This is a genomic window from Chryseobacterium sp. CBTAP 102, assembly GCF_003201365.1.
In the GTDB taxonomy this organism is placed as follows: Bacteria; Bacteroidota; Bacteroidia; order Flavobacteriales; family Weeksellaceae; genus Chryseobacterium; species Chryseobacterium candidae.
Window position 1 is genome coordinate 1 of the sequence record NZ_QICX01000008.1, and the last position, 115343, is coordinate 115343.

General features: G+C 35.3%; 101 protein-coding genes, 1 tRNA gene, 3 pseudogenes and 1 riboswitch. Of the genes and pseudogenes, 57 read left to right on the plus strand and 48 right to left on the minus strand.

What is annotated here, in order from left to right; genetic code table 11:
* Positions 1-183, plus strand: a pseudogene (locus C8D70_RS12360) (IS256 family transposase); the annotation flags it as partial.
* 683 nt (positions 184-866) lie between these two features.
* On the opposite strand, the gene C8D70_RS12370 reads toward C8D70_RS12360, so the two are convergent.
* Complete coding sequence (locus C8D70_RS12370; RefSeq protein WP_146212884.1) at positions 867-2342, minus strand: tetratricopeptide repeat protein; 1476 nt, start codon at positions 2340-2342, stop codon at positions 867-869.
* A gap of 196 nt (positions 2343-2538) precedes the next feature.
* Between C8D70_RS12370 and C8D70_RS12375 the strand changes: the two genes are divergently transcribed.
* From C8D70_RS12375 to C8D70_RS12460, 18 genes are all read left to right on the plus strand, one after another.
* Positions 2539-3315 carry a hypothetical protein gene (locus C8D70_RS12375; protein ID WP_110367513.1) on the plus strand — a complete coding sequence of 259 codons (777 nt, stop codon included), beginning with the start codon at positions 2539-2541 and terminating at the stop codon, positions 3313-3315.
* Between the two features lie 165 nt (positions 3316-3480).
* Positions 3481-4359 carry a hypothetical protein gene (locus tag C8D70_RS12380; protein ID WP_110367514.1) on the plus strand — a complete coding sequence of 293 codons (879 nt, stop codon included), beginning with the start codon at positions 3481-3483 and terminating at the stop codon, positions 4357-4359.
* A 129-nt stretch (positions 4360-4488) separates the two neighbouring features.
* Positions 4489-6624, plus strand: a complete 2136-nt coding sequence (locus C8D70_RS12385) for a hypothetical protein (RefSeq protein WP_110367515.1) — start codon at positions 4489-4491, stop codon at positions 6622-6624.
* Positions 6625-6889: 265 nt separating this feature from the next.
* Positions 6890-7318, plus strand: coding sequence for a transposase (locus C8D70_RS12390; protein WP_110367516.1), 429 nt, complete (start codon positions 6890-6892; stop codon positions 7316-7318).
* Positions 7294-7644, plus strand: a complete 351-nt coding sequence (locus C8D70_RS12395; RefSeq protein WP_228408023.1) for a helix-turn-helix domain-containing protein — start codon at positions 7294-7296, stop codon at positions 7642-7644. Before C8D70_RS12390 ends, C8D70_RS12395 begins: the two co-directional genes overlap by 25 nt.
* Positions 7645-7973: 329 nt before the next feature.
* Entirely contained in the window at positions 7974-8627 is a 654-nt protein-coding gene (locus C8D70_RS12400; RefSeq protein ID WP_110367517.1) for a T9SS type A sorting domain-containing protein, read from the plus strand.
* A gap of 196 nt (positions 8628-8823) precedes the next feature.
* Complete coding sequence (locus C8D70_RS12405; protein WP_110367518.1) at positions 8824-9072, plus strand: hypothetical protein; 249 nt, start codon at positions 8824-8826, stop codon at positions 9070-9072.
* A gap of 981 nt (positions 9073-10053) precedes the next feature.
* Positions 10054-10929, plus strand: a complete 876-nt coding sequence (locus C8D70_RS12410; protein ID WP_068942029.1) for a DUF5677 domain-containing protein — start codon at positions 10054-10056, stop codon at positions 10927-10929.
* 155 nt (positions 10930-11084) lie between these two features.
* Positions 11085-11405 carry a hypothetical protein gene (locus C8D70_RS12415; RefSeq protein ID WP_068942031.1) on the plus strand — a complete coding sequence of 107 codons (321 nt, stop codon included), beginning with the start codon at positions 11085-11087 and terminating at the stop codon, positions 11403-11405.
* Between the two features lie 206 nt (positions 11406-11611).
* Positions 11612-12148 carry a hypothetical protein gene (locus C8D70_RS12420; protein ID WP_110367520.1) on the plus strand — a complete coding sequence of 179 codons (537 nt, stop codon included), beginning with the start codon at positions 11612-11614 and terminating at the stop codon, positions 12146-12148.
* Between the two features lie 72 nt (positions 12149-12220).
* A complete protein-coding gene (locus C8D70_RS12425; RefSeq protein ID WP_110367521.1) occupies positions 12221-12418 on the plus strand; it encodes a hypothetical protein in 198 nt (65 codons plus the stop codon).
* Positions 12419-12433: 15 nt separating this feature from the next.
* The gene (locus tag C8D70_RS12430) at positions 12434-12808 is read left to right on the plus strand and encodes a hypothetical protein (RefSeq protein WP_068942037.1); all 375 of its coding nucleotides are present in this window, start codon (positions 12434-12436) and stop codon (positions 12806-12808) included.
* 97 nt (positions 12809-12905) lie between these two features.
* Positions 12906-14108, plus strand: a complete 1203-nt coding sequence (locus C8D70_RS12435) for a DUF4062 domain-containing protein (RefSeq protein WP_110367522.1) — start codon at positions 12906-12908, stop codon at positions 14106-14108.
* A 3-nt stretch (positions 14109-14111) separates the two neighbouring features.
* Positions 14112-14687, plus strand: coding sequence for a hypothetical protein (locus C8D70_RS12440; RefSeq protein WP_068942040.1), 576 nt, complete (start codon positions 14112-14114; stop codon positions 14685-14687).
* A gap of 249 nt (positions 14688-14936) precedes the next feature.
* Positions 14937-16862: a DUF4365 domain-containing protein gene (locus C8D70_RS12445; protein ID WP_068942043.1), complete on the plus strand. Its 1926-nt coding sequence runs from the start codon at positions 14937-14939 to the stop codon at positions 16860-16862.
* 78 nt (positions 16863-16940) lie between these two features.
* A complete protein-coding gene (locus C8D70_RS12450; RefSeq protein WP_110367523.1) occupies positions 16941-18278 on the plus strand; it encodes a hypothetical protein in 1338 nt (445 codons plus the stop codon).
* A gap of 240 nt (positions 18279-18518) precedes the next feature.
* Positions 18519-19139: a hypothetical protein gene (locus C8D70_RS12455; RefSeq protein WP_110367524.1), complete on the plus strand. Its 621-nt coding sequence runs from the start codon at positions 18519-18521 to the stop codon at positions 19137-19139.
* A 135-nt stretch (positions 19140-19274) separates the two neighbouring features.
* Entirely contained in the window at positions 19275-20453 is a 1179-nt protein-coding gene (locus tag C8D70_RS12460) for a hypothetical protein (protein WP_110367525.1), read from the plus strand.
* Between the two features lie 149 nt (positions 20454-20602).
* Here the strand turns inward: C8D70_RS12460 and C8D70_RS12465 are convergent.
* Positions 20603-20682 (minus strand) — tRNA-Leu (locus tag C8D70_RS12465).
* Between the two features lie 93 nt (positions 20683-20775).
* Entirely contained in the window at positions 20776-21543 is a 768-nt protein-coding gene (locus tag C8D70_RS12470) for an MBL fold metallo-hydrolase (RefSeq protein ID WP_110367611.1), read from the minus strand.
* A gap of 54 nt (positions 21544-21597) precedes the next feature.
* Here C8D70_RS12470 and C8D70_RS12475 point away from each other — a divergent pair, with 54 nt between their 5' ends.
* From C8D70_RS12475 to C8D70_RS12485, 3 genes are all read left to right on the plus strand, one after another.
* Positions 21598-23025, plus strand: coding sequence for a hypothetical protein (locus C8D70_RS12475; protein ID WP_047432722.1), 1428 nt, complete (start codon positions 21598-21600; stop codon positions 23023-23025).
* Positions 23026-23037: 12 nt separating this feature from the next.
* Positions 23038-23487, plus strand: a complete 450-nt coding sequence (locus C8D70_RS12480) for a GAF domain-containing protein (protein WP_076597498.1) — start codon at positions 23038-23040, stop codon at positions 23485-23487.
* Between the two features lie 133 nt (positions 23488-23620).
* A complete protein-coding gene (locus C8D70_RS12485) occupies positions 23621-24217 on the plus strand; it encodes a hypothetical protein (protein WP_110367526.1) in 597 nt (198 codons plus the stop codon).
* Positions 24218-24266: 49 nt separating this feature from the next.
* On the opposite strand, the gene C8D70_RS12490 is transcribed toward C8D70_RS12485, so the two are convergent.
* From C8D70_RS12490 to C8D70_RS12500, 4 genes are all read right to left on the minus strand, one after another.
* Positions 24267-25001: an ABC transporter substrate-binding protein gene (locus tag C8D70_RS12490; RefSeq protein WP_110367527.1), complete on the minus strand. Its 735-nt coding sequence runs from the start codon at positions 24999-25001 to the stop codon at positions 24267-24269.
* Between the two features lie 26 nt (positions 25002-25027).
* On the minus strand, positions 25028-26350 hold the full coding sequence (gene mgtE / locus C8D70_RS12495) for a magnesium transporter (RefSeq protein ID WP_076597501.1): 1323 nt from the start codon (positions 26348-26350) through the stop codon (positions 25028-25030).
* A gap of 336 nt (positions 26351-26686) precedes the next feature.
* Complete coding sequence (locus C8D70_RS20825) at positions 26687-26833, minus strand: bacteriocin-like protein (RefSeq protein WP_168801953.1); 147 nt, start codon at positions 26831-26833, stop codon at positions 26687-26689.
* A 327-nt stretch (positions 26834-27160) separates the two neighbouring features.
* Entirely contained in the window at positions 27161-27709 is a 549-nt protein-coding gene (locus C8D70_RS12500; RefSeq protein WP_110367528.1) for a pyruvate decarboxylase, read from the minus strand.
* Between the two features lie 173 nt (positions 27710-27882).
* On the opposite strand from C8D70_RS12500, the gene rpsO reads away from it, so the two are divergent.
* The gene (gene rpsO / locus C8D70_RS12505; RefSeq protein ID WP_034692246.1) at positions 27883-28152 is read left to right on the plus strand and encodes a 30S ribosomal protein S15; all 270 of its coding nucleotides are present in this window, start codon (positions 27883-27885) and stop codon (positions 28150-28152) included.
* 283 nt (positions 28153-28435) lie between these two features.
* Here the strand turns inward: rpsO and C8D70_RS12510 are convergent, their stop codons facing one another.
* Together C8D70_RS12510 and C8D70_RS12515 are read right to left on the minus strand one after the other, a co-directional pair.
* Positions 28436-28795: a DUF4260 domain-containing protein gene (locus C8D70_RS12510; RefSeq protein ID WP_110367529.1), complete on the minus strand. Its 360-nt coding sequence runs from the start codon at positions 28793-28795 to the stop codon at positions 28436-28438.
* A 131-nt stretch (positions 28796-28926) separates the two neighbouring features.
* A complete protein-coding gene (locus C8D70_RS12515; RefSeq protein WP_110367530.1) occupies positions 28927-30348 on the minus strand; it encodes a sugar MFS transporter in 1422 nt (473 codons plus the stop codon).
* Positions 30349-30786: 438 nt separating this feature from the next.
* On the opposite strand from C8D70_RS12515, the gene C8D70_RS12520 reads away from it, so the two are divergent.
* The gene (locus C8D70_RS12520; RefSeq protein ID WP_110367531.1) at positions 30787-33060 is read left to right on the plus strand and encodes a polyribonucleotide nucleotidyltransferase; all 2274 of its coding nucleotides are present in this window, start codon (positions 30787-30789) and stop codon (positions 33058-33060) included.
* Between the two features lie 93 nt (positions 33061-33153).
* Here the strand turns inward: C8D70_RS12520 and C8D70_RS12525 are convergent, their stop codons facing one another.
* From C8D70_RS12525 to C8D70_RS12540, 4 genes are read right to left on the minus strand one after another with little or no spacing between them, the layout of a single operon-like run.
* The gene (locus C8D70_RS12525; RefSeq protein WP_110367532.1) at positions 33154-34245 is read right to left on the minus strand and encodes a DNA polymerase beta superfamily protein; all 1092 of its coding nucleotides are present in this window, start codon (positions 34243-34245) and stop codon (positions 33154-33156) included.
* A 3-nt stretch (positions 34246-34248) separates the two neighbouring features.
* Positions 34249-36927, minus strand: a complete 2679-nt coding sequence (locus tag C8D70_RS12530; RefSeq protein ID WP_110367533.1) for a ParA family protein — start codon at positions 36925-36927, stop codon at positions 34249-34251.
* A gap of 10 nt (positions 36928-36937) precedes the next feature.
* The gene (locus tag C8D70_RS12535) at positions 36938-37354 is read right to left on the minus strand and encodes a hypothetical protein (protein WP_146212885.1); all 417 of its coding nucleotides are present in this window, start codon (positions 37352-37354) and stop codon (positions 36938-36940) included.
* A gap of 36 nt (positions 37355-37390) precedes the next feature.
* Positions 37391-38140: a DNA polymerase beta superfamily protein gene (locus C8D70_RS12540; RefSeq protein WP_110367535.1), complete on the minus strand. Its 750-nt coding sequence runs from the start codon at positions 38138-38140 to the stop codon at positions 37391-37393.
* A gap of 269 nt (positions 38141-38409) precedes the next feature.
* Here C8D70_RS12540 and cobT point away from each other — a divergent pair, with 269 nt between their 5' ends.
* Genes cobT through C8D70_RS12555 form a run of 3 tightly spaced genes read left to right on the plus strand, consistent with a single transcriptional unit; the run spans position 38410 to position 40736 of the window.
* Positions 38410-39414 carry a nicotinate-nucleotide--dimethylbenzimidazole phosphoribosyltransferase gene (cobT, locus tag C8D70_RS12545; protein ID WP_110367536.1) on the plus strand — a complete coding sequence of 335 codons (1005 nt, stop codon included), beginning with the start codon at positions 38410-38412 and terminating at the stop codon, positions 39412-39414.
* Positions 39415-40197, plus strand: coding sequence for an adenosylcobinamide-GDP ribazoletransferase (locus C8D70_RS12550; protein WP_110367537.1), 783 nt, complete (start codon positions 39415-39417; stop codon positions 40195-40197).
* The gene (locus C8D70_RS12555; RefSeq protein WP_110367538.1) at positions 40182-40736 is read left to right on the plus strand and encodes a histidine phosphatase family protein; all 555 of its coding nucleotides are present in this window, start codon (positions 40182-40184) and stop codon (positions 40734-40736) included. The genes C8D70_RS12550 and C8D70_RS12555 overlap by 16 nt, the downstream gene beginning before the upstream one ends.
* Before the next feature lie 152 nt (positions 40737-40888).
* On the opposite strand, the gene C8D70_RS12560 is transcribed toward C8D70_RS12555, so the two are convergent.
* The 3 genes from C8D70_RS12560 to C8D70_RS21325 form a co-directional block, all read right to left on the minus strand.
* The gene (locus tag C8D70_RS12560; protein WP_076595768.1) at positions 40889-42094 is read right to left on the minus strand and encodes a hypothetical protein; all 1206 of its coding nucleotides are present in this window, start codon (positions 42092-42094) and stop codon (positions 40889-40891) included.
* A gap of 145 nt (positions 42095-42239) precedes the next feature.
* Entirely contained in the window at positions 42240-43994 is a 1755-nt protein-coding gene (locus C8D70_RS12565; protein ID WP_110367539.1) for a hypothetical protein, read from the minus strand.
* 266 nt (positions 43995-44260) lie between these two features.
* Complete coding sequence (locus tag C8D70_RS21325; RefSeq protein ID WP_410493711.1) at positions 44261-45061, minus strand: RtcB family protein; 801 nt, start codon at positions 45059-45061, stop codon at positions 44261-44263.
* Between the two features lie 739 nt (positions 45062-45800).
* On the opposite strand from C8D70_RS21325, the gene C8D70_RS12575 reads away from it, so the two are divergent.
* The 3 genes from C8D70_RS12575 (at position 45801) to C8D70_RS20830 (ending at position 47467) form a co-directional block, all read left to right on the plus strand.
* A complete protein-coding gene (locus C8D70_RS12575) occupies positions 45801-46136 on the plus strand; it encodes a HopJ type III effector protein (RefSeq protein WP_110367540.1) in 336 nt (111 codons plus the stop codon).
* A gap of 67 nt (positions 46137-46203) precedes the next feature.
* Positions 46204-47223 (plus strand): helix-turn-helix transcriptional regulator, encoded by a 1020-nt coding sequence (locus C8D70_RS12580; RefSeq protein ID WP_110367541.1) that lies wholly within the window; start codon positions 46204-46206, stop codon positions 47221-47223.
* A 106-nt stretch (positions 47224-47329) separates the two neighbouring features.
* The gene (locus tag C8D70_RS20830; RefSeq protein WP_181416127.1) at positions 47330-47467 is read left to right on the plus strand and encodes a hypothetical protein; all 138 of its coding nucleotides are present in this window, start codon (positions 47330-47332) and stop codon (positions 47465-47467) included.
* 352 nt (positions 47468-47819) lie between these two features.
* On the opposite strand, the gene C8D70_RS12585 is transcribed toward C8D70_RS20830, so the two are convergent.
* Together C8D70_RS12585 and C8D70_RS12590 are read right to left on the minus strand one after the other, a co-directional pair.
* Positions 47820-49004 (minus strand): DUF1501 domain-containing protein, encoded by a 1185-nt coding sequence (locus C8D70_RS12585; protein ID WP_110367542.1) that lies wholly within the window; start codon positions 49002-49004, stop codon positions 47820-47822.
* A 171-nt stretch (positions 49005-49175) separates the two neighbouring features.
* Complete coding sequence (locus C8D70_RS12590; protein WP_228408024.1) at positions 49176-50582, minus strand: DUF1800 family protein; 1407 nt, start codon at positions 50580-50582, stop codon at positions 49176-49178.
* Between the two features lie 380 nt (positions 50583-50962).
* Here C8D70_RS12590 and C8D70_RS12595 point away from each other — a divergent pair, with 380 nt between their 5' ends.
* The 7 genes from C8D70_RS12595 to C8D70_RS12625 all read left to right on the plus strand — a co-directional run bounded on the left by C8D70_RS12595 (position 50963) and on the right by C8D70_RS12625 (position 57895).
* Positions 50963-51526 (plus strand): hypothetical protein, encoded by a 564-nt coding sequence (locus C8D70_RS12595; protein WP_076595763.1) that lies wholly within the window; start codon positions 50963-50965, stop codon positions 51524-51526.
* Between the two features lie 116 nt (positions 51527-51642).
* Positions 51643-52692 (plus strand): glucokinase, encoded by a 1050-nt coding sequence (locus C8D70_RS12600; protein WP_110367543.1) that lies wholly within the window; start codon positions 51643-51645, stop codon positions 52690-52692.
* 143 nt (positions 52693-52835) lie between these two features.
* On the plus strand, positions 52836-53402 hold the full coding sequence (locus C8D70_RS12605) for a YceI family protein (protein ID WP_110367544.1): 567 nt from the start codon (positions 52836-52838) through the stop codon (positions 53400-53402).
* Positions 53403-53480: 78 nt separating this feature from the next.
* The gene (locus C8D70_RS12610; RefSeq protein ID WP_076595760.1) at positions 53481-54107 is read left to right on the plus strand and encodes a YceI family protein; all 627 of its coding nucleotides are present in this window, start codon (positions 53481-53483) and stop codon (positions 54105-54107) included.
* Between the two features lie 176 nt (positions 54108-54283).
* On the plus strand, positions 54284-54949 hold the full coding sequence (locus C8D70_RS12615; protein ID WP_110367545.1) for an alpha/beta hydrolase: 666 nt from the start codon (positions 54284-54286) through the stop codon (positions 54947-54949).
* Between the two features lie 83 nt (positions 54950-55032).
* Positions 55033-56376, plus strand: a complete 1344-nt coding sequence (locus C8D70_RS12620) for an ammonium transporter (RefSeq protein ID WP_110367546.1) — start codon at positions 55033-55035, stop codon at positions 56374-56376.
* A gap of 100 nt (positions 56377-56476) precedes the next feature.
* The gene (locus C8D70_RS12625) at positions 56477-57895 is read left to right on the plus strand and encodes an L-serine ammonia-lyase (RefSeq protein ID WP_062671299.1); all 1419 of its coding nucleotides are present in this window, start codon (positions 56477-56479) and stop codon (positions 57893-57895) included.
* A gap of 108 nt (positions 57896-58003) precedes the next feature.
* Here the strand turns inward: C8D70_RS12625 and C8D70_RS12630 are convergent, their stop codons facing one another.
* The 8 genes from C8D70_RS12630 to C8D70_RS12665 form a co-directional block, all read right to left on the minus strand.
* Positions 58004-58846, minus strand: coding sequence for a prephenate dehydrogenase (locus C8D70_RS12630; RefSeq protein ID WP_110367547.1), 843 nt, complete (start codon positions 58844-58846; stop codon positions 58004-58006).
* A gap of 257 nt (positions 58847-59103) precedes the next feature.
* Positions 59104-59601, minus strand: a complete 498-nt coding sequence (locus C8D70_RS12635; RefSeq protein ID WP_110367548.1) for a hypothetical protein — start codon at positions 59599-59601, stop codon at positions 59104-59106.
* 16 nt (positions 59602-59617) lie between these two features.
* Positions 59618-60715 carry an SH3 domain-containing protein gene (locus tag C8D70_RS12640; RefSeq protein ID WP_110367549.1) on the minus strand — a complete coding sequence of 366 codons (1098 nt, stop codon included), beginning with the start codon at positions 60713-60715 and terminating at the stop codon, positions 59618-59620.
* A 24-nt stretch (positions 60716-60739) separates the two neighbouring features.
* The gene (locus tag C8D70_RS12645; RefSeq protein WP_110367550.1) at positions 60740-61318 is read right to left on the minus strand and encodes a hypothetical protein; all 579 of its coding nucleotides are present in this window, start codon (positions 61316-61318) and stop codon (positions 60740-60742) included.
* Between the two features lie 157 nt (positions 61319-61475).
* A complete protein-coding gene (locus C8D70_RS12650; RefSeq protein ID WP_110367551.1) occupies positions 61476-62375 on the minus strand; it encodes a hypothetical protein in 900 nt (299 codons plus the stop codon).
* Complete coding sequence (locus tag C8D70_RS12655; RefSeq protein ID WP_228408025.1) at positions 62362-64848, minus strand: peptidoglycan-binding domain-containing protein; 2487 nt, start codon at positions 64846-64848, stop codon at positions 62362-62364. Before C8D70_RS12655 ends, C8D70_RS12650 begins: the two co-directional genes overlap by 14 nt.
* 225 nt (positions 64849-65073) lie before the next feature.
* On the minus strand, positions 65074-65904 hold the full coding sequence (locus C8D70_RS20835) for a PAAR-like protein (RefSeq protein ID WP_181416128.1): 831 nt from the start codon (positions 65902-65904) through the stop codon (positions 65074-65076).
* 1 nt (position 65905) lies between these two features.
* Entirely contained in the window at positions 65906-66928 is a 1023-nt protein-coding gene (locus C8D70_RS12665; RefSeq protein ID WP_110367553.1) for a LysM peptidoglycan-binding domain-containing protein, read from the minus strand.
* 570 nt (positions 66929-67498) lie between these two features.
* Between C8D70_RS12665 and C8D70_RS12670 the strand changes: the two genes are divergently transcribed.
* Positions 67499-68023, plus strand: a complete 525-nt coding sequence (locus C8D70_RS12670; RefSeq protein WP_228408026.1) for a hypothetical protein — start codon at positions 67499-67501, stop codon at positions 68021-68023.
* Positions 68024-68030: 7 nt separating this feature from the next.
* Here the strand turns inward: C8D70_RS12670 and C8D70_RS12675 are convergent, their stop codons facing one another.
* The 5 genes and pseudogenes from C8D70_RS12675 to tsaE all read right to left on the minus strand — a co-directional run bounded on the left by C8D70_RS12675 (position 68031) and on the right by tsaE (position 71172).
* A complete protein-coding gene (locus C8D70_RS12675) occupies positions 68031-68555 on the minus strand; it encodes a hypothetical protein (RefSeq protein WP_317043149.1) in 525 nt (174 codons plus the stop codon).
* Positions 68556-68855: 300 nt separating this feature from the next.
* Positions 68856-69116 (minus strand): annotated as a pseudogene (locus C8D70_RS12685) (histidine kinase); the annotation flags it as partial.
* 19 nt (positions 69117-69135) lie between these two features.
* Complete coding sequence (locus C8D70_RS12690; RefSeq protein WP_110367554.1) at positions 69136-69507, minus strand: DUF4258 domain-containing protein; 372 nt, start codon at positions 69505-69507, stop codon at positions 69136-69138.
* Positions 69507-70697, minus strand: a complete 1191-nt coding sequence (locus tag C8D70_RS12695; protein ID WP_076595739.1) for an alanine dehydrogenase — start codon at positions 70695-70697, stop codon at positions 69507-69509. The genes C8D70_RS12690 and C8D70_RS12695 overlap by 1 nt, the downstream gene beginning before the upstream one ends.
* 67 nt (positions 70698-70764) lie before the next feature.
* Entirely contained in the window at positions 70765-71172 is a 408-nt protein-coding gene (tsaE, locus tag C8D70_RS12700; protein WP_110367555.1) for a tRNA (adenosine(37)-N6)-threonylcarbamoyltransferase complex ATPase subunit type 1 TsaE, read from the minus strand.
* 211 nt (positions 71173-71383) lie between these two features.
* On the opposite strand from tsaE, the gene dnaG reads away from it, so the two are divergent.
* Both dnaG and clpP read left to right on the plus strand, forming a co-directional pair.
* On the plus strand, positions 71384-73366 hold the full coding sequence (dnaG, locus tag C8D70_RS12705; RefSeq protein ID WP_076595736.1) for a DNA primase: 1983 nt from the start codon (positions 71384-71386) through the stop codon (positions 73364-73366).
* Positions 73367-73478: 112 nt separating this feature from the next.
* The gene (gene clpP, locus C8D70_RS12710; RefSeq protein WP_027373257.1) at positions 73479-74165 is read left to right on the plus strand and encodes an ATP-dependent Clp endopeptidase proteolytic subunit ClpP; all 687 of its coding nucleotides are present in this window, start codon (positions 73479-73481) and stop codon (positions 74163-74165) included.
* Positions 74166-74404: 239 nt separating this feature from the next.
* On the opposite strand, the gene C8D70_RS12720 is transcribed toward clpP, so the two are convergent.
* Positions 74405-75511, minus strand: a complete 1107-nt coding sequence (locus C8D70_RS12720) for a T9SS type A sorting domain-containing protein (protein ID WP_110367557.1) — start codon at positions 75509-75511, stop codon at positions 74405-74407.
* Between the two features lie 62 nt (positions 75512-75573).
* Positions 75574-75766: riboswitch (cobalamin riboswitch) on the minus strand.
* A 234-nt stretch (positions 75767-76000) separates the two neighbouring features.
* Here C8D70_RS12720 and C8D70_RS12725 point away from each other — a divergent pair.
* Positions 76001-77269: an esterase-like activity of phytase family protein gene (locus C8D70_RS12725; RefSeq protein ID WP_110367558.1), complete on the plus strand. Its 1269-nt coding sequence runs from the start codon at positions 76001-76003 to the stop codon at positions 77267-77269.
* A 361-nt stretch (positions 77270-77630) separates the two neighbouring features.
* On the opposite strand, the gene tpiA is transcribed toward C8D70_RS12725, so the two are convergent.
* The 5 genes from tpiA to C8D70_RS12755 all read right to left on the minus strand — a co-directional run bounded on the left by tpiA (position 77631) and on the right by C8D70_RS12755 (position 82758).
* On the minus strand, positions 77631-78389 hold the full coding sequence (gene tpiA, locus C8D70_RS12735; protein WP_076595731.1) for a triose-phosphate isomerase: 759 nt from the start codon (positions 78387-78389) through the stop codon (positions 77631-77633).
* Positions 78390-78451: 62 nt separating this feature from the next.
* On the minus strand, positions 78452-80578 hold the full coding sequence (locus C8D70_RS12740) for a S9 family peptidase (RefSeq protein ID WP_110367560.1): 2127 nt from the start codon (positions 80576-80578) through the stop codon (positions 78452-78454).
* Positions 80579-80604: 26 nt separating this feature from the next.
* Positions 80605-80952, minus strand: a complete 348-nt coding sequence (locus C8D70_RS12745) for a TerB family tellurite resistance protein (RefSeq protein WP_034692300.1) — start codon at positions 80950-80952, stop codon at positions 80605-80607.
* 119 nt (positions 80953-81071) lie between these two features.
* On the minus strand, positions 81072-82190 hold the full coding sequence (locus C8D70_RS12750) for a BT_3928 family protein (protein WP_110367561.1): 1119 nt from the start codon (positions 82188-82190) through the stop codon (positions 81072-81074).
* 1 nt (position 82191) lies between these two features.
* Positions 82192-82758, minus strand: coding sequence for a DUF1599 domain-containing protein (locus C8D70_RS12755; protein ID WP_110367562.1), 567 nt, complete (start codon positions 82756-82758; stop codon positions 82192-82194).
* A gap of 336 nt (positions 82759-83094) precedes the next feature.
* Here C8D70_RS12755 and folP point away from each other — a divergent pair, with 336 nt between their 5' ends.
* The 7 genes from folP to ilvA all read left to right on the plus strand — a co-directional run bounded on the left by folP (position 83095) and on the right by ilvA (position 91359).
* Positions 83095-83865, plus strand: coding sequence for a dihydropteroate synthase (gene folP / locus C8D70_RS12760; protein WP_083688813.1), 771 nt, complete (start codon positions 83095-83097; stop codon positions 83863-83865).
* Positions 83866-84235: 370 nt separating this feature from the next.
* On the plus strand, positions 84236-85108 hold the full coding sequence (ilvE, locus tag C8D70_RS12765) for a branched-chain-amino-acid transaminase (RefSeq protein ID WP_076595727.1): 873 nt from the start codon (positions 84236-84238) through the stop codon (positions 85106-85108).
* Between the two features lie 180 nt (positions 85109-85288).
* Complete coding sequence (gene ilvD / locus C8D70_RS12770; protein WP_110367563.1) at positions 85289-86971, plus strand: dihydroxy-acid dehydratase; 1683 nt, start codon at positions 85289-85291, stop codon at positions 86969-86971.
* 5 nt (positions 86972-86976) lie between these two features.
* Entirely contained in the window at positions 86977-88701 is a 1725-nt protein-coding gene (gene ilvB / locus C8D70_RS12775; RefSeq protein WP_076595725.1) for a biosynthetic-type acetolactate synthase large subunit, read from the plus strand.
* A 10-nt stretch (positions 88702-88711) separates the two neighbouring features.
* Complete coding sequence (locus C8D70_RS12780; protein ID WP_076595724.1) at positions 88712-88993, plus strand: hypothetical protein; 282 nt, start codon at positions 88712-88714, stop codon at positions 88991-88993.
* 45 nt (positions 88994-89038) lie between these two features.
* Positions 89039-90085, plus strand: a complete 1047-nt coding sequence (ilvC, locus tag C8D70_RS12785; RefSeq protein ID WP_034692308.1) for a ketol-acid reductoisomerase — start codon at positions 89039-89041, stop codon at positions 90083-90085.
* 11 nt (positions 90086-90096) lie between these two features.
* Complete coding sequence (ilvA, locus tag C8D70_RS12790) at positions 90097-91359, plus strand: threonine ammonia-lyase (RefSeq protein WP_110367564.1); 1263 nt, start codon at positions 90097-90099, stop codon at positions 91357-91359.
* A gap of 323 nt (positions 91360-91682) precedes the next feature.
* Here the strand turns inward: ilvA and C8D70_RS12795 are convergent, their stop codons facing one another.
* The 6 genes from C8D70_RS12795 to alaS all read right to left on the minus strand — a co-directional run bounded on the left by C8D70_RS12795 (position 91683) and on the right by alaS (position 102642).
* Complete coding sequence (locus C8D70_RS12795) at positions 91683-93152, minus strand: M20/M25/M40 family metallo-hydrolase (RefSeq protein WP_110367565.1); 1470 nt, start codon at positions 93150-93152, stop codon at positions 91683-91685.
* An 8-nt stretch (positions 93153-93160) separates the two neighbouring features.
* Positions 93161-93397, minus strand: coding sequence for a hypothetical protein (locus tag C8D70_RS12800; RefSeq protein ID WP_076595780.1), 237 nt, complete (start codon positions 93395-93397; stop codon positions 93161-93163).
* Positions 93398-93473: 76 nt separating this feature from the next.
* Positions 93474-95801 carry a DUF5686 family protein gene (locus tag C8D70_RS12805; RefSeq protein WP_228408027.1) on the minus strand — a complete coding sequence of 776 codons (2328 nt, stop codon included), beginning with the start codon at positions 95799-95801 and terminating at the stop codon, positions 93474-93476.
* Positions 95802-96109: 308 nt separating this feature from the next.
* Positions 96110-97924 carry a cytochrome-c peroxidase gene (locus tag C8D70_RS12810; protein ID WP_110367567.1) on the minus strand — a complete coding sequence of 605 codons (1815 nt, stop codon included), beginning with the start codon at positions 97922-97924 and terminating at the stop codon, positions 96110-96112.
* A gap of 70 nt (positions 97925-97994) precedes the next feature.
* Positions 97995-99473, minus strand: coding sequence for a hypothetical protein (locus C8D70_RS12815; RefSeq protein WP_110367568.1), 1479 nt, complete (start codon positions 99471-99473; stop codon positions 97995-97997).
* 565 nt (positions 99474-100038) lie between these two features.
* A complete protein-coding gene (alaS, locus tag C8D70_RS12820) occupies positions 100039-102642 on the minus strand; it encodes an alanine--tRNA ligase (protein ID WP_110367569.1) in 2604 nt (867 codons plus the stop codon).
* Between the two features lie 272 nt (positions 102643-102914).
* Between alaS and C8D70_RS12825 the strand changes: the two genes are divergently transcribed.
* From C8D70_RS12825 to msrB, 4 genes are all read left to right on the plus strand, one after another.
* Positions 102915-103469: a sigma-70 family RNA polymerase sigma factor gene (locus C8D70_RS12825; RefSeq protein ID WP_110367615.1), complete on the plus strand. Its 555-nt coding sequence runs from the start codon at positions 102915-102917 to the stop codon at positions 103467-103469.
* Positions 103470-103474: 5 nt separating this feature from the next.
* Positions 103475-103744 carry a hypothetical protein gene (locus C8D70_RS12830; protein ID WP_110367570.1) on the plus strand — a complete coding sequence of 90 codons (270 nt, stop codon included), beginning with the start codon at positions 103475-103477 and terminating at the stop codon, positions 103742-103744.
* Positions 103745-103824: 80 nt separating this feature from the next.
* On the plus strand, positions 103825-104268 hold the full coding sequence (locus C8D70_RS12835; RefSeq protein ID WP_076595716.1) for a DUF417 family protein: 444 nt from the start codon (positions 103825-103827) through the stop codon (positions 104266-104268).
* 17 nt (positions 104269-104285) lie between these two features.
* Positions 104286-105383: a peptide-methionine (R)-S-oxide reductase MsrB gene (gene msrB, locus C8D70_RS12840; protein WP_110367616.1), complete on the plus strand. Its 1098-nt coding sequence runs from the start codon at positions 104286-104288 to the stop codon at positions 105381-105383.
* A gap of 41 nt (positions 105384-105424) precedes the next feature.
* Here the strand turns inward: msrB and C8D70_RS12845 are convergent, their stop codons facing one another.
* The 3 genes from C8D70_RS12845 to C8D70_RS12855 form a co-directional block, all read right to left on the minus strand.
* The gene (locus C8D70_RS12845; protein ID WP_110367571.1) at positions 105425-106075 is read right to left on the minus strand and encodes a hypothetical protein; all 651 of its coding nucleotides are present in this window, start codon (positions 106073-106075) and stop codon (positions 105425-105427) included.
* Positions 106076-106175: 100 nt separating this feature from the next.
* Positions 106176-107021: an ABC transporter permease gene (locus C8D70_RS12850; RefSeq protein ID WP_110367572.1), complete on the minus strand. Its 846-nt coding sequence runs from the start codon at positions 107019-107021 to the stop codon at positions 106176-106178.
* A 2-nt stretch (positions 107022-107023) separates the two neighbouring features.
* Positions 107024-107926 carry an ABC transporter ATP-binding protein gene (locus tag C8D70_RS12855; protein WP_076595713.1) on the minus strand — a complete coding sequence of 301 codons (903 nt, stop codon included), beginning with the start codon at positions 107924-107926 and terminating at the stop codon, positions 107024-107026.
* A 116-nt stretch (positions 107927-108042) separates the two neighbouring features.
* On the opposite strand from C8D70_RS12855, the gene C8D70_RS12860 reads away from it, so the two are divergent.
* The 4 genes from C8D70_RS12860 (at position 108043) to C8D70_RS12875 (ending at position 112660) form a co-directional block, all read left to right on the plus strand.
* A complete protein-coding gene (locus tag C8D70_RS12860) occupies positions 108043-109395 on the plus strand; it encodes an AAA family ATPase (RefSeq protein WP_110367573.1) in 1353 nt (450 codons plus the stop codon).
* A gap of 71 nt (positions 109396-109466) precedes the next feature.
* Positions 109467-110570: an NAD(P)/FAD-dependent oxidoreductase gene (locus C8D70_RS12865; RefSeq protein ID WP_110367574.1), complete on the plus strand. Its 1104-nt coding sequence runs from the start codon at positions 109467-109469 to the stop codon at positions 110568-110570.
* A 195-nt stretch (positions 110571-110765) separates the two neighbouring features.
* Positions 110766-111878, plus strand: a complete 1113-nt coding sequence (prfB, locus tag C8D70_RS12870; RefSeq protein WP_076595778.1) for a peptide chain release factor 2 — start codon at positions 110766-110768, stop codon at positions 111876-111878.
* Between the two features lie 86 nt (positions 111879-111964).
* Positions 111965-112660: a DedA family protein gene (locus tag C8D70_RS12875; protein ID WP_076595710.1), complete on the plus strand. Its 696-nt coding sequence runs from the start codon at positions 111965-111967 to the stop codon at positions 112658-112660.
* 272 nt (positions 112661-112932) lie between these two features.
* On the opposite strand, the gene C8D70_RS12880 is transcribed toward C8D70_RS12875, so the two are convergent.
* Entirely contained in the window at positions 112933-113802 is an 870-nt protein-coding gene (locus tag C8D70_RS12880; RefSeq protein WP_110367575.1) for an alpha/beta hydrolase, read from the minus strand.
* A 65-nt stretch (positions 113803-113867) separates the two neighbouring features.
* Positions 113868-114077, minus strand: a pseudogene (locus tag C8D70_RS21075) (tetratricopeptide repeat protein); the annotation flags it as partial.
* Between the two features lie 329 nt (positions 114078-114406).
* On the opposite strand from C8D70_RS21075, the gene C8D70_RS12890 reads away from it, so the two are divergent.
* Positions 114407-115291: a DUF808 domain-containing protein gene (locus tag C8D70_RS12890; protein ID WP_076595708.1), complete on the plus strand. Its 885-nt coding sequence runs from the start codon at positions 114407-114409 to the stop codon at positions 115289-115291.
* Positions 115292-115343: the final 52 nt, after the last annotated feature.

Consider the following 115343-nt stretch of genomic DNA (forward strand, 5'->3'; position numbering starts at 1 on the left):
CTCAACGGAAAAATCAGAAAATACACCAAAAACAAAATGTCTTTTCCTACAGATGATGCCGTCATGAAATCAGTGTATCTCGCTTTAAAAGAAGCTACTAAAAAATGGACAATGCCAATTCAAAATTGGGGTATTGTTCTTAACCAGTTTATGCTTATTTTTGAAGAAAGGCTCAGATTATAAAATCCAAGCCCTGACTTTTTAACTTACACACTTTGTGGGATAGTGTCTTTGAATTAAATTGTGGGATTAGTGATTGGTTATCATTTAATTGAATAACGATTGTCAAGCCTGTATCTAATCCTATAAATTTAAATATGATAAGGCAGATTTAGCGGCTATTTTTTTAAGCGCTAATTTTTCTAATTAAAACTTTTATATTCATGGGGAGTGATACCTGTTCTTTGCTTGAAAGTCTGATAAAATACTGTGGATATTTAAATCCTAATTCGTAAACAATCTGAGCAATGTATTTATCAAAATTGAAAATTCTTTCCTTGGTAACATCAATAATTTTATTCTGAATATATTCTTGTGCTGTTTTCCTGTTTCTTTCTTGATGAGATCACCAAAATAGTTGGCTGAAAAGTGTAATTAATCAACACGGTAAGCTACAGATCGAAGTCCAATAATATTAGGTTTTTCATGTGAAAAATAAACAATCCCATATACTTAACCTTAAGCCTATTCTCATTTTAAGCTTTCGTAATTTTACTTTTTGCATGATCTACATTTTATACAAAAGAGCAAAAATATAAAGATAATGTAAAAAAATTAAAACATCCACTATTTTCTTAACAGCTAGATTCTAAATTCATGTCCTTTTTGAGCACTTTTAGATTATTTTAGACCCTTATATTCAATGACTACATTAATTGCATTTGCTCCACCGATTTCATCCAGGTATTAAAATCTTCATGAGAAGGTATATTATATTTTTTTCTGATCCTGTGTTTGCGCAATTGTACCGCAGCAACAGAAACAAAAGTATAATTAGAGATCTCCTTAGTTGAAAAGTTCATAAAAGCCAATGCACAGAAAAAGAGTTCTGAATTTCTAACATGAGGATTTAATTGTTTCAGATTAGCCGTGAAAATTGGATACATTTCTTCAAACAGGATCAGAAACTCCGGGTTATTGTTTTTAGCCAAGGATATTAATTCATTAAATTGGTTTTGATAAGCTTTTTTATTTAATTCTTTTTTTTGGCCTTCCAATTCCCTATTTTTTTTAATAAGCTTTTCTTTTTCCACCAAAACATCTCTTTTTCTCTTATATATTTTTCTGTTCCTTAAATAGAGATAAGCTATAGCCAAAGTAGATAATCCTCCTATGAGAAAAAAAATAATTTTATTTTTCTTTTTTATTACTTTCTTTTCATTATCTTTTTCATCAAGAATTAAATTTACGGCTTTTTGTAATCCTTTATTATTTTCGTGGTTATACGTACTCAATTCATTCTTAAACTCATTCAGGTATTTCTGCTCATTTCTCCTATCATTTAACTTTCCATATATTTTATATATTTTTTCTTTAACCATCATTGAGCACTCCGTATCTTTAATATTAAAACTTGCCATGTCATTTAACGTCTTCTGATAATTAATTAAAGCCAGTGGATAGTTTTCTTTATAATAATAATAATCAGCTAATACCATGTATAATGTATATTTAAAGGAATATTTACCTTTTACTTTCTGAGAATCAAATGACTTATTAATAAAATAAAAAGCAGAATCCGTCTTTTTAAGCGCTAAACAGATATAAGCTTTCGCAATAAAAGTATCTATAGGCTTTGGCTTCAAAATTTCTTTATTAAGTTTTAGCGTTTTATTTATATATTCGTCAGCTTTTTTAAAATCCCCCTTCACTTCATAATAATTTGATAAATAAGCATAAACACGAGCTTTTATTTCTCGGGCATCATTTGTTTCATTGGAAGAAAGAATTTCAAGAATCTCATTGAGCTCTTTTAAATTAAGCTCATCAAGTCCTAAAGCTTCAAAATTATTTGATTTTACTTCTTTCAATCTTGCCCTTTTTATTGGATTATTTAGAATATTTTTTTTTTCAATATTCTTTATATATTCTAAACTTTTATCGAACATATCCAGGGTGTAAAGACAATCAGCCATCTGTAAATATGTTTCAAATAGCAACTCATTATCATTAATACTTTCTGCAAGTATACTTGCCTGTTTTGCATATTTGAGTGATTGAAGCCCATCCTTAAATTCATAATTAGCAGATAAAGACAATAAGGAATCTATTTTTTTGACTGCTCCAATTTGCGCATAGGAAATCCCTGACAGAAAAATTATAAAAGATAAAAATCTCATCATATATTCTGGTTGTTTTTATTCGTTTCTTGTTTGCAAAAGTAGCATTTTATAATCTAAAAACATTGTTGCAAAGAAATTAATCCTGAAAAACAAAATATGATTATCAGATACTTACGCTTTTGTAACATCTATGTAATACCTTATTTTTTCATCGTACAAAAAAAAAATAATTATTTGCAACACTAAATGAAAGCATATGAAAAAAATTAATTATTTTATAACGATCCTATTATCAGTTACAGTTTATTCACAGGTAGGAATAAATACAAGTAACCCACAAACAGTTTTTCATATTGATGGAAAAAAAGACAATCACCCAACAAATGTTCCATCAACTACACAACAAAAAAATGATGTTGTTGTGACCTCGTCCGGTAATATGGGGATAGGAACTATAAGTCCCTCTGCTAAAATACATATAATTAGTGACCAAACATATGGAGCTTTCCAAATGCAGGATGGAAGCCAGGGAACAGGAAGACTTTTAAGCAGTGATGAAAATGGAAAAGGCACATGGATTAATAATCCTTTGACACCAATTAAATTTAGTACTTATATTGGTGATGCTCAAACACCATACGATGTTCCAAGTGATACATATTTAAATACTTATATTGATCTCCCTAAAGGCAGATGGATAATTTATATCGGTCAATTATTTCTTTCTAATCAAACATCAGCTGCTAATAACACCTGGATTAGGATGACATTGAGCAGTAGCTCTACATCTAATGTGGAAAGTGGTTTTAATTTTTTATCATCAAAACTTGTTTCTGGCTGGTTAACTGTTAATAGTGCGGCTAATAACAGATATACTTTTTTAAGCGGAACAATTCCGGTTGAAATAAATGGTTCTTCTGTAACTCGTCTTTATTTAAGAACAAAAGACTATACCTCTATAGGTACTAATCCAATCCCCTCAACGCGTGGAAATTATGGTGAAAATTACTGTTACGCTGTACCTGCATACTAAGCAAAGTATTGTCAACGGCACAAATTATTCGAATCATATTTTCCCAAAAAGAATAAAAAGTGTTTTGATTTTCAGTTAGTTATAATTTTGTAACACCTATGTAACACCTTGTTTTTTCATCATATAAAAAAAAATATAAAGATTTGTAACTCTAAATAAAAGCATATGAAAAAAATTAATTATTTGATAATTACACTATTATCAGTTACAGTTTATTCACAGGTAGGAATCAATACAAGTAACCCACAAACAGTTTTCCATATTGATGGAAAAAAAGACAACCATCCCACAAATATTCCATCAACTACAGAAGAAAAAAATGATGTCGTTGTGACTGAAAACGGATACGTTGGGATAGGTATCATATCTCCATCACAAAACCTGGATGTAAATGGAAATGTAAGATTTAGAACCGTACCGGAAAGCAATTCAGTTGTGACTACAGATAAGATAATGGTATTACAGGAAGATGGTACTGCAAAGAAAGTAGATGTAAAATCACTTCAACCAGCAGAAAAATTTGCTTTGGATGACATTTACTCCGTAACTGCAACTTCTCCAGTATTAAGAAACATTGAAGGTACATGGACCACTGAACAAAAAATCAATAATATAGATATAGGAATGAGTCAACTAATTGTAATTCCTCCTAATACTTCAACAATGATTGCTGTAAATTATTCCGTCCCTCTAGGCATGGATGGCAACTCCCAATGTGCCAATAATGTATTAAATTATTATGGAATAAGATTCCTTAAAAATGGGGTTGAGAGACCTGCAGGCTCGAGAAAATTCTCTTTTCCAAATTTATCAACAAGTGCACAGGTCAGTACTGTTACAGCGTCATACACAGAGCAAATCGTTAATAATTCTACAAACTCATTAAATATAACATACAGTCTCAATGGATATCTTGAATTTAAATCAGGAACTATAACTTCTTCTCCATGCACAGTTAAATATAATATGGCTTCTGCTTCCGGCGAAAATTACAACTGGGGAAAATCTAATATGAGTGTACAGACATTCAAAAAACCATTATAAAAAATAATTTATAAACAAAATTTTAAAACTAAAACACATAAGATCATTATTTCAGACTTAAAAGAGTCATTCTTCAACTTGTGAAAACAAGCTTTTATAAAAACTACACAAACGATTCTAAGACAAAAAATGAAAAAAAATTTAACACGACTTGTTCTCCTTTTCAGCAGTATTACAACTTATTCCCAAATTGGGGTAAATACAGCAACTCCAAATGCAACCTTGGATGTAAGATCATCTGCCAATGATCTATCAAAAACAGATGGTATTATAGTGCCAAAGCTGACAGGAGATCAGCTAAAGCTTAAAGATAGCTTATATGGTACAGATCAAATAGGAACAATCATATATGCCACTACAGCGGTATTATCACCTACTGTAAAAACGGCTGCTGTTACGTCTCAGGGATTTTATTACTTTGATGGCAATAAATGGGTTAAAATACAAGCAGGTATACCAACTGGAGACCCAACGCCCGATGCTTTTATTGACGATCCCACCAATGCAATGGTTAAACTGGGAGCTTCTTCAAGTGGAAATACAAGAGCAACCGGGGCAGATTTTGTTGTAAAAGACAACGGCAATACAGGAATAGGAACTTCTTCTCCTTCACAAAAACTGGATGTCAACGGAATTGCAAAAGCTGATAAAGTTGCTATTGGTGCCAATTACACCTCTGCAGCCCTATATGTCAAAAATAATATTGCTGCAGAGCCCATATTAGGGCTTGCAAGTTCTGACAATATTTACAGAATGTATGTTCAAGATGGCGGTAATGTTGGAATAGGAACTTCTTCTCCTTCACAAAAACTGGATGTCAATGGAATTGCAAAAGCTGATAAAGTTGCTGTTGGTGCCAATTACACCTCTGCAGCCCTATATGTCAAAAATAATATTGCTGCAGAGCCCATATTGGGGCTTGCAAGTTCTGACAATATTTACAGAATGTATGTTCAAGATGGCGGTAATGTTGGAATTAATACGAATTCTCCTTCACAGAAACTGGATGTAGATGGAAATATACGATTAAGAAACGTTCCCGGAGCAACTAATCTGCAACCGACCGACCGCATAATGATATTATCTGATGATGGTACAGGAAAAAAAGTGAATGTTTCCACTCTCAAGTCAGATATTGATACCAACATTTACAACACAAATGGTACCCTTACCAGTGACAGAACTGTAAATCTTGATGGAAAAAATATGTTTTTTGAAGGTCCGTCTTCGACAATAGGAATTAGATCTAAAAATAGCAGTCCATCTGAAATTTACCTTCATATGGATAATAATGGAACAAACCTTCCTACCAATCAAATTGTTGGTAAGATTAATTTCAGTGGTAAAGTTGGAGGTTCCAATAAATATCTGGCGGGTATCAGAGCAACCTATGTGGGAAATGGTTCAAATACACTTGCGGATCTTCGTTTTTCTGTCAATGACGCCGATAATCAAAATATGGTTTTGAGCTCGGAAGGAAGATTGGGCATTGGTACGGGCAGTCCTCTCCAAAAACTAGATGTGATGGGAAATGCTAGAATTTCTGAAAAATTGGCAGTAGGTTCCAACTGGACAGGGGCCGGTTTGTCTGTGGTCAACAGTGTAGCATCCGAACCTATTTTAGTATTATCAAATGCATCCAATACCAAACAACTCACAGTCCAAAATAATGGAAATGTAGGAATTGGAGTATCTGCCCCGGATGAAAGACTAGATATAAACGGAACAGCAAAACTGAGAAATGTACCCAATGGCGATAGTGATGATAAAATTCTTGTAATCGCTAATGATGGTACAGTGAAGAAAAAAGGGCTCGATCTGCCGCCATCCCCATCTTTTGCATTGTATGCATCAAGTAATAGTTATGTTTGGAGAAATGCCGATAATGTTCATAGGGAATTGAATTTGAACGTGACAAATAAAATTTACTCCGCTTATATTGAAAGGATAGATAGCAATAAGTTCCGGGTGAAAAAAAATGGCATCTATAGTATAGAGGTTTGGGGCATGTTTGCCAATGTTCCATACAGTTCCGCTCCGGGATCCGGAAGAGGCTGTAGTATACAGTTAACGGTAGCAGGAAATGGATTTCAGCAGATAGGAGACCGATGGAGTGAAGGAGCAGCAACGGCTAATTTCACAAAAACAGTAATTTTAAATCAGGGGCAAGTAATATCAACCGAATCCATATGTGTAAGAGAAGGTAACCAGCGATACCAGACAGCGCCAGGTTCTTCAATTTTTGTGACTTATATGCCTTTGTAAAGGCTTTGATTATCTGGAAGGGACAATTTCAGAAAAATCAAAATGCACCTTAGAATTATAACAACAATATTTTCTTACTAATAATACGAATGATGGAGAATTTTTGCAGAGGTAGAATAGAAATATCCCGCCTCTGCAATAATTTTTCATTAAATTAAAATTTATGGACACTGAGACAAGTTCCTGTATAGTATATATACTTAATTCATAAATTTTTCCATACTTCTGTCAGTCCATATATCAATAAAAACGACTAAATATTATTATGAATTTTAAAAACATACATATTGGAAAACTTATTCAATTAAGAGTTACTGAAAGCGAGATAGAAATGTCCCGTATCTGTAATTTTTTAAAGTGTACAGAAGCTGAGATAGAAAAAATGTACTATCAGAAAGGCTTAGACTCTGAACTCCTTTTACGCTGGAGTAAATTGTTAGATTATGATTTTTTCAGGCTGTATACACAGCACCTCATATTATATTCTCCTCATTCCAATCAAAACATCAATAGGGCTTTAAAGAAAAATAGTAACGCCTTACCTCTTTTAAGAAAGAACATATACACCAGTGAACTGATCTTGTTTATTCTGGAATTAATAGAAACAAAAAAGAAAACAAAACTTCAGATCATTAATGAATATGGTATTCCTAAAACAACTTTATATAAATGGATGGAAAAGTACAAAATATAATATCAGCTCCCAACTACCAGAAGATTTATAAGGATCTAATTCAGCAAAAATTTCCTGATAAGTTTGATCTATGCAAAAGTCTTTTACAAAAGGAATCTTTCTGCACACTAGATGTCATTTCTTTAAACAAAATCATTTTTGAAACAAGAGATAAAGATACAGAGTCATTTGATCAAAAGCACCGTTGCTATGATGAAAAAAGTATATTTAAAATTTTGCATCATCAAAAAAGACTCAATCTAAACAATAGCCAGATTGCCAGTATTTATAAACTTAGCAGAAATACTATTGCGAAATGGAAAAAACTATATCATATCAAAATATAATCTATAATCCCTCAAAATTGAGCAGGGTATTCCTGCTCAAATTGACCACCAAAAGTATCTTCTCCGCAATCCATGCGGTAATGTTTTTTCCTGTTTTACTTTTAATAACACCTTAGATAATTAGGGTGAAGATTGAGCGCACTAGCATAGTATTGTACCCGAAAAGCTAGATCTGCTTTTCCCGAACTCAGATCACGATAATGCTGCTCTAAGATTCTTTTAAAAGAAATAACAATCTGAGAACTGTGATTTCCTTCGTATATAGGGTTATAATCTATCCAGATTACTGCAATTCAATCAATCAGGAAATTACTGATCAGAATTTTAAAATGTTCTTTTCTTGCGGATCAGAAAATTTTGAAAATATTCCTACAAGCTCCAGTTCTTTTGAAACAAACAGCTGGGTAAATAATAATATCACATGGACGGCTTCTGATTCCCGAACCGATCAAACAATTAATAGTAAAGCAATTGTTATCAGAAATGGTAGTCTTACGAGTTCTATTATTATAGGAGGAATTAAAAGTCTTACTGTCACTACACAATTAAAATTTTCAGGAAATCCGGGAAACCTAATTCTGCAAATTAATGATATCCAGGTTGGGACAATACCTTTTAATTCCGAAGTTGTGACAACAACACTTGATAATATAAATATCGCAGGAAATATCATTATTAGGCTTGTAAATCCTAATACGGGGCAAAGAGTTGCTATTGATGATCTTTCCTGGTCATGCTATTCAAATTTGGGAATTAATGAAATTGGTAAGGTGGTTCAGCTTTCAATTTATCCTAATCCAATTAAAAATGGTGAATATCTGTATCTTAATAAAAAGGTAAATGAAGTTCTTATTTATAATAGTGAAGGGAGACTGATTAAGAAATCAAACTTAAGAAGCAATTCAATATTAATAGATAATCTACTGAAGGGTATGTATTTTCTTAAAGCAGAAAATACGACACATAAATTTATAGTTAATTAATTATTTGAATTGTAATCTTTAAGACAAAAAATCCATCTCTAAAATTATTGAGATGGATTTTTATAAGTTTATTTTTAACTTAAAAAGAAAAAACTGTTCAGATTTTAGAAATCCTGCCGTTAAGCTGTTCAGATTTTAGAAATCCTGTTTTTTCTTTGTTAAAAGTAAGCATATTTTTTTAAAAAAATAAATATTAATGGAAAATATAACTTTTTGGCGTTATCAGATTATCAATACAGGAACAATGGAAACTCCTTTTTATGGAGTACATGAAGTTTATTTCAACGAAAAAACTGGAAAAGTTATTATGTGGACAGAAGATCCAGTTGCTTTAGATAATTACGAAGATCCAGAAGAATTAAGAAGTGATTTGGAAAAGATTTTATCGGATATTAAAAAACAACCAATTTTATTAGAAGCCGACCTTAAAAAGAATTTGCTGTGAATTGGTTTTTGACTAATTCAAATTAGTGAAAAATTTACTTTTAAATAGTGATGTGTTATTTATAAATGATATTTCGAAAGAAACTTATTTTATCAAAGTTGAAAATAGTTCATATAAACTCGTCGTTGAGTAGTTTTTTTATTTCATTATCAATTAGTAACTTTGTGAAGCCCTAATTGTGAAATGAATTATCCGCCGTTTTTATTTATAAAAATTGTTTAATTAGAAATATAGCAGGTAAATCCTAAAATAAATGTGATGTCATATCATAAGTATATTTTGAATATACCATTTTTAGGGACTGCTCTTAATAAAGCTCCTAAATTTAGGAGCTTTTGTATTATGAAAATTTTTCAGTCGTCACTTCCTCAGACTTCTCGTTTCTTCAAAACGCTTGTCATTCGTTGCTTCTTTGTTCAAAATTTTCTTTCATATACCCCTCTTTATTATATTAGACCCGCTTCTTATAGGAAGTTTTTTATATATACCAAACTAAATTTTGAGAAAATACTAATGTAAATATGATGTCGCATTATAAGTACGGTTTTCCGTAATATTTCCAAGCCTTATATATTTACTTTTATTGCATGGATATTAAAGAAGTTATTTTCAGGCTTTTTTAAGAGAGGATTAAATCAGAAACAAATTTCTGAAAAATTGATTTAACTTGAGATAAAATCAATGCCGGATTGTAATCTGTAAGAGCTAGAGGAAGAATTGGAGAGAGTAAAGGGTATGTGAATGAAACAATTTCTAAGTTTTAAATGTTTATAGGGATCTAACAAAGGCTCTGGAAGAAATTTATAAACCACTGGGACTGGCTAGGGCAATTTTACCACTATGCAAAAATTCTTGATAATCATACAAATAAAGAAACAAACAAGATGGCAGTTAAAAAATAATATTTGCGTAAATAGATTGCGTAGTAAGGGCGTATTTTTGAATTAAATAAATTAATAATCTACCTAATATCCCCACAAAATGACAGACAAAGATAAAATTGAAACACTTTTTGAAATTGCTTCAACTGATTTGCCCATTATTAAAAATCATTTAGATGTTATTGTAAAAACTTTAGCTGATTTAATCCAATTATATAAAAATGAAATAAATCCTGACCTTGATTTTGGTGAAGCTTATATTGAAACTTTAAATATCAAAATTTTATTAGCAACAAATACCGCATTACAATTGGCAAATGGTCAAAATCTAAAAGTGCTAGACAAAGAAATTCAAGTTATAGATATTTCATCATTATACGTTGTTGCGAGAACCATTATTGAATGTTTTCTTACAATTGAATATCTGTTTATAAATGATATCTTGCAAGCTGAAAGAGATTTTCGATTTAAGTTATGGAAAATAGCGGGTTATATGATGAGACAACAGGCTATAAACGATTCAAATAAAATTCATTCTGCAAAGATAGAATCAGAAAAAGAAGAAATTGATAAACTAAAAAAAGATGTAAAAGAGTCAGAATTTTACTCCCAATTATCAAAACAAGAAATTTGGAAATTGGATGCTTTTGGAATTCCGAGAACATTAAGTTGGTCAAAATTACTTAATAAAAGTAGTATTAATAATAATTTACTCGATGGCTATTACAAACTATATTCAAACTACGCTCATTCTGAATTCGTTTCCATAATGCAGTTAAAACAAATGAACCTAAATACAACAAGTCCAGTAGCAATAGATAATCTAACTTATACTTTAAATAATATTAGAATTATTAATTGCGTTGTAATAAACTTGTTTTTACAAAAGTTTGACCAATCTAAAGAAATCTATGAGAGGTTTGATGCTAAAACAAAATATATCATTGACTTCTGGAATTCTTTCGCAACAAAGTAAAAATAATTATAGAATATGATTATTTTTAATTGCAAAGAAAAAATTCCAAAACTGATTCAAAAGCGATTAGTACAGAATATTATGTGAAATACATAGATAGAAAATATTATGAATTTTTAGAAATCAAATTAAATAATTTGAAAACATGCAAAATTATGGAGAAAACTGAAAAACAAATTAGACACGAATCTTTAGTTGAATTTCTTTCAAACTTTAGTCAATATAAAAGTGAGGGAAAACCAAGATTTAAAAAACAGAAAGACTCAATAATACACTCAAAATTATGTAAAATTGACACAAACGATATAAATGGAGCTGTTATGGTTTTTGTTGACACTCTAAATCTTTATGGTGGCTCAAATGCAGATGTAAATCTATATGAATTGCTTCAAGCATATTTACAAGTTCCTGATTACAGAGAAAAATTCAATAATTTAGTATCGGAAGCTAAAAGTTTTAAAAAAGAAAATAAATAAAAACTGCCGAAAACAGTGTATTAGCAATATGCGGAATTAATTACAAAGTTGAAATATTTGTAATATTTATCTGTCTCTACTTTACATATTGTTTTTTTATTTAATTTAATGAATCCGAAGAAAGTATCGGCTTAGCTCACTCTGAATTGAATTTTCAGATAAGTTCAGTCCGCACTTCATCAATTAATTACAACCAATTAAAAACCGTGAAAATAAAACAAAAACAACTTCAACAATTTGCTTTTTTAAACAAGTATCTTGAAGATGATAACGAAGAATTTTTAGAGTTAATTGCACCACAAATTGGATTTATAGTGTTTGACTTTAACTTGCTCGAAGAAAGGTTGACTTCTTTCATTTGTCAAATAATTAATTATAATAATGATGCAAAAGGATTAATTATCACACATAATATGACTTATGCATCCAAAGTAGATTTATTTGATAGGTACTCAAGCTATACGCAACATATACTTAATAAAAACATTGAATCTCATAAAAAATTTATTGAAGATTTGAAAGAAAGTGGTAGACTTAGAAATATGGTTGTTCACGCCGAATGGAATACCGTTGATGAAGAAAATTACACATTTGTAAAATTAAGAACTACAAAAAACGGTTTAGTACAAGAGTTTGCACAACTTGATTATGATTCTCTAATTGATGTGAGAAATAAAATTATAGAAACTCATAATTATTTTGATGATTACGAAGAATTTTATTCACAAATAACAACAATATAATTTTGGAGTCTGAATAATAGCTGTAACATTAATAATTAAAAAAGATTGTCACAAAAAAATAAAAATATTAAAATGAGTAAAGAAAAACTAGGTTGGAAAAGTGGAGTGAAAAGTGGAGCTGTCATTGGTAGTTGTGCCACAGTAGGAATGTTGGTTGGAGGTCCTATAGGTTTAGGTGTCGGCACAGGTGTTGGAATTGCAATTAATCTTCTTAGTATAAATAAAAAAAATGAAAATAAGCCACCTAAAAAGGATAAATATAGAATTTAAAGATGTCAAATAACGATGAATGAGCATAATCACGAAACTGTAAATATCGAATTATCTAACGATGTAATTTATCTTTGGAATGAAAACGATAAATCAAAATATTCAGAATTAAAAAAAGAGCTACAGTATTCAGAAGATCTAGTTACTTTTTTATCTAGATATCAAAAAGAAAGATGGGTAGCTGATTCTATTGACTATATTGAAATAACTGAAAATCCTAATGAATTACATATTGATTACACAATAAAATTTTTTAGCGGTTGTAGAGATTTGGATGCAGAGGATGGCGATTTTATAGTTGTCAATTATAAAATTAATTTGGAATCCTGTGAAATCGAAATAATTGGAAAATCAATTCCTGAAGAGCGTTCTACTTTTGAAGAATTTTAATAATAATCTCATAAATGATCAAAATAAATTTTACGCAGTGCGTAAAGCCAAAAGTTGGCAGTAATTTTAAAAAGACAACAAATATGACAAATGCAAAATGAAACCTACATTTTTTATTTCATCTACAATCTACGACTTTAGAGACTTACGATCTTGTATAAAATGGTGGTTAGAAGAGTTCGGCTATAAGGTCAACGCTTCCGAATATAATGATTTTGATAAGCCGTTAGATGAGAACTCTTATGAATCTTGTTTAAGGGCAATTGACAAATCTGACTATTTTATTTTGTTATTAGGAGAACGGTTTGGCGGAATTTATGATAAGGACATTTCAATAACACAAATGGAATACAGATATGCCTATCAAAGAATGTTAGAAGGTAAAATAAAACTCATAAACTTTGTAAGGCAAGATACTCTTACAAAAATGGATGTCTACAAAGAAAGCATAAAAGACCAAACTATAGATTTAACAAAATTCGACAAAGCGAGTAAGGAAAAACATAGAATTCATTTATTCATACAGGATGTACGAAGGGTTAACGATATGAAAGATGGAGGGACCCCTAAGAATAATTGGCTTCACCAATTTAATGGATTCCCTGAAATACAAGATGTAATAAAGGCGGAACTTGATGACAGAATTGGGTTAAGTTATAAAACAAAAAGATTTATAATTACTGAGGAACTAATCTCCAATTTAAAAACATATTTACAGAGGGATGCTAAATTCGGTCTAGTACCAAGAGGATTTATTAGTGAAGAATTGTTTTCTGGATTTAAATTGGACCTAGATACTCCGACTATCGAACTTACACGAATGCAACAAACAAATTTAGGAGTTTTCTATATTACCTTTTGGCAATCTAGAAAAATGCAGACTTCGAGAATAGAGAATATATATAATGAGGGTTTTTTTCTAGAATACGACAATGAAACGAATGATTATGTTTCGCAAGATTTTAATCGCCTTGCATCTTCAGTATTGAATTATTATACGTCAATAAATAATTTACACAATAAATTATACGAAAATTATGCTGAAGTTATTGTTCAACTACAAAGCAATTCACAACGGAAAGCACGTGTTAGTGCAAGTTTAATTGTAAATTCTATCCGGTTCTGTGAAAGTTTAGTTAATTGTATGAAGTTTTCAAGAAATCTTTATAGAAAGCTTTATCATATGGACTACGAAATTCCAAAACATCAACAAAATTTGAAAATATATCCAGAAGAAAGTTTGGCTGACCCTTCTGAATTTGCAAATCACGAATCTATTTTAGAATATTTTAAAATATAATTAATGGGATTAAAAATTAGCACAATAGCAGCTTTACCTGAGAACACAGAAAGAAGCTATTATTTATACATACTTGACTACTATAATTGGGATGAACCAATTAGCAATACTTTGCGAAATAGCTTTGACAAGCTCGCTGTTTTTGCGGCTCAAAATGATGCCGTGGTAATTCAAGGTTTTCCAGAAAGTCATTTTTATTCAGAATTAATGTCGTGGGAATCCGTAAATGGAGTTGACCCGAAAGAATTACTGCCTGCTTTAATGATTACAACAATTCATCCGAAGTATTTTTTAGATGGTAATAACAAACAGCGAACTGAAGGCAAGGTTCCTGAAGACAAACTAATTTTTATTGAAATTAGAGAAGTTTGTAAGTCACCGCAAGACGTTGTGAGAATTATCGAAAAAGTATTACAAGACATTAAGGATAAAAGGGAAATCAAGGATTTTAGAGTGAAAAAGGAATTGAAAGGAGGAGTTGGAAAAATATTAAACGATGCTCTTATCCTTGAAGCAGATATTTATGGAAAAAGTGTGAGTAAAAAATCAATATTAAAATTTCTCGATGGAAACGGATAGAAGCAAATTTAAAAACTATCATAAACATGGGTTTCCACATCAGACGGCAGGTATACAAACTTGGTGCTTTGTACTTTGAATGAATATGAGTGATAAATTAAAACTTCTATTATTTTTTATCAAGGAATAAAAAATTAATTTCAAAAAACGATCAGAATAAAATTTTATATTAGTAACATACATGGATTTATGAAAGTTATTAAATTAAATTTACGCAATACGTAAATTTGAAAATTATACATCATCTTAATGAAGCGACCAACTCAACATGTAACCGAGACAATTTCACACCGAATTTTTGAAGACTTAATTCCAGTGGAATGGGTTATTCGAGAGATTAAACCCGATTATGGTATTGACTATTTAATTGAAGTTTTTAAATCTGGTCAATCGACAGGAATTACTTTTTTCGTACAACTGAAAGGAAGCGAACAAAAAATTGTGAATGACACGTTTGAAAAGCAGTTTGATATTGATAATTTGAATTATTATGCATCCCTGGCACTACCGGTATTAATAGTATGTGTTTCAACGACAACAAAACAAACTTGGGGGATTTGGGCAAACAAATTAATTAAATCTCTAAACCTTAGACCCGAGCAAGAAACTGTAAAATTGAAGTTCGATTCTGAAAATTTAATTAAAGGTGAGTACTTTAATCAAATTGAAGGTGAGTTAAAAATAATTTCTCAGTATGGTCTTACAATAACATCAAACTCTGATTTAGGTAATATTCTTGGAGCCAACATCGGAAAATTTATTAATCATTTCTACCCAAAAACATTTGCACTTAATAATTCATTTTTACCTAAACATTATAGCTTACAATTTTTGACACGTGGGGGAAATCATTTTCTTTTGTTGGATGGTCCGTTCTTCAACAAAGAAATTGAAATCGAAAGTTTTGACATCGAGAATCCATTACTTCACAGACCACTTTTTAATGCAGATGATATAAATATTACAAATGCTAAAATTCTTAAATTACTGGTAGTTGCGTTCGCAAGAGAAAATTTAAATGGTTCCTTGAAACTTTTAAGAAAACTCATAGAAAAAGATTATTTTAGTATAGAAGAGGACGCAATGCTTTTTGACCCTTTAGGGACTTTACAATCATCTATTAATCAGGATTTACTTCTTCAGTATAACGAAATCACAAAACTAATAATAAGAAAAAAACTCTTTGAAACTTTTCTTTTTATTGATGTAGCATACTTTGTCCATAGCAAAAATTATAACGAACTCTTTTATCTAAGAACTGAAAATTTAAAATTAGCAATTCAATACTCTGAATATTCCCCAATAATAGGAAATTGTTATTATAACCTCGGAAATATTGAGAGAGGCTTATATAACACTGATGAAGCAATCAAGTGTTATTTCAAAGCAAGAAAGTATCTACCAGACTACGAAAGAAGAAAACATTGGTGGAGAGAACTGGCAGGGCTTTTATTTATTAAAGGTCATTATAAGCTAGCCGAATTGTTTTATACAAAATCAATTGAATTAGTTGAAGAAGATATTCAATACAGGTATTTTAGATTGGAACAGATTCTACCAAATCAAGAAGCAATTGTCTTTGCCCTGATTGGTGATTGTTTGCTTCTCCAAGGTAAATTTTCAAAAGCAAACGAATGGTTTGACAAATTTTTTGAACAACATAACAGCTATAGCTATGAGTGGTATTTAAAAAGAGCCATTACGGACCGATGTATAAAATTAGGACTTGATGGCAAAAAAATAGAAAGTGAAAAATCGATAGAACTTTATGAAAAGGCTTTGGAATTGAATGACTTCAAACTTCAAATTATAGAATTTACTAAGGCTGTAGAACTTAACCCAACAAATGATCTTGCCTGGTTTAATCTTGGTGTTGCAAAAGACAAAGAACAGCAATTTGAAGATGCATTTTACTGTTTCTTAACCGCAGGACTTCTCCGGGACGGAGACAAAGAGGCTCAATTCAACGCTTTGTTAATTGCATTTACACAGCAACAACATGAATTATGTTCTCTTGTTCTACATTTTATAGTTGAAAAGCATGGTGAATTTGTAAACAACGATTTATCTGACTATTTTATGGGTAAACCAATTCCATTCAATGTAAAACGGTTAATAACTGAGGGCATTGTGAAGCTGACAGAAGAAATAAAGAAAGTAGCAGTTAAAAAATAATATTTACGCAAATAGACTGCGTAGTAAGAGTGTATTTTTGTATTAAGTAAATTATAATATACCTAATATTAATGCAAAATGGCAAACAAAAATAAAATTGAAGATAATTCTTCGTTTGAAGAATTTAGAAATAATTTAAAGGGGGGGAAGTCAGTAAAAAAAATTGTATCATTCTTAGCATTTTTTAGTTCACGAGCTAAAGAAATTTTAGATGCTTTTGAAAATTTTGATGAGATTGAAAAACAATTCAACGAGATTTCCAAAAGTCCTGACCAGTTTAATAATTATTTCAGTGGACTTGGCTGGATTGCTCACGAGTCAGGTAATCACGATCTGATTATGGAATGCATTAATTTGGCAGAATCTGACAATATAAAAGCAGCTGAGGAGAAACTAGCCGATCACTATACTTCCGAGGAAATACAATGGCTGATAACTTCAACATATGGTGTTCCTGAGTTTAGAAAGCGAAATAATTTAATTAATGCAGCCTTTGAAGATACAAAAGCTGAAAGATTTTACTCTGCCATCCCATTACTTTTAATGATTATTGATGGTACTGTTAATGACATCAGTAAAAGCAAAGGCTTTTTTGCGGAAAATACTGATCTTACTGCGTGGGATTCTATTGCTGCACATAGTACCGGTCTCTCCAAACTTAGGGACATTTTAAATGTGACACGAAAGTCGACAACCACTGAAGAAATATTTTTCCCCTACAGAAACGGAATATTGCATGGAAGAGATATTTCTTATGCTAATAAATATGTTGCAGGTAAAGCATGGCTAACATTATTTGCTATTAATGATTGGGCAAAAGCTTTGCAAAAAAATAAAGAAAATCCACCTAAAGAGACTAAACAGCCTACACTGAAAGAGGCACTATCAGACTTAAAAGAAACTACTGATAAATACAAACTGCAGAAAGAAAAAAGAGCGGAAACTGATAAATTCATGAATCATTGGAAATCAAGAAAAGCTATTGCAAACGTAGATTTTCCTGCTCAGGGATTAGAGGAAGAATATACAGAATTTACGCCAGAGCGAGATGCTGTTTACTTTTTAACCAGTTGGCAAAAAAATAATTACGGTCAAATGGCTAAACAGCTTTGTTTATTTTCCGATGAATTTAATATGGGTAAAGAAGCAGGAAGAGTACGAAAAGTTTTTGATCAAAAGAATCTCAAAACCTTTGAAATTCTATCAGTTGAACATCAAGCGCCAGCAATTGCAGAGGTAAAGGTAAAAGTAATTGTATTATTTAACGAAATAGAATATACAAAAGAAATAATGTTGCGAATGCTTTACCAAAATGAGCAACGAGAAAATATGGTGTATGGTCAAAGCGGAGGTGTTTGGAGGTATATGGATTCTTTCTTTTTTCATAAAATTGAAATGCTGGACTGGGATTGTTAAAAATTAATAATTTTAATTATACATTCATTTATATAAATATTATCTCAAAAAACGATTATAAATTACATCTTTGTGAGGTTTTCCTTTAATAATTGTAAATATCAATGAAAACGTATTTATTCCTTGTTACACTAGTCTGATTGAGAAAACTGTGAAAATTTAAAAACCTATTTTTTACATCAATTACATCATTTTTTACCATTAACAAGTTTAAGAAATGAGATTAACAAATATTTTAAAATGAAAGAAACTGATATCCAAGTATTCTCTAAAACTGATAATTTAAGATTATATATTATTGAGCATACTCTTCATATTGAGACTTTAGTATCTGAAGCAATTGAGCACTTATTGGGTATTGATTATAAGACTTCAAAATCTTTTGGATATGGTTCTTCAGCCTTATCTTTTAATCAAAAAATACAAATTATTCAAGATATTAAAGGAATAGAATCTGAAATGACGAAAAAACTTTCTTGTTTGATGAATATCCGAAATAAATTTGCTCACGTACAAGAAATTGACTCCTTTGAGAACTTATTTACTTTAACAAGTGTTGGTAAAGAGATTGAAAAACAGTTAGTTAAATGGTATTCTCTCGATGAAATGAAGGTGTCTGATGATGAACATAAATTTAGATTTTTTAAGCTCGCTGAAGAAATCACTTATATGTTGATTTTATTACAAGTTGAAACGAGAACAAAGAATAGAGTTCTCGAAATTGAACGAGAATTTACAGAAGGAAATCTTAAATCATATGTTGAAGTAGTTTCTGGATTAGAAAATGCTAGTGAAATTCAATCTAAAGTATTTGCAAAAACTTCCGAAAAATTACCCCATTTGAAAATTGATAGAAAATAGTAAAACAAAACCTCAAAAAAACGATCAAAGTAAATTTTAAATTAGTAGCGAAAATAGCTTTATGAGATTTATATAAATCGAATTTGCGCAATGAGTTAATTTAGAATTTAACAGAAATATTAAAATACAAAACTTATGAATCAAGATTTTATAGATAGTGGAATTGAAGGCGAAAATTTTGTTTTAAAAATTCTTGAAACTTCTTATTTAAAATATTGGTTATATCCAAATCCAAAAGATGAGAATGGCGATAAAAAAGAAATATGTGATGCACTCATTTTGTTTTTCGATACAGCTATTATCATATCTGTCAAAAATTATCAATGCAAAGGAAATTATGATAGATTTGCAAAAAAGGTGATTGAAAAATCATCTAAACAATTGTTTGGTGCGGAACGAAAAATATTTAGTTTAAATGAGCTAAAAGTGATTCATCCTACAAATGGAGAAACTATCATTAACCCTAAAGATTACACAAACATTATTAAAATAACCGTAAGTGTAGGTGAAGATTTTGAAAACTATGAATTTATTGATTATGATGAAAATAAAGGAATCATTGCCATACTAAATAAAGATACGTTTCAAACTCTTGTTAAAGAGTTAGATACAGTAAAAGATTTAACTGAATACTTAAAATCAAGAGAAACTCTTTTACTCAAAAATCTAAACAAAAAATGTAATTGTAAGGAAAAAGATCTTCTTGCTCATTATTTGAGTAATGCAAGAGATTTTAAGAAAGAACTTTATATAAATTTTGAAGAAGAAACTTCAAAACTAAAAGGAAAATGGGAAATTTACGATAAAGACAAACAAGTTTTATTAAAGAGACTTGAAGATGAAAAGAGTTATTTTATTGATGAATTAATAAAAAATGACGTTTTAGAATTGACTAATGGTGAATTATTAGCTAAAGAGCTTATGACCTTGAGTAGATTTGAAAGAAGAATAATCGCACAAAATTTGTTTGAAATAGTGAACAAATATCAAAATGAAAAAGATTTTCTAGCAAGGAGATTTACAACATATAACGACATAGGCTTTCTTTTCATTTATTATCCAATAGAAAGACCTGAAAACGAAATTGATAAGATGTTAGAACTCGCTCAACAAATTTATGCTTATAAATACGACTGTAAAAAATTAGTTTTATTAGCAGCTAGTTTAGGACTTAAACAGTGGAAGTTTGGTTTATTTCAATCTACTGAAGTGACATCAGAAGCAAAGATATATTTAGAAAAATTAATTAAAGCCTTTGGATGGTTTACATCAGAAATGGTAATAAATAGAAATATTAAGGAATATCCCAATTAATAATTCTTATAAAAAGGTATTTACAAAACTTTTATAATAGTCTTATTAATTCTCACAAAACGATTTATGAATTAAATAAAAAAGCCACCCTTTTGACCACCCTAAAAAGTAAAAACCTCTGAAAATCAAATGATTTCAGAGGTTTTTTGTACCCAGGACCGGGATCGAACCGGTACTCCTAAGAACTGGTGTTTGAGACCAGCGCGTCTACCAATTCCGCCACCTGGGCTTGATGTTGATTACAAACATGACGTTTGTTTCAAATTGGTGTGCAAATATAGGAACTTTTTTCAATGTTCAAAAGCTTTTTGAAGAAAATATTTTAAAAATTAAGTTCCAAACCATCGTAGGCAAGATGTATACCGGCTGGAAGCTCCTTATCTTCAATATCATGCAGCCCTAAATGGTGGCTTATGTGGGTTAAAAATAATTTTTTAGGTTTTAATTCTTCAAACAGTTTAATAACATCGGGAAGAATAAAATGGGCAGGATGAGGATCAAATTTTCTGATGCAGTTTAAGATCAGAATGTCCAGATCCTTCAGTTTTCCCTTCTCTGTTTCAGAAATGTAACCTGCATCCGTAATGTAGGCCAGCTTTTTAAACTTATATCCAAATACGGTAATTTTATAGTGAATGACTTCCACAGGAGTAATTTCTGTTTCCAGTACCTGAAAAGGTTTGTTTTCTATTTCATGAAGCTCAAAAGCGGGCGCACCGGGATATTTTACATCTGCAAAAGCGTAAGGAAACCTGTTTTTTATTTCTTGAGCCACTCTTGAATAGCAGTATAACGGAACATCTTTTCCACTTTTAAAAATCAGTGGCCGCATATCATCCAGCCCAATCACATGGTCATTATGTTCATGGGTAATCAACGCAATGTCTATGTTATGTTCATGGTTGGCAAGCATTTGCTGCCTGAAGTCCGGACCGCAGTCTATCAGTATTTTTTTATTTTCCTCCGTAGTGATTATAACGGAAGAGCGTAAACGTTTGTCTTTGGGATTTTCTGAAGTACACACTTCGCATGTGCAGCCTATAACAGGTACACCTTGAGAAGTACCGGTTCCTAAAAATTTCAACTTCATTTTGTTTTGAGGTTGGTTTAATTTTGGTAAATTTACAAAAAATTTCATGTCCTAATGTATCAGAAACTAACTCCTAAACAAAAAGCATTAACAATTAATCTAGATCCTACTATTTATGGTACTTTCGCAGAAATTGGAGCAGGGCAGGAGACTGTTCGTCACTTTTTTAGAGCAGGGGGAGCTTCCGGTACAATTGCTAAGGCAATGTCTGCTTATGACAAAGATTTTAGTGATGCCATCTACGGAAAGGAAGTAAAAAACAGGTACGTTACCCAGAACAGGCTTCGCAAAATGCTTCGATATGAAGTAGCTTTGATTGAAGAGAGAATTTCAAGAGATAATAATCCGGATAGAAAATTCTTTTCTTATGCCAACACGGTAACTACCATCAATTTTGACAAAACGGTAAAAGGCCACGGCTGGGTGGGAATCCGTTTTCAGACCAAAGAAAATGAAGATTACAATGAAATCGTTATCCATGTAAAATTCAAAGAAAATGATGCTACTCTTCAGCAGGAAACTTTAGGGAACCTGGGAGTAAATCTTATTTTTGGAGCTTTTCATTATTTTGACAATCCAAGAACTTTGGTAGAATCTCTTTACGATGATATTGCAAAAGATAACCTGGAGATTGATATGATCGACTTCAGCGGACCAGCTTTTGCGTATGTTGACAACAGACTGATGTCTCTTCAGCTTGTAAAGAACGGAATGACCGATGCCGTGATCTTCAATTCTCAAGGGAGCAACATGCTTCCGGCAGATGTTTTATACAAGAAAAATATTTTCGCGGTAAGAGGAAGTTTTAGACCGGTGACCAAGGTAAACATTGATATGCTTAAAAATGGTATGGATATGTTCTTCAAAGATGCTACCTGCACCCATGAAGAAACAGAAGTTCTTATCGAAATTACCATTTCCAATCTGAGAGCAGACGGAGACATTGATGAGAGAGATTTCCTGGATAGAGTAGATATTCTTGCAAAGCTGGGGTATACTGTTATTATTTCAAACTTCTCTGAATATTACAGACTGATTGATTATTTTGCCTCTTATACAAGTGGTGACATCGGAGTAGCAATGGGGGTAAATAATATGCTGATGGTATTCGATGAAAAATATTATAAAAATCTTTCGGGAGGAATTCTTGAAGCATTCGGGAAGTTCTTCAGAAATGGAATGAGAGTATATCTGTATCCTTACAAAGATCCGGAAACTCATCAGTTATTAGATTCTTCCAACCTGAAAGTGGAAGAAAATCTGAAAGAATTATATAAGTACTTCAAACACAACAACCGTATCGTAGATATTACCAATTATAATCCTGAGTTTCTGGAAATTTATTCCAGAGAAATATTGAGAAAAATTGCATGTTGTGTGAAAGGCTGGGAAACCCAGGTTCCGGAAGGCGTAGCAGAAATGATTAAAGAGCGTGGAATGTTCGGGTATAAAGAAGAACTTTCCCTAAAACAATTCTCTTAAAATATAAATACAATGTCAGAATTAAAAAAAAGACTTTCCTCAATTCTCGAAAGTCCTAAACATAATACAGAAGAAAAACTTGAAAAAGTCTGCCACCTTTTGGATCAGGAAATTCCTTACTTCAACTGGACGGGTTTCTATTTCAAAAACGGAGATAAGGATGAATTGATTTTAGGTCCTTATGTAGGAGCACCTACCGATCATACAATCATTCCTTACGGTAAAGGAATCTGTGGTCAGGTTGCAGTTTCCAACGAAACATTTGTAGTTCCTGACGTACATGAAGAAAGTAACTACTTAAGCTGTTCTATCGATACGAAAGCAGAGATTGTAGTTCCTATTTTTAAAGATGGAAAAAATATTGGCCAGATCGATATTGATTCTCATACCATAGATCCTTTCACGCAGGAAGACCGTGAATTACTGGAATGGCTATGCAATGAAATTGCAAAAATTATATAAAAAACTAAATATTTTGTAGATAAAATATTTGTAAAATACCGTTAAAACCCCTATTTTATAAGGGGTTTTTTCATGGCTTTAATCTATTATTTTATTAGAACTTCGTTGTACTAACTAATAAAAATATAACGTCATGAAAAAAATGTTAACTCTTTTACTTTGTTTATTTCTTATATATGGAAGTGCACAAAAGATTAAAACCCAAAATCTGGGGATAGAAAAAAGAACTCGTATCACAGAAGGAGGTTCGGTACAGATGTCTGTGAGATGGGGCTGGAAGAATATATGGCCTTTTTGCCATAAAGATGGTTTATTTTGTAGAAAAGTTCAGAAAGCTAACGAAGAACCTGCTATTGATCAATTAATTGTGGATGAAACGATCAATACAATAGACATAGAACAGATTTCTGAAAATAAAATTTTAATCAAATCGATGCGCATTGCAGGAAATGTTTCGGATGAATTGGTAAAAAAATTTGAAGAAAAAGCAATTCCTATTGAAACAAATGAGCTTTCTTTAGATGGGCTGAAACCTTATTTTTCAAAAATGAATATGGAAATTCAAAATGAGCCAGTAGTTTTCACTCCCGAAAATCAAAGATATGAAGTGGATATAGTAAAGGAAAATGAAAAATCCATGAAAGTCATTAAGGTATATCAGCAGTCAAAAATAAATATCAATAACAAGCCTTTTATTCTGAATATAATAACTTCCAGCAGAAAATTTTAGTTTAAACGATCAGATAACCATACTAATGTCTTGCCCATAAAGCAAGGCATTATTTTGTATAAGCAAATTGAGAAACCAATTCCCTGAAATATTCTTCACATTTCGCAATGTGCGTCCCATACCAGGAAAAAGCTTCACCATCCACTATTATGATTTTTTTATCAGGATAAAAAGCCTTTAGTTCCTCAATATGCTTTTCTTTAAACGGAAATGGTTCAGACGAAAGCATAATGACATCGGCATCTGCAAGATCTTCAGTAGTGATTTGAGGATAACGGGTCTGGTTTTTAAAAATATTTTCAAAACCAATTTCAGTTAAGATCCTATGAATAAAGGTATCCGAACCAATGGTCATATAAGGGTTCTTCCAGATAAGATAAGCAGCTTTTACTGGAATATCCAGTTTGGCCTGATTCAGAACATCATAGATTTTAAGATTAAACACCTGTGCTCTGTCTTCCTTTCCGAAGAGCTTTCCGAGATTCTTAAGCAAATAATAATTGTCCTCAATAGTGTCGATATTAGTGACCATTACTTTATAATCATCCATCAGAGCTTCCACCTGATCTTTTACATTTTCTTCCTTATTGGCAAGAATAAGATCCGGCTGTAATGCTTTAATCTTTTCAATATTAATATTTTTTGTTCCGCCGATTATGGGTACATTTTTTATTTTATCCTGAGGATGAATACAGAATTTTGTTCTTCCTACCACTTCATTTTCGGTCAGTCCAAGGTCAAATAAAGCCTCAGTAATAGAAGGTACAAGTGAAACGATTTTCATATTGGCATGTTAGATGATGCCTAAAATTACAAAAGTTTTCCGGTTAAGAAAAGTCCGGCTACGGTAAAATAGATAATAAGACCTGTAACATCCACCAGCGTTGCTACAAAAGGAGCAGATGAAGTAGCAGGGTCAAGATTCAATTTCTTTAAGACAAACGGGATCATGGAACCAGATAATGTTCCCCACAATACAATGGCAATCAGGGAAACAGAAACACTTAATCCTACATATACCCAATACTGTCCGTAATCAAACAGGCCTATCTGCTGCCAAAGCATAATTCTGACAAATCCGATAACTCCTAAAATTGCTCCAAGACATAATCCGGAGATAATTTCTTTTTTCATCACATACCACCAATCTTTCAGACTGATTTCCTGAAGAGCCATCGCCCTGATAATCAAAGTGGCAGCCTGTGATCCGGAATTTCCGCCACTGGAAATGATCAATGGAACAAATAGAGCAAGAACAACCGCTTTTTCAATTTCCTTGTCAAAATATCCCATTGCAGAAGCAGTCAGCATTTCAGAAACAAATAAAATGATCAGCCAGGTGGCTCTTTTCTTGATCATTTCTGTCCATGAAGTCTGGGTGTAGGGAAGGTCCAATGCTTCCAATCCCCCAAATTTCTGGATGTCTTCCGTGTTCTGCTGTTCAATCTGATCCAGAATGTCATCTATTGTTACAATTCCTACCAGAACACCAGCTTCCGTAATAATGGGAAGCGCACCACGGTCATATTTTTCGAAATAGGTTACCGCATCCTCTTTGGAAGTAGTGGTGGTAATAGCTACGAAATGATTGTCTGTGATATCAGAAACCAAAGTGTCTTCCTCTTCCAGCAGTAATGTTCCTATGGCAAGGTCATCAATCAGGCGGTTTCTTTCGTCTACCACGTACAGGTAGTTCATGGTTTCCACCCTTTTTCCTACCTTTTTAATCTGCTGAAGACATCTTTTTACCGTCCATTCCTTACGGATCTGGATATAGTAAGGAGTCATCAGACGGGCAATAGAATCCGAATTGTATCCAAGAAGTTTTAACGCAATCCTTCTTTCCTGAGGGTTAAGATGGTTGATGGAGTACTTAATCAGCTCATCCGGGAAATCCTCGAAAAGAGCAGTTCTGTCATCCGGAGTCATTGCATTCAGGATTTCGGAAACTTCATCGCTTCCGATACTTCTGATGGTATCTTCCTGAAAATCAGGATCAAGATGTGAGAAAACTTCTGCTTTGTATTCTTTCGGAACCTTCAGGAACGCGAGCAGCCTCTCGTCAGCAGGAAGTTCGCTGAGAGTTTCGGCAATATCGGCAGGGTTAAAGATAAGTTCGTCTCTAGAATTCAAAACGTGAAATTTTTGGATATGCAAAAATAATTCAAATTTTTAAGACTGAGTAATAAACTGACAAAATTAAGGATTAATTAAAGTTGATAGCTTCATTATATGGGCAAAAAAAACACCCGCCGAAACGGATGTGTAAAAATTAAATTTTAAATTCCAATATTCTCTACATTGGTTCGGATTGTGAGGTGGGAATGTATATGCAGACAGCATTAGTAGGGTTCGCAATCTGAATGGTCACCACACTTTTTTATTCCACTTCCTTTAATGTTTTTCTGTTCCAGCCTGTTCAGGTTTTTAGATTTGCATCATTTATCGTAATAAGATATAAAATGTTTTCTAGTCTTCTATACAGGCATATTCCATACATGCTCCTCTGCAGCAGAAGCCTATGTAGCAAGGTCTTGTTTCGCTGCATCTGAAAGGTCCGGATCCTCCGTTAATTTGTTTGGTTGCTTCTCTGCTGAGTTTCTTTAGATTTTTCATAAGATTTTGGATTTAATGTCTGTCTAAAGTAGTAAAAAATATTTAATAAATCCTTGTTTTGTGAAAATATTTAATTGTTAATCAGTTTTTTATAGTGTTTTTTTAATAAAAGGCATCCATCCGTAAGTATGAATAAGCACTTTATTTAACATGAAAATATTTAGAATTCAGGACACGGGAAACAGTTCGTAAAAAATTATGAATGATGAATTTTTCTCGTACAGCTTATTAAGAAAAAAATAACATTCACAATTGACTAGCAAAGCAAAATTGACTATTGACGATAAAATTCTTAATATTTCAGCCTTAACCCCGGAATTTTAAACCCTAAAGCTCTGCTTCCGTCGGTTTCAGCTTTCTCAGTTTCTTAATAATTCCTTTTATAGCTCCTTCGGTTCCTATTTTGACGGAATTAACGGTAGAACCCAGCAGACGCATATTTTTCCGGTAGGTATCATGGTCGGTTTCGGTAACAAGTGTTCCGTCAGCACCAAAAAGTTTCATACTCACAACCACCTGATTGGAGAAAACATACTTGCCAAATCCTACTTTGAAATATCTCACTTTAGAAACAATAGCAAAATCTGCATCATTGTTGAGACAGTAATCCACGATGGTCTGTTGGTCTATGCTGTCGAAGGGAACCTGTACTTCTGCACGGAGCATTTTATTTCTTCTGTTACTGAAATTATCGGTAACAGCATCAAAGAAAGCATTGTTGGTAGGGTCTTTTATTTCGTCGATATCAGGTTCTACCTCGGGATTGAAGTAAAGAACTTTTTTTATTTTATCATCAGTATTCTTCTGGGCTTTTACCGAAGTAAATCCGATGAATAAAAAAGTAGTAACCGCTGTAAAGAATATAATTTTTTTCATTTGTAATTCGAATGCAAAATTACTGCCTTTTCGTTGGATTGCATACAATTTATTAAGAAATTTTTAACATTTTTTTCTATCAAATTTGATATATGAAATCAATAATGTTTGCAGAATCAAAAAATAGTCGTAATTTTGCACCCGTTACATAATAATCATTAAACAATATTGGAATGTACTTAACAACAGACAAAAAGCAGGAAATTTTCGCAAAGCACGGAAAATCTGCACAGGACACAGGAAGTGCTGAAGGACAAATCGCTCTTTTCACTTTCAGAATCAATCACTTATCTCAACACCTAAAGGCTAACCGTCACGATTTCAACACAGAGAGATCTCTAGTGAAATTGGTAGGTAAGAGAAAAAGTTTATTAGATTACCTTAAAAACAAAGATATCGCAAGATATAGAGCAATTATTGCTGAACTAGGTTTAAGAAAATAATCTATAAAGATTTTCAAAATAAAAAAGCAACTTCGAAAGAGGTTGCTTTTTTGCTTCTACATAAGAAGGGATTTTTAATCACAAAAGACACAAAAGTTTTTTTTAAAATACTAAATGGCGGAGAAGAGCACTTAAGTTTCTTAAAGTCTTTGATTCTCATGGGGTAATAAAAGAGTATGTAGATTCCTACGGAGTGATAAACTGTATGGATAGACGAATACGCCAATTGTGTCATTCCGTAGGTATTAGCTTGAAAAAAATACTGAAGATGATTACAACATCACTATTCAGCCTTCTTTCCAATCTTTCCCAAATGAGTATTCTGAAAACTATCCGGATACTTCAAGCCGTAACCCAGAATTCTGTCAAACGCAGAGTGAGAAAACAAAATAGAGCCAATCACCTGCAAATAGGGAAGAGACAAAGCTGTTCCGGCAAGATAAACGATAATGGCTACTCCTAAATGATGGAAGAGATTATAGCAAAAAGCACCTGCTTTAGTATTAATTGTGTATCCTAGCATGGAAATGTCCGGAGCAAGAAATAGCCCTGCAAACCACCACCAGGAGTATCCTGTTTGGGCAAAAGCATAGATTCCTGATAGTAGAAATGCTGCGTATTCAAGCTTTAACTGTATTTTCATAATAATGGTGTCAGTTTATAAGATAAGTTCTTTTTTCTGATAAAAAGTTACATGGTAAGATGGGAAAAAAGAAAGCGGAATACCTTTGAGATATTCCGCTTATACATTTTGATTTGAATTTGATTTGAATTTTAATGCCCTGATTTGGATTCTGGAGTTTCCACATGCCCCAGATATCTGGTACAGTATGCTCCGAATATCAGAATAACCAGATAGCAGAATACAGGGATAATGAATGAATGCTGTACCCCCAACTGATCTGCAAGATACCCCTGGAATATCGGAACAATAGCACCTCCCAGAATTGCCATTACCACCAAAGAAGATCCCTGGCTGGTATATTTACCCAATCCTGAAATAGCCAGTGTGTAAATATTCGAGAACATGATAGAATTGAAAATTCCGATTCCCAGAATACTGTACATGGCCAGTTCACCATGATTCACCATTGCAGAAATTAACAACGCAACATTGATCGTTGCAAAGATGGATAAAGTTCTTGCCGGAGCTGCTTTACCCACGAAAAAAGCAATGAAATTAAGTATGATAAACACAATGAAAAAGCTGATCTGACTGAAAGTAAGATTGACAATGCTGAAAATCACAAGGAAAACAGCTGCAGCTGCTCCCAGCATATAAACAGCCTTTTTGCTTTGACTTATTGATTGATTTAAAGAGATGGCTCCAAGAAAACGGCCAATCATCGCTCCGCCCCAATATAAGGAAAGGTAATTTTTACTGATGATCTCATTAAAACCCATAATCTGCGGCTGCTCCAGGAAACTGATAATAAAACTTCCTACGGCAACTTCTCCGCCTACATAACAGAACATAGCAAATATTCCGAATTTCAGATGACTGAATTCAAGTGCTCCCCAGCCTTTTACCACTTCTTCTTCACCCATCTGAAAGGAAGGAAGCTTTACTCTGGAAATCAATAAAGCAACCAGTAAGAGGATCCCAGCAAAAATAAGATAGGGAATTCTTGTAGCTACCGCACTGAATGATCCGTCCGGAGAAGAGAAAAATTCAAAAATAAGGTGGCCTCCAAGTACCGGGGCAATCGTTGTTCCGAAGGCATTGAATGCCTGGGTCATATTCAGCCTGCTGGATGCAGATTCTTCACTTCCCAACAGTGAAACATAGGCATTAGCTGTAATTTGTAATACCGTAAAGCCCAATCCTAAAATAAACAAAGCACCCAGAAACAGAGGGTAATATGAAAATGTAGCTGCCGGATAGAACAGAACGCAGCCAAATGCTGCCAGAAAAATTCCGAACAGGATTCCTTTTTTATAGCCTAATTTATTGATGGGGTCTCCTTTCGTAATGGAAATCATAAAATAAATCAGCGATCCGATAAAGTAAGCTCCGAAAAAACAGAACTGTACCAGCATGGATTCGAAAAAGGTAAGATTGAACAGCTGCTTCAGATAGGGAATCAGAATGTCATTCATACAGGTGATGAATCCCCACATAAAAAACAGCAGGGTGATGGTAATTAACGGAACCGTATAATTCCTGCTTTGAGATTGTACTTCTTTATTAATCATAAACATTTATTTATCTGGATAAGGAGAGTTCCTTAACTTTTTTAGCCTACAGCATTGTAATTGGTGAAGTAGGGCAAATATAGGAATCAGCCTGTTGGTTTGCAATATTTTTAATAGTTTTTAGAATGGAACAGATGCTTTTTTCAGATCAATGTATTATTTTCATTTTTTGAGACAATAATACAAAAACGACTGCATTTTTCAATACATTATCCTCAAAAAAAGACTTTTTTATTTTCATAAATAGTGAATAAGTTCAGATTAATGATGTGAATTTTCAGACTTTCATCAATTGATAGCCAATTTTTTGTATTTTAAACGCCTATTAAAGGCATCGAAAAATTTAATATATCATTATTATATAGTACCTTTGCAAACGAAAATTTAAAGAGTTTAAATATTAATCATACTCAATACGGAGTATAAAGAAGCAAATTTATGAGTATACCTCAAGCGTTTACAGAAACGATTATCCTTGCAGACGGCAGGGAAATCACTATTGAAACGGGAAAGCTGGCTAAGCAGGCAGACGGATCTGTAGTGGTGAGATGTGGTGGAACTATGCTTTTAGCAACAGTTGTAGCCAACAAAGAAGCAAATCCTGGTGTAGACTTTTTACCATTAACAGTAGATTACAGAGAAAAGTTTTATGCAGGTGGAAGAATTCCTGGAAATTTCTTCCGTAGAGAAGCAAAACCATCTGATGATGAAGTGCTTACAATGAGATTGGTGGACAGAGTATTGCGTCCTCTATTCCCTGAAGATTTCCACGCGGAAGTACAGGTAATGATTTCATTGATTTCTTACGATAAAGAAGTAATGCCTGAAGCATTGGCAGGTTTAGCAGCTTCTGCAGCTATTGCAATTACAGATATTCCTTTCAACGGACCAATGTCTGAAGCAAGAGTCGTAAGAATTGACGGAGAATTGGCCGTGAACCCAAGCTATGAAAATTTATTAAAATCAGATATTGACATTATGGTTGGAGCTACTAAAGACTCCATCGTAATGGTAGAAGGAGAAATGAAGGAGATCTCTGAGCAGGAAATGCTTGAAGCCATCAACTTCGCTCACGCTGAGATCAGAAAACAGATTGAAGCTCAGGAGAGATTAGCTGAAAAAGTGGGAAAATCTTTCCCTAAAAGAGAATACAGCCACGAAGATCACGATGAAGAAATTCGTGAAAAAGTATGGAAAGAATGTTACGACAAAGTGTACGAAGTAGCAAAAACTCCATCTAATAAAGAAGAAAGAGGAGAAAAATTCAAAGCTGTTCTTGAAGAGTTTTTAGCACAATATGCTGAGAATGAAGAAGAACTGGCAAGAGTAACACCTTTCGTTAAAGTATATTACCACGACGTAGAGAAAGAAGCAATGCGTCAGATGATCCTTGAAGACAATATCCGTCTTGATGGTCGTGATCCTCAGACGATCCGTCCAATCTGGTCAGAAATTGATTATCTTCCGGGAGCTCACGGTTCTGCGATCTTTACAAGAGGAGAAACTCAGTCTTTAACAGCAGTAACTCTGGGTTCTGTAAAAGATGCCAACATGATCGACAGCGTAATCACGCAGCACGACGAAAGATTCTTCTTACACTATAATTTCCCTCCGTTCTCTACAGGTGAAGCAAGACCTTTAAGAGGTACTTCAAGAAGAGAAGTAGGACACGGAAACTTAGCTCAAAGAGCTTTAACTGCAGTAATTCCGGCAGAAAACCCATATACAATCAGAATTGTTTCCGATATCTTAGAATCTAACGGTTCTTCTTCAATGGCAACAGTTTGTGCAGGTACACTGGCATTGATGGATGCAGGGGTTCAGATTACAAAACCTGTTTCAGGGATTGCAATGGGTCTGATCACTGATACAAAATCAGGGAAATTTACCGTACTTTCTGATATATTGGGAGATGAAGATCACCTGGGAGATATGGACTTCAAAGTAACAGGTACTGCAGACGGTATCACCGCTTGTCAGATGGATATCAAAATCCAGGGACTTTCTATGGATATCATGGAGAAAGCTTTGATGCAGGCTAAAGACGGAAGATTACACATCCTGAACAAAATCACGGAAACTATTTCTCAGCCAAGAGCAGACGTGAAGCCTCACGCTCCGAAAATGGTGGTAATGGAGATTCCAAAAGACTTCATCGGTGCTGTAATCGGACCTGGTGGAAAAATCATTCAGCAGATGCAGAAAGATACGGATACAGTGATTGCTATTGAAGAAGTAGGGGAAATCGGACGTATCGAAATTTCTGGTACAGACAGAGAAAAAATCAACGCTGCCATTGCCAAGATCAATGAAATTACTTTTGTACCTGTTGTAGGAGAAATTTATAAAGGTAAAGTAGTGAAAGTAATGGACTTTGGTGCATTTGTAGCCATTGCTAAAGGAACAGAAGGACTTCTTCACATTTCTGAAATTGAATGGGCTCGTTTAGACAAAGTTCCTTATGCAGAAGGTGATGAAGTGGAAGTGAAGTTCATGGGTTACGACGACCGTAAGAAAATGAAACTTTCCCGTAAAGTTCTTTTACCAAGACCTCCAAGACCTGAAGGACAAGGCAGACCTGAAGGGCAGAGAAGACCGGAAGGACAGGGCAGACCAGAGGGACAGAGAAGACCTGAAGGGCAGAAGCCACAAGGTGAAAAGCCGCAAAGCGAAAAGCCAGTGGAAAACCAAACGCCTTCCAACGAAGCTTAATAAGATTCATTCTTAAACATAAAAAATCCCTCAATTTGAGGGATTTTTGCTTTTTTTGACAGTGGAAGTGTTGAAATTCATCAATCCTGCCACTCATAACTCATTATTATGATACAGTTTTTTCCTTATCTGAATTAAGGCTTTTGTTGTTTTTTCCAGATCCGGAGCGTTGGGTAGCCTGGAAATGGAATAATGATTTTCTATAGACTGTATCAGGTTTTCTGCCTTTTGCATGACGCTTTCGTAAGACTGGTTTCCCGCTTTGATGTCTAACAGTTCATCACGGTTATCAACACGGATATTCAAAGAGTTGGTTTTAAAAATCTGTTCACAGGACTGTAATAAACGGATGGTGTGCATCATATTCTTGCTGTCGTAATTCTGTCCATGGTTCTGATTGACATTGTAACGGTCTTCATTGCGCTCAGCTACCCATTTCCAATATTCCCTGTAATTTTTGCAGTACACAGAGTAGGCATCAAGGTTGCAAAACAGATAAGCAACAGGTTTTTCATCTTTAGGAATGGATGATACGGAAACCTGGTTCGCTTGTTCATTTTGAATGATTCCTTTATAGCCCAACGTTCCAGATTCATCATAAAATAACGAATACATTCCTTTTGTATGGTCAATATTTACCAATCCACATTTTTCCTGTGATAAACCACCCCGTTCTCCAGAGGAAGGGAATTCATGCAGCCATTTTTTCAATGGTACAGAACCTTGTCCATCAAGGATAAAACAGAAATCCAGGATTGATTTTCTTTCTTTATCAATAGGATTTAAAATCTTTTTGTTGAGACCTTTTGCTTTTTTAATCTGCGAAACAGCATATCCTGCAAAGGTGTCTTTGCATAGTTTTGACAGGAAATCCTCCGTTTTCAAAAGATCCATCAGTGGATGTTTATATTGAATACAATCTTCCGGACTTGCCAGAATTTCCAGAATATTAGGATTATTTTTCTGCAGCAGTTCTACAAACCTCCCGATTTCATAGTACGTAAGGTCATTCGTCTCATTGGAAATCTGTGGAATATAGTTCAGTCCAAAGAAATCTTCCTTCGGCAGATAATACACCCCGCGGATATCCGTATCAGAATTTTCCGTTGCCAGCCCAAAAGCCCGGCTTCCGGAAATGGCTTCGAAGAGGAGGAGGTTTTTGTTTTTTAGGTCTTGGATGGTCATTCCTTATCTTGTTCCTTTTCTGGTAAATTTCATACCATATAAATACAAATCAGGAATATGGTACTTCTTTTCCTCATTTGTTTGTTTTGTTTTTTTATAAGCTTTATAATCTTTTAATACTCCGATTGTTTTTAGTTTTTCTATAATTTTTAACGGTTCTTCTTTCAGTTTTTCCAGAGCATCTTCTAAATCTTTATCATTTATTGGTGCCCTGCCGTTTGGTACATTACTATATAAATTAGAAAAAACATTTTCTAATTCAGGGTATTCTTCTTTTAATTCATCAACTTGTGATGCAGATACAAATTTTTCTAAAGCTTTTTCAATATTTTTTGAACGAATTATCCTATCTTTTGGATGATCTTTTTCATCTTGCTCGAGTTTAGCACTCTCAACAAATAATTTTATCAATGTTCGAGGATGTATTTTATTATTAGTATCTTCTATATGTATTCTAACCCAATTATAAGGATACGCTTTGTTATTACCCCCCATGTTTTTACCAAATATTTTATCTAATATCTTCTTGTGTTCAGTTTCTGTAGTTAGATTTGGAATACTTCCTAATATTTCGTTCTGCTCAATTTGAAAATCTGTAAATAGATCAGAATGTTTATTTTGTTCATAGATTCTTTTCCATACAACATTTAATAATTGATCATATTGCCATTCTATTTTTTGGGAGTAATTTGATATTTTTACTTTATCAGTAAGGCCAGAAACTTCTCTATCAAAAATATCACTTCTTAAAAATATTTTAGATTTTATATTGCTAAATCTGTTTATATAGTCATAATAAAAACTTACCAATGAGCTAACTAATCTTCCTCTTAAATCATTTACATCAGGTAAACCTGCATCCAAATAATCATAAACAATAATATATGTTTTTTTAGATTGAATTAAATTTCTGTTTACATCATCTAATATATCTATTAATAATTCACCAATATTAGGTTCTTTTACTATATCCTTAAGATTAATAATTTTGGCTTCTTTTATCCTATTACATAATGTTGATTCAGGGAGTACACTTGGGTTTAATTCTCTAATTAATAATAATATCCAATAATTTCTAAATAAAATAGAATCAAAATCATTTAAAGATTCAAAGTTAGTTTTATCAGGAAAATTTGCATTACCTTTTTCAAAGCCGATGATCCATTCTGTATTAAGTATTTCAGTGGAATTAACGCCACAATAGATTGCAAGTTCATTTGCATAGTTTTTATGAGACAATACAGAAAATAGAGCTGTTTTACCCACACCTTTCTCTCCTAGAATTAAAAACTTATCTTTTTCAAAAATATATTTATAATCTTTTCTAGGATAAAAAAGTTGTTTTAAATCCTTTTCTTCTTTAAATTCATTTTCAGAAGTTCCAGTTGATATATTTGTAATACATTCTAAAACATTTTTGTTAGTAACGTTATCATTTATAATTTCTAAATTTTGGTTTAAATCTGAGTTAATTATTATATCTGCAATTTGCTGATAAGGGTTATTTGGACTTTCCAAAAGTGAAGAAAGCTTATCATTACTGTTAAGTATCAATGCTTGAGGGTTATAAAATATGTCTATAGGATAATGCTCAGCAGTTTCATCAAATTGAGAAGGAATATTGTCATCATAATAATAATTTGTAAATATTTCATAACTTTTTTCAATATAATAACCCCTTTCTTCTTTAGCAACATTTTCATCTAAGGGTACTGGAGAGTTAATTAAATAAAATTTAATATCTTTTTTCTTTAGTTTTACTAATTCAGGTAATAGACTTTCAAGGCCAAACATATTTTGTTGATTGCCATAAAATAAAAGAAAAATACTTTGAGCATAACGATTAAATACTAATCCACCAACATCATTTATTCCTGTTCTTGTATCAATTAATATATAATCCGGACTCAGTTTTTCTTCCATCTTTTTTAAAAATAAGTCAGGTATATATTGATTTGAATCTCCAAAACGGATATTTGTTTTGGATAGTTTGCTTATATATGAATTTGCACTTTCATTATCTGTTGCTATTGCTGGAACAATAAAAATCTCTCCTCCTTGAGTTCCTACAAGTGCTTGCTCATTTTTTCTGAAATAATAATCATCTAGATTTATTTTCTCAAAATTTCTATTATTGAACTCGTAATCAATCATAAAGTCTACAAATCCTTTAACAGATAGTAATGAATATGATTCGTTATTTTGATTTGCAAAAATAGATGATAATCCAGGTGCTTCTAAATCAAAATCAACTATCATAACCTTTTTACCTTGCCTAGCTAACAATAAGGCAGTTAAAACTGTAGATGTTGTTCTTCCAACACCTCCTTTAAAAGAATAAAAAGATATTACAGGACTATTTAGTTTAAATGAATCTTTTATAAACCAATTGGTATTTTCAATATGCCTATCAGAAAAATAGATATTTTTACTACTATCCTCTAAATTACTTGAATTTTGTAAATCTTCATAGATAAAATTATCTTGTATTTTATCTATGAATCTAATTGCATCAACCTTTGTAATAATATTTTCAGGAATTATTATTTCAAATTCTTTTTCAGCAACTATAAATATGGCAAAACGGGAATAAATATTACGAACAATAAAACATATTTCAAAACTTCCCAAAGTTTTTGAAAAATTTATTATTTCATTTTTAGTTTCATTAAAGCTTTCCATTAATTATAATTTAAATTAGTGTATAACCGTCAATTTCCATTTTTGTAATTTTTTTCATAGCAATATCAATTTCTTTTTGATAGTCAATCGAATTTGCTTCAACCCATTGGCTCGTAGATTCTATATATCGTTTTATTGGATGCCACTTTCTACTCCCAGTGATTATTTTTGGAAAATTGATATTCATATCAACCATATATGGAGATAAACTTGAATGTGCTATAATATATGAAATCTCTCTCTGCATGTTAGCAATATTATGTCCATAAGTAGAACCTGATGTATTATGGTGCATACCTAAAATTATTTTAGCGTAACATTCAATTACATAACCGGCTAGATAGCAAGAATTATGAAAATCTAGATTGTTATGAAGTGTTTTTGATGACTTATGCATCCTCTTTAAAGTTTCTGAGAAATTATCCAAGCTATTGTTTTTTTTATAAAAATACAATTGTTTTCTTTAATTTCCCAATATCTCCCTAAAAACCCTCTCCATCTCACCTTTATCTGCTTTTCCTCCTGACAGACTTTTCGATTTTTCTTCATTTTCCGCGATTGTTTTCTCCAGAAAATCAAACAGTTCCCAATCATTCGGGTGGTAGTAAGATTCTCCTTTGGTTGCTTTTAGAGCAACAAGATCTTCTATTTTTCGTCTGGTGTTATCATCCGTCAAAACAAGCAAATCACTGAAAAGTATAGGAGGAACCGTTCCTTTCTCTATGATCCACTTTCCTGTTAATGTTGTTCGTAAGCAATAAAAATAACTTTTTAATTTTACTTCATCACTTCTGCAGGCTTCCAGATATTTCCTGCTCATGCTCAGATAATGGTAAGAAACCGCAACCGGAGAAAAACAGGCATCTGCCAAAGGTTTGAACAGTTCTACAAACTTTTCATCCGCTTTATAAACGATAGGAGAATAAAACCAGCTCAGCAAAGCTGCATTCGACTTTAACAAGAGATGAAAGGTCTTTCTCAGATCCCAGCCGGAACCGTCCAGATCATCTTCTGTCATAAATTCTATCGTTTCATCTTTATCCCACGGAGAAAGATACCAGTCTTTGTCGTGACGGTAGATAAAACGTATATCATAATCACTGTCAGGAGATGCAAAACCCCATGCTCTGCTCCCTGATTCTACGGCCAGAAGGACTTCTACGCCCTTTGCAGCTTCCACTTCTCTTATTTTTTCAAGTATTTTTGGTGTCATTGGTATTGATTGATGATGCAAAGTAAAGAGTGAAGTGCGCAATGTTCTTACGTTGTTTTTTTTGTTGCGAGGTCCGGGTTTTGGGTTTGAGAGTAGGAGAGTGAGAGTGTTTGAGAGTTATAAGATCAGAGAGTTTGAAATTGTGGGATATTTAACTTCCAGCTCCCAGCTTCTGGCTTCCCGCTTATAAAAACTCCAGACAAATCATACAAAATCCTCTCTATTTCACTAATATTGCACTTTTCCATTTAACATCACCATAAACATCCATGTTATCATCAGAATTAAAGCATAAAATTGATTTTAAAACAAAACCGTTAGGCGCATTAGGACATCTTGAACATCTTGCCCATAAAATCGGAATGGTTCAGAAAACTACTTCACCACAGTTATTGAATCCCCATATGGTAGTTTTTGCAGCCGACCATGGGATTGCCAAAGCGGGGTTAAGTGCTTATCCACAGGAAGTCACCTATCAGATGGTCATGAATTTCCTTGGCGGAGGTGCTGCCATCAATGTTTTTTGCAGGCAGAATGGTATCAGCATAAAAATTGTAGATGCCGGAGTCAATTTCGATTTTCCGGAAGGGCTGAATCTGGTAGACAAGAAAGTAAGAAAATCCAGCCGTAACATCCTTGAAGAACCTGCCATGACATTAGAAGAATATCATCAGGCTCTTAAAAATGGAAAGTCTGTGGTTGCTGATATTGCTAAAAAAGGCTGCAATATCATTGGTTTTGGAGAAATGGGAATCGGGAATACTTCTGCTTCTTCTTTAATGATGAGCAAGCTGTTTGATATTCCTATCACCAATTGTATAGGACGCGGAACGGGACTGAATGATCATCAGCTGGACAATAAGATCAGTATCTTGAAAGAAGCTATTGAAAAATATCCGGCTGAAATGACTGAGGATGAGATAGCCCAAACTTTTGGAGGGTTAGAAATTGCCCAAATGATTGGTGCAATAGAAGAAGCGTACCATCACAATATGCTGATTATGGTAGACGGTTTTATCGCCACTGTCGCTGTAGCCACCGTATGGAAAAAGAACCCCGAAGTTTTGAATAGCTGTATCTTCTGCCATGTAAGCAATGAAAATGCCCATCCTCAGCTGCTGGGACTGATGAGAGAGCAGGCTGTCCTCAATCTGAATCTGCGCCTGGGAGAAGGAACAGGTTGTGCATTGGCCTATCCGATTATTCAGAGTGCGGTTAATTTCCTGAATGAAATGTCCAGCTTTGAAGATGCAGATGTATCAAATAAAAACTAAATGAAAGCTATAAAAAACGAACTGATCTATTTTGCAACCGCCCTCATGTTTTTCACAAGAATTCCGGTTCCGTTTACCATTCCGTATTCGGGTGAAATCATGAATAAATCTCAGAAATATTTTGCCTGGGTGGGATTATTGGTTGGATTGTTCAATGCTGTGATTCTTTATCTTTCCACGTTGCTTTTTAATCTTGAAATAGGAATTGTTGTCATGATGATTTCAAGTGTTCTGTTGACAGGAGCGTTTCATGAAGACGGCTTTACGGATATGTGCGACAGCTTCGGGGGAGGATATGGAAAAGAAAAAATTCTGACGATTATGAAAGACAGCCGGGTAGGAGCGTATGGTACAATAGGGATTATTCTGCTTTTTGCTTTAAAATTTTACAGTATTCAGGCTTTGGGAATGAGTGATCCAATAGGCGTTTTACTGATTGTTATTTTAGCTCATACCACAAGCAGATTTATATCGGGAACGATGATTTATACCCATCAATATGTCACTGATATTGATGTCAGCAAGTCAAAACCTTTAGCCAATAAACCTTTGGATAAGATGGCTTTGCTGGTAGGGTTCATCAGTGTTTTAATTGCTTTTTACCTAATTCCGGACTGGCGTTTGATTTTTGCTTTTGCTCTGGCTTATTTAGGAAAAATATATATGGGCTGGTATTTTAAAAGGCATATCGGAGGTTATACCGGCGACTGTCTGGGTTCAGTACAGCAGGTTTGTGAAGTTTTATTTTATTTAGGAACAATCATTGTATGGAAATTCATGTAATCCGGCATACAGCTATAGAAAATCCGGAAAACCGATGTTATGGTTTTGCTGAAATGCCTTTACGTAAAGAGTGTATCCATGATTTTAAATCGGTGGATATTGATGATCATTATGATGTAATTATTTCAAGTCCTTCTGAGCGATGCAGTCTTTTAGCTGATTATTTTAAATTCGATTATCAAACAGATGAAAGGCTTCGTGAAATGAATTTTGGAAACTGGGAACTGAAGAAATGGACAGATATTCCTGAAGAGGAAATCAATCCCTGGTACAAGGATTTTATCCGTGTAAACGCTTCCGGAGGAGAAAATCTTCTCGAAATGCAAAACCGGGTCCTCAAATTCTGGAATGAATTGATTCGGAAAAAAAACAGGGAGAAAGTGCTCCTCATTACTCATGCCGGAGTTATTCGTCTGATCCTTCAGGCTGTGCTTCAGTTTCCGTTAGAGAATATGTTCAGTATTCAGATTGATTACGGGAGAAAAGTGATTATTAATTGGAATGACGGACTATTTTCTGTTAAAAAGGTGAATGTTTAAAATCATTTTATATTCTCATTACAATAAAGAGTCCGTCTCACAACTAGTGAAAACGGACTTTTTTTATGATTTTTCTCGACTTCCTTTCAGAGAAAGGGTTTCATACAGGAGATTCTCAACCACATCATTTATTTGTGAGACTAACTCATATTTTAGAATCTTCTGAAAGGTCTTACCCTTACCATGTTGTAATCTTTGTTGTATTCCCACATATAACCAGCATATCCGTCCAGAATTCTTGCTGAGTTACCACCCGGTATTTCGGTAGAACTCCAATAATACTTTTGAGATACATCATTCCATGGGTTGGATGCAATATTGTAAACATTCTTGGCACTTTTATAGAATGCCATTAATTCTTCTTCAGAAGGTAAAAACCAGCTACCAACGCCATTTACAGTATAATTGGCACATAGTCTGGCCGCGCAGTTGGCATCCGAACATTGGGAAATAATTCTTGTGGTATTAGCAGGTCCTGATCCCATTACAGCCTGAGTCTGGTTTATGATATTAAATGTACATCCCCATTTGATCTTATCAGAACCATTATAAGTAAGGTTGGCAGGAGCAGCTTCCAGATATCTCCAGCCGTCCGTAAACTCTCCCTTATCATAAAAAACATATCCTCCTGAAGCACCAATGGCACCTGCTGTTTTAAATGTTTTTTCGTCCGAATAATATACCTGTGCACCTTCTTTTACATAAGATCTTACATAATATGTAGTGTTCGGAAGTAATGCCGTAGCTTCCAGCTCGTACGCTGAATAATTATTAGGATTTGATATTTTGATGATTTGACCGTTTGAGATATTCACTCCGGCACTCGTTCTGTAGCAGAATCCTTTTTCATCAGGAGAGAACGCTTCAAGATAATTGACCGTAATATCGTCCGTGCTTAAAGTGGCTGAAGTAGTATATATTGCTTTAGCCATTTTGAATGCAATATCCATCTTTGCAGGCGTAACGAATGTTACGTTATCTCCATAAATAATATCACCATTATTAGCTGCAACATATGCTCTTACATAATAAGTAGTTGATTTTTCAAAATCAGTACTGTAAGTTGCCATAAGCTGATAATCTCCTGTAGTATTAGTATACTCTTCAATCATTTTGGAATTGCTGATAGTAGGATTAATATTCTTTGCCCAGCAGAATCCACGTCTTGAATACCCGGATCCGGAAGAGGTTACTGTTCCTGCAAATTTGAACTGTGCATTGCTGAAAGCAGGTTTACCGGTTACCACTTTTGGAGAAGCATTGACATTGTTGGTTGTACCGTTTTCATCATCTCTGCCGCCGTCTGAACCACATGATACCAGGGTAAGGGATAAGAATAGAAATAATAATTTCTTCATGATTATGTTATTAGTTTTAATTAGGTTGGCAAATATATAGAAAAAGATGATCACTTTAAAAAAAAATTGCCTGTCGTTGAGACTGTTGCAATAGATACAAACCAAAAACGCCACCCAATATAATAATCAGATGACGTCATGGAATTTATTTAAAAATTCTGATAAAACTATCTTTTTCCAGGCTTTCCAGCGATAAATCAAAATCAGCATCTGTTTTTTCTGAGGTAATCTTACCTCCAAGCTCTTTGATAAGCTCATTGAAAGACATCGCTTCATACCATTGCTGATACAATGCACGTGTTGCCATCATGGAAACCTGGCTGTTTCCTGAAACATGAGAATGTCCGGCTCCGAAATTCAACAGTATGAAACATTGTTTTTCATTTTTTGTCAACAGCATTCCCAGAATCATTTGCTTTTGAACAGAATTACACCTGGCTTCAGCAAAAAGATGGTTAGGATTCATCATATAATCGTAGGAAATATCATCTCCTTTTCCGATCACAATTTTATATCCACAATTCGCGTCCCCGCTGAAAACATTATTCATGACAAGCGTTGGCGCACAATGTCCTTTATTGGCGTAAAGATATTCAACAGCACCGTTGGGAGCAGAAGTCATATCTCCGGAATACATCAATTGTCCGTCACCATGATTATAAGCTGCATTCCAACCTATTTTTCCGGCGATATTCAATCCTGAAAGATCAAGGTCATTCGCACCCCATTTGTCTTCCCAATAAATACCTACCGCAAGTCTATCACCATAAAAACGCGTTCCGGCAGGAATATTTCCAACAAACATTTTTTCAGAAGTTGGCAATGCAAATTCTACATTCTCTGGGAAGTAGAATTTCTTTCCGGAAAGGTTTTCATATTTCAGTTTCAAAAAGTCCAGAATGAAATCATAATTGAACTGATTCACGTAAGTTTCTTTCCCTTTTTTAGTCCATGATTTTCCGTTTCGAACTCTGTAAACAAAAGTATCCTGACCATACATTCTTGAATAACATGCTGATAATGCCTTGAATAGGGCAAATGGTGTCGCGTTTTCCAGCCAGTGCCAATCACTGTTTTCCAGTAATGTATTGGTAGCATCATTCAACGGGTTTGAAACCAATGGTTTATGGTGTACTTTAGACAGCTTGGATATTTTGTTGATCGCTTTTGGTGCTCTGTTTTTATACGCCAGGAATAATGGTTTGAATCTGTTGAAAATTTCTGCCATTTTTTCCATTCCAAAGCTTTCAAACAGGTATGTCGGATTGAAATTACTTTGCTTAATTAAATTAATCAAATCATCATTTTTGATTAAAAGTGTAGTGTTCGTTGTTTTATAAATAACATAACGGAAAAACTCAACGGGATTTTCAGGATAAACATCATAGAGATCCGCTATTTTTATAACCGCTTCTTTATTTCTGATGTTCTCTTTTCCTGTAAAATCGTATTCCAGTTCCGTATGTAAAATAGAAAGCAAGTCGTCAATGGTTTCTTCTTTTAAAGCGATGCCTGATCTTAAAAGGGCAAGACATTTTTCCTGCATTTCTTCCACAGAATAAGCCTTGATAACTTTAAAAATCAACTTTGTACCAGGAACATTCAGTATTTCATCAGGAATATAAATTTCACTTTGGAAATTACTTCCATAGGTTGAAATATAATGTCTGATCTGTTCAAAAAATAAATCAATTCTGGAAGTATTCTTTATTTTCTCCCAGGATTTATGAAAAGTTTTATTCAAATCATTGCCATTCAGTTTTTCCTTTGCATAAAAAGAGATGATCTCATTTTTTGCCCATAAAGCATCCGGTTCAATGATGAAACCCTCATCAGAAATAAATGGCTTTTCATCGGACTTCCTGGCCAGTACAGCATTGAATAATTGTAGTGTTTTCATTGTTTTAATTTTAAAAAAATAAGTGAGGAGTAGATTCATTAAAAGTGAAGGGTATAGGAACTCCTTTTACCTATAGTCTATAAAAAGCGGGGAGTATTTTTCCAAAAAATATAGGAACTCCGTTTGCCTTATAATTTGTAAAAAGGCGGAAAGTAAATCTGGAAATATAGGAACTTTCTTTGCCTTAATTTTAAAATTTAGCTATTGTTTTTATTTAAACCTTACGGGTTTCTAAAACCCGTAAGGTTTGACCATTCTATTAAAAATTATGCTTTTCTGAATTTCTTCTTTTTCTTCCATGGAGCATTCTTCTGAACGTCTCCGGCCATGATACATCCGTAGGGCATCACTTCATCCAGAACTTCACAAAGTCCGTATTCTTCTATCTGTGCTCTTACATTCTTAGCACTTTTATAAGCGCTTGGAAGTTCAGAAATATCAACCTCATTGGAGTAGAAACGGATATCCAATCCTGCCGTTTCCTCATTGAAGATTTCTTCGGTTGTTTTATGAGCCAAAGATCTTTTATGCTGGCTTCTGCTGAAATTTCTTCCTGCTCCATGCGGTGCAAAACCTAAGTTTCTTTCATTCGTTTTTCCCTGAACAATCAGTACCGGTTCTGCCATATTTAAAGGAATCAGTCTTGGTCCTGTGATATCAGGCATGAATTTATCATCCAGCGGAGTAGCTCCTTTCGCATGATAGAACAGGTCTCCGTCTTTGAAAACGAAGTTATGTTCGTTCCAATATCTGTTTTCGTTCTCCATTTCCAGTTTGTTCAGTACGGCGTCATGAAGAGAAGTATGGTTTTCTTTGGTCCATTGTCTAATCAATTGCAGTGCTTCCCAATAAGATTTCCCTTCTTCGGTATCATAAGGAATCCAGGCGTTTTCTCTCAATGTTTCAGGGGAGATTTCCTGTCTGAAACGGTTGGCAACCTTCATTCCTTTATCATATAAGGCAGCTCCCGGTGCTCTTGATCCGTGATGCGTTACCATCATCGTGTTTCCTGTATTTTTGGAAATTCCAACGAAAAGGAAATGGTTTCCGTCTCCCTGGGTTCCCATATGAGAACGGGCAATGCTGATCAGTTTTTCATCATTTAAGAATTCATTTTCTCTGAAAGCATCCATTAGTTCCTGAGACATCGGCATCTGTTCACCTCTTGGTCTTCCTCCATATCCGAAGTGGGTGATAGAATGCGCAGCATCCAGAACATCTTTAGGATTGGTCTTTCCGAAATCTGTCAGCATTACTGAGCAACAGATATCGGCGCTGTGAAATCCCGGGTGAATGGCATTTTGAGCGACAACCACACCTCCTACCGGAATCTGGCCTTCAGGGCCTGTAGGGCAGGCATCAGGCATTAAAGCTCCGCCAACCAGAGTAGGGGTTTTCATCAGAACATTCATAGTTTTGATTACCTTGTCCACATTATCATTTTCACTTTCATGTTCTGCACGGATGTTGATCATAAAATCTTTAGCCGTTTCATGAAGCGGAATAATATCAGGTTGTTTGAACTGTAGCAGATATTCTGCGGTCTGATGCTCATCCAGATTATTCTCATTGATATAGCTGATGGCATCTTTAAACCATTTTGCCGGTCTATATCCTAATTCGATTAAATGATTTCCATTAAATTCCATTTTGTTCATTTTGATGATGCAAAGTAATATCATTATTGCGCAATAGTTTTGCGTAGGTAAAGAAATTTTAATTATTTTTACAAAGATTTATTAAAAAAGTGAAAAAAAGCCCTTTGGCAGATTCGTAAAAGAGTATATAATTAAAAAAACAAGGCCCATGGTATTATTAGAACAATTAAAACATTTCCCGGAAACCATCCAGTTTAACGATGTGATCGCTCATATTGATGAACATTATGAATTTACTCCTACCGCATTTCAAAACGGTGATACCACCAACCAGGCCGGGCAGAACAACGGTTCATGCAAAGTTTTCAGCTTTGCAAGCATTAAGGATCTGACGAAAGACGAAACACTTTGGCTGTTTGGTGAGTTTTACAGAGAAGATGTTTTGAAAAAACCTGAAGGAAATGATCATCAGAATATCCGGAACTTTATGAAATTCGGCTGGGAAGGAATTACTTTTGATGACAATGCATTAAAAGAAAAATAATTGTAGGAAAAGAGCAGAAAGAAAAGCAATTCTTATTAAAAAACACCAAATCATTAAACACTAAGGTATGTCATCCAATAAAAATGCTCTGATCAGGTACAAAACATTAGATAAATGTCTTAAAAACAAATACAGGAAATATACGCTGGAAGATCTCATTGATGAATGTTCAGAAGCATTGTTTGAATTTGAGGGAAAAGAATCTTATGTAAGTAAGAGAACCGTTCAGCTTGATCTTCAGAATATGCGGAGTGAGAAATTCGGGTATGAAGCTCCTATTGAAGTTTACGAAAGAAAATATTACCGTTACAGCGATCCGGAGTACAGTATTCATAATATTTCTGTGAATGAGAGCGATCTGAAGGCAATGAACAATGCAGTTCAGATTTTAAAACAGTTCAAGGATTTTTCCATGTTCAAAGAAATGAATGGGGTTATTCAGAAACTGGAAGATTCCATTCATGCCACCAGCCAGAAATCCATTATACATCTGGATAAAAATGAACAGCTGAAAGGGCTGGAGCATATTGATATTCTGTATGAAAGCATCGCCAATAAAAAGGTACTGAAGATTCTTTATAAAAGCTTTACAGCAAGAGAATCCAATGTTTTTACAGTACATCCGCAGCTGCTGAAGGAATTCAACAACCGCTGGTTTCTGATCTGTCTTTACAAACAGAAAATGTACAATCTGGCACTGGACAGAATGGAAAGTATCGAAACAGATGATAGTCTTGTATATATTGATAAGGAACTGGATGGAGATGAATACTTCAAAGATATTGTAGGAGTTACCGTTTCAGAATCAATGGATCCCAGAAATGTGATCTTTTGGGTAGACGCAGGAAATGCTCCCTATGTGAAAACAAAACCGCTGCATAAAAGCCAGGAGATATTAAAGGAAGGCCATGACGGAACTCTTTTTAAAATATGTGTTCAGATCAATTATGAACTGGAAAGATTGCTCCTTGGTTTTGGAGATTCTCTGATTGTACATAAGCCTAAAAAGCTACGGCTGAAAATGGAGGAAAAGTTTAATGCAGGATGTAGAAATTATCAGAGTCTGATTGTTCCTGAGGAAAACTAACTTGTTTTAGATATATGATTAGCAAAGCATTATTGCAAATTACTTATTTCCACATTTTATCTTGGCTTGGAAATTGTATTATTACGTTAACAATACCAAATTAATTATGAAATCAAGAATATTTAAAGCATTAATTGCGATCATAGCACCACTGGCGATAGAGTATATCGTGAAAAAAATATCTGAGAAAATAGATAAAAAACAGGAAGACAAAGAGAGCCAAAAAAAGCAGATTACGGCTTAAACGTAAAGTACTTAAAATTTAAAATTATTGAAAAGAGACTGTCATAAGGATGTACGGTCTCTTTTTTTGTTAATGGATCTTTTTGATGAATGCTGAAAACTACCCGGTCAAAAATTTTTTGAATTTTTGTCTACCTTCCGAGGGAAGGGAATTTTCACGCCTTCGGTTGAGGTGTTGGTCTGGATTATATTTTTTGGGAAAAGAAGGCTGGATTCCTACGGAATGATAAACTGTGTGGATAGACTACCATTCCAATTGTGTCATTCCGGTAAGAATCTAAACATACTTATTATCCATTTTTTTTTAGATCAATGCTTCTAAAAAAATTGTGACTTTTACGGTTGCGTTTTCCCTATATAAAATCATAAATTCCGTCTTTCCATCCCAATACTTTGGAAGAGTCTGCTTTAAGCCAGTTTTTTAAAATCGTAGCATATACTTTTCTGAAATCTTCTTTGTAGATGAGATCACCTTCACTCAGATTTTGTAGATCAGGAAGAGCGTTCAATATGCCTTTTTTCTTAAGGTTTCCACTGATAAAGAACATTTGGTTGGCAGTTCCGTGGTCTGTACCGTTACTGGCATTCTGTGCCACACGGCGGCCAAACTCTGAAAATGTCATTAACAGGATATTTTTGAAAAGACCATTGCTTTTCATATCGGCAACAAAGGATTTTACAGCTTCATTAATATCGTTGAATAACTTTTTCTGTCTGTCATTCTGATTGACGTGTGTATCGAAACTTCCGATCGAAAGATAGTATACCTGAGTATTAATGTCAGATTTTATTAAAGAAGCTACCGTTTTAAAGTCTTTTCCCAACTGAGAATTGGGGTAAATTTGTTCGGTTTTTCTGGCTTTGCTTTTTTCAAAAATATAGTCAGCATTATTAATCGTAGAACCTAAAGTCTGGTAAAGGTAAGAGACGGTTTCATCATCGTGATGGTGGTCATAGAGAGATTTAAAATATTTTTCCTGACTGGTCTGATACAGTCTTTTGGGATCCTTAAAGGCAAATGCTTTATTATTTTCTCCTTTTAATGCAAGGCTTAACATATCATCTACTTCCAGTGCCTGCGTAGGATGGTCGCAGCGATAGCATTCTTCGTCCAGAAAACGCCCCAGCCAGCCTGTTTCCAGAAACTGATCACTTCTGCTTGCCGACTGCCATATATCCATGCTTCGGAAATGCGACTTATCCGGGTTGGGATATCCCACATTATTCATCACAGAAAGCTCTCCGTTGTCAAAAAGCTCTTTGAAATAGGAGAGAGACGGATTGATTCCTGCCTCATCTGTAAGGGGTACAGAGTCCTGAATAGCCAGTGTCTTCCTTTCTCTGAAATAAATATCATTTTTAGCCGGAATGATCGTGTTCAAACCATCATTTCCACCTGTAAACTGAAGAACTACCAGAATGTTCTGGCCGGGATTCAGCGCTTCATCCAGAGTCATGGCTTTTAAGAAATTCGGCATCAGCATGGAAGCGGTAGCCAGTGAACTTATTTTGAGGAATTCTCTTCTTTTGATTAACATAATTTTGCTTTTAGGTTGAAGGTTGCGGGTGATAAGTTGCGGTTTATAGGTTGCTGGTTGTAGGGCTGAGCGACATTTTTACTGGCATTCATTTTTATATTAGTAAAAGATAAATAGATGGCAATTAAGCTATTTTTTGACAGCTATTACCTGCAACCTGTAACCTGCAACCTACATCAACTGGTATTCCGGGGTTGACATCAGATTGATAACATTCATTTTTATACTCTTGTCTGAAAAATTCTTTACAGAGCTCATGTCGAGGCTTTTGGTGCTCTGCAGAAGATAATCTTCACAGTTTTTATGGGCGAAAATCTTTTCAATGCGGCCCCAATCGATGGTGATATTGGGATTTTTAAAGCTTTTGTTCAAAGCTGTCTCACGCGACTTCATTCCCATATCGATATCATCATCCTGGCGGGGACTGTATTCCAAAGGGCGAAGTCCTGACCATATCTGCGGAATCTGAAGTCTCAGCATCAGAGTAGAACTGTCAATCCACGATCTTCCATTTGGCCATCCTGCTACATTGGGTGGATAAAGCAGCATCTGTCCCAATAACTTCTGATAAACGATGAGGTTTTCAGGGTTTTGAATTTGCATAGGAAGGATTCGCATGATTCCTGCCATCAGTTCTACAGGCGATTTTATTCTGTTGCCCATATTCTTCTGATCATAAAACCAGGTGCTCGAAAATATCTCAGTCATTAGCTTTTTGATGTCATATCCTGAATTGTAGAAATTGTTGCTGAGCTTATTGATGATATCCTGATCTGCTTTTTCATTCACAAAAAACTTATAGATCTTTGTTGTAATAAACTGTGCCGTAGATTTTTGCTCCAAAATAATATTTAAAACATCGCTTCCATCAAAGTTGCCTGTTTTTCCTAAAAAAGTTTTGCTGCCTTCATCATGGAGATTTTTTCTTTCCTTAAAATTCCCTTCTTTATCATAACTCCATCCTGTAAAGGCTCTCGCGCCTTCTCTTACATCCTTTTCAGTGTAGTTTCCTCTTCCCATGGTAAAAAGTTCCATAACTTCACGGGCAAAATTTTCATTAGGATGGTCTTTTTTATTCTGTTGGTTATTGAGAAAGTTAAGCATCGCCGGCGACTGGCTTACTTCAAAAAGCAGATCTTTGAAACTTCCAAGCGCATTTTTTCTGATGGTATTTAAAAGTTGTTTATTGAATCCTGGATTGAGTACCCTTGAGGCAAAATGTCCATGCCAGAAAAAGGCCATCTTTTCTCTCATCTGCTCCTTGCTGTTAACGATGGAGTTCAGGAAATTCAGGTTGAGTTCACTATTTTGCTCTCTGTTAATCCGCTGCATTTCTTTTTTTTTCTCTGCGGGAGCTGTACTGCTCATATAATCCGCTGCTGAAACAGGATCAGGAGTGTCGTAAGTGATTTCGCTGTAGTTTTCTTCTTTAAATAATTCATTAAGTAACGCTTTAATGTTTTTATTTTTCAAATCATCAATTTGATTAATACCAACACCAAAACCTGCGCGCCAAAGAAGATGCTTGTTTTTTAATAATGAATCAGCCATCATGGAGAATTTATTTTTTGATGTCATTTCGGGAAAAAAGTTAAAATAATAAAGGGTTAAGGATTGTTAATATTATTTTTAAGGCTGGAAGCTTGAGGAATGAAGCTGGGAGTTATGGTGAGCAGGAAGAAGAAATTGTCCTTTACTTTAATCATAATAGACATAAGTTTTATATAACAGGATATTACTTCCAGCCTCCATCTTCTTGCTTCCTTCCTTTTTTCTTTAATTCACTTTTTAGCTATCATTTTTGATAATTTTTGTTAAACAAATATTTAAATTTTGTTAAAAATAACGATTTGATAATCATTGTTTTATGAATTTTTTGAATGTTAAAATCAAAGAAAATCTTTTGCTTGGCATGATTTTTACATCCTCCTGTTTAGTAAAATTTAAAAATTAGAGTTATGAAAATGTTTAAACAAGCAATAGTACTGGCTGGTATTTTAACAGCAGGTATCGCAAGCGCCCAAAGTGCTCAAATGAATAACATGATCAAGGTAGGTGCAAATGTTGGTTTAGCAGTTCCCGCAGATAACCTTTCTGCAGCAGTAGGAGTGGATGTAGCTTACCAGAATCTGATCACACCAGGATTCGGACTGGGTATCGCATCAGGTTATACTCATTATTTTGGAAAAGAAAACAACGGATATAAAAATAATGATGTAGGAGTAGTTCCTGTAGCCGCTTTAATCAGAATTTATCCAAAACAAACCGGTTTCTATTTCGGAACTGATTTAGGATACGGATTCCTTGTTGGAGATAAAACAGTAGCATCCAATACCAATGTTGAAAGAGCTGGCGGAGGTTTCTACCTTAAGCCTGAGATCGGATATCACAACAGAGACTGGAATTTCTTCGTACAGTACCAAAAGGTTTTTGTAGGAACTAAAGGAGATTTGCCAGGTCAGGACTATAATGTGGGGAATATCGGAGTAGGATTCGGTTACAATATTCCATTAGGAAAGTAGTTAGATTTAATATATAAACAATTATTAACCAAAACCTTTTCACGAAAGTGGAAAGGTTTTTTTGTTCTGTGCAGGATTTACAAAAACAATTATTATATTTGGTAAAATTTGAGGTTATGATTCTGAATCCAAAATTTCCACTTTATTTACCAGGAGTAGAGAACAGTAATAATGATAATGTTTCTATCATTGGGGCAAGCCTCCGTGAAGATATAACAATCTTAGGCTATTTCGTTTCCGGGAACGGAGGTCTTGAGATAAAAGTACAAAATACATATGCAACCAAAGAATATGCTTCCTTTTCAGATATCTTAAAGAAGTTTATTCAGGATAATCAGCTTGAAAATGTAAAACGCCTGGGAATGGCAGTGCCAGGTCCTGTATTGGACGGGAAAAGCAGTCCGGCAAGACTAGGTTGGCATTTGGATATTGCTGAATATGCCCGCGATTTCGGGTTTGAAAAAGTGGATATGCTGAATGACCTGGAAGCTTCTGCCTATGGAATGGCTCTTCTTGAAGACAATCATTTGGAAGCTATCTATACAAGCGGACATCTTGAAAAAGGAAATGTAGCGGTTCTAGCTCCCGGAAACGGATTAGGAGAAGCGGGATATTTCTTTGACGGAAAATACCTGAGACCTTTTGCAACAGAAGGAGGACACTCAGAGTTTTCTCCAAGAACCAACGTGGAAGTTGAATTTTACCAGTTCTTAAATAATATCTATGGTATTGTAAGCTGGGAAAATGTACTATCCAAGTCAGGGTTATTCAATATATACAGATTCCTGAGAGATGTAAAAAGGCATCCTGAGCCGGAATGGTTAGGAGAACGTCTTGCGCAGGGGAATTTTGTGGAAGAGCTTTATAAAGCTGCTGTAGAGGAGAATGTTTTAATCTGCAGAATTGCTTTAGATACTTTCCTTGAATTTCTGGCAAGGGAAGCGAACAACTTAACATTAAAATTGAAAGCTACCGGAGGATTACTGATTGCCGGAGATATTCCTCAGATGATTGCAGAATATATTGATAAGGCAAAATTCTATGAGAAATTCAAGATCAGTGATAAAATGGAGGAAATGCTTAAAAATACTCCCATATATCTGGTCAAGCAAAATCACACTGCATTAAATGGTATAGCACTTTATACGGCTTACTATCAGGTATAAAAGAAAGCTCCGAAGAAATTCGGAGCTTTTTTATGAGATGATATTATTCATGAAAATAATAAATTTTCTTGATATACATCAATGAAATCTATTAAGTAAGATACCTACCTTTGTATCGTTAAATAAGTAAACAACTCTATTCAATGAAAAAAATATTTTTATTAGCAGTTTTAGCTGGTGGTCTGGCTTTCGGACAGTCGAAAAAAGTAGTAGCATCTGATGTACACTGGTGGGGATATAAAGTAGCAAAATCTGAGGCCAGCTCTCACGACGGTACTGTAAAAGTAAAGTCCGGAGATATGGTAATGAAAGGAAACCAATTGGTAGGCGGAAGCTTCGTATTGGATATGACTTCAATTAACTCTACTGACCTTACAGGAGAATATCAGCAGAAATTAAACGGACACCTTAAAAATGGTGACTTCTTTGAAGTTGAAAAATTCCCTACTGCAACCTTTAAAATTACAGGAGTAAAGAAAAACAATGATAAAATCTACAATTCTCTTGTAACAGGAAACCTTACTGTAAAAGGAAAAACCAGCCCAATCTCTTTCCCTGCGAAGATTTCTTACAGCAAGGGAGTAGTAAGTTTGGTATCCAATAAATTCTCTTTCGACAGACAGAAATTTGACGTAGCTTACAAGTCTACTATGCAGGATGTTTTTGTGAAAGATGATATTGATATGCTTGTAAAGGTAACTGCTCAATAAATTAATCAAAAAAAGATTGTTAAAAGTGTAGAAGTTCTACACTTTTTTTTATTTTTGTTGAATTGTAAATAAAAAAGAATGAAAAGATTACTATTGTTTGCTATGGTGTGCGCAAGCATGTCGTTTGTTTCTGCCCAGAAGAAATTTGATAAAGTGTCAAAAGTGACTTCATCAGAGATCAGATGGTGGGGGTATAAAGTGGTGAAAACCGAAGAAACTTCCCATTCAGGAACAGTAAAACTGAAAAGCGGAAAATTCAACTTTGACCATACGGTTCTGGTAGATGGAGAGTTTGTAATAGATATGAGAAGTCTGATGGCGGGCGATGTGTCTGATGAAGATCAGATCAAGCTTACTAATGATCTGAAAAGCTCAAACTTCTTTGAAGTGAAAAAATTTCCTGTTGCAAAATTCCATTTGACTAAAATTATTCCATTAGCAAACAGTGAATACAACTCTACAGTGTACGGTGACCTTACCCTTAAAGGAGTGAGAAAAACAATTTCTTTCCCTGCCAATGTATACGTTACTCAGTTCACAACTTCTATTGAGTCTGCAAAGTTTTCTCTGAACAGAAGAGACTTTAAAGTATTCTACCAGTCTTCATTGAAAGATTATTTCATTAAGAACGAAATGGATATCCAATTCAAAGTTACTACAGAAATGCTGGATAACGAGAACAGGGTTCCGAAAAAGAAAAAATAAGATGTATTTATTAATACAGAAGAGCAGTTCATGAGAATTGCTCTTTTTTAATGCCAAAGTTGTTTAAACTTTTGTGCCTTTTGTTGTTAAAATAATGATTATAAAAGTTTAAACAGTCTCGCTGTTAAATCTAAGGAGTCATTCTTTTGTTTCCGTATTTTTTATAAATTAGTGCTATGAAAATTTATATCGTAAGCGGTCTGGGAGCAGACTTCAAGGTCCTTGAAAGAATAGAGTTTCCCAAACATTGTGAATTGATTTTTATAGACTGGCTTATTCCTGAAAAAAATGAGCCTTTCGGTGCTTATGTTAAAAGAATGGCGGAAAAAATAGATGATTCCGAGCCTTTCTGCCTGCTGGGCTATTCTTTCGGAGGAATTATTGTTCAGGAGATCAATCAACTGAAACCTGCAGAAAAAGTGGTGATCCTGGGAAGTATAAAATCCGACAGGGAAAAATCCAGATTCATCAGGACAGGTGAAGTTACCAAAATTCCAAGAATTCTTCCTGTAAGCTTGTTCAACGACAAAGCTGCTAATGTATATGCTGTGATCCGAAAGCTTTTTGATCCTAAAAATCCTAAACTCCTTCAATATTTTAAAGTAAGAGATCCTTATTATCTGAAATGGTCCGTAGAAAAGGTTTCTGAATGGAAATTTGAGGAGAATCCCAATGTCATTCAGATATTAGGTGATAAAGACATTGTTTTCCCCATCCGCTATTCAAATCCGAATTATGTGGTAAAAGGAGGAACACATCTTTTTCCGGCCACTAAATCCAAAGAAGTTTCCAAAATACTGTCAGAGATTTTTTCTGGAAAAATTGAAAAAGTTCCAGATTGAATATTTTTTTAGGGGTATTTGACTTAAAAATGTAGTTTTTATGGAATTTATATTTAAATTTGATAGGGTTAAATATAAATTTTATGAAAGTAGGATTAAAATGGATCATTTCATTCTCTGTTATCGCAATCGTTGCCATTGGGGGATTATTCTGGAATCCGGCTGCCGATATTCCTGATACAAGGGAATTTTTAAGTGAAGATAAAATTGTTGGCGCTGATGTTGCCTGGATTCTGGCTGCGGCAGGGCTTGTTTTACTCATGACACCAGGGCTTTCCTTTTTTTACGGAGGAATGGTCGGGAGAAAAAATGTAATTTCTACCATGCTGCAGAGTTTTATTGCCTTAGGCGTTATCTCCATGGTATGGGTAGTCGTAGGCTTTTCTTTATCTTTCGGTGAATCTATCGGGATTACAATAGCCGGAAAGCATTACGGTATCATTGGAAATCCGCTCAGTTATCCCTTTTTTAGCGGGGTAGGAAATCTACCTCATAAACTGATGGCTCCCACGATTCCTTTCATTCTTTTTGCCTTGTTTCAGATGAAATTTGCCGTTATTACTCCGGCAATTATTACCGGATCTTTTGCAGAAAGGGTTCGTTTTATATCTTATTTATTGTTCATTGTTCTTTTCAGTATATTTATTTATACGCCGCTTTGTCATATGGTGTGGCATCCTGATGGTCTTTTAAACAAATATTTCGGGGTAAAAGACTTTGCAGGAGGAACTGTTGTGCATATGAGTGCCGGTTTTGCTGCGCTTGCCGGAGCTTTGGTGGTAGGAAACCGGAAGAATCCTCATCATGAGCCGTCCAATATTCCGTATGTGCTTCTGGGAACAGGAATGCTGTGGTTCGGATGGTTCGGATTTAATGCCGGATCTGCTTTGAGTGCTTCTGCGTCTGCGGCTACCGCTTTTGGAACAACTACCATAGCATCTGCTTCGGCGATGATGACCTGGATCTTTTTTGACAGAATCAATGGGAGAAGTGTTTCTGCTTTGGGAGCGTGCATAGGAGCAGTGGTAGGTTTGGTGGCCATTACTCCCGGATGTGGTTTTGTAAGCATTCAGGAGAGTCTTTTTATAGGATTTATCACAGCAATCGTTTCCAATCTGATGGTGAACTGGAAGGTTTTAAAGAAAGTAGATGATACGCTTGATGTTTTTGCCTGCCATGGAGTAGGAGGGATTATGGGAATGATTCTTACCGCCATTTTTGCTCATGGTGAAAAAGCAAGTCTGCTTCATGGTGGAATTGATGTTTTTCTTCATCATATGGCAGCCCTTGTTTTGGTTTCTATTTTTACTTTTTTAGGATCATTAATTTTATATAAACTTACAGATTCCATGATCACATTAAGAGTTTCTGAAGAGTCTGAAAATAAAGGGCTTGATCTTTCGCAGCATGAAGAATGCCTGCAATAGCTTTTATATTGTGATGATATGTTGATATCATTAAAAATTTGAAGGTATATTTCAGGATTTATCATGTATCTTTGTTTCTGAGGAAAATGACGAATCATTTATGGAATCAATATCGGTTTTTGAAATTATTAAAGTAGGAATAGGTCCGTCCAGTTCACACACGATGGGACCCTGGAACGCAGCAGCAGCATTTATCAGGATTATAAAAAGAGAAAGATCAATAGAAGAAGTTAAAGAGGTTTTTCTTGAATTCTTTGGCTCACTCGCAAAAACGGGAATCGGGCACGGAACTGATATTGCGGGAATGCTTGGGTTGAATGGAGAAGATTTTAAAACGATCAATACTTCAAAAATTGATGAAAAGATAGATTACATCAAGAGTACTCAAACCATTAACCTTGGTGGTGAAAAGGTAATTCCATTCATTTACGGACATCATTTGGTTTTAAACATGAAAAAGAGCCTTGATTTTCATCCGAACGGAATGATCTTCAGAGCTGTTTTCGAAGACGGAACTGAACTCGTGCAGGATTTTTATTCTGTAGGTGGCGGTTTCATTGCCAGCCAGGAAAAAAACTCTATTCAGAAGCAGTGTGTACGTACGCTGTATCCTTGTCATAAAGCTTCAGATATTGCAAAATATTGTGAAAAGCTGGGATTTGATAAAATGTCAGATTTGATTTTCATGAATGAAGAAAGCTGGAGAACCCAGGAGGAAACTAGGCAGGAAGCACTTTATATCTGGCAGCAGATCAAAGAATGTATCTACAAAGGGGTCAATAAGGAAGGAGTTCTTCCTGGCGGACTGAATGTTTCCAGAAGAGCCGCAGGAATCAACAGAAAGCTGCTCGGAGATAAAATCTATAAAAACAAAGACGAATGGTTCCAGCAGGTGGTAGACGCTGAAGAGAACTTTACAAATATCAACAAATGGATTGCCTGCTTTGCACTGGCTGTGAATGAAGAGAATGCAAGCTTCGGAAGAATTATTACCGCACCTACCAATGGGGCAAGTGGAGTTATTCCGGCGGTATTGATGTACTCTCAGGCATTTACACCATTTACGAGTGAGGAGGATATTATAAGATTCTTGCTTGTAGCGGGAGAAATCGGGACCTTATTCAAGAAAAATGCAACTATTTCTGCAGCGATGGGAGGATGTCAGGCGGAAATCGGAGTATCTTCTGCAATGGCAGCAGCCGGACTTACAGAAATCTTAGGAGGAAGTGTAGGACAGGTATTGATGGCGGCAGAAATTGCGATGGAACATCACCTTGGATTGACCTGCGATCCAATTAAAGGGCTGGTACAGATTCCATGTATTGAAAGGAATACGATGGGCGCGATGAAAGCCATTACAGCAGCCAATATTGCACTGGAAAGTGATCCCACCAAAGCAAAAGTAACATTGGATGAAGTGATTCTGACCATGTGGGAAACCGCTCAGTCGATGAGCGACCGTTTTAAAGAAACTTCGGAAGGCGGACTGGCCATTGCAGTCAACGTTCCGGAATGTTAATAGAAATTATTTTATTTCAAAATATAAAACCCTTAGCCACTATGACTAAGGGTTTCTTAATAAAATAAAAGTAAAAACCGTCGGGCTTTTAGTATCGTATAAGGATCTTTATCTTAAAATTCCTCTGATTCTGTTGGCGTTGGAAATCAACTCTTCCAGATATTCATAGTTTTCTTTTTCCAGAGCGGATTTGAATTTTCTGAGCTGAGTGATATGTTCGTTCAGAACGTCCAGTACATTTTCTTTGTTTTGCTTAAAGATAGGAACCCACATTTCCGGATGCGACTTGGCAAGACGTACGGTACTTGAAAAACCCGAACTGGCAAGCTGGAAAATCGTTTCTTCTTCACGTTCTTTTTCCAATACGGTATTGGCAAGGGCATAAGATGTAATATGGGAGATATGGGAAATATAAGCAGTATGAACATCATGATCTTCTGCATTCATATAAATCATATGCATATCGAGAGCATTGACTACTTTTTCAACGGTAGCCAGAGCATCGTCGGCCGATTTTTCTTTGTTGCAGATGACACCAGCTTTTCCCGAGAAACTCTCTGCAATAGCGGATTTCGGACCATTGTTTTCCGTTCCCCACATCGGGTGGAACGCTACAAATCTTGACCGTTTCGGATGGTTTTTTACCGCATTTACAATGCCTGCTTTGGTGGAACCTGCATCCATTACCGTCTGCTGGTCAGACACAAGATCCAGAACAGAAGGCAACAGTTTTCGTGCAGCATCTACAGGAATAGCAAGAATAATCAGATCCGAATTTTTAATTCCATGTTCAAGATCTACTCCTGCATCAATGATTTTAATTTCCAATGCGTCACTGATATGCTGTGTATTGTTATCGATTCCGTAGATGAAGCTGGCCAGTTTTTTTTCTCTTAATTTCAAAGCCATCGAACCTCCGATTAATCCCACTCCAATAATACTTATTTTCATCTTTTTTACATTTTTAAAATAAAAAAACCTCGTCCCTAGGACGAGGTTTTAAATTATATTCATAAGAATCCCTATCCCAGAGCTGAGGTAAAAATTCTATAATAATATGTTCCGTTGTTAAAAATCACAGAGCAAAGGTAAAAATATTTTTTAAATGAAACGAAATTTCTTTTCGAAATTGTATATAGATGGGGGGAATTGGTTTTTTGAGGATGGTTTTTAGGCTTTTACATTGCTGCATCAGTTCTAGCATCCTATTATTTCAATTTCTGTAAAGGCATCTCATTATTTCCGGGGTTTATAAAGTATATGGGATTTCCTGAAATAAAGTAATTGTCATCTGATTTTTCAATGTAAATAATTCCCATCTCATCAGAAGAATCATCATACTTTATTTTAATTTTTTGATGATTAACTTCTTCAGCATTTAATTTAGAATATTTATTTGTTGTTCCTTCTTCAGTAACATCTATAGAAATGTCTTCAAGAGAATTTATTGTAATGTTAAAAACAGTTTTTGCTTCGTCTCTATTTGATGCTTCAAAATAATATTCTCCTTTCCAGAAATCAATATTATTTTTTTTAAAATTATTATCTGTTACTACTGTTGATGACTCATTTTCATTATGAGAAATTAAGGAGTCAGTTTTGTTTAATTCTGTCTTATTTATTGCAGTTATGCTTTTTTGCTCTTTTTTCTGCTCACATGAGTATGATAGAAATATGAGCGATAGTGAAATTAAAAAGTTTTTCATTATTTAATTAAGTTATTTATTCAGATTTTATCCTGCTTTTATGAACATATCCCTTTTTACCTTCTTTAGAAACCACTAACCACCAATCTCCGTTTTGGTCTAAAACTTCAACTTGTTCACCGGTTTTAATCTTTTGAAGAATTTGTGCTGTTGTATTTTTATCTTTTCTTAGATTAGTAAAACCGTCTGGATCTACTATTGTTGAATATTTTTTTTCTTGATTATCTTCCTGAAGAAGACCATAGTCTTTTGAGTATTTTTCAAGGGAAGTATAACCATAATAATTATTTTTTTGAAAAGATTTCTTTAGTTCTGGGTGAGAAATATAGACATTATTTAATAATAAGTATGATTTGTCAGATTGGATATCAACATTTTCCTTACCTGTAAAGCCAAGTTGTAAAAGATAAGCAATAGCCTTCTCTATTGAAGAATGTTCAATACCATTTGTTTTTATAATAGTATCTTTATTATCAGCAAGATAAGTTGTTAATACATACAGAAAAGAATCTTTGGATTTTAAACTTTCTAATAGTTTTTCTCTAATTTTAGATGAATTTGTATTGTTATTATAAAATATAAATGCTAGCCTGGAACTTTGTTCAATATCATCCCAGCTTTGAATATTTTTAACCGCAGAGTTAAAAAGGGCTTCATTTTTTTCATAATTAAATAAGACTACTAAATCAGTTGCAAGATCAGGATTTTTAGTTGCTACACTTAAAATCGATGTTAAATCATTCTGATAAATAATTTTATTCAGAGTTAATAATTCCTCAAAATAAGGATATTTTTGATTATTATTTATGCTTGCCCTAACATTATCTAAATCAGGTAGAATATCATTACCTATTTTAATATATTTTCCCTCCTTTGATATCTGATAATTGGTAGCCTCATTAAAAATTAAAATATTATTATATCCGTCTTGAAGTTTATCAGATTTGATACCAAGTAAATCCATATTTATTTTATCAAAATTTTCCTTGGTATTTTTGAATTTTTGATTGGTAAAATAACTTTCAATTATTTCTGTTTCTATTATATTCTCTTCTTGCTTGCCTGAACAAGAAAAGAATATAAATGATAATAGAATTAAAAAGGGTTTTATCATTGTTATTTAGATTTATAATTATAATTAGTAGTAAACTTTATTATTATTTAATTCTGTTTCTAATGCTTCATCTAAATAAGGAATTGAATCAAATTTAGTTATGGTACCATTTTTATTAATTTTGCTTGTCGAATAAGATATTATGTCAAAAGATTTGTTAGAAGAAAAATAGGTAATTTGCCATATTTTTTTGTTTTTTAAATCTAAGTATGATAAGCAAGTATAACGATCAGACTTATATCTTACATTATTAACTTTTCTATAAAATTGAATAGAATCTATTTTTTCTTTATTTACTAAAGTATATAATACAAATTTGTAATCTTTTTCATTAGCCACACTTCTGCTTAATACCATAGATAATGATTTACTTTTAGTTAGTTGCGTGTTCTGAATATTTTTTTCATATAACAAATTTTGATTTTTTAAAATAGAATATCCTTGCGAACTTGCCAGAGATTCAAAATATTTTTTGTCTGAAATTTTTTTATCACCCCAAAAAAAATCTAATTTTTTTTCTTTAATGGAAGTGTTATCCTTACAACAAATGCTAAGAGTTGTGAAAATTAGAATGAACGAAAAAATGTAAATAGATTTATTCATAGTTAATAGCAAAAATTAAATTTGATTATTAGGGCTGTCTTTTTTTTCTTCTCTCTTCTGTTCACATGAGTATGATAGAAATATGAGCAATAGTAAAATTAAAAAGCTTTTCATTATATAGCTGAAGGTTTATTTTTAAATGTAATCGATAGAAGAACTATCTTATAAAACCATCTTTTTGTATTTTATATTTCTTTTTTAAGATTCTTTTTTCAGTTGCATCTTTCCTTGTATATAATTCAACTTCAAAATCTTTGGTGATTAGAAAATCTTCAACTGTTTGTTCGTCAAATTTAGCTATCTGTAAAGAAGAAATTAATTTATTTTTTTCAACCACTTTTAAATAATAACCTTCAATGTCCGAATCTGTATAAGCGAGGATTATTGGTTGAAAATTATTGATTTTTGGAAGTAAGAAAAAACTACTTGGAGCATCCTTAATACCATATGATTCTAAAATACTTTTATATTCAGAATATTGGTATGATGGATACCTACTTTGACACTCACCCTCATTTTCATTACAAGTAGAATAATAATTATCAAAATCAAAAGGTAGTGCACAGATATTATATTTTTGGTTATTAAGTGCATTATTTGCCTCTTTTTGTGAATGATCAAAATTCTTATTTCGGATAATTTCAGCAGCAAACTCTCTAAAAGAGTCTTGTGCATCGGGCATAAGATTACTTAGAACATTTTCATTTTTTCCTTCAATACTTATTTTTTCAATTTCTTTATTTTTATTATATGAAAAAAAATAAGTTTCATAGTAGGTATCGGATAACTGTTCTTCAGTATACATCTCAACTTTGAACTTAACTTTTATTGAATTAGCATCATTTTGTAGAATATTTTCAGCAGTATAAGTCATTGCGCAACCCGAACCACAGCTAATCACAAAAGATTTATTATTTTCTACGTTTGTCTTTTGAGAATTTGAAATGCTTTGGTTTTGTTGGGCTAATGGTGTTTTCAGTATTGTTTTTTGTGGATCCTTTTTACATCCAATCATGGATAATAGGATAATTACTAATAAAATGTTATTTATTTGCATTCTTTGAATTTATTAAAACGTTTTTAATTTGTTCTGGAGTTATATGTGCTTTATTTAAACCGTCACCAGCATAATAAGATTCTCCACCTTTGGCATATCTTTTAATTATTGAAATAACTTTTTTTCCTTTTTTTATCTTTTTATCACTAATTCGCCTTCCCTTTTCAACACCAATACTTGCCCACTCTTTAGCAGAATCATACATTGCATCTTCAACACTTCCTTGCCCTTCTAAATATGCAATTATTTTAGGTCTTTTAATTTTAATTAGATAATCATCGAAGATTTTGTCTTGCATTTCTTTATCTAGTTTTTTATTAGTATCTAACCCTAAACTTGTAATTGCATCATTTAGAGTATTAGGAATTAATTGATACCTACCCACAGCGAAAACGTCTCTATTTGATTGTTTATCTTGAACTTCTTTTATTGTAAGTTCAATAACTTTTACATTATTGATAACCTTGAGACCTCCTTTAGTTTGATTGCATTTATTATAATCATCACTTGACTCGCGTATTGCAATTAGATTGCCAAACTCACTATGTGACCATTTTCGTTTATCATTAGTATTTTCTTCATTTTTATTTGATTGAGAAAAATTATTATTACACGCACAGGTATTTTGAAAACCAAGGCGATTCGCTAAAGCTATAATATTTTCTCCGTTAACAGCATTATTATTTTTTGCAAAAAACTCATCTTTAAGATAATCTAAATGAAAAGTTCTTACATCATAGTGTACCCAGGTTGTAGCAATAAACTCAGTCTCTATTCTATTTCTTGAACTTGGTTCTAGGGCAAAAACGTTTTTTCCTCCCCATCTATATTCCGCATTTGTATATTTTATAAGAAGGTCTCTTACTTTATCAGCATTTTTTTCAGTATTAATACTATCAGAAAGTTTATAAATGTGAAGATCAAGAGCTTTACCCATATGATTAGTACTACTCCTTCTATTTTTTTTGTTATTTGCGTTGCATCTATATCCAGAAAAAATTAATCCTACTTTTAAACCATTTTGTTTTTCTTGATTTGATAAATAAAATTTAATTGCTTTTTCTACCCATAATAAGGATCTATGAATCCCAGGATATTCATATTTTCTATTTTTTTCAGATATTTTAGAATTATTTTTTTGTTCAGGGAATAAACCATTACCGAATCCTGAACATTGACCACAAGGACATTTTGCTTCATTAATATTAACCGGATATTTTATAGCAAACTCATCAATGGCTCTCAAAACATTACCACAAACTTTTCCAGTTTCTGTCACCTTCATATAATCTCTCTGAAACTGCTTAACCATTTTTTCAGTTCTGTCTGTAAATTTATCTGTAGGTACATTTCCTCCAAAACCAGCTAAGCGAATATTAATTTCTCTAATTAGCTCGCTAGGAGGGGAGTTTTTATCAATACAATATTTGCCACCGCATCCTTTGTCTGTTTTCGGCTGCTTCTGCACCCCCGCCGCACTTTTCACCTTCTCCACCTTCATCAGTCCTTCCGAATTTACCCCAAATTTCTGAGATTCTGCAGAAAGATCCTTGGAGATAATTTCGATGAAATAATTTTGTGTATCGGAATCCGGATCGCCGATAGGAGAGTCTATTCCTTTTCCAAAAATATCTTTGGTAATGACAAATCCTGAAGTATCACATACATCGGCAGGAATTTTAATATTTCCGCTTCTGTAGACTTCATCATTGGAAGTGGTATCATATTCCCAGACTACATATTGGATGTGTTTTCCCACCATATTTTTGGAGTGGATTCGTACCCTTACTTTATCACCTACAGGGACTTTGGAAAGTTCATTTCCTTTATCATCTATGAAAACAGCTTCTATAATATTGCCTTTAGGATCCGGCTGTTTGGGACCACCTCCTTGTGCGGCCGGGAATTTTGGAGTGTGTTTCTCAGGTTGCGGCTTGGGTTTGGGCTGATTTTGAGGCTGTCCTTTATGATCAGGGTTAGCCACATCTACATTCACCTGGCTGGCACCCTGAATTTTTCCGGAGTAGGTGGCCGTAACATAATACTCATGATTTGCGCCTTCATTCCTGTCACCTTTCATCAGAAACTGATTGGCCATCTGACGAAGGATTTTTTCATCAGACATCAGAGGTATTGATACTTCTGCAATGCCTTTTTCATTGACGCGAGCCTTATAGCTGCGGGTGTGACGGTTGTTTTTGTTAATACCGGCATCGTGCCCTTTTCCAGGCGCGTCATCTTCCCAAAGGAGAAACTCAATCTCTTTATTAAACATCGCAATACAATGAGCCTGCGCAATAAGAGTATCACGGTAGCTGGCTTTATTAACGTCTTTTGCTCCTCTGTTGAAGAGTACTACTTTATCAATCTTCGGAACCTTATTGCTGGTAGGAATTAATATACAGCTGCCAGCCAGTTCTCTGGTAGAGGGAAGTCCGGGTAAAAGACCTTTTTTAATCTCATAGACTTTCATTTGAAACTCTATTCCCAGTGCTATTTCCCCAAAGTTGTACGTTACCTTTTCACCGGTCTTGGGCTTTCCTGTGATATCTTTCCAGCTTCCGTTCTTTTGTTTCTTAAAGAGATACCATTCATAATCACCTTTAAGACCAAATGACAGTCCTGAAGGTTTTATTTCGTAGGTATAAGTTGTTCCTACCAGAGGATTCTGATTCCCGATAATAGTTCCTGTCATGGCTTAGCTGTAATAAAGTTGGTCTGTATCTTTTGTATCTTCCTTGAATTCATCAAAATCCACAACGGGATTATAAACCTGCTGTTCCTGCGTACTTGCTTTGGCAACCTGGCTTTTACCGACTTCGCTTTGCTGTCCGTGTTTGAGGATGGTAATTTTCCCTCCCGTACTGCACATGAGTTCTGAGATTTCCGTAAGACAGCTTTTTCCCATCACTTTTACTTTTTCATACGTCTTCTGCCACTTTCCGGCTGGAGCATAAGCACACGGAAGATATCCTCCCGAACTTGGCTTTAGTTTGCATTGTCCAAACGGCTGTGCCGCAGGATCGAGCTGAAGATCATCCTCTGTTACGGCCAGATAATCAGCGTTTCCTTCTTCATCATTCCAGTAGTGTTTCTGGTGGCTGGTCACTTTAAATTTTGGAAATTTAAATCCCTGATTGCATTGCACGGTTCCTTTCTGCACAATGAAATATTTTCCTTCATGAGGACTGGAACCACTGTCTTCTTTATCACTTTGTTGTTCCGTTTTTCCGGATGACTGCTCTTCATTTTGTGGAGTTTCTTCCGTTGAATCTCCTTCATCAGAACCTGCATTTTCTGTAGATTCCTCCTGAGAAGATGCAGCTATATTTTGAGGTTCTGTTTCCTCAGTCATGAGCTGTGGATCTTCCGGAATCAAAATCGTTTTTCCCGGAACAGGTTCCTCCATGATGTCTTCCGGCGGGCAGTGGAGATTATGGTAAGTTTTTAAAATACCTTCATTTTTCAGCTTAAGCTGCCGGGCCAGTGAACTGAAAGTATCGCCTTTTTGTATGACATAATTTTTCATATTATCCTTGTGTTATAATGATGTGATGTTGGTGTATCAATACCTCTTCATGGCTGAGTAAAACCGAGGCTTTAGCCTGAAGAAGATTCTTGTTTTTAGTGTGAGTGGTGTATTCTAATACAATATTTCCTGAAGCTGGTATTGCTGCTGATTCTTTGAGTCTGATCCCGCGCATGATCTCCTGTGAAGTGCATTTTTCGGTGATTTTTCCGTTTAAAATAGTCAAAACAGAGTCTTCTTCTTCATTTTTCTGTTCAGTATTGATTTCACAGGCTACCGGAAATGAGTTCTGTATAAAATAAAAATGTTCTGTCCACTTTATCTTTCTCCGGAACCAGTCTGTTTGGGGAAACAGGGCCTGAAACAGAAGCGTACTCTGAAATTGTCGTAATAAAAACGCTTCATTGCTGATACTCCTTTCAAAAGAATCCATATAATTTTGAGCGATTTCGCCTATATAAAACGCTTCAAGCTCTTTACGCTGCCTGGTAAAAGTGTCAGTGATTTTTTTATGATCTGTCAATCCTTTTATCCTGCCTTGTTCATCTAGGATAAATTCAAGCGGCATAATACTTTTCATGCAGGCTATAGAAAGGCCGCTTACCTTATCATCCGGTTCATTTCCTCCGGATTTAAAATCTTTTTGACTGTAACTAACGACATACTGATCTGTATTTTTGTTTTTCTGAAGATCAAGCTGAATAGTATAATGAATGCTTACCGGAGATTGAAAAGTAGATTCAAACGTTTCCTGAACCGTATATCTTTTAGCAAAAAAAGCATCTGATAGCTGAGCAGGAAGGGTGTTTTTCCTTTTCTGTTCTTTTTGCATTTCGGTTTTGAAATCAGTTGGAACATAGATTCTTTTAACTTCATTAAGGTTTTCAAACCATACTTTATCCATTTTCGGGCAATGGGAATTATGAAACAGCTTAAGCTCTTCACTGGTCATACCCAGCCGGGAAGCAATGGAGGTAAGCGTGTCTCCGTTTCGTACCTGATATTGTAAGAAATCAATTTCCATCCAAAGTGAATTATCAGATAAAGCTATTAAAAAACTCTATTTTAAATTAATTTTTGGAATTAAATTTTAAAAATTGTCGTAGAATTACGACATGAGATTGATGTCGTACAGAAAACAACCCCGTCAAAAATTCTTTGAATTTTCGCATGCCTCCGGAGGATGGGAATTTTACGTCTTCAGTTGTGATGCTGGTCAGTATTGGAGTTTTTGTTGATGCTTTTCGTGTTGGTTTAATGTGGCTTGATTCTACGGAATGACAAACTGTATGGGTAAAACTATCACTCCAATTATGTCATTCCGTAGGAATCTAAGCAGCTATATTTTAAAACTTATGTACTTTTAAAAACAGTTTAAAGCAAGCCAAAAAAACTCTTGTGACTTTTGTGGTTTCATGATATACAATACAACCAAAAGTTATTATTAATTTTAAAGCTATAAAAAAGAAAATATGAAGAATAGATTCTTGCATGGATTTTTCATAATATGGATCAGTTTGAGTTCTGCATATGCTCAAAAGTCCGGTGATCGATTACCTGTTTTTTCACCACTAAAGCACAGGATACTGTAAAGATGGGTGAAACATTGATTGACAAAGATACTATGGGCAGCAAGAGTTTAAAAAACAGGATAAAACCTATCCAGGCTAATTTTAAAAGTATCAATTCCGTGACAAAATGGACTTCTGTCAAAAAGAAGGATATTGAAGGAGAATCTGCAGAAGGCGGGGAGGCCACATTTTATTATACAGATAAAGGGCTGGAAAAAGTTATAGCCAGACATTATGGAGAAATGGGACAAATGCTGATAGAATATTATCTTATGAACGGACAGCTTTCTTTTGTTTTCGAGAAAGAGTACAGGTATAACCGACCGCTTTTCTATGACACTAAAGCAATGAAAGAAAATAATGACATGGAAGCATTTGACTTGAAAAAATCAAAAGTAATAATGACCCGGAATTATTTTGAAAATGGAAATATCATTATGATCACCAATACTACAGGACGTGGATTTAATATCAGTGCTGATTATCCGTATGAACAGGAGAAAAACTTAACAGAGAGTTTCAAAAAGCTTCTGAAGCTTGTAAATTAGAGTAGCGTTATGGTTTATCAGCTTTGATAATATTCAGCCTTTCTTCCAGTTCAGTGATTCTTTTAAGCCAATAGTTAATTCCTTCCTGATTGGTCACCGTTTCTTTGAAAGCATTACGGTTGACGGCCCATAGGTGTGAGCTGTTTTTTTGATAGTCCAGTTCGCGTTCTTTTTTATTTTCAGGCTCTATCCGGTATCTCCAGAATACCAGAGATTTCATATATTCTGAACGAACTTTTTCAAGGTAATCAATAATAGCCTTCCGGTCCTGGGGAATATATCCCGGTCCCGAGCATCCACAGGAATGAAAAGTGATTCCAACCGTATACAAATCCCGGATGTGAGCCCATTGCTTGTCATCATTTTTGGGCGGCGACTTAAAGTCAAGTCCCATATTAGCCATCAGATTCCCACATTCCGGACACTTGGCTTCCACAGAGGTCTGAACATCCCGGTCCACATCTTTCAGGTGGCGGCGTTTGAATGTTTTCTGGCAGTTGAAACAGGCATAATGTCCTTTGTAAACCATCATGGCATATCGGCACATAGTATTATCTTATTCTTTGGTTATAAGTTATTTTGTATTTGTTTTTTCCTCTTCATTAAAGTTAATTTCCATAAAGCTGCTTGCACTTCTTGGGTTGTAGACTGACCATATGTCTTTCCAGGGAAATTTGAAGGTACAGCTTGGGTAAAGATTTTGTCTATTTCGTTCAGGAGAACTTTAGGATCATTGAATGCTTTTACCACTTCTACATCGTCAATCAGTTCGCATAGAAGCTTTAATTAACTGATGTCCAGTAATTCATCATTCAGAATGACGCATTTTATCATACGTCTGATAGGCATGAGACTGCACCGAATTGAGAATATTCTTAAACAGATGCGGATTCAGCTTTGTCCCGATATGTTCCAGACGAACTTCATTCAGACGCTGTTCAATAAGCTTATTGGTTTCTGACAATTTGGTATTTCTTTGTTTCAGCTTCTGATTCTGGCTGAAAAGATAAATGCTTATTGTCAGGAAAAGAAAAATGGCAAAAACTCCGATGAATATCAGATAGTCATGAATCATGTAGTAATTGCCGTCCATAGCTTGTTGTTATTGAAAACTATTTCAGTTTTTTAAGACCGTTAACCGTCATGGTTTCTTCACATTTTTCAAAAGTGATCTCGTAAGAAGGATTTTTTTCAGGATAAGTGATAAGATAATCAGGACAAGGTTTTTTCTGAGCATGGCTGCGGTCAAAGTCTACTTTTCCGTTCGTAATAATACTGTCTTTTATAAATTTCTCATCAATCTTGTAGGTCGTCATTGCATTTTTAGCCTCTTCAGAATATTTGAATTCTTTGGAAAGACTTTCAGCAATAACGCGGCTGTTCGGTAAATAACCGCTGCAGCTTGCTCCTTTTTTGTTTAAAATAAAAAATACGATCAAAAGCCCCGGAACGAAGCCTATTGCATAAAATTTCAGTTTCTTCATTAGAAAATTAAAAGATTGATATCGTGGTACGTAAGTCCGAAACGGTCGCAGATGATCTTCTTGGTATGTCTTCCTTTGTACATATATAAGCTCTGCTTCATTTCATTTTTGCGGATCAGCATGTTTTCAAAGCCGCCCTCCTCGTCATAATTTAAAATATAGGAAAGGAAGAAATTCGAGATGGCCTTGGTGGTGGTTCTCGGCATTCTTGAAGTAAGGTTCGGAAGTCCGCAGTGGATAACACCATGCTTGATGATATAAGGATCTTCCATGGTGGTAAGCTCTGAAGTTTCAATCACTTTACCGTTGTCTATGGTGATGTCAATGATTACACTGCCTTTTTTCATTTTCATGACCATATCTTCGGTAACGATAGGGGTCATGTTCAATCTTGGAAGGGCTCCAATCACCACGTCGGCACGTCTTAAGCTTTTGCTGAGTTCTTTGGGATCAATAATGGAAGTAGGTACACGGCTGTCAACGATAGTATGGAGTCTTCTCAGTTTTGATAAAGAGTTATCGAAAACTTTTACGCTGGCTCCAAGACCTATTGCTGCTTTTGTAGCAAATTCCCCTACAATTCCGGCTCCAAGAATCACAACTTCTGCAGGTCTTACTCCTGTAATTCCGCCCAGCATTAAACCATTGGATAAGGCTAATAATTCGGAAGCGTATAAAATAGAAACGGTACCTGCAATTTCCCCGACCAGTCTTACCAAAGCTAGCTGCTTGTATTCATCCACGATAAATTCAAAGGCGATGGCATTTATTTTTTTCTCTGCAAGCTTTAAGAAATATTCCTTGTCTCTGAGATTGATCTGAAGTGCCGAAACCAGATAAGTATTAGGTTTCATGTACTCAATTTCATCTTCTGTAGGAGGATTTATCTTCAGGATAAGATCCTGTCCGAAAGCTTCCTTAGGATCATTAGTGATCTTCGCTCCTGATTCCGAATATTGTAAATCTGTAAAGAATGAACCTTCTCCGGCCCCCGCCTCAATAATGATCTCATGGCCGTGTTCTACCAACACCTGTACGGCGTCAGGAGTAATGCAGGTTCTCCTTTCGTTGAGACAGGTTTCTTTAGGAATTCCAATACTGAACTGTTTTCCCTTCTTTATAACCTCCAATTTTTCCTCTTTCGGCATTAATTCTTCTTCTGTGAAAGGAGTAAAAATATTTGTACTCATCCTTAAATTAAATTATGTCTTACAGATTGTTTTTTACACTCAATTAAGAAGCAAAGATACATAATATTTACTCGAATGAAATTTCTCTTTTTTCATCCGTATTCACAATGCTCATTGTGTGGTAGTTAAGACCATAAAGCTCCTCTTCATAGACTTCCGGCCACTCGATGATGCATAAAAAAGAGTTGTCCAGGTATTCTTCAATTCCGATATCATAGACTTCTTCAATATTTTTCAGGCGGTAAAGATCAAAATGATATACTTTTCCCTTTTCAGTATTGTATTCATTCACAATAGAATAAGTAGGAGAGTTTACTTCGTCTTTGCTGCCCATGTTTTTAAGCAGAAATTGCGTGAAGGTCGTCTTCCCGGCTCCAAGATTTCCCTTTAATAAAAAGATATTATGTTTTAATTGAGGAATGATGGTGTCAACAACTTCCTGCCAGTCTTCGATTGTATTGATAGTGAACTGCATATACTAATTTGTTTTGCAAAAATAGTGATTTATGAGTTTTTAATGAGTGGAAGAAGTCAGAAATTATAAATTGCAGGCTGGAAGCTGGAAGTTAGAGGCTGGAGGTTGTAAAGAACAACTTTTACACGCCCACTCTTAAACCCTCAAACCCTCCGACTCTCAAACTTTGAAACTCTTCCAACTTATCCATAAAAATACTTAATTTTACAGCATGATTTCCAAACAGACCATTGATAAGATATTCTCCACAATCCGCGTTGAAGAGATTGTAGGCGAATATGTGCAGCTGAAAAGAGCAGGGTCTAACTATAAAGGACTCAGTCCTTTTCATGATGAAAAAACACCCAGTTTTGTAGTTTCTGCCAGCAAACAGATCTGGAAGGATTTCTCTACAGGAAAAGGTGGTACAGCCATCTCTTTCCTTATGGAAATTGAGAACTTTACTTATCCTGAGGCACTTCGCCACGCTGCAAAAAAATATGGAATTGAAATTGAAGAAGACCAGCGTGAAATTTCTGAAGAAGCAAAAAATGCACAGACTGAAAAAGATCTGCTGTATAAAATCCATGAAGTAGCGAATACTTATTTTCAGGAGATTCTTTGGGATGATCAGGAAGGCAGAAGCATAGGTCTTTCTTATTTCAAAGAGAGAGAACTCCGGGATGATATTATTAAAAAGTTCCAGCTGGGATATTCTCCCGAGAAGAAGAATGCTTTTACAGCTTATGCACTGGAAAAAGGATATAATAAAGAAATTCTTGAGAAATCCGGACTTTCTATATTTCCGGAAAATACACCTGCTGGTGTTGACCGTTTCAGAGAAAGGGTCATTTTCCCTATTCACAGTTTTTCAGGAAGGGTTTTAGGTTTTGGGGCAAGAATCCTGAAGAACAATGTCAAAACAGCAAAATATCTCAATTCACCGGAAACAGAGATCTACCATAAATCCAATGTTCTTTATGGATTAAACCAGAGTAAACAAGCGATTTCAAGAAAGAATGCCTGTCTTTTGGTGGAAGGATATATGGATGTGATTTCACTTCATATGTCCGGGATCGAAAACGTAGTGGCAAGTTCCGGAACGTCTTTGACAACAGAACAAATCAAACTTATTAAGAGACTTACGGAAAATGTAACGATTCTTTTTGACGGTGATAATGCAGGTATCAAAGCCAGTTTCCGAAGTATTGATATGTTACTGACTGAGGGAATGAACATCCGTGTTCTGCTTTTCCCTGACGGAGATGACCCGGATTCCTTTGCCAGAAAACATCCGCAGGAGTATGTTGAAAAATACATCGAAAATGAAGCGATGGATTTCATCGACTTTAAGGCGGAAATTCTTCTGAGGGATATCGGGAATGATCCTATTAAAAAGGCTGAAGCGATCAGAGATATTGTAAAATCTGTTTCTTTTGTACAGAATGCCCTGAAAAGAGAGGTTTACCTTAAAGAGGTTTCCAACAAATTCGGACTTTCGGAGCAAAGCTTGTTTAATGAGCTGGATGTTCAGAAGCAGATCACGCAAAATCAGACCCATCATGTTCAGCAGCAGAAGGAAAAAGCAGCTCCAAAGATGGAGATTGTTCCTTTGGATAAGGAAAAAGAAGATCCTTTTCTGTATGATGTACTGTTCATGGAAAACAAACTGGTAGATCATATGCTGATGTTCGGAGATATTATTCTGAAAAGAAAAAACGAACAGAATGAAGAATATGAGATAACTGTTATTGAAGAAATCCTTCATCATTTCGAAGAGGAGCAGTATACATTTTTAGTCAGAGAAAATGAAATTATTATCAATCAGGTGAGGGAAGGGATTCAAAAAGATGAACTCAGAAGTGGAAACTTTTTTGTATCTTTTATGGACGAAGAAATCACCACAAAGGTTGTAGATGCTCTGATCCCGCTGGATGAGCTTGAAAACTGGGCTTCCAGAAATATTTACCCTCCCAATTATGGTGATAAATTGGCAGATCAGATTCAGGGAGATGTTCTGTTACATAAATACAGATATATTGATTATCTGATCAGGGAAACAGCCAAAGAACTTGATCAGTACAGCAGTACAGATGAAGTAAAGTATTATGAGCTGATCAAAAAAATCACTTTACTGAAGCAGGCTTCCATACGGTTGAGCAATATCATCGAATATTCGCCTATCAAAGGGATTTATGTAGATAGAAAAAGATAATTTGAAGTCAGATTTTTTTGATGTTCTGTGACAAAAAGTCCTATAAAATTTTAGGAATAAATATTGTAATTTAAACTTCGAGAATATTTTAAAAATAATACATAATAGAAATATGGACATTAAAAAGGAATTCAGAGATTTCTCTGTAAAACATTTAGGAAACAACGGTTTGGTTACCGATCAGTATATGGGAATGTATGGCCCAACGAATCTTACTCCGTACATCATGGAAGAGAGAAGATTAAACGTTGCCCAGATGGACGTTTTCTCCCGTTTGATGATGGACAGAATTATCTTCCTGGGAACAGGTATTGATGATCAGGTTGCAAACATCGTTACGGCTCAGCTTTTATTCTTAGAAAGTGCTGATCCTTCAAAAGATATTCAGATCTATATCAACTCTCCTGGTGGTAGTGTTTATGCAGGTTTAGGTATTTATGACACTATGCAGATCATCAAGCCGGATGTAGCGACTATCTGTACAGGTATGGCTGCTTCCATGGGAGCTGTATTACTGGTTGCCGGAGAAAAAGGAAAGCGTTCTGCGCTTAAACATTCCAGAGTAATGATTCACCAGCCTTCAGGAGGTGCGCAGGGGGTCGCTTCTGATATGGAGATCAACTTGAGAGAGATGTTGAAACTGAAGCAGGAGCTTTATGAAATCATCGGCCATCACTCAGGACAAACATATGAGTGGGTAGAAAAATCATCTGACAGAGATTACTGGATGACTTCTGAAGAAGCTAAAGGCTACGGAATGGTAGATGAGGTTTTACAAAGATCTACTGAGAAAAAATAATTGATGGTAATATCATAAGAAAACCGCACCCATCTGGTGCGGTTTTTTTGTTGAATCAATTATGGATTTTGAACTGTATTCTTGATTATTCAGAAGGAATCTGTAATCCAGGCCAAACTCCAACTGAAGATGTAAAAATTCCCATCCTTTGGAAAGGTCGCGAAAATTCAAAGAATTTTTGACGGGGTGATTTTCCACATATCCTCATTAAAAAAGCGCCTTTTTAAAGGTACTTTTCTTTATTTCTTAACCATCTTATGTATCGTGGAACTATCATTGGTTTTAATCTCAACAAAATAAACACCTGTGTTTAAAGAATGAACATCAATCTTAGTAACCTGAGAAGTCATTATTTTCTGTCCTGTAGCTGAATAAATATTCACTTCTTTCAGTTTCTCAGCCGTTTCAATCTGAATGAAATTACTTGCCGGATTTGGATAAACACTGAATTTTTTCTTTGTAACAGAAGAAATCCCTAAAGTCAGCTGTGCCTCGGTGGGTGTAAATGGTCTTCTTTGCCCGAAACTTAATCCAAACCAATCCTTATTGCCCAGTTGAATCTGAGAAAGATTGGCTTTCGCTTGCCAGCTTGATAGGTCTTTTCCTTTATACAATTTCCAGCTGTCTGATCCGGAAGTATTTCCGGTAAAGGAATTTAATGATAGGGTAGTAATCTGATTATTCGCTGATGCAAAATTAAAATAGGAATCTTGAGCCTGGATCAATTGTAACGCCTGTTCAGCAGTGATGCTTCCGTTATATTTAATTCCATAAACAAAAGAATTGGCATTCCCGTTAGCATTATCAGTTCCGAAATCAATAACTATTAGGCTTTTATTACTTCCGCTTCCCACCCAGTTTGTAACCTGAGACGGAGTAAACCATGCAGAACTGTAGGCTGGAACGGGAGGAGAGGGAGGAATATCATAATGATCAAGGCCGTATGTAACCCCATACCATTTTCCGTCCACCAAAGGAGTATAACCTACCCCATTGTTCCAAGTCATGTTTGATGAGCTGGATCCAGACCATGTTATCCAGCTGTCATCAGTAGTGGATGTGTGATGATTATAATTCAGAATAGAAAGATATCCTGTAGGAATGTCAACCTGCATTTTGGATTCTGCTGCCACAATTGCATTGATAAGATCTTCCATCAAAAGGCCATCGCCATCAAAACGGTATCCCCATGCATAAGAATTGGGTGTGCTGTTGTCATTAAAGTCCGCAATGAAATATGCTTTTTTAGATCCGGTTCCTACCCAAAATTTAATGTCGTTTTCTGTGAATTGGGCCGATAATACCTGCATGCAAAGCAGTAAGAAAAAAAGATAAATTTTCCTCATGATATAATTAATTTAAAGTTTTATTCCCGAAACTTATCTTCAGAGTAGAAACAGTTGGTTCTCTGAAGTCAGTATTCTAAGGCAGGTCTCCTGGCTCACATCTTACAGCTTCCTTCCCGGATTTTAAGATCCAGTGGATTTTTGTGTGGTAAGTTTAAACAGTTTACAGTTGCGGGTACAGCTCAAGATTTGAATATCATTCTCACTTGATTCCCTATTAATGAACATTGTTCAGCCTTAAAACGCTGCAAATATATCATATAAATCTGTGAGTCCGTTTTGTGAATTATTATTTTTCAGATATTCTTAAAAATTTGATTTTCATATTGATTGTTTACTCAACCGGATTATTGAATTTTTATTTATAAATCTGTTGTTTTTGTGTTCACTTTCAAACTATTTTATCTGTTCTATTGTTAAAAAACAATTATCATTATATTCAAGATCAGTTTACAATCAATTTATACTTTCGCAGCCATAAAAGTAAATATGAAAAAATTGCTATTGTCTGCCGTAGTGCTGGCAGTATTGGCTTCATGTAAAAATGATGACGATACCACAATGATTAATCAGGATATTAATTATTCCAAACTGCCTCAGGAATTTCCATTTACAAAACTTGCTGCCATCAATGGAGTAGATGTGATAAACGGAGGATTTGGCTCCGGTGCAGCCGCTCACCCTACAAGAAAAGGTGAATTCTACGTCATTACGGATAGAGGTCCTAATACCGATTTCCAGAATGGTAAAAAGTTTCTTGCTCCTAATTTTACCCCAACCATTATGCATTTTAAAATCAATGCTGACGGAAATATAGAGGTAATTAAATATATTAAACTTAAAAATCCATACGGACAACCAATTACCGGACTTCCAAACCCTGTCGGAATGGGAAGTACTGGGGAAATTGCTTATGATGCTTCCGGCAATATTTTAGGGACAGATAAATATGGATTGGACAGTGAAAGTATTGTTGCTGCTGCTGATGGTACATTCTGGGTTTCCGATGAATATGGACCGCACATTGTGCATTACAATGCTGATGGAATGGAGATGGAGAGAATAAGCCCGATTGGGGTAGATACAGGACCAAGAAAATTACCTGCTGTTTTAGCCAAAAGAAGAGCCAACAGAGGAATGGAAGGACTTTGCATCACTCCGGATGGAAGAACGCTGGTAGGAACAATACAGTCAATGATGCTTGTCCCCAGCAAAGCATTGGCAACCAATACCACTTTAACGAGAATTGTCACTTTTGATATTATTACAGGGCAAACCAGACAGTTTTTATATAGACAGGACGGAGGTGCTTCTGATTCGGTGTGTGATATTACCGCATTAAGTAACAATGAATTCCTGGTGATTGAAAGAGACGGAAATTTCGGTTCTCAGGGAGGTATAAAAAAAGTATACAGAATAAACTTAAGCAATGCCAGTGATGTAAACGGAGCTGATATAAATGCTGTAGACGGAATGAAAATTAACGGTAAATCTTTAGAGCAATGCTCATGGGATGAAATTAGCAATGCCGGAATAAAGCCTGTTACCAAAACATTAGCCGTAGATCTGGTAGCAAAACTGGGCTACGAACACGATAAATTCGAGGGAATTGTTTATTTGGGAAATAATAAACTGGCTGTTTTCAATGATGATGACTTTGGAGTAGTAGATGATGGAAACGGAAATCCAAAAGCCAAAATTTTACCTAAGACAGGTAAAGTAGACAAAGGAACGATGTATGTAGTCGATATTCAATAATTGGATTTTTTTTAACGAAAAGCGGCGGGATCGAAGATCCCGCCGCTTTTTATTGTGAGCTAACCTTTCTCTTTTTAAAGAAAAATCTATATACTAAAAAAGTTTGTATCAGAACGTTTCCAATGAATATGAATACCGCCTGATAAGTTGGAATAATGGCATAGAAGGGCAATGATTTATTAAATAAAACTGCTGGAAATAATGCCAGAACCTTGATCAGAGCCAATAGATAACTCAAAAAGTCAGGTTTTATGCCAATTAAAAACTGATCATAAACAAATACATAAAGAAAATCAAATAAAAGAAGTCCGAAGAATATCAAAATGAAATTTTTCATGTTTGTCCTAAAAGATTCTTTATTTTAATTAAAAGCTTCAATGATCTTAGAAAAATCTTCCAATTTCAAAGCTGCTCCTCCGATAAGACCACCGTCGATATCCGGCTGAGAGAATATTTCTTTAGCATTGTCCGGCTTTACAGATCCTCCGTAAAGGATAGAAATCTCGTCAGCAACTTCCTGTCCGTATTTTGCAGCAATAATATTTCTGATGTGAGCATGGATTTCCTGAGCCTGCTCCGGACTTGCCGTTTCTCCCGTTCCGATAGCCCAAACCGGCTCGTAAGCAATCACAACTTTTTTGATCTCTTCAGCAGAAAGCGTAAAAAGAGCTACTTCAGTCTGATTTTTTACGACTTCAAGGTGTTGTCCTGCTTTTCTCTGCTCAAGAGTTTCTCCGTTACAGTAAACAGGAATAAGACCTTTATCAAGCGCTAATTTGATTTTTCTGTTACAGTGAGAATCTGTTTCTCCGTGGTATTGTCTTCTTTCGGAGTGCCCGATTAATGAACCTGTTGCATCAATAGATTCCAGCATATCAGCAGAAATTTCACCAGTATAAGCTCCGCTTTCATGCTCGCTCATATCCTGAGAAAACACCCCGATTTCATCTTTTTCAAAAACATCTTTTGCCATCATCAGATACAATGCAGGTGGAGCAATCCAAACCTCACAGTTGGTAGCATTGTTGTTTTTATAGCTTAGTAACTGAATCATTAATTGTTGTGCATCAATTACATTTTTGTTCATTTTCCAGTTTCCTGCAACTATTTTTCTTCTCATAAGATTTAAATATAGATTTATTTATTTTTAATTATTTCTTTTTGTAAAATCTGCGAGGCCCATTACTTAGTAATACCTTCTAATTTAAACATGAACGCATACACCAAAGCTACATCCTTCAGATAATCAAACCTTCCGGAAGCGCCGCCATGACCGTAAGCCATATCTGTTTTTAATAGCAATACATTTTTATCTGTTTTCATATCCCTAAGTTTGGCAACCCATTTTGCAGGTTCAAAATATTGTACCTGAGAATCATGTAATCCTGTTGTTACCAAAAGATTCGGATAGTTTTTCTTTTCTATATTTTCATACGGAGAGTAAGATTTCATATAGAAATAAGCTTCCTTATTATTTGGATTTCCCCATTCGTCATATTCATTGGTTGTCAGAGGAATACTCGTGTCAAGCATGGTATTCACTACATCTACAAAAGGAACCTGTGAAATAACACCATTCCAAAGATTAGGGCTCATATTGGCCACTGCTCCCATTAAAAGACCTCCAGCACTTCCTCCCTGAGCATAAAGGTGCTTAGGTGAAGTATATTTTTCTTTCACCAGATATTCTCCTGCATCAATGAAATCGGTAAATGTGTTTTTCTTTTTCATCATTTTTCCGTCTTCATACCATTGCCTTCCCATTTCCTGGCCTCCGCGGATGTGTGCAATTGCAAATGCAAAACCTCTGTCCAGAAGGCTGAGTCTGGTACTGCTGAATGTAGCATCCATAGAGCTGCCATAAGAACCATAAGCGTATAATAATAAAGGATTATTACCGTTTTTCTTAAATCCTTTTTTATAAACTATTGAAATCGGGATTTTCGTTCCGTCTTTGGCTGTCGCAAAAAGTCTTTCCGTGATGTAGTTTTCTTTGTTATATCCACCTAGTACTTCCTGTTGCTTCAGAAGAGTTCTTTTTCCTGTTTTCAAATTCTGCTCATACTGAGAACTTGGCGTAATCATGGAAGTATATCCGAAACGGAAGTTATCGGTATTGTATTCCGGATTTCCGGAAGGGTAAACGGTGTATACCGGTTCATCGAATTTCAGAAATTCTTTTTTTCCGGTTTTTCTGTCGTAGATGACCAATTGGGAAAGCCCGTTCTGTCTTTCACTGAAAACCAGATAATTTTTAAACGCACTAATGTCTTCCATCAGCACATCGTTTCTGTGAGGAATAAAATCTTTCCAGTTTTCTACACCCGTTTTATTTAATGGAGTTTCCACTACTTTAAAATTAAGAGCGTCTTTATTCGTAATGACCAGAAATTTATCTTCCAGTGAAGTTACATCATACAAAACATCTTTTATTCTTGGCTGGAAAATTTTGAAATTTCCGTTAGGATCATTAGCATCCAGATATCTTGTTTCGGAAGAAGTAGTAGCACGGGAGTCAATCAGTATAAACTTATTGTTTTTCGTTTTTCCTACCCCTATATAATTGGTTTTATCCTTTTCTTCATATACTAAAACATCTTTTGTGGAATCTGTTCCTAAAGTATGCCTGAAAATTTTTTCTGTTAAGAGAGTTTCCGGATTCTTGGCAGTATAGAATATTGTTTTATTATCATTAGCCCAGGTTGCAGAGCCTGTGGTATTTTTAATACCAAGATCAGTGGTTTTACCCGTTGAAAGATCTTTTAAAAATAGTTTATATTGTCTTCTGGAAACATCATCTACTCCGTAAATCATTTTGGTGTTATTAGGGCTGATGCTGAAACCTGAAGCCGCATAATAAGGATGCCCTTCCGCCAGCTTGTCCACATCAAGAAGAATTTCTTCGGGGGCGGTAAGACTGCCTTTCTTTCTGCAGTATTTAAAATATTGTTTTCCGGTTTCCGTACGGCTGTAATAATAATATCCGTTTTTGAAAACCGGTACAGATTCGTCTTTTTCTTTGATTCTGGCTTTCATTTCCTGGAAAAGCTTTTCTCTGAAAGGTTCAGTATCCTTCATCATGCCTTCCCAATAAGTGTTTTCAGCCTTTAAATAATCAACGACCTTGGTAGAGTCTTTCCCTTTTTTAAAATAATCAATCATCCAGTAATAGGGATCATTAACCCTATCACCGTGGATTTCTCTGATATGTTCCTGCTTTTCTGCAACAGGAGTCTTCATGTCCGGAAATTGCTGAGATTGAAATATGGATGTACTCATTACTAATAATCCTAGATAAATTTTTTTCATAAGATTTTTGTGAATCAGTATTTAGGTTATAATCCCCAAAGGTTTTTCAACAGAACGTAAAACGTATGTTCCTCTTCGGTTACTTTATTATCGGCTTTGATCAGCGATTTTGCAAACTGAACAAATTTTACACGTTCATCCTCGGTGGAATCTTCATGGAAACATCTTGCATGGAATTCAAAATGATCTTTCCATTCTTCAGGCTGTAAAAGTGCCAGCGTTTCAAGCTCGTTGTCAAGATTCATTCTGAACGGGAATTCATCTGCCATGTATTGCTGTACCAGCATTCCTTCCTCAGGAGCAAATTCTCCGTCTACAGATGAAAGGATCATTAATAAGTGATAGCCGGCGATTGATTTATTTGATTTTTGCATGGGTTGTTGTATGTTTAAGTTTAGTGTTTAAATTTGATAATTGATAATTGATAATTGATAATTGATAATTGATCTACGATTGGCTCTCGTCAAAAAGATCATTTATAATTCATCACTCATCATTTATAATTAGTAATGTAGTCTTTTGCAGGTTGTTTATCCACAATTTTTCCATTTTCAAGGATAAGTACAAATGGGTTGCTTCTTGCTATTGTTTTGATAGCAGTTCCGTCCATCATTAGATTTTTGATGGTTTTAAAAGTATTCGGTTCGGTGGAAACGCCGTAGATAAGTGCTCCTTTCTGAGTATTTACTTTTGCTTCCACTTTCTGAAGAAGATCTGCAGGAACATCTTTTGGATGATAAGAGAAAACCAGAATGGCTTTAGGAGCGTTAATGATTTCCTGGGTAACTTCCATTCCTGTAGGATCTTCAATCTTGAATTTTACAATCTCAGATTTATAACCTTCTTTGATCAGAACAGATTCATTCTTTCCATCCTCAATTTTCCAGGGAGATCCTTCTGCCCAGTATTCTGTTTTTTTAATATAATCATCCTGATTTACTTTTACAACGGCTCCTGTCTTCTGATTTTTCAGCGTGTAGAAAGTTTTATATTCTGAAGGATTTTTATCAATTTTTATTTTTTCACCTTTAATATCAGTACCGATTTTATAATCACGGAAATCAATGATCGGTTCATGCATAATTCCTTGTGCCATAACGTAAATCATCCCTAGAGAAAATATGGTTAAAAGAATATATTTAAATGTGTTGGAAGGCTCTTTTTGAGTGATTCCATACTCATCCTTTTTACGGAAATCTTTTCTGTACAGAACAAAAAGAATAATCAATCCCACGAGCAGTATAACATCCTTCAGGAAGCTCTGCCAGGGAGTAAATTTAATGGCATCTCCAAAACATCCACAATCTGTTACCACATTGAAATAGGCAGAATAGAATGTAAGGAATCCAAAGAAAATACAAAGTGCGATTAATATGGACAAGGTAAATTTAAGCTTTAATTTAAGCAGGAGCATAAACCCTAAGAAAAGCTCCAGTACCACCACAATAATGGAAAACAGCAGGGCAAACTTTTCTAAAAATAGCATGTTGAAAACCGGAGGCGCAAAATATTCTTCCATCTTGAAAGAAAAACCTACCAGATCCACGGCTTTCACAAAGCCTGAAAGGATAAAAATAACAGCAATAATAAAGCGTAATAAACCTTTGAGCATATTAAATAGTTTTGGGTTCAAATTGATTTTCTTTTTCTGAAAACTTGATCAGACAGAAGACCGAATAATTCAGCATATCGAAATAGTTGGCATCAAGCCCTTCTGAAACGATTGTTTTTCCCTGATTGTCTTCAATCTGCTTAGTTCTCAATACTTTCTGATAAATAAGATCCGTAATGGAAGAAATTCTCATATCCCTCCATGCTTCACCATAATCATGGTTTTTTCTTTCCATCAAAGCTTTTGCTTCATTGGCATATTGGTCATACAGACCTAAAATTTCTTCTTTATTTTCATTGAAATCATTGGAAAGACCTTTCTCCAGCTGAATAAGCCCAATGATAGAATAGTTCACAATAGCGATAAATTCATCTTCCTCACTCTCATCCACCATTTTTTTATCAGTCATCTGCAGCGTACGGATTCTGTTGACTTTGATATAAATCTGATCTGTAATGGAACTAGGCCTCAAAACCCTCCATGCCGCACCATAATCCTGTAATTTTTTACCGAAAAGATCACGACACTGACTGATAACTTTCTCGAACTGTACTGATGTTTTTAGCATAAATTTTCTTAATCTTCCAAATATACGAATTCGGTTTTAGATTTTTGAATTTGAAAAGCTGAGTTTGTGAGTAAGAGGGTTGGAGAGTAAGAGGGCTTATTTAACATCCAGCCTCCAACTTCTAGCTTCCAAACTGTAAATTCTAATTTCTTCTCATTAAAAACTCATAAATCACTAATTTTGCAGTACAGAAATCGTTCATCAATTATCAACTATCATTTAACCATCATCATCCAACTCATGCTCTCCAACCCTCTAACTTTACAACCCTCAGACCCTAAAACCTATTCAATCAATTGCAATGGCCGGTTAGTACAGCTCGACATTCCAAAAATCATGGGAATCCTTAATCTGACACCGGATTCATTCTCTGATGGTGGAAAATTCAATAATGAAAAATCTGCGTTGCATCATGCCGAAAAGCTGTTGAAAGAAGGAGCTGAAATACTGGATATCGGACCTCAGTCTACACGTCCAAATGCCGAATTCTTAAACGCTGCCGAAGAAATAAGCCGAATAGGAAATCTTATTTCTCTGATCAAAAAAGAATTTCCGGAAGCTCTGATTTCGCTTGATAGTTTTTATGCAGAAACAGTAAGATTCGGATTTAATGAAGGAATAGATCTCATCAACGATATTTCTGGCGGTCAGTATGATGCAGAAATGTTTGATATAGCTGCTGAAACGAAGCTTCCTTACATCCTGATGCATGTAAATCCTTCCTACGAAACCATGCACGATAAAATTAAATTCGAAGACATTACGCTGGAAGTGAACCAATATTTTTCCAAAAAAACAAAAGAACTTTTAGAAAAAGGAGTGAATGATATCATTCTTGATCCCGGTTTTGGTTTCGGAAAAACAGTAGATGACCAGATGAAAATGATCCAGGAAGTGAAATATCTCGGACTTGGAAAATTCCCTGTCTTAATAGGTATTTCCAGAAAGTCATTTATCTATAAACCTTTGGGAAAATCACCTCTTGATATCAATGAGGAAACACAAAAACTTCATATGAAAGTATTGGAACAGGGAGCAAAAATTATAAGAGTTCATGATGTAGCTTCAGCAAAGGCAACACTGACTCTTTTTTTACGAAAAAAATAAAAAGTTTAAAAAAAATTTGTGAGTAATTAAAAAGTTTATACATTTGCAATATGAATTTTACGAATCAGAAAAATATTGTTGTCATTTCTATTATCGCTGTTGTCATTAACAACAGTAAGGAAACGGCATTTTAAATAGATTTTAATTTAAATTATATATAAAACCGTTTCAAATTATGAAACGGTTTTTTTTATTTTAATTTTTTATAGCACAAAAATATGTATCAGTTATTATCAGTAATTATTATCGTCATTATTATTCCCTTGCGTCTGTGAGAAGGAAAATGTATGACTGTACATATATTGAGCCCTCTCACAACGTGAGAGGGCTTTTTTATTTCCAAATATTAATTTTTTTAAACCTCTATAACATGTATTACAACGACGACACGACAATCTATTTTGACGGAAAATTTATGAAAGCAAAAGATGCCGGAACAGATCTTTATGGACAATCACTTCACTATGGTTACTCTGTTTTTGAAGGAATCAAATCCTACAGTACGGATCAGGGAACCCAAATCTTCAAAGCAAAAGAACACTACGAAAGACTGAAAAGATCAGCAGAACTCATGCATATTCCCTTTGATTATTCTGCAGAGCAGCTTACAGAATTGACTTATGAACTTCTGGATCGAAATGGGTTTACAGATGCTTATATCCGTCCATTGGTTACGTGTTCTCCCAATATGTCACTTTCAAAAGGACAAAAATCCTACCTGTCTCTTCTTGCCTGGGAATGGAACAACGGCTATCTGGCAGATAAAATGAAAATTATGACTTCTCCTTTTCAACGTCCTAATCCTAAAGCCTTTAAGGTGGAGGCCAAAGTAGGAGGGCATTATGTAAATTCCATATTAGCCTGTCAGGATGCCAAAGACAAAGGCTATGATGAAGCACTGGTTCTGGATGAAAACGGAAATGTTGCCGAGAGTTCAGGCGCTAATGTTTTCTACGAAAAAGATGGAGTTTTATATACTCCGGCCAAAGGAAGTATCCTCCCGGGAATTACAAGACAAACCGTGATGGAGATTTGTAATGAGCTTGATATTCCAGTAAAAGAAACCTTTTTTAAGCCGGAAGAAATGAGAGGTGCAGATGCAGGCTTTTTTTGTGGTACTGCAGCAGAAATTGTTGCCCTGGATTCGCTTGATGATGTTCCGTTTGCCAAAAATTGGGAAAATACGGCAAGCAGGAGAGTACAGCAGGCATATTTAAAATTGGTAAGAGTTCTGTCATTGTAGATTTTTAGGATTTAAATATTTGATTATTAATTGGTTGTGTGTATTTTGTGAATGATTGAATATTGTATTTTTTAGAAAAACGGAAAATGAAAAGAATATTACAAAATGTAGTTTTGGATCGAAATTTAGTAAAGAACTCCATTTTTAGGAGAGAAAAAGAACAGGAAATGCATAATAAATATGTTAAATAAATATTCAAAAACATTCACGCAGAACAGTGAACAGCCCGCAGCCAAAGCTATGTTGTACGGGATAGGATTTACAGAAGAAGATATGCACAAGGCTCAGGTCGGAATCGCCAGTATGGGCTATGATGGAAACACCTGCAATATGCATTTGAATGATCTTGCTCAGGTTGTAAAAAAAGGAACATGGAATCATGGATTAGCCGGATTGATTTTTAACACCATCGGAGTAAGTGACGGAATGAGCAACGGAACAGATGGAATGCGCTATTCTCTGGTAAGCCGTGATGTAATTGCAGACAGTATCGAAGCCATCTGTGGAGCACAATACTACGACGGATTGATCGCATTGCCAGGCTGCGACAAAAATATGCCGGGAACCATCATTGCGATGGGAAGACTGAACAGACCCTCAATCATGGTGTACGGAGGGACTATAGCTCCGGGATGCTATAAAGGGGAACAGCTTAATATTGTTTCTGCTTTTGAAGCGTTGGGTAAAAAGATTGCAGGAGAAATCACTGAAGAAGATTTTGATGGGGTTGTAAAGAATTCATGTCCGGGGGCAGGCGCATGTGGCGGAATGTATACAGCCAATACAATGGCTTCCGCGATAGAGGCTTTAGGAATGAGTCTTCCGTATTCTTCTTCCAACCCGGCTTTAAGTAAAGAAAAACAGGAAGAATGTCTTGAAGCAGGAAAATATCTGAAAGTATTATTGGAAAAAGATATTAAACCTTCGGATATCATGACCCGCAAAGCTTTTGAGAACGCTCTTCGTATGATTGTTATTCTTGGAGGAAGTACCAATGCGGTTTTACATTTTATAGCTATGGCAAAAAGTGTTGGAGTACCGCTTACTCAGGATGATTTCCAGAAGATGAGTGATAAAACTCCGGTACTGGCAGACCTGAAGCCAAGCGGAAAATATCTGATGCAGGATCTGTATGAACACGGAGGAATACCGTCAGTAATGAAATACCTTTTAAATCAGGGATTATTACACGGTGATTGCTTAACAGTAACCGGGAAAACAGTAGCCGAAAATTTAGAAAATGTTCCTGATCTTGATTTTAATGCTCAAAAAATTATTAAACCATTATCAGAACCCGTAAAAGAGACAGGACATCTGAGAATATTATATGGAAATCTTGCTGAAAAGGGAAGTGTTGCAAAGATTACAGGGAAAGAGGGGGAACGCTTCGTAGGCAAAGCCCGTGTATTTGATGGTGAAAAAAATCTGATCAGAGGAATTCAGGATGGAACTGTACAGCATGGTGATGTCATTGTCATTCGTCATGAAGGTCCGAAAGGAGCTCCCGGAATGCCGGAAATGCTGAAACCTACCAGCGCGCTGATAGGAGTAGGACTGGGAAGCAGTGTTGCCTTGATTACAGACGGAAGATTTAGCGGAGGAACTCATGGTTTTGTAGTAGGACATATTACTCCGGAAGCTCATGAAGGAGGTCTGATCGCCTTTGTAAACAATGATGACCTGATTGAAATTGATGCCGTAAACAATACCATACAGCTCAAAGTTTCGGAAGAAGAAATAGAAAGAAGAAAGAAAGGATGGCAAAAGCCCCCCCTTAAAGTACAGAAAGGATTGCTTTATAAATATGCATTAACAGTATCATCAGCGGCAGAAGGCTGTGTAACAGACGAAATCACTCAATAAAAAATATGGAAAACCTTAATACATCAACAGAAATACAACTTAGCGGAAGCCGTATCATTCTTGAAACATTTCTGCAGGAAGGGGTGAAAACCGTTTTCGGATATCCGGGAGGTGCTATTATCCCTATTTATGATGCCCTTTACGACTATCAGGAAAATCTGAAACATATACTTGTACGCCATGAGCAGGCAGCTGTACATGCGGCGCAGGGTTTAGCCAGAGTCTCAGGAGAAGTTGGTGTTGTATTGGCAACCAGTGGACCCGGAGCAACTAATCTTGTAACAGGTTTGGCAGATGCTCTACTGGATAATACTCCTTTGGTATGTATCACAGGACAGGTTTTTGAACACCTTCTCGGAACCGATGCCTTTCAGGAGATAGATGTAATCAACGTTACAAGTCCGGTTACCAAATGGAATTATCAGGTTACTGATGCCAATGAGCTTTCCGAAGTATTGGCAAAAGCATTTTACATTGCAAAATCGGGTCGTCCCGGTCCTGTATTGATTGATGTGACTAAAAATGCCCAGCTGCAGTCTGTTGCTTATAAAGGATATTCTCCATGTTATTCATTGAGGAGTTATAAACCGGATCCTGATCCATGTTTTAATAGTATCGAAAAAGCTGCAGAGCTTATCAATAATGGAGAAAAGCCATTCATCATTGCAGGGCAGGGGATTATGCTGGGGAAAGCAGAAAAAGAGTTTTTACAGTTTGCTGAAAAATCGGGAATTCCGGTAGCATGGACTGTTTTAGGAATGAGCGCTATCCCAACCAATCATCCGCAAGCTGTAGGAATGGTAGGCATGCACGGAAACTATGGCCCGAATATATTAACCAACGAATGTGATGTTCTTATTGCTGTCGGGATGAGGTTTGATGACCGTGTTACCGGAAGACTGGATCAGTATGCAAAACAGGCAAAGATTATTCACTTTGATATTGATCATGCTGAGATTAATAAAAACGTAAAAGTGGATGTTCCGGTTCTTGGGAACTGCAAACATACTCTTCCTCTTCTTACGGAAAGGATTATAAAAAGAGAACATCATCACTGGCATAAAAGATTTAAAAAATGTCATGAAATTGAAACTATCAATCTGATTAATACAGAGCTGTACCCTGAAGAAGGTGAGATTACAATGGGGGAAGTTATCCGTCATCTGAATGAGATGACAGAAGGTGAAGCAATTATTGTAACAGATGTAGGGCAGCACCAGATGACGACTTGCCGTTACTCTCATTTCAAGCATTCCCGAACCAATGTAACAAGCGGAGGGCTGGGAACAATGGGATTCTGTCTGCCCGCCGCGATAGGAGCTTCTTATGCAGAGACCAATCGCCCTGTGATTGCAGTAATGGGTGATGGGGGAGCGCAGATGAATATTCAGGAACTTGGAACTATAATGCAGTACCACCCGGAAGTAAAGATTTTAATTCTTAATAATTGCTATCTGGGAATGGTAAGGCAGTGGCAGGAATTGTTTCACGAAGAAAGATATTCCTCAGTAGATATTCAGAGTCCGGATTTTGTTCAGGTAGCAAAAGGCTACAATATATCTGGAAAGAGAGTATCCGAGAGGAAAGAACTAAAACGGGCACTCCGTGAAATGCTTGATCATAAAGGATCTTTCCTGCTTGAAGTAATGACAGGAAAAGAACACAATGTATTTCCGATGATTCCCCAGGGAAAAAGTGTTTCGGAGATTGTATTAAATAATAAAATGTAAAAATAAAAAGATGAAAACAGATTATAAAGAATATACCATCACAGCGTATACAGAAGACTATTTAGGGTTGATCAGCCGCATCAATGCTATTTTTTCAAGAAGAAGAATTTCTATGGTGACCTTCAATGTAGGCCCTTCGGAAATTGAAAAGGTAAAAAAGTTTGTTATTGTAATCAGAGAAACAGAAGACTCTGTTCAGAAGATCAGCAGACAAATGGAAAAACAGGTAGATGTTCTTGAAGTACATTATCACAGAACTCCATATCTGACAGCAGTAGAACACGCAAGCTAAGCATAAAACTAAACATCATAATCAATAATCAATAAAATAAATAAAATGGCAAAATTAAATTTCGGAGGAGTAGAGGAAAATGTAGTAACAAGAGAAGAATTTCCATTGGAAAAAGCTCAGGAAGTATTAAAAAATGAAGTAGTAGCAGTAATCGGATATGGAGTACAGGGACCGGGACAGGCTTTGAATCAAAAAGATAACGGAATTAATGTCATTGTAGGGCAGAGAAAGAATTCTAAATCATGGGATAAAGCGGTAGCAGACGGATTTGTACCGGGAGAAACCTTATTTGAAATTGAAGAAGCATTGGAAAAAGGAACTGTTATCTGTTATCTTTTAAGTGATGCTGCACAAATTGAATACTGGCCAAAAGTAAAACAGCATCTTACCCCAGGAAAAGCATTATACTTTTCTCATGGCTTCGGAATAACGTTCAGCGAACGTACGGGAATTGTTCCTCCAGCTGATGTAGACGTATTTCTGGTAGCACCAAAAGGTTCAGGAACATCCTTGAGAAGAATGTTTTTGCAGGATAGAGGTCTGAACAGCAGTTTTGCCGTATATCAGGATGCTACCGGAAAAGCGAGAGAAAGGGTAACAGCATTGGGGATTGCAATCGGAAGCGGGTATCTTTTTGAAACCGACTTTAAAAAAGAAGTATACAGTGACCTTGCAGGAGAACGTGGAACACTGATGGGAGCTGTACAGGGAATATTTGCTGCCCAGTACGATGTATTGAGAAAAAACGGACACAGCCCTTCCGAAGCATTTAACGAAACCGTAGAAGAGCTCACTCAGTCATTAATGCCTTTAGTTGCAGAAAACGGAATGGACTGGATGTATGCCAATTGCAGCACAACAGCCCAGAGAGGAGCTTTAGACTGGTGGAAGCGTTTCAGAGATGCTACTTCACCTTTGTTTGAAGAACTGTATGACAATGTTGCGAAAGGAAACGAAGCACAACGTTCTATCGACAGTAACAGCAAACCGGATTATCGTGAAAAATTAGAAGCCGAACTTACTGAGTTGAGAGAAAGCGAAATGTGGAAAGCGGGTAAGACGGTACGAAGCCTGAGACCTGAAAACAATTAATTACTAAACAAATGATGAAAGAGGGAGTAAGTTTCTCCGTTTTAGAGAATGTCTATAAAGCGGAGGAACGATTAAGAAATGTAGTGGTAAAAACACCTTTGGCTGTCAATAATAATCTGTCAGCTATTTACAATGCGAATATTCGTTTTAAAAGAGAAGATCTTCAAAGGGTAAGATCCTATAAAATAAGAGGTGCCTATAATAAGATGGCAACCATGTCTGAAAAAGAACTTTCAAATGGAGTTGTTTGTGCCAGTGCCGGAAATCATGCGCAGGGTGTTGCATTTGCATGTCAGACAATGAAGGTGAAAGGCACCATTTTTATGCCTTTGCCAACACCCGGACAAAAGCTTGAACAGGTAAAGATGTTCGGAGGAGAATACATAGATGTTATACTTTATGGAGATACTTTTGATGCGGCAAAAGATGCTGCAATGAGGTTTTGCAAAGATCATAGCAGCGCATTTATTCATCCTTTTGATGATCCGGCGATTATTGAAGGACAAGCGACAACAGCATTGGAGATTCTGGAACAGGCAGAAGGTATTGTCGACTATCTTTTTGTTCCAATAGGCGGTGGTGGACTGGCAGCAGGAGTTTGTACTGTATTTCAGCATTTGTCTCCACAAACAAAGATTATTGGAGTAGAACCCTCCGCAGCAGCAAGCATGAAAAAAGCCCTGGAAAAGGGAAAACCTGTTCTTCTTGAAAAGATAAGCCGTTTTGTAGATGGAGCCGCCGTACAACAAGTGGGAGATCTCACTTTTGAATGCTGTAAAAATATCCTGTATGATATGGCTACGGTAGATGAAGGACTTGTCTGTGAAACCATACTGTCACTCTACAATAAAGATGCTATCGTAGTAGAACCTGCGGGCGCACTTTCAGTAGCCGTATTGGAAAAATATAGAGAAGAAATAAAAGGTAAAAACGTAGTGTGTATCATCAGCGGAAGTAATAATGATATTACCCGTATGGAAGAGATCAAGGAAAAAGCATTGCTTTATGCAGGATTAAAGCATTATTTCCTGGTCAGATTTCCACAGCGTCCCGGAGCATTGAAAACCTTTGTGATAGATGTGCTGGGTCCTGATGATGATATTACCTATTTTGAGTACACCCAAAAAAATTCAAAAGAAAAGGGAATTGCAGTTGTAGGAATTGCTCTGAAGCAAAACAAAGATTTCAACCCATTGATCAATAAGATGAAACAATATGATTTCTTTGTCAACTATCTGAACAATGATCCTTCGCTGATGAACCTTCTTATTTAAAAGACTTTAGATGAAAAAAGAAAAATATTTTTTTGATGAAATTAAAAAACGACATAACAACCTGAAGCGTTAAGAAAATGAATTCTGTGAACATTAAAAAAACTCTACTGTTTGAATGTGGGCTAATATATAATCCTCAATATAGAATGTTTCCGTACAAACTAGAATGTTAGAGAACAGATTTCATTTTAACGCGGAAGTTTGCAAGTCTTGAATGTTGGGTTCTTTTGCTTCAAAGTAAAAGAATCGTAAAGATATTTTTTTTCGCAGATTCTAAAAACACAATGATGAAAGAAGCTTCACAATCTGTGAAGCTTTTATTTTTATCTTTCAAGCGAAAAATTCGAAATTACTTTTGGGCGTACCGTTTCATTAGCTACTTTCCAGGATGTTCTGTACATCCATTCGGTCATTTTGAAAAGCTTTTTGTAATTGATATTTTCAGATTCATCCTGTGGGGTATGATACTGATCATGCAGCACGCTGGTGAAGAATATCGCAGGAATTCCAATCTTAGCATACGGAAGATGATCGCTTCTGAAATAGAAATACTCAGCATGGCTTGGAGAATCCCAATCTTTCAGGTATTTGAATTTTGTACTTTCATTATTGGCATCTTCAGCCATTTTTACAAGTTCTTCAGAATTTTTGTGAGGGGAATTTCCTCCTAATAAAGCGGCTTCATTGTTTTCATTTCTCCCGATCATATCACCATTCAGAACGGCTACAATGTTCTCTTTCGGAACAACAGGATGTGCTGCATGCCATCTTGATCCCAGCAATCCTCTTTCTTCAGCGCCATGGAAAACAAACAAAATACTTCTTTTTCCCGGCTGTTTTTTGTAAGCCCTCGCCATTGCAAGCATTGCCACACAGGTACTCGCATTATCATCAGCACCATTGTAGATAGTGTCATTCTTTACAGGATGTCTTATCCCGTCATGATCCTGGTGTCCGCTCAATAACACATATTCATTTTTAAGAACAGGATCTGTACCTTCTATTTTTCCTATGATATTCACTGAAGGATATTGGTAAGTTTCAGTAATAAGACTCAGAGAAGCTTTAGGGTTATTTTTTACCCAGCCGGCATTTTCTCTTTTGATCCACAGAACAGGAATATTATTGGTGATTTTTTCTCTTAATCCTTCTACGCCATAGCTTCCTCTTGTCATTTGAGGCAATACTTCCACCCAGCTTTGTTCAGAAATATCATCAGTAATGAAAATAATAGCTTTCGCTCCCAATTCAGAAGCTTTATTGTAGTATTTATTTCTTACGAATCCAGGATATCTTCTTACAAAAAGGGTCATATCTTTCGGGATATTTTTGTCAGAAGCGTTTATAGCAAGAATTTTACCTTGGATATTCAATTTCGCAAGATCTTCAGGCTCTGTGTTTCCGGCATATACAATTTCAGCGTCTAAAGAAGCATTTACAGGTTCTGCCACCAGAAAATCTTTCCATAATTTTAAACTGTTATCTCCAATTTTAAGGGTACTTTGCGGGATCACCTGATGTCTGTGCATATCAAAGAACTGGAAAAAAGTTCCGTTATCTCCGGCAGGTTTCATTCCTGCTTCTTTGGCTTTGTCGGCCAGCCACATAGACACTTTCAATTCATCCAGGGTTCCGGCTTCACGTCCCCAGAACTGGTCTGCAGCCAGCTGATACATATCGGTGCGTAGATCTGCTTCTTTGATGGCAGAAACCAAAGGCTTCTTATAATTCTGAGCATTTCCAAAGGCAAGTATGAAGAGTCCAAGCAGAGAAAAAACATAATTTTTATTCATGGTAGCTCTTAATTGAAGTTGGCCAGTTTATCTGAAAACTGTTTTGAAAACTCTTTTCTGTCTTCTTCCAGTTTTTCCTTTGTAGAAGGTAAAATATAATTAAACAGGATCTTGTCTTCATGGTCTAAAAAGATAATTTCCTTCTCATTTCCATCAATCATTTGTGAGAAAATCTCCCACATTGGAGTGTCTTTTAATTTTAATAATTCAAAAAACTGTTCTGCTTTGATTTCGATTTTCTGCATGTTCTTTTTATATATATTATCGTTGAATATTTCTGAATTCTGATTCAAAAATAAAGATTTTGTATTTCACGAGGTGTTAAAACTCCAGAAACTTCAGCTTAAACTGGATGGCAAAATTTTCTCTGAAATGGGGTGTCGCATAATAACCCACTCTGTAGAATAACCCAAGATTAAAATAACTGGAAAGGAAATTGTTCCATTCCAAACCTACTTCCTGATACAGATGATCCAGTTTTCTGAACTTAAACTGGTGGTATTCCGGATGTTTCATATCTCCGATAGTTCCTCTTAAGACAAAATCAAAGCTGGAAACATTATGGCCGAAACTTTTGAAATACCAGGGAAGCTTATGGGTAAAGTAGTACGCGACGAATCTGTCGTTATAGTATTTTCCTCCCTCCAGTGTTGCGAATCCAAGGTAAGAAGTAAGGTTAAAATTAAAATCTTTACCCGGAGAAGCCAGTCCGTTCATCGTAAAGTTTTTCCAGATAGGCGCTCCACCCAGAACAAGACCTCCGTATAATCTGAAACCTGTAGTCCCGATTGGTGTTTTGAAATTATGAACAAACAAGGCATCAAAACGGGAATAATTAAAATCTCCCTGCAGTATTTTGTAACTTTGCTCATAATTAAAATAGAGTTCAGGGTATTTCTGATCAATCAGAGATTTTCCCTGTGGCGTCATAATATTGGTGGAATTCGGGGAATATTTTAAGGTAAAAAGGGTATTGAAGTTTCTGTATGAAGTTCCTCTGTCCCTGAACTGATAATCGAATTCAGCCTCTTCCGTATTTCTTCTTACGGCAAGGGCAACAGTAAGTCCGTTGGTGACATCGTTCAGATAAGATAATGACACTCCTTTAAAGTGAAAATATCTGTCGTTATTCAGATTATTTCCGAAATTCATCATCCTCATCTTAAAATTCCACAGCTTTCTGTTGAATTCTCCTGAGGCCGTTACATCATCATAGACTTCAAATCTGAAAAAGGAGTTTTTCTCCAGTGTGGTTCTCATATCAAGCCCCATTCCGTACTTCCATTTTCTGTCTTTTACACCATATGCGAAGTAGTAATCCGGTGAAAAATAAGGATTGAAGTTTTCATTCAGCTTGGCTTTTAAACCTAATCTGAAACCTTCATAGGAGTTATAATTAACAATTTCATCTACAGCAAAATCTACGGAACCTACTCTGATCTGTCCGTTCAGTAATCCTGATAAAATCTGGGCTTTGGTGTCAATTTTATACTTTTTTCCTAAACTGTCGATGGTTTTATAGGTATTTTGTTCCCTCTCGGTAAGAGGTTCCGTTCTATATTGGTCCAGAGAATGCCCGTCGATATTCTTTACAGAGAAAGTATAGCCTTTGAAGTCTTTTGGATTCTCTTCAATAGGAGCTTCAAAATCAAAATATTTTGAGGTAAGAAAAGCGTAAGTGCCAAAGCTTTTTTTATCTTTTTTATCATCAGCATGCACTTTGTCATCCATAGCCATTTTACCCATTTTAAGTTTCGCTTTTTCGTGGGCAAGAAACCATTTGTTATTATAAAATACCCAGGTACTGGTGATAATTCCTTCGTTTTTGTTTTTACTGAAATTTTCAATTTTTTTGACTCCGTAAGTTTCAGTATCTACATAGATAGCACCATTATACTTTCGTTTTCTGTCCGGCTTTTTGTAATTCACCTCACGGAAGCGGATCACAAAGTTTTTCCTGCCGTCAAGGGTAATGGTATCTGAAAGAAAGAACCGGTAAAGACCTCTGTTTTCAGGTTTCAACTGCTCCGGAACAACATCTCTGTTACTTTGCTGGAGCGCAATCATTTCGTAAATAGGCTGCTTCAGGCCGGAGATTCTGTTGTCCAGAATATTGATCTTTTCCCCGTACTTTTTGGAATATAAAAACTCCTGAGCTCTTTCCCAAAGGAAAAGTTTGCTTTTTGAAAATATTTTTCTTGCGTTACTATTATTCAGGGAGTCTTTTTCTCTTTTTTTCTTGAAAATATTGAGATCATTGAAATACTGATTAAATTCAGAAAGACTGTCTTCATCAATATCCAGAGATATTTTTTCGTAAGATTTGTAAGAGTAAGACCCTAAGCTTTTCGGGGAGTTTTCTTTGAAGAGCTTATTAACTTTTCTAAGGATTTCCAGAGCCCTGGGATCACTTTTGTCCTCAATAACTACGGTTTCAATATCGGTAGTTTTGTTTGTTTTTTTTAGCAGGGAAACTTCCATACTGCTTTCTACTGTAACGGTTTCTTTTTGATAAGAATCAGCATCCACATCAATGTTTTTACATCCTGTTTTAAATTCCAGAATACCTTGTTCATTTGTATATCCGATAACGGAATTATCACAGGATACCTTTGCTTTAAAGACAGGTTTTTGACTGGCGTCATCCACAACCTTAATTTTTGTTTGTGAATACCCCAAAAAGCAGATCATAAAAAATAATAACAGTAAACCCCTTTTCATTTAAAAAAACTACGTCAAAAATAATGATATTTATTATTGTAGAAAAGTTTTTAACAGAGTATAATATTGATTTAATCTAATGTTTTCATGAACTTTGCAAGAACAAAGCCCCATGAAGAAATTGACAGATAATCTTTCTGTATCTTAATGGGATTTTTAAATAAAAAAACTCCTTTGCCGTTAAGTTTCAGGAATTTTAATTGTTTTTCGCTGTTTTTGTGTTCTGGAATCGTAATTTATTGATCATCAAGAGCTTTCATAAACTCAATAATATTGTCAATTTCTTTATCAGTAAGCTGGAGTGGAGCATCAGAAAGGGTCTGATTTTCTACTTTAAATCCAAAAGCTTTTCCACCGCCTTTGTTATAGAAATTCATCACTTCTTTCAGGGTTTTATAGCCTCCGTTGTGCATATAAGGAGCTGTCTTTTGAATATTTCTAAGAGTGGGGGTTTTGAAAGAATGCTGTAATGAAGAAACCGTTTCGTGGAATTTTCCTCTTCCCGGATCAGCGTCAAATGTTTTATTCTCTGCATTCACAGCAACACCCAGAATCTCCTGCTCGGTTTTCTTGAAGTTCGGAGGAACTGTCCCGTTGAATAAAGGAATAAAATGACAGATAGCACACTGAGCTTTTCCCACAAAAAGATTGAAACCAAGTTTTTGATTTTCTGTCATTGCAGATTTGTTTCCTCTCATATATTCATCAAAAGCAGAATCGAATTTTGCCAGAGAACGAATATAGCTTGCCAGTACATTCTGCAGCTGCCATACTTCGGTTTTTGGGGAGTGATAGATTTTTTTGAATGCAGCCTGATAATTTTTATCCTGATTGATTTTGGCAAGGATCACATTCAGGTCACCATGCATCTCTTCTTTATTGGAAATCACATCTGAGCTTTGTCCTTCCAGATCATCCTTTCTCATATCCCAAAACTGACCATGCTGATATCCTGCATAATTGAGAGAAGGTGTATTTCTAGTCAATTCTGAGTTTTCAAGAGACATTGCTCTGGCCAGTCCGTCTGTAAAAGCTTTTTCTGGAATATGACAGGTTGCACAGCTTCGGCTATTGCTGTTGGATAGTATTTTGTCATTAAAAAGCTGATGTCCTAGTGCTGCCTTTTCTTCAGTGTAGGCATATTCTTTTCCGGGAGTGAAAGCATTAGGATTAAAAGCATTTTTAGAAAAAAAAGTAGCCGCATTTTTGTTTAAAGCAGTAGCTACGTCAACGTCCGGAATGTTTTCCTGATTTTTAAAATCCAACATCAGAGCTGTGATCTTGTTTAAATGATCCGGAATAAAATTGACATAATCAAACGTATTTTTGTCTGAGCTTTTCTTCAGAACTGCAATGGTTGAACTGATCTCTGCAACAATGCTTTTTAAAGCTTTATCTTTTGAACGTTCAGTGGAGATTTGTTCTAACGTTTCTTTAATTCCTTCCAGTGAATAAGGCATTTCCTGCAAAAATGTTCCCGAAACCGGAGTGTCAAAACCTGAGATTCCTAAGCTGGAAATTCTGAAAGCTTCCTGTCTCAATGCATCAAAAACCTGATCTTTACTGATGGTAATGACCTGAAAGTTGGTTTCTATAGTGTTGCTTTTATTGATCAGCTTATTGAGCATTCTGATTATTTCTTCTTGATTTTCTTTATTGTAAGGGTAGAGCATTTCTTCCAAAACCTGCAGTCCTTCGGGTTCTATTTCTGTATGCTCATCCATTTCTATTTCCGGAAGGGCAGGTCCGTTGATAAACCTTGCGGAGTGAGGAAGGAAGTATTCTACAGCCCATTCCATTTTTTTGTAAGTTTTTCGGATGTCCTGAAATTTTTCCTGAAGAAGTTTTTCATCAGAATTTTTAGAAACCATGGTTTTCAGTTCGTTGATTTGTTTTTCAAAATCAGCATTGGTTTTGGTAATCCTGTTTTTTACAGAGCCAAGATCTTCATATACGGGCTGCGGCTTTTCATTTTTGCAATAATAAAGCGTAAAAAGTGCGGCAGCACAGTATAAGAAAAGAAGTATCGGATATTTTGAAAGTTTATTCATGAGTATGAAAAAGTATCAACAGAGGTTTTCTATTGATACTTTAATTGAATTTGATATGAAGGAATTAAAACTATTTTTCTACGTTTCTGATGATAACAATCTGGCCACCTTCTTTGTTGGCGTTGATTCCGGAACCGTCAGGATTTTTGAATTTATCCAGCTGCCATGTGTGAGAATGGATATTCACAGAGAAAGTATTCGGAATTCCGATGATGTCTGAAATATCAACCATTGCTCCAAATTCCCATGAGCCGAACTTCTGCAGATCTCCGGATTGGTTGTAAGCCGTCTGCCATGCCGTATCATTTCTGTTGTGCCTCATATTCAGCCACGGTTTGTATTGTTTCGTAGCAATATTCAGCTGCCAGATATAAGAATCATGTTTTGCATTTTTGTAATAGGAATCTCCGTCTTCCTGGATGTATACGAAGTTTTCAGTCACACACAGATTATCCGGATTGATCAGATTATTTCCAGGATTAGAATCACCTTCTGCAACCACTTCCAGTTTTCCTGTCAGCATATTATTGGCGTTAAGAACAAGCTTGTAAACTCTTCCCCACATTGTTAATCCAGCTTTCGGATTGATACCGTCAGAAGATTCTCCGGTAGCCGTAAAGTAGATTTCTCTACCTTTTCCTGCTCCTTTTCTGTAATCTACATCTTCCACTCTTGAAAAGCGGATCGCATTATTGTCAATGTTTTTCTGATTGATCTGAGCTCCTGTAAGATTTTTAGCGTTCGGAATTTCTACGAATTCTACATCATAGCTGCTTCCTTTCGTCATATCCGTTTCAGTATAGTTGCTGTTGATTCTTTTTAAAGAATACAACTTACCATTATCTAGATCTCCCTGCGTATCGGCAACATACATGATCAATTGTCCTGCAGACTGATGAGAAGAAGAATAAGACTGATCTTCACCAATGATGATATAAGATTTTCCGTTAGATACATCTTTAGGAAGCGGAACTGCATTTTCCATGGAAGCCTTTCCTAAAGCTGGTTTTACCCTTGTTTTATCAGTAGCCTGAGATGTCGGTGCTAAAGGATTTAAAGCGTGAACCATACTTTCTTCACCAGATTCTCCGGCAGTAAGGAATGCACTGAAACCATGAATTTCAGGTGTTGCCAATGTAGCGGAACACAATCTAGTCATTCCTCCGGTTCCGTTTAAGATATATTCTCCTTTTACAGGCTTAAACGTTTTGTCGAGGTATACTCTTGATACAGATTGCTTGATCTCATGGTTGGTGATCATCAGGTAACCCTCAGAGTTAGGATCTTTCATAAGCCCCATTCCGTCCGGCTGTCCTCCGAAAACAAAGTCAGGAGAACCTGGAAGTACATCTGAGCTGGAAATAAGGGTGGTAATATTTAAATTTTCAAAACCTTGCATTCCATAAACGAAAGCGGGTTCTTTAGAAAAATTTTCAAGTTTGATTTTGTCATTGACAGGAGTATCGGAGTTCCCGTTGTTGTCATCGTTGCAGCCTTGAAATATAAGGGAAGCAAGCAGAAGAGCTCCAATAGTTTTATTAATTTTCATAATTACATTTTTTGAATTTCGATTATGGCAAAACTAAAGGTCTGGTGTTAACTGAGTTTTAAGAAGACAAAACAAATAGTTTAAGATTCGGTGATCATTTGTTAAGATAAGGTCAATAATTAGAACGGATATAAATAAAAAAGACTTTGATGAAATCTTAGTAATAAAGAATAGTATGTTATAGCGCAGAGTACGCAAACATTTCATAGCGGAGTGGAACGAAAATATTGATGATAGCATGAGAATTTCTTGGCGATCCTGGCGTTAAATAAAACATATATCCAGCTTATATAACCTTCCAAGTTCATTTTTATCTCTCGGTGATTTCACAGATTATGCAGATGCTTGTGGAAAATCTGCGTAATCTCTTTCATCTGTGAGAAGTAAGAATAGTACACACACTTAGTCAGAATCAATGAAGTTGATTCCATTCTTTGCCTCCTGAAATTATAAAGTAGTATAGAAAAGACTTTGTGTTAAAATAATATGATATGCACTAAAAACAACCCCGGCTGTCTTAATTCTGAGACAGCCGGGGCTAAAATTTATAATAGAGGTTTCTATTTTAGAGAGTCAAAGCTTTTTGGTAAGCATTTTCCAAACCTTCGAGGTTTTTACCACCAGCTGTTGCAAAGCCAGGGTTTCCGCCACCACCACCTTGGATTTCTTTTGCAAGGTCTTTTACGATAGCTCCAGCCTGATAATCTGCTGCAAGATCATCAGAAACGCCAACAGTAATCATTGGTTTTCCGTCTGCATCAGAAAGAATGATGGTAACTGAAGCCGGAATTTCTTTCTTCAATTGGAATACAATATCCTTTACAGAACCTGCATCCAGAGACGTTTTCTTTACAAGAAGCTGCTTGTTGCCTTTCTGCTCATATGCATTCTTCCATTCTCCGATTTCTCCTTTTGCCTTTTCCTTTTTAAGAGCATCTACTTCAGCCTTCAATGAGGTATTTTCTTCGATCAGTTTTTCAATAGATCTTACCACATCTTTAGATTTTAATAATTGAGAAAGTTCAATGATCTGTTTTTCAAGATTGTGGAAATATTCTTCAGATTTATCTCCTGAAATAGCCTCTATTCTTCTGATACCCGCTGCAGCAGAACCTTCAGAAGTAATTTTGAAATGACCGATTTCGCTGGTGTTTTTTACGTGAGTTCCCCCGCAAAGTTCTTTTGAACTTCCAAACTGGATCATTCTCACACTGTCACCATATTTTTCACCAAATAAAGCCATTGCTCCTTTTTCCAGAGCTTCCTGAATCGGAATATTTCTGAATTCCTGTAAAGTAATACTTTCTTTGATCTTTTTATTTACTTTTTCTTCAATTAATGCTAATTCTTCCTCAGTCATTTTGTTGAAATGAGAGAAGTCGAAACGAAGATAATCCGGCCCAACATAAGAACCTTTCTGTTCTACGTGAGTTCCTAACACCTCTCTTAAAGCTTCATGCAGAAGGTGAGTCACAGAGTGGTTAGCCTGAGAATTTTTTCTCTCAGAAGCATTTACTTTAGCATAGAAAACAGCACCTGCATCTTTTGGAAGACCGTTGATTAATGAAATAATTAATCCGTTTTCTTTTTTAGTTTCCAGCACTTCAAAACTTTCAACAGCATTTTCAAGAACACCTTTGTCTCCAACCTGTCCACCTCCTTCAGGATAGAAAGGAGAACTGCTTAATACCACCTGATAGAATTCTCCGTCTTTATTTTCTACCTTTCTGTATCTTGTAATATAGGTTTCAGATTCAATCTGGTCATATCCTACAAAGGTTTCAGGTTTTGATTCAAGAGTTACCCAGTCATATACTTTTTGAGCAGAATCTGCTTTTGAACGAAGCTTTTGTTTCTCCATTTCAGCTTTGAAGCCTGCTTCATCAATCGTTAATCCTTTTTCTTCAGCAATAATTCTTGTTAAATCATCAGGAAAACCGTACGTATCATACAACTCAAAAACTTCTTCGCTTGGTAATACTTTCTGGTTATTGCCAATTGTCTGCTGGATCAGTTTTTCAACTCTGATCAGACCGTTTTCAATGGTTTTTAAGAATGAGTCTTCTTCACTTTTGATCACTTCAGCAACCAGTTTTCCCTGTTTTTCAAGCTCAGGAAAGAATGCTCCCATCTGCTCCTGCAGCACAGCAACCAATTTGTAAAGGAAAGGTTCTTTCATATCAAGGAATCTGTAAGAATAAGAAATTCCTCTTCTTAAGATTCTTCTGATTACATAACCGGCACCTCCATTGGATGGCAATTGTCCGTCTGCAATAGCAAAAGAAACAGCTCTGATGTGGTCTACCACAACACGGATCGCAATATCTTTCTCGTCTTCTAAAATTCCGGTGTATTTTTTACCTGAAAGTTCCTCAACTTTAGCAATAAGCGGAGTGAAAACATCCGTATCATAGTTGGAAGACTTCCCTTGAAGCGCCATACAAAGACGTTCAAATCCCATTCCTGTATCTACGTGCTGAGCAGGAAGCTTCTCTAAAGATTTATCTGCCTTTCTGTTGAATTCCATGAAAACCAGATTCCATACTTCTACAACCTGTGGATGATCATTATTCACCAATTCAAGTCCAGAAACTTTCGCCTTCTCTTCCGGTGTTCTTAAGTCAACATGGATTTCTGAACACGGTCCGCACGGTCCACTTTCACCCATTTCCCAGAAGTTATCTTTTTTATTTCCATTGATGATTCTGTCTTCGGAAATATGAGATTTCCAGAAATCATATGCATCCTGGTCTCTGTCAAGATTTTCTGAAGCATCACCCTCAAAAATCGTTACATATAAATTTTCTTTTGGAATTCCGTATACTTCAGTCAGTAATTCCCAGGCAAAAGCAATAGCCTCTTTTTTGAAGTAATCCCCGAAAGACCAGTTTCCTAACATCTCAAACATGGTATGGTGGTAAGTATCTCTACCTACATCATCCAGGTCATTGTGCTTCCCTGAAACTCTAAGACACTTTTGGGTATCGGCAATTCTAGGGGCGGTAGGTGTTTTGTAGCCAAGGAAAAAATCCTTGAACTGCGTCATTCCGGAGTTGGAAAACATAAGGGTAGGGTCGTCTTTCAGCACAATAGGAGCTGAAGGAACTATAAGGTGCCCTTTACTTTTAAAATAGTCTAAAAATTTTTGACGTATTTCTTGTGATGTCATAGTATTGCTTTTGCTTTTTTAAATATCAAATTTTTGATAAGATGCAAATTTAAGATTTTTAAGCGATTTGTAATAATTTTATGCTATGTTTTGAATGATAACGAGTTTGGCTAACGGATATGTGGTAAACCTTATAGGTTTTCAAAACCTTTAAGGCTTGTAATAGCAGTTTTGTAATGACTGTAATCAATAATAGTCTATCTAATTTTGCAATTTTCCGTTTAACTTACTACCTTCGTTGTGATCTGAAAAAAAGACAAAAAATCCTTCCAATGACAAAAGATGAAGAGCTGAAAGACTGGATAGAACAATATTCAGGACCACTTTTGAAGAGAGCACTGTATGTACTTTCCAATAAAGAAGATGCACAGGATGTGGTTCAGGAAGTTTTTCTTGCAGCCTATTCTGCCTATGATTCTTTTGAAGGGAAAAGCAATCCTCTTACCTGGCTGATGGCTATTCTGAATAGAAAAGTTGCAGATTTTTACCGGAAAAAATATAAATCCGAACCCAAGATCCGACTTGATCATTTTTTTGATGAAACCGGATCATGGAAAAATAATGATGTTTTAAACGACTGGAATGTTTCTGGCGATGGAGATGAGCTTTTAGACAGTGCAGATTTTAATAAAACATTAGAAGAATGTATTGAAGAATTGCCCTCCAAATGGAAGATTTTGCTTAAAATGTATTATATCGAAGAAAAAAAAGCACCGGAAGTCAGTCAGGAATTAGAAGTTTCTACGACTAATCTTTGGAAGATTCTGCAAAGAAGCCGAATGCAGTTGAGAGAATGTCTGGAGTTTAACTGGTTTTCAAAATCATAAGAGAAATGATAAGAAGAATACTACATAAATTATTTTTACCATGCAGTGAAGCCACTTTACTGATGGAAAAGAGGAATGCCCAATCTATTTCTTCCAGAGAAAACAGGATGCTCAGCATGCACCTTATGATCTGCAAATGGTGCAGAATGTACAATGAAAAGCTGGCAATTCTGGATAAAGTGTTTAAAAAGAAATTTTCTGAACAAAAAACGGAAATAAATGAATCTGAAATTCATGACTTTAAAAATAAAATGATCGATAAATTAAATTTCTAAGAAAATTTCTGTCAGGATTGTAAAATAGCTCCGACTATACTTTTGAAAACAATAAAGTATTCATTTAAAATCTTAAAAACATGGTCGGAACAGCACAAAAATCTAAAAATCTATTATCCCGAACCGGGTATTACATTTCCCTATTCGGAGCAGCGCTTATTTTTCTGTGGATTGGTATCTTCAAATTTACTCCCACAGAAGCAGCAGCCATAAAACCTTTGGTGGAAAACCATTTCTTAACTTTTTTCGTATATAAAATTATAAGCGTCCAGGCAGTGTCAAATCTTATCGGAACGATAGAAATTATCATTGCATTACTCCTGATATTTAGTGCGAAATTTGCAGTACTGAAAAAGTATGCAGGTATAGGAATGATCGTAACTTTTCTGGTAACATTAAGCTATTTATTTACAACACCGGGAATCTGGAAAATAGTAGACGGAGTTCCTGTGACGGATTTCTTTATTCTGAAAGACCTTATGCTTTTAGGATTTGGATTCATGATTGTTCAAAATAATAAGTAATGAATAAAAAGGATAAAATGAAAAATATATTAATTGTACTCGGAATCATTCTGGGTATAGCAGTATTTGCTGCGGGATCCGGGCTTTTTAAAAAAAACAAGCCTGATGTAGTGGAAATAAAAAAAGAAAATGAGAAAATTATGGATAACAAAAACGTTAGAGAGATTTATTTTGCAGGTGGATGTTTCTGGGGGACAGAACATTTTTTTCAACAGATTCGTGGAGTGGTAGGAACAGAAGTAGGCTATGCCAACGGAAATACCCAAAATCCTACTTATGAAGAGGTGGTAAGTCATACAACAGGTTTTGCAGAAACCGTAAAAGTAAAATATGATCCTGAACAGGTAGATCTGAAACTGTTGATTGATCTTTATTTTAAAACCATTGATCCTACAAGTAAGGATCAGCAGGGAAATGACAGAGGAAACCAATACAGAACCGGAATTTATTTCACCAATAAAACAGATGAAGCGGTGGTAAAAGATGAAGTTCAGAAGCTGGCAAAGAATTATAATAAACCAGTAGTCGTAGAAACTATTCCATTGAAAAATTTCTACAGAGCAGAAGATTATCACCAGGATTATCTGGATAAAAATCCGGGCGGTTACTGTCATATTGAACCGGGACTTTTTGAAATGGCGAAAAAAGCCAATCCGCTTCCAAAACCGGCTTATCAAAAACAGGATAAAAAAGTTTTAAAAGAAAAATTAACTGCAGAACAATATAATGTTACCCAGGAAAACGGCACGGAAAGACCTTTCCAGAATGAATACTGGAACGAAACCCGTGAAGGAATTTATGTAGATATTACCACCGGAGAACCTTTATTTGTCTCTACCGATAAATTTGAATCCGGATGTGGATGGCCAAGTTTCTCAAAACCGATTACCAAAGGTTTGATTGATGAAAAGCTGGACCGTTCCCATGGTATGGACAGAGTAGAAGTAAGAAGTAAAACCGGTGATGCCCATTTAGGACACGTTTTCACAGACGGACCGCAGGATAAAGGAGGACTTCGTTACTGTATCAACAGTGCTTCTCTGAAATTTATTCCAAAAGCAGAAATGGAAACAAAAGGATACGGAAAATATCTTCCGTTGTTAGATAAAAAGTAATATGAAAGCAAGGCTGCCATCTGGCAGCCTTTTATTTTGAGTTAGTGATGTAATTGAAACCGTTCTTTGATGCTGAGCATAGAGATATTCAGAAATATGAGAAATCCGAAAATAATGTAGGAAGTTTCTTTGGAAGCGGTTGTAAACAGGTTAAAGATCTGCCCATAGCGGGTAGATTCAAAAGCATTCATAGTTTCTGCTGGCCCCCAATCTATAGTATCATTACAAAGTAAACATTCATATTCAGGATATTGCACCTTAGGATCTATATAGCTATAAACCGCAAAAATATGTCCTGTTTTCTCCAGGTCAACGGCATATTGTTCCTGTTTGGCGATTGCCAGATCATTCAAAACAGAGACAAAATCACCATAGCTATTATTTTGATCTAAAATAAACTCAATACCAGACTCTTTCTCATTTCTTTTCTGAAGATTTTTCAGTTCAGAGACATATGATTTTGAATTTTCTTTAGCAGTACCGGGGACTATTTTTATTTTTTTGTAATTCCAGTTTCTTGCAGGTTCAAAACTTGCAAAAGTATTTTTAATCCCCTCTCTTTCTTTGGCAGGAAGTCCAATATCTATCACAGAAACGTTAATATCTTCAGACTTTTGGTTTCCATAATACCAGAATAAAACAGGAATCAGCAGGGCACTGATCAATCCCGGAAAGTAGTATATTTTTTTCATGGCTGTTTTTTGACAATGCTGAATGAAAATTTTAAGCCAAAAAAAGTGATCCGAAAACGAACCACTTTAAAAACAACTTTTAAATTCTAAATATAGACATCTACCAATCTCTTTTTCTCAGAATCCAGTACGATCCGAATATAAAAATAGCACACCACACCAGACAGGCGATAAGACTTTCCGTAGGGTAGTGAAATTCATATTTTAAGCCGATCATTTTAGCCATATTTAATCTCATCATCGGATTAGGAATAAGGTTGGACATACTTTCCAGCGGTAAAAGATGCGTTAGGAAAAAATCGTTCTGAAGAACCTCGTTTCTTTGTGGTCCCTGCATTCCCTTTACTTTTGAATACGTTTCAAGAGCGGTTAAAATTCCTTCGCCAATCCACAAAACGAAAAGGGCAAGAAAAACAAAAACAGATTTTCTCAGTAAAATGGAAAGGAACATTAAGAAGCAAAAGAATGTAAATAGCTTCACAAAGTAATTTCCAATGAAGAAAATCTCAGCAAAAACCTTTGCAGATTCTTTTGTATTAGAATATTGATATCCAAGGAAAATAGTAATCCCGAATACAATCACTGTAGAAACAATTGTGAAAATACTTATCGTTAAAAGTTTTGAAGTGATGAACTCTTTTCTGCTCAATCCATCAATCGTATTCTGCTTGAACATTCTGTTGCTGAATTCCTGTGAAATAGAGAAAACAATGATCAGCCCCAGGAAAATTTTCAGCAAAGCAACAATCCATGTGGTGAAATTCCAGATTTCAGGGAAATTATAAATTCCTTCTTCCTTTAGATTGATCGTTCCTCCGAAAACATCAAAGTCAATCAATCCAATGAAAAGTAAAGCAATAAGAATGGCGAAATAGAGTATTGTGAAAACTTTGAACGGTTTGTAGTTCAGGTTTTTATAGTATTCCAGTTTTAATAATTTGATCATGATTAATGGGTGTTTTTTACAAGTTCAAGAAATTGAGATTCAAGAGACATTTTTTTCTTGGTCAAATGGGAAAGATAGATTCCTTTCTCTGCCAGTTTCTGATTCATTGCCGAAGCTGAAACAGAAGCATCATCACGGATCTGGGCTTTGATAAGATCACCTTCCTGATGGATGGAAGAGAACCACTGAAGCTCGTTAAGGGTATTTAACAGCAATGTGTTATTATCTGCTTTCAGTTCAAAATATCCGTTGTTGGAAGTCATTTCATCCACTCTTCCACAGTAAATGGAATTTCCTTCTTTGAGTACAATTACATGGCTGCAGATTTTTTCAATTTCATCAAGAAGATGGCTGGCGATGATAATCGTGATGCCTTGTTTTGCAATATCACTGATGATTTCTCTGATCTGAATGATTCCTTCAGGATCCAGTCCGTTGGTCGGCTCATCCAATATCATTACTTCAGGATTGTTCAGCATCGCCGAAGCAATGGCAAGACGCTGTTTCATTCCCAAAGAAAAGGTTTTGAAAGTATCTTTTCTCCTTTCATACAGATTAACGGTCTTCAGGACTTCGTCAATCCTTGAATAGGGTGTTTGCTTAATTTCAGCGACAATCTTAAGATTGGTTTCTGCACTGAGATAAGGGTAAAAGTTAGGCTGTTCGATAATCGCCCCGATCTTTTTCAACGTTTCCGGATCTGTTCCCTTTTTTCCAAACCAGAACCAGTCTCCACTGGTAGGATTGATGGTTGACAGCAGCATTCCGAAAGTAGTGGATTTTCCACTTCCGTTCGGACCTAAAAGGCCATAAACATTTCCTCTTTCGACATCAAAAGAAATATTGTTGACCACAACTCTTTTGAATTTCTTTGTCAAATTTTTTACTGATAAAATCTTTTCCATGTAATTTGTTTTACATAGTAGTAGTCTATATAAATTAGATAATGTTACAGAATTATCATAAATCAATATTAATTTATGAACAAATACATTAAATTTGATAGTATTAATCAACAGTTATGAAGCTAATTGAACTGGCAGAAGAATTAAATGTTTCTGCAGAAGCCATCAAACAGTTTATCCAGGATTTTGATCTTGAACTGGTAGACTGTGTCAGTACCAATTTTGAGGTAAAAGAAGATTTTGAAAAATTTGCCCGCGAAAATGTAGATTTTTTAAGGTTATACGAAAAAGATCTTGATAAAAATAAAACACTGGAGCAGATTGCTGAAGTTATCAATCAGCCTAAAGATAAAGTAGAGGAGGTGATTAAAGATCATAATCTCAATATTTTTGATAACGGCTTTTTCAAATCCTCCATTTCAAGCTACGGAATTGATAACAAACTGGGCGGCAATTATCAGTTTGTCTATGATTATTTCGGGCATAAAACCAGCCTTCAGCAAAGAGATTTTATAGGATACAGAGACCTTTTCTTTTATACCTCCACAGTTTTGGAACCCTTCCTGAATCCACAGCAGATCAAAGACTGGGGAATCAACAAACCTGCAGGAATTATTCTGTATGGACCTCCGGGAAGCGGCAAGATCTTCTGGGCTAACAAAATTGCTGAAATTATTGGATATCAGTTTAAAGAAGTGAAAAAGCATTATTTGGGAACTTCATTGATTGACGGAAATGAAATCAACTTCAGTGATTTTCTGCTGAACATGATGAAGGAAAACAAAATGCTGCTTTTCATGGATGATTTTGATGAAATTATGATGCAGAGAAGAGCAGAAACAGATGTAGCTTCCCGTAATCTCGAAGCTCAGGAACTTATTCTTCACTACATCGGAAAATTTGAAAAAGAAGGTGTCCTCATGGTAGGTTCTGCCAATTCTGTTTCAGAAATTGACGAAGAGATTCTTGCTCCCGGAAGATTCGATGTGATGATTCCGGTCTTTCCCCCCAATGCTTCTGAGCGTTCGGAAATCATTCTTTACGCCATGACCAGAGGATTGGAAGAAGATTCTTTACTCTACAAAATACTTAAAAACAATAAAGCAGATAAAATACCTTTCTGGCACGAAATCTCTTCAAAAATGAAAGCATTCAGCAACACCATGCTGATAGACTTTACCCAAAGCTTAAAGAAAAGAATTAAAAATCTTTACCAGAGAACCAGAAACGAAAAGCTGAAAATAGATCAGAAACTTTTAGACAGTGCATTAAGGGATGCAGGATCAAAGCTTACTGAAGAATATCTTGATCAGGTAGCACGTTTTCTCGCGGATGCCATTATTAATAATTTTGATGATTTTCAGTTTAGAATCCAGGCATTGAAGAATGAGCTGGAAACCTATAGAATTGTAGAAGAACCAAGAAGAGCAATCGGGTTTTCACATAATAATGAGGAAGATAAAGGATAGTGACTACGATTTAAGAATTAAGGTTGCACTGTATCATACATTACTACTTTATACATTTTACAAAAATACTCATGAACAGCATCTGGGAACTGGATACTTTCTACAGAAAAAGAGACATCATCATTATTGGTGCGGGGTTTTCCGGGCTGTGGACTGCCATATCCATCAAAGAAAAATATCCTGAAAAATCCGTTTTGATTATTGAACGGAACGCCATTCCATTGGGGGCTTCCACAAGAAATGCCGGGTTTGCGTGCTTTGGAAGTTTTACAGAAGTCATTGCCGATTCGCAGAAAATGGGTTGGGAAAAAACATTGGAGCTCGTTACCATGAGATTTGAGGGACTTCAGAAAATTCAGCAGTATTTTAAAAAGAATGAAATTGATTTTGAACTTAACGGTGGCTATGAAATTGTAAACCATGAAGAGCTTTTAGCCCAGATGGATGCTGCCAATGAAAAACTGAAAACAATAACTGGTCTGAATCAGACCTATACTCTGAAACAGAACAAAATACAGGAATTCGGACTTGGAAAATCTGCATTCCTGATTGAAAATCCCTGTGAAGGAAGTCTGCATTCAGGAAAGTTATTACAAAAGCTTTTAGAAAAGTGTCATGAACTGAAAATCGAATTTTTATTTGGAACGGAAGTTCAGCATATTGAAGAAGCAGACAACGTTGAGGTTCATCTTTCCGCCGGCCTTTCTGTAAAAGCAGATCAGCTTATCTATTGTACCAATGCGTTCACATCAAAGTTTCTGGAAAATGAAAATATTATTCCGGCCCGTGGACAAATTCTTCTCACTGAGCCTATAGATGGTTTAAAACTTAAAGGAACGTTTCATTATGACGAAGGCTATTATTATTTCAGAAATGTAGGAAACAGAATATTGCTGGGCGGTGGAAGAAATCAGGATTTTAAAAAAGAAGAAACAACCGCATTTGAAACCACAGAATTTCTGCAGCACCATCTGGAAAACTTTTTAAAAGAAGTGATCCTTCCTGATAATGATTTTACCATTGCCCTTCGCTGGTCAGGAATAATGGCTATGGGTGAAGAAAAGTCACCTATTGTAAAACAAGTTTCGGAGAAACAGTTTTGTGCCGTAAGGCTTTCTGGAATGGGAGTCGCCTTAGCTCCGAAGATTGGAGAAATGATAGCAGAGATGATTTGATATATGATTTTAGAAATTATAGGCTGGAAGCCGGAAGTTGGAGAATGGAAGTTAAATACACACTCTAGCCCTAAAACCCTCTTACTCTCAAACTCACAAACCCGCACCTCAAACCCAAAACTTAAAACCTGGAACTTTAAACTCAGAACGCTCCACTCTAAAAGAATTCCTTATTTTTGCAAAAAAGAAACATTCGTGATAAGCAACGACCAGATAAAAGAAGTTCAATCCAGAATTGAAGACTTACACAGATACCTTCAGATTGAAAAAAAGAAGATTGAAATAGCCAATGATGATGAAAAAACTGCGGCACCCGAATTTTGGGATAATCCAAAAACGGCTGAAGCATTTTTAAAACAGCTTCGTTCCAAGAAAAAATGGGTAGAAAGCTATGATGAAATTCAGACACAGTTTGAAGACCTTCAGGTCTTGGCTGATTTTGCTAAAGAAGATCCGGATTCTGAAAAAGAACTGGACGAAACATTTCCGCAATTGGTGGAGAAAATTGAAGACCTGGAATTTAAAAATATGCTTTCCAATGAAGGAGATGAACTTTCTGCAGTACTGCAGATCACAGCAGGAGCAGGAGGAACGGAAAGTTGCGACTGGGCATCCATGCTGATGAGAATGTATACCATGTGGGCAGATAAGCAAGGCTATAAAATCCGTGAACTGAACTTTCAGGAAGGTGATGTAGCCGGAGTGAAGACTGTTACCTTGGAAATTGAAGGCGAATTTGCTTTTGGATATTTAAGAGGTGAAAACGGAGTACACAGACTGGTTAGAATTTCGCCTTTTGACAGTAATGCAAAACGTCATACCAGTTTTGTTTCAGTATATGTCTATCCTTTAGTAGATGATACCATTGAAATTAATATCAATCCTGCTGATATCAGTTTCGAAACAATGAGATCTTCCGGAGCAGGAGGACAGAACGTAAACAAGGTAGAAACTGCTGTACGTCTTCGTCACGCACCAACAGGAATTATCATTGAAAACTCAGAATCCCGTTCTCAGCTTCAGAACAAAGAAAAGGCAATGCAGCTTCTTCGTTCAAGACTTTACGAAATGGAACTGGAAGAACGTATGAAAGCCAGAAACGAGATTGAAGCCAACAAAATGAAGATCGAATGGGGAAGCCAGATCAGAAATTACGTTATGCATCCATATAAATTGGTAAAAGATGTGCGCTCAGGTCATGAAACCTCAGATGTGGATGCGGTAATGAACGGTAATATCACTCCTTTCCTTAAAGCATTCTTAATGGCCGACGGAACGGCAGTTTCCGATGATGATCCCGACTTATAAAAATCATGTTTGAATTTTAGTTAAAATCTTATAATTAATTTTTGTTTCAGACATTTTAGGCTTACTTTTGTTGTTCATCGATATTTATGGAAGATTTCAATAGCTGGAAGGATTTATTAAACCCGGAGTTTTATATAAAAATGGGAGGGTTTTGGCTGATTTTGTTTATTGTTTTTGCTGAAACAGGCCTTTTTGTAGGATTTTTTCTACCTGGGGATTCACTACTGTTCGTTTCGGGAATTTATGCCGTTGAAATCATCAAAGAGACTTTTGGCTCTACAGGGAGCGATTTCTTAGATACCACCTTACTGGCTTCCGGAGTAGCTCTTGCTGCTATTGTTGGAAATGAAGTAGGCTACTATTTCGGAAGAAAAGCAGGCCCAGCTTTGTATAAAAGACCGGATTCAATGCTTTTCAAAAAAAAATATCTTTATCAGGCACACGATTTCTTTGAAAAACATGGAGCATTAGCTGTTATTATGGCAAGATTTTTACCGGTTGTAAGAACTTTTACTCCCATTGTAGCAGGTATTGTAAAAATGGATAAAAAAGAGTTTTTAAGAGATAATATTATTGGTGCTGTATTGTGGTCATTCATTCTGATCTTTGCAGGACATTATCTGGACAAGCTTTTTATGGAGCAGTTTGGTATCAATCTGAAAGAAAAACTGGAATATATCATTATTGTTATTGTTTTGGTAACTACACTTCCTGTGATTATTAAGTTTGTTTTCGGGAAAAAGGATGATTTCTCAAAATATGAAAACAATGATTCTGAATAAGAAAGAATCCAATCAAAAAATATGCAGCTGTCTCAATAATGAGATGGCTTTTTTTTTGCTTATGGATAGATAAGCTTTTTCTTAACACAAAGATTAATTTTGATAGAGTATTATTGTAAGAAAGCAAAGTTGGGAATTACTGTAATTGATTCTTTCTGAGCAAATGTATATTTATCAGCTTCATCAGTGACAAAGTCACTTCTCTTTGCCTCCTTGAAGATAAAACAGTGGATTATTTATCCTTAGCGTTTAATAGAAAAAGTTATAAACTTCTATTTTCTGACCCATTCCAGAATATTCGGGTAGATAATGCTGTCTCTTTTTCTTTTACTGAAAAATCTGGGTGCATGCCCGGCTCCTTTCATGAAAATGAATTTGTGAGGAATATTCATATTCGTAAGTGCCGAATCCATGGCGATTCCCTGATGCTGGTTGACCAGTATATCATTGTTTCCCTGAAACAGCAAGGTAGGAACATTGGTAATATTGGCAATAGGGCTGGCTTCTTTAAAGGCTTCAGAAACATTGTTCCGGTCAAACTTAGTTCCCACTACTTTTTGAAAAGTGGGAGAAGTATATTTAGAATAAAACGATTTAAGATATTCTGAGCTGTAAAAATCTGTTGGTCCGCTTAAAGAGATAATTTTTTTGATCTGTTCAGGATGCTGGTATCCGTAAAGTAAGGCAAGGTGTCCGCCGGCACTTTCTCCCAGAAGAATGTAATTGTTAGGCTGAAGCTCGGCTTTTTCTGCTAAGGAGTTGAATTTTTCAATAGCCAGTGCAATATCATCAAGCTGTTGTTTATAAGTGATTTTCTCCTTTGCAGAAACCAGTCTGTAATTCATATTGATACTGGGAATTCTGTTTTCAAAAAGCATTTTCTGAACCTGAATCATATGTTCTTTTCTGCCTAAAGTCCAGGCTCCGCCATGTACAATCAGCACAACAGGAGAATTTTCATCATAATCTTTGGGAAGAAAGACATCCATTTTTTGCCTCTTATGTTCACCATATTTCAGATTGTAAATCTTCTGCTGGCCTCCGGTACCTACCCAAACCCTGAACTTTGTATTACAGGACTGCAGCACGAAGCCAACACATCCTATAGCGAAAAAATGATACCGGAGAACGAGCTTTTTCATAGAGTAAAAATAAAAAAATATTATTACAATTCCTTATACAGATCATTGGCATAATTGTAGACAGATCAGTTGTATCTGGACAAATGGCGGTATATTGCTTTTAAGCTTAATGATAATGCTTCCCCGTATTTTCCTGCTGAAGAAAGTGACAGGGCTAAAAAAGAATCTACCGCATCGTTAAGTTCATCAGAATAATGGGGTTTTTCTTCCCTTAAAATATGAATGCTTTCTTCTGTTTTTCCATTATTTCTTAGGGTGATTACCAGCTGGATTCTTGCTCTTCTTTTTCATATCCGGTGAAATAGACTTTCAAAATCAGCAATAGTCTGGGAATTGTTACCGGTAAGTAACTCTACATGATCTTTAATTTGCTGAATAAACGCTTCATTGTTTATTGTTCCAGGTTTTAGCCATATGCTTTGTAATTGGTCTTCCCAGTTTTAAACCATTGAATAGGTTTTCAACAAAGATATAAAATATTAAAAGTGAAGATCCGTTTAATGATTCTTATAATTTTCAAAATTATTGTCATATTGAGAATACAAAAACGGAATTAAATAATTATTTTTGCTGAACTTAACAAAGATTAAAAAATTATTAAAATATGGCATCAGGCTTTTTTGCTATTTTGGATGATATTGCAGCATTGATGGATGATGTAGCAGTTACCAGTAAGATCGCTACACAAAAGACAGCAGGAATTTTAGGAGACGACCTGGCTGTAAATGCAGAAAAAGCCACTGGCTTTCTTTCTTCCAGGGAAATTCCGGTTTTATGGGCAATTACAAAAGGTTCTTTTATCAACAAACTGATCATTCTGCCTATCGTTTTTTTACTCAATTGGTTGTATGCTCCGGCTATTAATTATGTCTTGATCCTTGGAGGATTCTATCTGGCTTTTGAAGGCGTTGAGAAAGTCATAGAATTTCTTTTTCACCGTGAAAAAAAAGGTCATGAAGTTATAGAGGAAATTGAAGAAGACCAAAAGAGTTCTGAAGAAATTGAAAAAGAGAAAGTGAAATCTGCAATTACAACTGACTTTATTTTATCAATAGAGATCGTTATTATTGCTTTAGGAACCGTATTGGAAGAAAGTCATCCTTTCATTACGCAGATTTTAGTAACGAGCCTGGTTGCATTTATCGCTACTGTTGGAGTCTATGGAATTGTAGCTTTGATTGTAAGAATGGATGATGCAGGGTTTAAATTAATAAAGAAAAGTAACGATAAAGGTTTTTTCGGGAGGCTTGGACATGTATTAGTGAAGGCTTTACCTATTGTTATTAAAATATTAGCAGTAGTAGGAACAATTGCTTTAATAATGGTTGCTGGTGGAATTTTTCTACATAGGATTGAATTTTTCCATGGTATACTTCCAACTTGGCCGGATGTTTTGAAAGAGCTTACCCTTGGTGTTGTTGGTGGGTTGGCAGCAGTTGCCGTTTTTACTTTAGGAAAAGGAATCTATTCTTTAGCCACCAAAAAATAAACAGAATTAGAATTAAATAACCAAAAAAGTCCTGTATTCGAGAGAGTACAGG

Bases quoted from the DNA above. Each gene is read 5' to 3' on its own strand.
- C8D70_RS12850 (WP_110367572.1), bottom strand. From the start codon at position 107,021: ATGATCAAATTATTAAAACTGGAATACTATAAAAACCTGAACTACAAA.
- C8D70_RS12485 (WP_110367526.1), top strand. From the start codon at position 23,621: ATGAAAAAAATGTTAACTCTTTTACTTTGTTTATTTCTTATATATGGA.
- C8D70_RS12600 (WP_110367543.1), top strand. From the start codon at position 51,643: ATGATTCTGAATCCAAAATTTCCACTTTATTTACCAGGAGTAGAGAAC.
- C8D70_RS12875 (WP_076595710.1), top strand. From the start codon at position 111,965: ATGGAAGATTTCAATAGCTGGAAGGATTTATTAAACCCGGAGTTTTAT.
- C8D70_RS12435 (WP_110367522.1), top strand. From the start codon at position 12,906: ATGAAACCTACATTTTTTATTTCATCTACAATCTACGACTTTAGAGAC.
- C8D70_RS12605 (WP_110367544.1), top strand. From the start codon at position 52,836: ATGAAAAAAATATTTTTATTAGCAGTTTTAGCTGGTGGTCTGGCTTTC.
- C8D70_RS21325 (WP_410493711.1), bottom strand. From the start codon at position 45,061: ATGGGAACCCAGGGAGACGGAAACCATTTCCTTTTCGTTGGAATTTCC.
- C8D70_RS12880 (WP_110367575.1), bottom strand. From the start codon at position 113,802: ATGAAAAAGCTCGTTCTCCGGTATCATTTTTTCGCTATAGGATGTGTT.
- C8D70_RS12855 (WP_076595713.1), bottom strand. From the start codon at position 107,926: ATGGAAAAGATTTTATCAGTAAAAAATTTGACAAAGAAATTCAAAAGA.
- C8D70_RS12520 (WP_110367531.1), top strand. From the start codon at position 30,787: ATGAGTATACCTCAAGCGTTTACAGAAACGATTATCCTTGCAGACGGC.
- ilvA (WP_110367564.1), top strand. From the start codon at position 90,097: ATGATGAAAGAGGGAGTAAGTTTCTCCGTTTTAGAGAATGTCTATAAA.
- C8D70_RS12430 (WP_068942037.1), top strand. From the start codon at position 12,434: ATGAATGAGCATAATCACGAAACTGTAAATATCGAATTATCTAACGAT.
- C8D70_RS12475 (WP_047432722.1), top strand. From the start codon at position 21,598: ATGTATCAGAAACTAACTCCTAAACAAAAAGCATTAACAATTAATCTA.
- C8D70_RS12725 (WP_110367558.1), top strand. From the start codon at position 76,001: ATGAAAAAATTGCTATTGTCTGCCGTAGTGCTGGCAGTATTGGCTTCA.
- C8D70_RS12750 (WP_110367561.1), bottom strand. From the start codon at position 82,190: ATGCTCAAAGGTTTATTACGCTTTATTATTGCTGTTATTTTTATCCTT.
- C8D70_RS12625 (WP_062671299.1), top strand. From the start codon at position 56,477: ATGGAATCAATATCGGTTTTTGAAATTATTAAAGTAGGAATAGGTCCG.
- C8D70_RS20825 (WP_168801953.1), bottom strand. From the start codon at position 26,833: ATGAAAAATCTAAAGAAACTCAGCAGAGAAGCAACCAAACAAATTAAC.
- alaS (WP_110367569.1), bottom strand. From the start codon at position 102,642: ATGACATCACAAGAAATACGTCAAAAATTTTTAGACTATTTTAAAAGT.
- C8D70_RS12670 (WP_228408026.1), top strand. From the start codon at position 67,499: ATGGGTGAAACATTGATTGACAAAGATACTATGGGCAGCAAGAGTTTA.
- C8D70_RS20830 (WP_181416127.1), top strand. From the start codon at position 47,330: ATGAAATCAAGAATATTTAAAGCATTAATTGCGATCATAGCACCACTG.
- C8D70_RS12375 (WP_110367513.1), top strand. From the start codon at position 2,539: ATGAAAAAAATTAATTATTTTATAACGATCCTATTATCAGTTACAGTT.
- C8D70_RS12530 (WP_110367533.1), bottom strand. From the start codon at position 36,927: ATGGAAAGCTTTAATGAAACTAAAAATGAAATAATAAATTTTTCAAAA.
- C8D70_RS12890 (WP_076595708.1), top strand. From the start codon at position 114,407: ATGGCATCAGGCTTTTTTGCTATTTTGGATGATATTGCAGCATTGATG.
- C8D70_RS12865 (WP_110367574.1), top strand. From the start codon at position 109,467: ATGAACAGCATCTGGGAACTGGATACTTTCTACAGAAAAAGAGACATC.
- C8D70_RS12540 (WP_110367535.1), bottom strand. From the start codon at position 38,140: ATGACACCAAAAATACTTGAAAAAATAAGAGAAGTGGAAGCTGCAAAG.
- C8D70_RS12490 (WP_110367527.1), bottom strand. From the start codon at position 25,001: ATGAAAATCGTTTCACTTGTACCTTCTATTACTGAGGCTTTATTTGAC.
- C8D70_RS12675 (WP_317043149.1), bottom strand. From the start codon at position 68,555: ATGATGGTTTACAAAGGACATTATGCCTGTTTCAACTGCCAGAAAACA.
- C8D70_RS12580 (WP_110367541.1), top strand. From the start codon at position 46,204: ATGTCATCCAATAAAAATGCTCTGATCAGGTACAAAACATTAGATAAA.
- C8D70_RS12500 (WP_110367528.1), bottom strand. From the start codon at position 27,709: ATGAAAAAAATTATATTCTTTACAGCGGTTACTACTTTTTTATTCATC.
- tpiA (WP_076595731.1), bottom strand. From the start codon at position 78,389: ATGAGAAGAAAAATAGTTGCAGGAAACTGGAAAATGAACAAAAATGTA.
- C8D70_RS12810 (WP_110367567.1), bottom strand. From the start codon at position 97,924: ATGAATAAACTTTCAAAATATCCGATACTTCTTTTCTTATACTGTGCT.
- C8D70_RS12400 (WP_110367517.1), top strand. From the start codon at position 7,974: ATGTTCTTTTCTTGCGGATCAGAAAATTTTGAAAATATTCCTACAAGC.
- C8D70_RS12825 (WP_110367615.1), top strand. From the start codon at position 102,915: ATGACAAAAGATGAAGAGCTGAAAGACTGGATAGAACAATATTCAGGA.
- C8D70_RS12370 (WP_146212884.1), bottom strand. From the start codon at position 2,342: ATGATGAGATTTTTATCTTTTATAATTTTTCTGTCAGGGATTTCCTAT.
- C8D70_RS12645 (WP_110367550.1), bottom strand. From the start codon at position 61,318: ATGAATAAATCTATTTACATTTTTTCGTTCATTCTAATTTTCACAACT.
- rpsO (WP_034692246.1), top strand. From the start codon at position 27,883: ATGTACTTAACAACAGACAAAAAGCAGGAAATTTTCGCAAAGCACGGA.
- C8D70_RS12800 (WP_076595780.1), bottom strand. From the start codon at position 93,397: ATGCAGAAAATCGAAATCAAAGCAGAACAGTTTTTTGAATTATTAAAA.
- ilvC (WP_034692308.1), top strand. From the start codon at position 89,039: ATGGCAAAATTAAATTTCGGAGGAGTAGAGGAAAATGTAGTAACAAGA.
- C8D70_RS12860 (WP_110367573.1), top strand. From the start codon at position 108,043: ATGAAGCTAATTGAACTGGCAGAAGAATTAAATGTTTCTGCAGAAGCC.
- C8D70_RS12575 (WP_110367540.1), top strand. From the start codon at position 45,801: ATGGTATTATTAGAACAATTAAAACATTTCCCGGAAACCATCCAGTTT.
- C8D70_RS12640 (WP_110367549.1), bottom strand. From the start codon at position 60,715: ATGATAAAACCCTTTTTAATTCTATTATCATTTATATTCTTTTCTTGT.
- folP (WP_083688813.1), top strand. From the start codon at position 83,095: ATGGGAATCCTTAATCTGACACCGGATTCATTCTCTGATGGTGGAAAA.
- C8D70_RS12555 (WP_110367538.1), top strand. From the start codon at position 40,182: ATGGAAATTCATGTAATCCGGCATACAGCTATAGAAAATCCGGAAAAC.
- C8D70_RS12630 (WP_110367547.1), bottom strand. From the start codon at position 58,846: ATGAAAATAAGTATTATTGGAGTGGGATTAATCGGAGGTTCGATGGCT.
- C8D70_RS12470 (WP_110367611.1), bottom strand. From the start codon at position 21,543: ATGAAGTTGAAATTTTTAGGAACCGGTACTTCTCAAGGTGTACCTGTT.
- C8D70_RS12550 (WP_110367537.1), top strand. From the start codon at position 39,415: ATGAAAGCTATAAAAAACGAACTGATCTATTTTGCAACCGCCCTCATG.
- ilvE (WP_076595727.1), top strand. From the start codon at position 84,236: ATGTATTACAACGACGACACGACAATCTATTTTGACGGAAAATTTATG.
- C8D70_RS12745 (WP_034692300.1), bottom strand. From the start codon at position 80,952: ATGCAAAAATCAAATAAATCAATCGCCGGCTATCACTTATTAATGATC.
- C8D70_RS12795 (WP_110367565.1), bottom strand. From the start codon at position 93,152: ATGAATAAAAATTATGTTTTTTCTCTGCTTGGACTCTTCATACTTGCC.
- C8D70_RS12695 (WP_076595739.1), bottom strand. From the start codon at position 70,697: ATGAGTACAAATATTTTTACTCCTTTCACAGAAGAAGAATTAATGCCG.
- C8D70_RS12395 (WP_228408023.1), top strand. From the start codon at position 7,294: ATGGATGGAAAAGTACAAAATATAATATCAGCTCCCAACTACCAGAAG.
- C8D70_RS12595 (WP_076595763.1), top strand. From the start codon at position 50,963: ATGAAAATGTTTAAACAAGCAATAGTACTGGCTGGTATTTTAACAGCA.
- C8D70_RS12615 (WP_110367545.1), top strand. From the start codon at position 54,284: ATGAAAATTTATATCGTAAGCGGTCTGGGAGCAGACTTCAAGGTCCTT.
- C8D70_RS12830 (WP_110367570.1), top strand. From the start codon at position 103,475: ATGATAAGAAGAATACTACATAAATTATTTTTACCATGCAGTGAAGCC.
- C8D70_RS12835 (WP_076595716.1), top strand. From the start codon at position 103,825: ATGGTCGGAACAGCACAAAAATCTAAAAATCTATTATCCCGAACCGGG.
- C8D70_RS12525 (WP_110367532.1), bottom strand. From the start codon at position 34,245: ATGACCATCCAAGACCTAAAAAACAAAAACCTCCTCCTCTTCGAAGCC.
- tsaE (WP_110367555.1), bottom strand. From the start codon at position 71,172: ATGCAGTTCACTATCAATACAATCGAAGACTGGCAGGAAGTTGTTGAC.
- C8D70_RS12560 (WP_076595768.1), bottom strand. From the start codon at position 42,094: ATGAAGAAATTATTATTTCTATTCTTATCCCTTACCCTGGTATCATGT.
- dnaG (WP_076595736.1), top strand. From the start codon at position 71,384: ATGATTTCCAAACAGACCATTGATAAGATATTCTCCACAATCCGCGTT.
- C8D70_RS12610 (WP_076595760.1), top strand. From the start codon at position 53,481: ATGAAAAGATTACTATTGTTTGCTATGGTGTGCGCAAGCATGTCGTTT.
- C8D70_RS12780 (WP_076595724.1), top strand. From the start codon at position 88,712: ATGAAAACAGATTATAAAGAATATACCATCACAGCGTATACAGAAGAC.
- C8D70_RS12740 (WP_110367560.1), bottom strand. From the start codon at position 80,578: ATGAAAAAAATTTATCTAGGATTATTAGTAATGAGTACATCCATATTT.
- C8D70_RS12635 (WP_110367548.1), bottom strand. From the start codon at position 59,601: ATGAAAAACTTTTTAATTTCACTATCGCTCATATTTCTATCATACTCA.
- C8D70_RS12415 (WP_068942031.1), top strand. From the start codon at position 11,085: ATGGAGAAAACTGAAAAACAAATTAGACACGAATCTTTAGTTGAATTT.
- C8D70_RS12440 (WP_068942040.1), top strand. From the start codon at position 14,112: ATGGGATTAAAAATTAGCACAATAGCAGCTTTACCTGAGAACACAGAA.
- C8D70_RS12565 (WP_110367539.1), bottom strand. From the start codon at position 43,994: ATGAAAACACTACAATTATTCAATGCTGTACTGGCCAGGAAGTCCGAT.
- C8D70_RS12455 (WP_110367524.1), top strand. From the start codon at position 18,519: ATGAAAGAAACTGATATCCAAGTATTCTCTAAAACTGATAATTTAAGA.
- C8D70_RS12815 (WP_110367568.1), bottom strand. From the start codon at position 99,473: ATGAAAATTAATAAAACTATTGGAGCTCTTCTGCTTGCTTCCCTTATA.
- C8D70_RS20835 (WP_181416128.1), bottom strand. From the start codon at position 65,904: ATGAAAAATTATGTCATACAAAAAGGCGATACTTTCAGTTCACTGGCC.
- cobT (WP_110367536.1), top strand. From the start codon at position 38,410: ATGTTATCATCAGAATTAAAGCATAAAATTGATTTTAAAACAAAACCG.
- C8D70_RS12650 (WP_110367551.1), bottom strand. From the start codon at position 62,375: ATGCAAATAAATAACATTTTATTAGTAATTATCCTATTATCCATGATT.
- C8D70_RS12380 (WP_110367514.1), top strand. From the start codon at position 3,481: ATGAAAAAAATTAATTATTTGATAATTACACTATTATCAGTTACAGTT.
- C8D70_RS12620 (WP_110367546.1), top strand. From the start codon at position 55,033: ATGAAAGTAGGATTAAAATGGATCATTTCATTCTCTGTTATCGCAATC.
- C8D70_RS12585 (WP_110367542.1), bottom strand. From the start codon at position 49,004: ATGTTAATCAAAAGAAGAGAATTCCTCAAAATAAGTTCACTGGCTACC.
- C8D70_RS12460 (WP_110367525.1), top strand. From the start codon at position 19,275: ATGAATCAAGATTTTATAGATAGTGGAATTGAAGGCGAAAATTTTGTT.
- C8D70_RS12690 (WP_110367554.1), bottom strand. From the start codon at position 69,507: ATGAAGAAACTGAAATTTTATGCAATAGGCTTCGTTCCGGGGCTTTTG.
- C8D70_RS12410 (WP_068942029.1), top strand. From the start codon at position 10,054: ATGACAGACAAAGATAAAATTGAAACACTTTTTGAAATTGCTTCAACT.
- C8D70_RS12445 (WP_068942043.1), top strand. From the start codon at position 14,937: ATGAAGCGACCAACTCAACATGTAACCGAGACAATTTCACACCGAATT.
- C8D70_RS12655 (WP_228408025.1), bottom strand. From the start codon at position 64,848: ATGAAAGTCTATGAGATTAAAAAAGGTCTTTTACCCGGACTTCCCTCT.
- C8D70_RS12515 (WP_110367530.1), bottom strand. From the start codon at position 30,348: ATGATTAATAAAGAAGTACAATCTCAAAGCAGGAATTATACGGTTCCG.
- C8D70_RS12720 (WP_110367557.1), bottom strand. From the start codon at position 75,511: ATGAGGAAAATTTATCTTTTTTTCTTACTGCTTTGCATGCAGGTATTA.
- C8D70_RS12480 (WP_076597498.1), top strand. From the start codon at position 23,038: ATGTCAGAATTAAAAAAAAGACTTTCCTCAATTCTCGAAAGTCCTAAA.
- C8D70_RS12755 (WP_110367562.1), bottom strand. From the start codon at position 82,758: ATGCTAAAAACATCAGTACAGTTCGAGAAAGTTATCAGTCAGTGTCGT.
- ilvD (WP_110367563.1), top strand. From the start codon at position 85,289: ATGTTAAATAAATATTCAAAAACATTCACGCAGAACAGTGAACAGCCC.
- C8D70_RS12590 (WP_228408024.1), bottom strand. From the start codon at position 50,582: ATGACATCAAAAAATAAATTCTCCATGATGGCTGATTCATTATTAAAA.
- C8D70_RS12845 (WP_110367571.1), bottom strand. From the start codon at position 106,075: ATGAAAAAAATATACTACTTTCCGGGATTGATCAGTGCCCTGCTGATT.
- ilvB (WP_076595725.1), top strand. From the start codon at position 86,977: ATGGAAAACCTTAATACATCAACAGAAATACAACTTAGCGGAAGCCGT.
- C8D70_RS12390 (WP_110367516.1), top strand. From the start codon at position 6,890: ATGAATTTTAAAAACATACATATTGGAAAACTTATTCAATTAAGAGTT.
- C8D70_RS12425 (WP_110367521.1), top strand. From the start codon at position 12,221: ATGAGTAAAGAAAAACTAGGTTGGAAAAGTGGAGTGAAAAGTGGAGCT.
- C8D70_RS12385 (WP_110367515.1), top strand. From the start codon at position 4,489: ATGAAAAAAAATTTAACACGACTTGTTCTCCTTTTCAGCAGTATTACA.
- msrB (WP_110367616.1), top strand. From the start codon at position 104,286: ATGAAAAATATATTAATTGTACTCGGAATCATTCTGGGTATAGCAGTA.
- C8D70_RS12450 (WP_110367523.1), top strand. From the start codon at position 16,941: ATGGCAAACAAAAATAAAATTGAAGATAATTCTTCGTTTGAAGAATTT.
- C8D70_RS12510 (WP_110367529.1), bottom strand. From the start codon at position 28,795: ATGAAAATACAGTTAAAGCTTGAATACGCAGCATTTCTACTATCAGGA.
- C8D70_RS12665 (WP_110367553.1), bottom strand. From the start codon at position 66,928: ATGGAAATTGATTTCTTACAATATCAGGTACGAAACGGAGACACGCTT.
- C8D70_RS12405 (WP_110367518.1), top strand. From the start codon at position 8,824: ATGGAAAATATAACTTTTTGGCGTTATCAGATTATCAATACAGGAACA.
- clpP (WP_027373257.1), top strand. From the start codon at position 73,479: ATGGACATTAAAAAGGAATTCAGAGATTTCTCTGTAAAACATTTAGGA.